The organism is Microbispora cellulosiformans, assembly GCF_008728085.1.
Taxonomy (GTDB): domain Bacteria; phylum Actinomycetota; class Actinomycetes; order Streptosporangiales; family Streptosporangiaceae; genus Microbispora; species Microbispora amethystogenes.
Map to the genome: position 1 here is coordinate 115,344 of NZ_VYTZ01000012.1, position 106,284 is coordinate 221,627.

The following is a 106,284-nucleotide window of genomic DNA, read 5'->3' on the forward strand; positions in this document are numbered from 1 at the left end:
CTGGCCCTGGGCGCGGTGAGCCTGATCACGGACGTGTCGGCGGAGATGGTCACCGCCGTGCTGCCGCTCTATCTCGTCTCCGCGCTGGGGCTGTCCCCGCTCGGCTTCGGGGTGCTGGACGGCGTCTACAACGGGGTCGGCGCCCTGGTGCGGCTGGCCGGAGGTCACCTCGCAGACGGCGGGGGCGGGCGGCACAAGGCGGTCGCCGTGGCCGGCTACGGCCTGTCGGCGCTGTGCAAGCCGCTGCTGCTCCTCGCCCACACCCTGCCGGCGATCGGCGCGGTGCTGGCCCTCGACCGTACGGGCAAGGGCCTGCGCACCGCGCCCCGGGACGCCCTCATCTCGCTGGCCACCCCGCCCGAGCGCCGGGGGCGGGCGTTCGGCGTGCACCGGGCGATGGACACCACCGGAGCCCTCTGCGGGCCGGTCCTGGCGTTCCTGGTGCTCGGCGTGGCGGCGGAGGGCTACGACGCCGTCTTCACGGTAAGTTCCTGCGTCGCCGCGCTGGGCGTGATGGTGCTCGTGCTCTTCGTCCCCGCCCGCCCCGCCCACGCCGACACCGCCGCCAACCTGACCGACGCGGATGGGAGTGCGGCGCACTCCGGGACGCTCCGGGTGACCGCGCTTCTGCGGATGCCCGGCGTACGGCGGCTCGCGGCGTGCGCGGTGCTGCTGGGGCTGACGACGGTGAGCGACTCCTTCGTCTACCTGCTGCTGCAGCGCAGGTTCGAGGTGCCCGCACAGTGGTTCCCCCTGCTGCCGCTCGGGACCGCGGCCGCCTTCCTGCTGCTGGCCGTCCCACTCGGCGTCGTCGCCGACCGGATCGGACGGCGGAGGTTGTTCCTGCTCGGGCACCTGGCGCTGCTCGCCGCGTACGGGCTCGTGCTGGCCGTCCCCGGCGGGCCGTTGCCGGGGGTGCCGGTGATGGTGCCGGTGGCGGCGGTGCTCGTCCTGCACGGGGCCTTCTACGCGGCGACCGACGGCGTGCTGGCGGCCGCGGTCGCCGGCCTCGTGCCGGACGCGATGCGGGCGAGAGGGCTGGCCCTGGTGGGCACCGGCCAGGCCCTCGCCCGGTTCGCCTGCTCGATCGCGTTCGGCGCCGTCTGGACGGCCTGGGGCGACGGCCCCGCCCTCGCCGTCGCGACGGCAGGGCTGGCGATCTCCACCCCCGTCGCGATCGCCGCACTGCGCCCGTCAGCAAGCCCATCCTCGGGCCCGCCTGGGGGCCCTTCCCCCGGCTCCTCCGCCGGCCCCTCCCGGCAGCGGGCGACCTGAGCGTGCGACGAGAAGGGAGTCCCGTGACCGTCCCACCCCGCCGGACCGTCCCACCCCGCCTGACGGTCCTGCTGGCCGCGGTCCTGCTCCTCGGGGGCCTGTCCGTCTGGGCGGTGGTGCACGCCGCCGCCCGGGCGGAGAGCCGGGGCCTGCCGCTGGCGGGGGAGCCCGCCGCCGGTCCGGGAGCGGTCACACTCGCGGCGGGACACGAGCGCAGGATGCTCTTCCGGACGATGGAGTGGGGTCCGCACCGCGACGAGGTGGTCGCCGTGCCCGCGGACGACCCGGGAGCCGCTCGCGTCTCGGCGGGAGTGCGGTGCCTGCGCTTCCACGCCTCGTCCGGCACCGGCTCGTGCCTGCAGGCCGTACACGGCTCACTGGGCGACACCTACCGGGCCGTGGTGCTCGACGCGCGCCTGCGGGAGCGGCGCGCGTTCCCCCTCGCCGGGATCCCGACCCGCACGAGGGTCTCGCCGTCCGGCCGCATGGCGGCCTGGACCGTCTTCGTGAACGGCGACTCGTACGCGGGGACGAACTTCTCCACCCGCACCTCGATCCTGGACACGCGCACCTGGTCCCTGCGGGACAACCTGGAGACCTACCGCGTCGTCAAGGACGGCCGTCCCTATCACGCGGCCGACGTCAACCTGTGGGGGGTGACCTTCGCCGATGACGGCCATTTCTGGGTCACCCTCGCGACCGGGGGCCGCACGTGGCTGGCCCGCGGCGACGTCGCGGCCCGCAGTCTGACCACGGTCCGGGAGAACGTGGAGTGCCCGTCCCTCTCCCCGGACGGCACCCGCGTCGCGTTCAAGAGACGGGTGCCCGGCCTGCCCGAGGACGCGCCGTGGCGGTTGTACGTCCTCGACCTCCGGACGATGCGGGAGACCCCGGTCACCGAGCGGCGCAGCGTCGACGACCAGGCGGTGTGGCTCGACGCCCGCACGCTCGGCTACGCCCTGCCGGGGGACTTCGGCGCCGACATCTGGGCCGCGCCGGCGGACGGCTCGGGCGCCCCGCGCCGCCTGCTCACCGCCGCGCTCGCCCCCGTCGTCGTGGAGTGAGTGACTGCCGTCGCGGCTAGCGGATCCAGCCGCCCGAGGTGACGAGATTCAGCACGGACCCGACCGCGCGTTCGATCGTCATGCCGGTGGTGTCGAGGACGAGGTCGGCGTCCTCCGGCTCCTCGTACGGGTCGGAGACGCCGGTGAACTCCGGGATCAGCCCGGCCCGCGCCTTGGCGTACAGGCCCTTGCGGTCGCGCCGCTCGCACTCCTCCAGCGGCGTGGCCACGTGGACCAGCAGGAAGTCGCCGCCGACCTCCGCGACCATCGCCCGCACCTCGTCGCGGGTCGCGGCGTACGGCGCGATGGGCGCGCAGATCGCCAGGCCGCCGTGCCGGGCGACCTCGGCGGCGACGAACCCGATCCGGCGGATGTTGCGGTCGCGGTCCTCCCGCGAGAACGTCAGCCCGGCCGACAGCATGAGCCGCACGACGTCGCCGTCGAGGTAGGTGACGGTGCGGCCGCCCCGCTCCAGCAGCGCGTCGCGCAGCCCCCGCGCGATCGTCGACTTGCCCGAGCCGGACAGCCCGGTGAAGAACACGACGAGCCCCCGCCGGTGCGGCGGCCCGGGGATCGTGACCGGCGCGGGGCCGGCGTAGTGCTCGGTGGCGCCGTAGTTGCGGGCCACGTGCTCGCGGAGTTCGAGGTCGATCTCGGCGTCCTCGCGCGGCGCGAGCGGCACCGCGACCACCATCGCCCCCGGCAGCCGCTCGGCCGCCTTGAGCGCGGCCCGCACCACCGCCGGACCCGCCTCGCCGAAGACCAGGGGCATCAGGAGCACGGCCGCGTCCAGTTCCTCCGCGGTCGCCGCGACGTCGTCGAGCGCGGCCGAGTCGAGCGGCCCGCGCATGGTCACCGCGAGGACCTCGCCGCCGTCCGGCAGGTCCTTGCGCACCTCCTCCGGCGTACGGCGCAGCCGCGCGAACGGGCCGTACACAGGGGCGTCGAGCGCCTCGACCGGCCCGGCCGCGTGGTGCCCGTCGCGCTCGGTGACGGTCAGCACCGCGACCGCCGCGCCCTCGGGGTCCTTCAGCGTCACCCGGTCGCCGGGCCCGATCTCGTCGGGCAGCGCGATCGTGACCGGGTCGGGCCAGGGGGCGCCGCCGGGCAGCCGCCCGCGCCCGGCCACGCTCTCCGCCTCCGCGGCGGTGAGGAAGCCGGTCAGCGGCGCGTACGCCCCGGACAGCAGCAGCTCAAGGTCGGCCAGCTCACGCGCGTCGGGCGTCCACTCGGTCATGGGTTCCGCTTCGTCGGTCGGTGGGTCGTCGGATGGTCAGGAAACCTTACCTCGGAGTACGGCCGCACCCGAGCCCTTCGCACCCGCCCATGAACCCCGCGAGGTCCGGACATCGCGGCGATGCCCGGCCCTCGTGTCGCAGAACGTGCCGCGGAACCCCGGCCTGACGGCGGAAGCCCGGTCAGATGAGGCGGGCGAAGTGGTTCTGGGGCCGCCGGATCACCATGGTGATCTCGTCCTCGGTGCCGTTGAGCCCGCCCCGCGAGAGCGCGGCCACGGCCCGGCAGACCAGGGCGACCAGAGTGGGGTGCGGGCCCCGCCGGGCCGAACCGCTCACCGCCGAGTAGTCCTCGGCGATCATGAGCCCGCGCATCAGGCAGTACGCCTGGATGCCCTCGCGCGACGCCAGCGGCTCGTAGACCGCCGGCAGCGGTCCCACGGTCCCGGCCGGGGCGAGCGCCCGCCACACCGTCCGCCTGAACCAGCCGGGGATCGTCCGGTCGCAGAAGCCGTACGCCGACCTGCGGTCGCGCATCTTGAGCAGCAGCAGCCCGCCGGGGCGCAGCCCCGCGACGAGCCGGTCGAGCACGAGCTCGGCGTGGCGGATGCGTTCGAGCAGGAACGACACGTAGACGACGTCGAAGGAGCGCGGCGGCATCGGCACCAGGCGCAGATCGCCCAGATGGGACGCCTCCAGGTCGCCCCGGGCGGCGGTGCGGGCCCGCAGCGCCGGGAGATCCTCGTCCACCCCCGTCATCCTGGGCTCGTACCGCCCGACGTCGAGCTCGCCGCCCCGGCCGCACCCGGCGATGAGGATGTCGAGCCGCCGCCCGAGCTGGTCGGTCCACTGCTCGCGGATCCGCTGACTGAACACGTCGTCCTGGTCGGCGGACGACACCCGAACCTCTGTCATGACACCGAGAGTAATCACCTGACGACTCATCGTTGCGCATTTGCCGTCACCCATCATGTCCGGACCGAGGAGCGAGGGAACGAGCGAATACCGAGGGAAGCTCCTGTCGCGCGCCTCCGGCACGGCCGACGAACCGCAGGCCTCGAGCGGCCGGACGGAGTGGGCCGGATAAACCGGGGTAGCCTTGGTAGCCGCGGCCCGGTCGGGATCGTCTCGCGGATCGGGCCCGTGTCCGCACGCCTGCTGTCTTAGTCACGGGGCTTTTGAAGGCATCAATGTCTCTTTCCGGACTGCTCGACCTCGTTTCCGCCGAACCAGGGCTGGCCGCCGCGCTCGACGCCGCCGGACAGCCCGCCGATCCGCGTGCCCAGCTGGGCGCCGACCTGGTGGCGCCGCCCGCGCTGCGGCCGTTCGCCGTGGCCGCGCTGTCCCGCGTACGGCCCGTGCTCGCCATCACGGCGACCGAGCGCGAGGCGGAGGACCTCGCGGCGGCGCTCACGAGCCTGATCGACGAGAGTACGGTGGCCGTCTTCCCCGCCTGGGAGACGCTTCCGCACGAGCGCCTGTCGCCCCGCAGCGACACGGTCGGCCAGCGCCTGGCCGTCCTGCGGCGGCTGGCGCACCCGATCGAGGGCGACCCGGCCGCCGGGCCGCTGCGCGTCGTGGTGGCCCCGGTCCGCTCGCTGCTGCAGCCGATCGTGTCCGGCCTCGGCGACCTCGCGCCCGTACGGCTGCACGCGGGCGACGACGCCGACCTGGACGACGTGGTGGCCCGGCTGGTGCAGAACGGCTACCACCGGGTCGACATGGTCGAGAAGCGCGGCGAGGTGGCCGTGCGCGGCGGCCTGCTCGACGTGTTCCCGCCGACCGAGGAGCACCCGCTCCGGCTGGAGTTCTGGGGCGACACGATCGAGGAGATCCGCTGGTTCAAGGTGGCCGACCAGCGTTCCCTGGAGGTCGCGCGCGACGGACTGTTCGCCGCGCCCTGCCGTGAGCTGCTGCTGACCGACGACGTACGGCGGCGGGCCCGCGAGCTGGGGGAGGAGCACCCGGCGCTCAAGGACGTGCTCGACCAGCTCGCCGAGGGTGTGCCGGTCGAGGGCATGGAGGCGTTCGCGCCCGTGCTCGCCGGGTCGATGGACCTGCTGCTCGACCACCTGCCGGTGCGGTGCGCCGTGTTCGTCTGCGACCCCGAGCGCATCCGCGGCCGGGCCGTCGATCTGGTGCGGACGAGCCAGGAGTTCATGGAGGCGTCGTGGATCGCCGCGGCGGCCGGCGGCGAGGCCCCGATCGACCTGGAGGCGGCCTCGTTCCGGACCCTGGAGGAGGTGCGCGACCACGCCCGTGAGCTGGGCCAGCCGTGGTGGAGCATCGCCCCCTTCGGGGAGGGCGTCGAGCTGGAGGCCCAGGACGTCGAGGCGTACCGGGGTGACACCCAGCGCGCGCTCGCCGACATCAAGGGCTGGCTCGGCGCGGGCCGGGCGGTCGTGCTGCTGAGCGAGGGACACGGCCCGGCCGAGCGGATGGTCGAGCTGCTGCGGGGCGTGGACGTGGCGGCGCGGCTGGTGCCGTCCCTCGACGGCCCGCTGCCCGCCGACGTCGTGCAGGTCACCACCGGGCGGATCGACCACGGGTTCATCGCGCCCGGCGTCGCCGTGCTGACCCACCTCGACCTGGTCGGGCAGAAGGCCTCGACCAAGGACATGCGGCGGCTGCCGTCGCGCCGCCGCAACATGGTCGACCCGCTCCAGCTCAAGGTCGGCGACCACGTGGTGCACGAGCAGCACGGTGTGGGCCGCTACATCGAGATGGTGCAGCGCACGATCCAGGGCGCGACCCGGGAGTACCTCGTGATCGAGTACGCCAGGGGCGACCGGCTCTACGTGCCGACCGACCAGCTCGACGAGGTCACCCGTTACGTCGGCGGCGAGGCTCCCACGCTCAACCGGATGGGCGGCGCCGACTGGGCCAAGGCCAAGACCCGGGCCAAGAAGGCGGTCAGGGAGATCGCGGGCGAGCTGATCCGGCTCTACTCGGCCCGGATGGCCTCCCCGGGCCACCCCTTCGGCCCCGACAGCCCCTGGCAGCGGGAGATGGAGGACGCCTTCCCGTACGCCGAGACGAACGACCAGCTCGAAGCGATCGACGAGGTCAAGCGCGACATGGAACGGGCGGTCCCGATGGACCGCCTGATCTGCGGCGACGTGGGCTACGGCAAGACCGAGATCGCGGTGCGGGCGGCCTTCAAGGCGGTGCAGGACGGCAAGCAGGTCGCCGTGCTCGTGCCGACGACGCTGCTGGTGCAGCAGCACCTGTCGACGTTCGGCGAGCGGTTCGCCAGCTTCCCCGTCACGGTGAAGCCGATCTCCCGGTTCCAGACCGACGCCGACGTGCGGGAGACGCTCGAGGGCCTCCGCGCGGGCGGGGTGGACGTCGTGATCGGCACCCACCGGCTGCTGTCGCCGGAGGTCAGGTTCAAGGACCTCGGGCTGATCATCGTGGACGAGGAGCAGCGGTTCGGCGTCGAGCACAAAGAGGCCATGAAGCACATGCGCACGCAGGTCGACGTGCTCGCCATGTCGGCCACGCCGATCCCGCGGACGCTGGAGATGGGCCTCACCGGCATCCGTGAGATGTCGACGATCCTCACCCCGCCGGAGGAGCGGCACCCGATCCTCACCTTCGTCGGGCCGTACGACGAGAAGCAGATCGGCGCGGCGATCCGGCGCGAGCTGATGCGCGACGGCCAGGTGTTCTTCGTCCACAACCGGGTCCGCACGATCGACAAGGTGGCCGCGCGGCTGCACGAGCTGGTGCCGGAGGCGCGGATCGCGGTCGCGCACGGGCAGATGAACGAGACCCAGCTCGAAAAGATCATGGTGGACTTCTGGGAGCGCAACTTCGACGTGCTCGTGTGCACCACGATCGTGGAGTCGGGCCTCGACGTGCCCAACGCCAACACGCTCATCGTGGACCGGGCCGACAACTACGGCCTGTCGCAGCTCCACCAGCTGCGCGGCCGGGTGGGCCGGGGCCGCGAGCGGGGATACGCCTACTTCCTCTACCCGCCCGAGTCGCCGCTGACCGAGACCGCGCACGAGCGGCTCGCCACGATCGCCCAGCACACCGAGATGGGCGCGGGCATGTACGTCGCGATGAAGGACCTGGAGATCCGTGGCGCCGGCAACATCCTCGGCGCCGAGCAGTCCGGGCACATCGCGGGTGTCGGCTTCGACCTGTACGTCCGGATGATGGCCGAGGCCGTCCAGGAGCAGAAGGCGAAGCTCACCGGGGGCACGCAGACGGAGGAGCGGCCGGACGTCAAGGCCGAGCTGCCGATCAACGCCCACGTGCCGCACGACTACGTCACCTCCGAACGGCTGCGGCTGGAGGCGTACAAGCGGATCGCGGCCATCGGCTCGGAGGACGACATCGCGGCGGTCCGCGACGAGCTCACCGACCGGTACGGCAGGCCGCCGCAGGAGGTGGACAACCTGCTGGAGGTGGCCCGCTTCCGGATCAACGCGCGGCGGGCCGGGCTGACGGACGTGACGCTGCAGGGCCAGCAGATCAGGTTCGCCCCGGTGGAGCTGAGGGACTCCCAGCAGGTGCGGCTGCAGCGGCTCTATCCCCGATCGCTGTGGAAGCAGGCGACCGGGACCCTGCTCGTGCCGGTGCCCAAGACCAAGCCGATCGGCGGGCAGCCGTTGCGCGACCTCGACCTGCTGAAATGGTGCGGGGACCTGGTCGAGGCCCTGTTCCTGGAGCCGATGCGGGTACAGTGACCCGCGAAATCGTCAACACTACGCCTGGCCGGTGTCGTTCGGGAGGATTGTCCGTGAAGTCGTATCGAGTGCGCGTCGCCGTGACGCTGGCGGCGGCCGGTATCGCCATGACCGCCTGCGGCGGCCCGGTGCAGGCGGGTTCCGCGGCCATCATCGGCAACGAGCGCATCACCTCCAGCCAGGTGAACGACGAGGTGCGCGCGCTGCGCGCCGACCTCGCCGCGAACAAGATCCCCGAGGACCAGCTCCAGCTGCCCGCCTCGCTGCCGCAGATGGTGCTGCTCAACATGACCTTCAGCAGGCAGTTCGAGGAGCTCGGCCGGCGCAAGGGCGTCACCGCCAGCGACCGGGACATCGACGACCTCGCCGTGGCGCAGGGCGGCTGGGCGCAGTTCGACAAGGTGCTGCTGGCCAACGGCATCCCGAAGGACCAGAGCCGGGCCTTCCTCCGCGCCTACATCATCCGGTCGAAGCTGGCCCAGCAGGCCGGGGCGGGCCAGGACGAGGCGAGCCAGCAGGCCGCGGGGCAGAAGGTGCTCCAGGAGGCCGAGACGACGGTCCCGGTGAAGTACAGCCCGCGGTACGGCAAGTACGACCCCGCGCAGGGCTTCGTGGCCGACGACCGCTTCGGCGCGTACCAGCCCGCCGCGCCCGCCGCTCCCGCTGGAGGGGCCGCCGAGGAGGCTCCGCCGGCCGCCGGCTGAGCGGCGGCCGCTCACCGGTCGTTAGGGTGAGGGCATGTCGTTGATCGTGGTGACCACCTCGCCCCGGGTCGCCCCGGGCCTGCTCGCTCCCGCGGCGTGGCGGGCCCTCACCCGGGGCCGGGTGCTCACCGGCGCCCCCGACCATCCGTACCTGCCCTATCTCGGCGAGGCCGGGGTCGTGGTCGAGGTGGTGACGCCCGACCCGGGCGCGCTCGCCCGCGAGAGCCGTACGGCGACGGTGGTGTGGCTGGCCGCCCAGGACGGCGACGAGGACCTCATGCGCGCGGTCGGCCACGCCGCGCTCTCCCTGGACGACCCGCCGGAGATCGAGGTCGTCCCCGGCTCCTACGACCTTCCCGGGGCCCGGGTGCTCGATCTCGTCCAGGTCATGGACCGGCTGCGCCGCGAGTGCCCGTGGGACCGCAAGCAGACCCACGAGTCGCTCGCGCCCTACCTGGTCGAGGAGGCCTACGAGGTGCTCGAGACCATCGACCAGGGCGACTACCCGGCCCTCCGGGAGGAGCTGGGCGACCTGCTGCTCCAGGTGATGTTCCACTCCCGGGTGGCCCAGGAGCGGACGGCCGAGGGTGGCGGCTTCGACGTCGACGACGTGGCCGCCGGCATCGTGGAGAAGCTGGTGCGCCGGCACCCCCACGTCTTCGGCGACGTCCGGGTGACCGGGGCCGGAGAGGTCAGCGACAACTGGGAGACGATCAAGGCCGCCGAGCGCGCCGCCAAGGGCGAGACCTCGTCGGCGCTCAGCGGCGTGCCGATGGGGCAGCCCGCGATCTCCCTGGCCGCCCAGCTGCTCCGCCGGGCCGGCCGGGCCGGTGCGCCCGCCTCGCTCGCCGACGGCCTCCCCTCCGGCGCCGGGGCCCGCCTGTTCGCACTCGTACGGACGATCCAGGAGGACGGACTCGACCCCGAGGCCGAGCTCAGGGCGGCGGCCAGGGAGTATCGGCGGCGCGTCGAGCGGTGGGAGGCCGGCACAGAGCAGATCGGCACAGAGCAGATCGGCACAGAGCAGGCCGGGGAGCCGCGGGACACGCCGTGAAGCCCAGCCCCTCCGCCGTACCGTGCAGTAGGGACCGATAGGCTCTGGTCGCAAACCGCCCGCCTTTTTGCTAGGAGCGTTCGTGGCTGCCATCGAGGCCGTTACCGCCCGCGAGATCCTCGATTCCCGTGGGAACCCCACGGTCGAGGTCGAGGTACTGCTGGACGACTACAGCACCGGCCGCGCCGCCGTTCCGAGCGGCGCCTCCACCGGCCAGTTCGAGGCCGTCGAGCTGCGTGACGGGGACAAGAGCCGCTACCTCGGCAAGGGTGTCGAGAAGGCCGTCCTCGGCATCACCGACGAGATCGCCGACGAGATCATCGGCTTCGACGCCGAGGAGCAGCGTCTGATCGACCAGACGATGATCGACCTCGACGGCACGCCCAACAAGGCCCGCCTCGGGGCCAACGCGCTCCTCGGCATCTCGCTGGCCGTCGCGAAGGCCGCCGCCGACAGCGCCGACCTGCCCCTGTTCCGCTACGTCGGCGGCCCGAACGCGCACATCCTGCCCGTGCCGATGATGAACATCCTGAACGGCGGCGCGCACGCCGACACCAACGTGGACATCCAGGAGTTCATGATCGCCCCGATCGGGGCCGAGACGTTCTCCGACGCCCTGCGCATGGGCGCCGAGACCTACCACACGCTCAAGGGCGTGCTGAAGGAGAAGGGCTACGCCACCGGCCTCGGCGACGAGGGCGGCTTCGCGCCGAACCTGCCGTCGAACCGCGACGCGCTCGACCTGATCCTGGTGGCGATCGAGAAGGCCGGCTACACCCCGGGCCAGGACATCGCGCTCGCGCTCGACGTCGCGGCGAGCGAGTTCCACAAGGACGGCGTCTACACGATCGACGGCAAGGGCGTGTCGTCCGCCGAGCTGATCTCCTTCTACGAGGACCTGGTCCGCTCCTACCCGCTGGTCTCCATCGAGGACCCGCTGAACGAGGAGGACTGGGAGGGCTGGAAGGCCATCACCACGTCCCTCGGCGCGAAGGTCCAGCTCGTGGGCGACGACCTGTTCGTGACCAACCCCGAGCGGCTCGGCCGCGGCATCGGCGAGGGCGCGGCCAACGCCCTGCTGGTGAAGGTGAACCAGATCGGCACGCTGTCGGAGACCCTCGACGCGGTCGACCTCGCCCACCGCAGCGGCTACCGCTGCATGATGAGCCACCGCTCCGGCGAGACCGAGGACACCACGATCGCCGACCTCGCCGTGGCCACCAACTGCGGCCAGATCAAGACCGGCGCCCCGGCCCGCTCCGACCGCGTGGCCAAGTACAACCAGCTCCTGCGCATCGAGGAGCTGCTCGACGACGCGGCGCGGTACGCCGGTCGCTCCGCCTTCCCGCGCTTCAAGGGATAACGGCGGCGCGACAGGGTAGCCTGCGGCGAACGCGGGCGGCCCGGCCGGGCACCGTACGGGCAGGCGGCGCGGCACCCCGCCGCGCCGCCCCCGGCCTGACCGGGCCCTGTGTGAGCCCTGTGTGAGCCCTGTGCGAGCGCTGACCGGGAGGGGTGGTTTCGGTGGTGGCGACGCGGCCGCAGCTCACCGGGCGCGCGGCGATCCTCGCGGTCGTCGTGTGCGCCATCGCGATGAGCCTGGCCTACCCTGCCCGGGAGTACGTCGCCCAGCGACGGCAGATCGCCCAGCTGGAGGCACAACAGGCGAACGCGCTGAGCAAGCTCCAGAGGCTGGAGGAGCGGCGCCGCCGCCTGGAGGACCCGGAGTACATCAAGCGCCTGGCCAAGGAGCGGCTCTTCTACTGCGAGCCAGGGGCCGACTGCTACCAGGTGCTCGACGAGGCGGCCGGCTCCACCGCCGCCAAGGCCGGGAGCAAGCCCCCGGAGCGGCCCGCGTGGTACGTCACGCTCTGGCGGTCCTTCGAGGCGGCGGACAAGGGACGGCCCGCCGCACCGGCGGCCCAGAAGTAGATCGGCGAGGAGAATCGACGTGGCGGACCGGGTGGACGAAGCGGACCTGGCGGCGGCGCGGGCGCAACTGGGGCGTCCCCCGCGCGGGGTGCGGGCCGTCGCCCACCGGTGCCCCTGCGGGCTGCCCGACGTGCTGGAGACCGCGCCGCGACTGCCCGACGGCACGCCGTTCCCGACCTTGTTCTACCTGACCTGCCCCAAGGCGGCCTCGGCCATCGGCACGCTGGAGTCGTCCGGGCTGATGAAGCGGATGCAGGCCCGGCTCGCCGAGGACCCCGAGCTGGCCGAGGCCTACCGCGCGGCCCACGAGGACTACCTCGACCGCCGGGACCGGGCGGCCGGCGAGGAGGGCATGGAGCCGCTGCCCCGCGACATGCAGAGCGCGGGCGGGATGCCCGGCCGGGTCAAGTGCCTCCACGCGCTGGTCGCGCACGAACTGGCCGCGCCGGGCGTCAACCCGTTCGGCCGGGAGGCCCTGGACGCGCTGCCGCGGTGGTGGACCGACGGGCCCTGCGTGGAAACGGATCCCGAGTGACCACCCGCGGGGACGTGCCTCTCGCGGCATGGGCGCGGACGGGCAAGGTAACGCGAACCGACGGGAGGGCCAGGGCATGAGGCGGGTGGCGGCGATCGACTGCGGGACCAATTCGGTCCGGCTCCTCATCGCGGACGTCTCCGGCGACGACCTCACGGACGTCGAGCGCCGGATGGAGATCGTCAGGCTCGGCCAGGACGTCGACAGGACGGGACGGCTCGCGCCCGAGGCACTGGAGCGCACGTTCACCGCCATGCGCGGGTACGCCAAGCTGATCAGGGAGCACGCCGCGGGCGAGGAGGTGCCGGTCCGGGTGGTCGCCACCTCGGCGACCCGGGACGCCGCCAACCGGGCCGACTTCGTGACCGGCGTGCGGGAGATCTTCGGCGTCGAGCCCGAGGTGGTCTCCGGCGACGAGGAGGCCAGGCTGTCCTTCACCGGCGCGACCCGGGGCCTCGCCCGCGCCGGGGCCGCGGCCGAGACGCCGTATCTGGTGGTCGACATCGGCGGGGGCAGCACCGAGTTCGTCGTCGGCTCCCGGAGCGTCGAGGGCGCGCTGTCGGTGGACATCGGGTGCGTGCGACTCACCGAGCGGCACCTGCGGGCCGATCCTCCGGCGGACGGTGACGTGACGGCCGCCGTCGCCGACATCGAGGCGGCCATGGACCGGGTGGAGGAGCACGTTCCCGTCCGTACGGCTCGGACGCTGGTCGGCCTCGCCGGTTCGGTCACCACGGTCGCCGGGATCGCGCTGGACCTGCCCGCCTACGACCCCACGCGCATCCACCACTCGCGGATCCCCGCCGAGCGGGTCCACGAGGTGTCCGCGCGACTGCTGCGCATGACCCACGACGAGCGGGCGGCCATACCGGTCATGCACCCGGGCCGGGTGGACGTGATCGGCGCGGGCGCGCTGATCCTCGATCGGATCGTCCGCCGCTACGACTTCGCCGAGGTCGTCGTCAGCGAGCACGACATCCTCGACGGGATCGCCTGGTCCCTCACCGCCTGACCGCCCGTCCGCCGCGGGCTCGGCCTTCCGCACGCCCGGCGCCGCGTCCCGCTCCAGGACGACGTTCGGCGGGAGCGGGTGCAGGGGGCATCGGCTCTGCGTCAGTCGTCGATCGCCTGGTAGAGCGTGGTCCAGAAGTCGTGGATGAGCCGGGTCGAATCCGGGGTGGACGCCCCGACCTGGGTGAGCAGGATGCCGGTGAGCTGGTTGGCCGGGTCGGCGTAGGTCGCGGTGCCGCTTCCGCCGTCCCAGCCGAACTGGCCGATGGGCGCGTAGTCGCCGCGGTAGGTGCGCACCGCCATCCCGAAGCCCCAGCCACCGTGCTGCCCCTGGCCGTGCGACACGTGGACGTTGTTCCTGGCCATGGCGTCCCGGGCGGCCTGCTGCTCGGGCGTGAGGCGGTTGGTGGTCATCAGCTCGACCGCAGGCCGCGACAGGATCCGCTCGTTCCCGTGCATCCCGCCCTTCAGCAGCATCCGGAAGTAGGCGTGGTAGTCGTCGGCGGTGGAGACCAATCCGCCGCCGCCGCCCTGGAACGCCGGAGGTTTGCCGTGGCGTCCGCCTTCGGCCTCGTCCCAGACGAGGAACTCGCCGGTCTGCGGGTCGGGGGCGTACAGGGGCGGCAGCCGGTGGATCTGGTCGGCGGGCACGTGGAAGCCGGTGTCGGTCATGCCCAGCGGCTCGAAGACGCGCTCGCGCAGGAACTCCTCGAACGACCGGCCGGTGACCCGGGAGACGAGCACACCGACCAGGTCGCTGCTGATCTGGTACTGCCAGCGCTCTCCGGGCTGGTGCATCAGCGGAAGCTCGCCCAGGCGGCGCATCCACTCGTCCGGCTCGGGCATCGGCACGGGCAGGTTGGGCGTGAGTCCCCGCTCGAAGACCGCGTTCATGATCGGAGTGCCCAGCGACGTCATGTCCATGCCGAGTCCGAACGTGGAGGTCAGCACGTCCCGGACGGTGATCGGCCGCCGCGCCGGTACGGTGTCGTCCAGCGGACCGTCGAACCGCCTCAGCACCCGCCGGTCGGCCAGTTCCGGCAGCCATGGGTCCACGGGGTCGTCCAGCCGCAACCGGCACTCGTCGAGCAGGACCATCGCCGCCGTGATCGTGACCGGCTTGGACGTCGAGGCCATCCGGAAGATCGTGTCCCGGCGCATCGGCGCGCCACCGTCATGACGCATCGTCCCGATCGCCTCGACGTGTGTCTCATCACCCCGGCTGACCAGGGCGACGAGCCCGGGGATCTTCCCAGACTCGACATGCCGGGCCAGCACCTCGCGCAGTCTGCGCAGCCCGGTCGCGGAGAAGCCGCTGTCGCCGGTTCCCATGATGATCTCCTTGCATACGGTGCTCGAATTTGTGAGGCCCACACCGGCGCGTCGTTCATGGGCTTCCAGGAACGACGCACGAGGGTCGGGGGGTGAGCTCGGCTGGGAGGTAGCCGGCCGGGCATGACGCCCGTGGGGTGGCCGCGTAGCCCGGACAGTCGATGAAAGTGGCGTTCGGCCCCGGGCACTGCGGGTCGGCTGTGGGTCAGAGGCTGCGGGCGGTGATGTCGCCGTTGGAGGTGGTGGCGTGGATGTCGAGTTCCACGGTGCCGTCGTTCTTGAGGGTGTTGATGACACGGCCGTGGGTGGTGCCCGCGTCCAGGGAGGCCGAGACGTCGGCGGCGGCGTTGACCGAGATGTCGCCGGACTGCGTGCGGAGCACGACCTTGCCGCCCGTGGCCTCGGCGATGGTGATGTCGCCTGTTGCGGTGCTGATCTCCGCGGGGCCGCTCAGGCGGCCGACCTCGACGTCGCCGTCGGTCGCGGTGAGGCGGAGGCCTGCGGTCTCGTCGAGCTTGATCTGGCGGTACGCGCCTTCGAAGGCGATGTCGCCGAGGCGGCCGACGGTCCGGAGTTCGGCGCTGGCCGCCTTGGCCTCGACGCGGGAGCCTGCGGGCAGTTTGACCGTCACCTCGATGGCTCCAGTCGGGCCGAGGTGCTGGTTCTTCACCGGGGTCGCGATCCGCAGGACGCCGTCGGCGTATTCGACCGTGGTCTGCTCGGCCGCCTTCACGTCGCGGCCCTTGGAGGGGTTGGCGGGCAGGACCTCGACGGTGGTGTCCGCCCGGTCTGCGGCGATGACCTGGACGCGTCCGGCGGAGATGTGAAGGAGGGTGGAGATCGGGGTGGGGGTCTCGAACTTCTGCATCGTGTGCTCCTTGTGCCGCGTTGTTTCCGACACCGGAAACGCTACGTTGCTTTCTAAATGTGTGCAACATCAGCGTTGCACAGAACTCCTGTTTGTCCAGGTGAATGGCAGAAAACTGTTGCAACGGTCTTCGGGATTAACGCAACACTCGTCGCTCGACCATTGCAATTCAATGAAGCTGAACGCTATGGTGGAGGCGTCAGGGGAACACCGGGCGGCGCCATGGGCGCCCGTGGGGCACGAAGGGGGTTGGGATGCCGGGAGGCAGGCTCACCCAGCAGGAGCGCCAGCAGATCGCGGTGGGGCTGGCCGACGGCCTGGCCTACGCCGAGATCGCCCGCCGTCTCGGCCGTCCGACCTCCACGATTACCCGTGAGGTGTCGCGGAACGGCGGCCCCACCGGCTACCGCGCCGAGTTGGCCCATCGCGCCACCCAGCAGCGCACCCAGCGACGCAGGCAGGCCGCGCCCCGGGGGGTGCAGGCTTCCCCGCAGCCCTACGGACGCGACGCCGAGGCTGTGCGCGACTACCAGGAGACCCTCACCGGCGTTTTCATGGCCTCGGGCCTGCCCAAGATGATGGCCCGGGTGCTGGGCTGCCTCTACACCACCGACACCGGCAGCCTCACCGCCTCCGAACTCGCCCAGCGCCTCCAGGTCAGCCCGGCGTCCATCTCCAAAGCGATCACGTTCCTCGGGGATCTGGACCTCATTCGCCGGGAACGCGACGAACGCCGCCGCGAGCGCTACGTCGTCGACGACGACCTCTGGTACCAGTCGGTTGTCCGCAGCGCTCGGTCCAACGACCAGCTGGTCGAGGCCGCACGGCAGGGCGTCGCCGTCCTCGGCCCCGGCACCCCGGCCGCCACCCGCCTCGAAAACGTCGCCCGCTTCCACGACTTCATCACCGTAAGCCTGCTCCGCGCCGCGGAGCAGGTCCGCGAGGTCCTCTACACCACAACCAAAACAACCTCGGACGGCACCAAGCCGAGTTCGGATCACGGACGGACAGCCGTCCCGACCGCCACAGCATGAGCCGAAGCCGGTCGTGTTGTCTTTCACCTGCCCTTGTGGATCGCCTGCACCTGTGGCCGGCTGCAACAGCGCGGTCATGCACACCTGAACGGCCCGTCAACTACGCGCCGACGGCTGCGGCAGTGGAAAGTACCGGATAGCGCGAGCGCCGCGTGAAGAACCCGAAGATCTTGTAGCTACTGTGCATTGCGTAGTACTCTGCGGTGCGTGGACAGTAGCCAGCTTCTCAAGGGGGTCCTCGACCTGGCCGTCCTCGCGGTGCTCGCCGAACGTGACAGCTACGGCTACGACGTCGTACGCCGCCTGCGTGAGGCGGGGCTGGAGGACGTCGGCGACGCCTCTGTGTACGGGACCCTGCGACGGCTCTTCAAGGCCGGAGCGCTCAACTCCTACGTGGTCGCCTCCGACGAGGGGCCGCACCGCAAGTACTACGGCCTGAACGACGTCGGCCGCTCGCTCCTCCGAAACTCGGCGACGACCTGGACGTCGTTCGCCGCCACCATGAACGACCTGCTGAAGGAGGTCGCCCCGGCATGAACTCCCCCCTGACGCCCAAGGCGTACGCCGACGCCGTGCGCGAGGCACTGGCCGATCTTCCCCCGGAGGACCGGGAGACCCTGCTGGAGGACCTCCACGACCACATCTCGGAGGTCGCGGCCGAGCCGGGACTGTCCCTGGAGGACCGCCTCGGCGCCCCGGAGGCGTACGCCGCGGAGTTGCGCGCCGCCTACGGCGGCCGGCCGGCGGGCGCCGCGACCTCCCGGCGGGGCCGGCTGCGCTCCCGGACGGCCGGGGCCGCCCGGCGCGTCCACACCCGTATGCAGGGACTGCCGCCCTACCGCCAGGCTGCCGCCTTCCTCCCCGAACTGCGCCCGGCCTGGTGGGTGCTGCGCGGCTATGCGATCGCGCTGGCCGTGCTCGCGCCCATGACCACGCCCGGGCTGGTCCCCGGCGACCTGGTGGCCTGGGTGTTCACCCTCACCGTCGTCTGGTTGTCCGTCTGGCTGGGCCGGCACGCCCGCAGGGGGTCGCGGGGCTGGGGACGGACGCTGCTCGCCGGGGTCAACGCGCTGGCGGTGGTCCTCGTGATCTCCGCCATGGCCATGGTGCCGAGCACGTCGCCCCAGGAGGTGTCCTTCGACTACGGCCCAGCCCCGGCCGCCATGGGGCCGGGGGGAAGGGTGATGGTCGAGCGGGTCGCCACCCTGGGCGGCGGTCCGGTCTACAACATTCTCCCGTACGCCGCGGACGGCACCCCGCTGCACGACGTGCGCCTCTACGACCAGGACGGCAGTCCGCTCACCCTGCGGCCGGAGGACTACGGGCAAACGCTCGTCATCCCCTGTGAGGGGGAGCCGCCGCTCCGCAACGCCTACCCCCTGTCGCTGAAGCCGTCGACGCCGTTCGGCGACAGGGCCGCCCGGGAGCGCGACTGCGCCTCTGGCCCCGACTCCGACTCCGGCTCCGCCACCGCCGCGCCGGGCCCCACGGTCACGGCGACCCCGGAAGACGGCGGGGAGGCGGCCCCGACACCCGCGCCTGCCGCACCCGCCGCGTCCACCCCGTCGCCGGCCCCGTCCCGGACGAAGCCGGCGCCGGACCGCCAGGGCGACTGACCGGTCAGGCGCGCAGCCGGACCGGCAGGGAGAACAGGCCGCGCATGATCATGCTCGGCCACCAGCGCAGCTCGGCCGGGTCGACGGCGAGGGCCAGATCGGGGAAGCGCTCCAGCACCCTGCCGATCGCGGCCTCTCCCTCGACCTTGGCCAGGGCGGCGCCGATGCAGTAGTGGGCCCCCCGGCCGAAGGCGAGGTGCGGCTCGCCGATCCGGCCCGGCGCGAACGTGTCCGGGTCGGCGAAGGCGGCGGGGTCCCGGTTGGCCGCCGGCAGCGAGACGAGGATCGGCTCTCCGGGCAGCATCTCCTGGCCGCCGATCACGACCGGCTCGGTCGGGAAGCGCCAGGTGGCGTTCCGTACGGGACCGTCGTAGCGCAGGATCTCGTCGATGTAGTCGGGCAGCAGGGCGGGATCGTCACGCAGGGCCCGCGCCTGGGCGGGATGCCGCAGCAGCGCGAGGAGGCCGTTGCCGATCAGCGCCACCGTCGTCTCGTGACCCGCGACGAGCAGCAGGAACGCCGTCGAGGTCAGCTCGTCCTTGTCGATCTCGCCCTGGTTGGACCGCCGTACGAGGTCGGTGAGCAGGTCGCTCCCCGGCCTCGACCGCTTGAGCTCGACCAGGTCGTCGAGGAACGCCTCCAGGGCGTCGGTGGCCCGGGCGATCTCCTCCACCTCGGACGCCGCGGCGGAGTCGATCACCGAGGCGTGCCGGTGGAAGACGGCCCGGTCCTCCTCGGGCACGCCGAGCAGGTCGCAGATGATCGCGATCGGCAGGGGATAGGCGAGACCGGCGACCAGGTCCGCCTCCGGGCCGTCGAGACGGTCGAGGAGGTCGTCGGTGATCTCCAGTGCCCGGGCCCGCAGCCCCGCGATCCGCCGGGGCGTGAAGGCGGCGCTCACGACACGGCGCAGCCGCGCGTGGTCTGCCCCGTCCGCGTTGATCATGTGGCGCGCGAGCGACGGCCGGTGATCGAGGGGCAGGCCGAGACCGGCGGCCCGCCACTCCGGCGAACCCGCGGCCGGGTCCTTGGCGAGCGACGGGTGGGTCAGCGTGGCGACGGCGTCCTCGTACCGCGTGACCAGCCACGCGTCGCAGCCGGGCAGCGGCACGCGGCTGACCGGCGCGTTGCGCCGCAGCCAGTCGAAGGCGGGATAGGGATCGGCGTCGAAGGCGGGGCCGAACAGCGGGGGGCATGGGTCGGTGGACACGGGCCGGTACGTACCCACCTCCGGCGCGACGGAAAAGATCGAATCTTTTCCGGTGTTTGCCCTCACGGCACTCACGGCACGCGCCCGCTCGTTCACTCGCCCACCCGCGTCCACCCCGCGCTCCCTCGCGCTCACGCGGGCCGGGCGGGCCGGTCCCCGGGCGCCGTGACCGGCGTTCGCGGGCATCGTGAGAGCCGTCTTCCGGCCGACGCATCCCCCGTCAACCTGGCACGATCGGTGACATGAGCTTCGTTCCTCCCGGTTCCGGCTGGCCGGGTGACCCCGCCGGCCCCGGCACCCCCGTCGCCCGTGACGCCCACGAGGTCGCCAAGCTCGCGGCCGAGAGCCGTACGCTCGCGGACCTGACGGCCAGGCAGTCGGTGTGCCGGGCCTGTCCCCGTCTCGTCGAATGGCGGGAGGAGGTCGCCGACATGAAGCGGCGGGCGTTCGCGGACGAGACCTACTGGGGCCGGCCGATCGCGGGCTGGGGCGACGACGCGCCGCACACGCTGATCGTGGGCCTGGCCCCCGCCGCCCACGGCGGCAACCGTACCGGGCGGATCTTCACCGGCGACCGCAGCGGCGACTGGCTGTTCGCCTCGCTGTACCGCACCGGGCTCGCCGCGAAGGAGACCAGCGTCCACGCGGGCGACGGCCAGCGGCTGATCGGAGCCCGGATGATGGCGGCCGTGCGCTGCGCGCCGCCCGCCAACAAGCCGACCCCAGAGGAGCGCGACGCCTGCTTCCCCTGGCTCGCCGCGGAACTGGCGCTGGTCGCCGGAACGACCCGGGTGATCGTGGCCCTCGGCGGCTTCGCCTGGCAGGCGGTCTGGCCCGCGCTGCGCGCGGCGGGCTTCACCCTGCCGTCCCGCAGGCCCGCGTTCGGGCACGCCGTCGAGGTGCCGCTCGTCCACGGCGCGACGCCCGTCACCCTCATCGGCTGCTACCACCCCAGCCAGCAGAACACCTTCACCGGACGGGTGACGGCGGAGATGCTCGACGCCGTCTTCGCCCGCGCCGCCGCCCTCGGGGCCACCGCCTGACCATGCTTGTGAACGGATTCACGAATGTGAACCCGATCACTCCCGGAATATCGCCGGAATTTTTTGCCGGAACATCGCCGACGGATGACCAAGTGGGGAAAATCACTCGACCTTCGGCCCTTGCTCGATGGCCTCGTGGCCAACTCGTGACGTAAGCTTGTGAATGGTTTCACAAGCCTTGGAGGGCATCGTGGCAGACCGCAAGCCGCAGCACATCGTCATCGTCGGCGGTGGATACGTGGGCCTCTACTCGGCTCTTCGTCTCCAGCGCACGCTCCGTCGTGAGCTCCGTGACGGCAGCGTGCGGATCACGCTCATCGACCCGCAGTCGTACATGACCTACCAGCCGTTCCTGCCCGAGGCGGCGGCCGGCAACATCTCGCCGCGCCACGTCGTGGCGCCGCTGCGCCGGGTGCTGCCGAAGGTCCGCATCCTCAACGGCAGGGTCTCCAAGGTGCACCACGAGGCCCGTACGGTCACCTTCGAGCCCCCGGCCGGACAGTCGAGGGAGATCGAGTACGACGTCATCGTCATGGCCGCCGGGTCGATCTCGCGGACGCTGCCGATCCCCGGCCTGGAGGACGCGGCCATCGGCTTCAAGAGCGTCGGCGAGGCCATCGCGCTGCGCAACCGGGTCCTCGCCCTCCTCGACCGCGCCGAGTCGGCCGAGGACGAGGACGTGCGCCGCCGTGCGCTCACCTTCGTCGTGGTCGGCGGCGGCTTCGCGGGCATCGAGGCGCTCGCCGAGCTGGAGGACATGACCGAGGACGCGATCAAGTACTACCCGGGCATCGACAAGAAGGACCTGCGCTGGGTCCTCATCGAGGCGTCCAACCGCATCCTCCCCGAGGTCGGCCCCGAGATGGGCGAGTGGACCGCCGAGCAGCTCCGCGAGCGCGGCATCGAGCTCAAGATGGAGACGTTCCTGCAGTCCTGCGAGGGCGGCCTGGTCAAGACCTCCGACGGCGACGAGTTCGAGTCGGCCACGATCGTCTGGACCGCCGGCGTCAAGCCCAGCCCGATCGTCAACTCCACCGACCTGCCGCTCGACGAGCGCGGCCGGATCAAGACCACCACCCGCCTGACCGTCGCGGGCGTCAAGGGCGCCTTCGCCGCCGGCGACATCGCGGGCGTGCCCGACGTGACCAACCCCGGCCAGTTCTGCGCCCCCAACGCCCAGCACGCCGTACGGCAGGCCCGGGTCCTGGGCGACAACATCACCGCGTACCTGCGCGGGGAGGAGCTGAAGGACTACCGGCACAAGTACGTCGGGTCGGTCGCGGGCCTGGGCCTCCACCGGGGCGTCGCCAACGTCTACGGCATCAAGCTGCGCGGCCTCCCCGCCTGGTTCATGCACCGCACCTACCACCTGTCGCGGGTGCCCACCGTCAACCGCAAGGTGCGGGTGGTCATGGACTGGACGCTGTCGCTGTTCTTCAAGCGGGAGACGATCTCCCTGGGCGAGATCGAGCACCCGCGCGACGAGTTCCGGGCCGCCGCCAAGAGCGGGCTCAAGCGCTGAGCCTCCGGCCGGGCGCCGCCACGGCGGAGCCCGACCCCCGGCCTGAACGGACCCCGGCCTGGACGGCCCGGCGCTCGCCGCCGGGCCGTTTCGCGCTCTCCACGGCCCTGACCGGTGATGTCATAGAAGCGTGACCCGATGTCGGATCGCCGCCGGATCGCGGTCCGGGCGCTCCCGGAGGGTCTCCCGTTCCTTGACCGGCCGGCGCCCACAGGCGCCGTTCACGGGCCGTGGAAAGGGGGACAAGCCGCGTAAGACGTAACTTGCTTACAGAGGAGTGATCCGTGACATATGATCGCGGCGCCCCCGTAGCCCAATGGCAGAGGCAAGCCCCTTAAAAGGGCTGTGGTGTGGGTTCGAGTCCCACCGGGGGCACCGAGTGCCGCCTCGCCCAATCAGCCCGTGACCTGCGGGAGCGTGCCCACAGGGCCGATCGTGAGCATCCGGCTGAGTACGGCCGAATACGAGCGTCCACGAGAAGCCGTGCCCGTAGTGTGCCCGTGGCGTGCCCGCGATTTATTTCTCGCCCAGCGCATCGGCAATGCGCCGACGAGCCTGTTCTTCCCGGCCTGCAATGCACTTCGCGTAGACATGAAGCAGGACGGCGACGCTGTGTCCCGCCCACTCCGAGACCTGTGGAGCGGGCACTCCGGCGTTGAGCCACGTCGAGACCGTCGCATGACGAAGGTCGTAAGGCCGCTTCGCCAGTGGGAAGGCGAACTCCTCTTCGGTCAGCGCCGCCTTCCGGGCCTTACGCCACACCCGGTGACACGTGCTCTGTTGTGAGACATGGGACCACGGCGCTCACTCCTCGTCGGCGCCGGTGAGCGGGAACACCGCGCCCGACTTGCCAGGCTCGGCGAGGCGCGCTCAGCACGTCACTCGCCGACGGCTGACGTCTCGTCGGCACTGAGAACCTTCAGAATCTCGACCAGTGTGGACAGCTGTTCCGCGGTGAGTGGACTGAACAGCTCTTCCGCCGCCAGTTCGTAGCTGGTCGTCCAGTCCTGAGCCAGCGCGGCTCCTTGCGGGGTCACCCGGAGGAATACGGACCGGCGGTCGTCCGCGCTGGCCTGGCGTTCGAGCAGTCCGTCGCGGACGAGCGCCTCGACGAGGGACGAAGCGGTCCCTTGAGTGATGCCGACTGCGAGAGCGAGCTCGGTGACACGAACCGGCTGTGACCGCGCCACCTCGACCACCAGGCGGGACCTCGGTGTTGACACGCCGTGCTCACCCAGACGTTCGTTGAAGTGACGCACGAGGATCTTCGCCGCACGACTGAACTCGTCGGCCACCCGCGCCGCGGTCACGCGTTCCCTCGCGCTGGACATCGCCACCTCCTACTTGACGCACCATCCTACGGCAGGTTACATAGACATCGATGCATTGACGCCAAACTATTTGACGGCAATGTGCTGGGCGAGTGGTCGCACCGCTCGCCCGCCCTGCGGGACGCGAACCAGCTGCGCACGAGAAAGTGTGCACAAAGGAGTGAAAGCATGAAGATTTTCGTCACCGGCGGAAGCGGTTTCGTCGGCAGTGCCCTCGTCCATCGCCTCGTCGCCGAGGGGCACGAGGTCTTGGCACTCGCCAGGTCGGGCGCAAGCATCCATCGCGTGCGTGCGGCTGGAGCCGATCCGGTCCCCGGCGATCTCGCCGACCTCCGCAAGACCGATCCCCATGCGCGGCCGTGGCTCGCCAGGCTGCAGGAAGTCGACACGGTCGTGCACCTCGCGGCTCACATGGAGTTCTGGGGACCCGACTCTCTCTTCGAACATGCCAACCTCGTGCCGACAGTGGCCCTGCACGCGGCGAGCGTTGCCGCCGGGGTGCGACGGTTCGTGCTGGTAAGTGCCGCATCCGTCTCCACTGGTAGCCAACGTCGTCCCGTCGTCGACGAACTCACTCCGGAAGGCAAGCCGAACATCGCCTACAGCCGGGTCAAGCTGGCCACCGAGCGCGCACTGCTGAACGCCCGTAGCGGGAAGACCGAACTGGTGGTGCTCCGGCCGCCGTTCATCTGGGGCCGCGGGATGGCGACCCTCGACGACCTGACCAAGGTCGCCGAGGCCGGACGGTTCTCCTGGATCGACAACGGCAGGCACACCGTCGATTTCGTACACGTCGGAAACCTGGTCAGCTCAATCGTCCTTGCGCTCACGCACGGTCGGGACGGGGGCGTCTACTACGTCACCGACGGCACCCCGATGCCCATCCGGGACTTCCTCACTCCCTTGCTGGCAACGCGTGGCGTGGACTTGTCCAAGAGCCGCAGCGTGCCCATGGCGATCGCGGCACCCATGGCGGCGATGATGGATCGCACCGCACGCCTGCTTCGCCGAAAGACGGCACCCCCGCTGACGAACTGGCTTGTCGGCTGGACCGGCCGCGACCGCTCCTACGACATCACCGCCGCGAGGACCGAACTGGGTTACTCGCCTGACGTGACCCTGGAGAAGGGCTTGGCAGAGATGAAGTCTTGACTTGTCTTCTCATTTGTTCGGCCGATCTCGTCATCCTCGCGGCCATCCGGTTATTTCAACGTTGACTTCACCTTTGAACAGTGCGACTCCTCGGTCGTCTCCAACCCGATGAGAATCGACTTGCCGCTCTGCTTCACCAACTGCTCCGCGGTGGTCGCGTCAGCGACCCCGTCCGGAACGGCGGCGCTTGCCACTGCCACTGAGCCGATGAGCGTGACCGCGATGGCCTGTCGTATGGTGCCCTCGACACCAGCGCGGATCTTGTACTTGTCCTGCCATTGCTTGCTGGTCTGCTCGGCGCGCGCGGAATCGAGGGCCTGCTGGAAGGCCTGCGGGCGGAGGGTGAGTTGGCAGCTGCCGCGTTTGGAGGTGGTGCATTGCGCGCGCACCGGACATGGGCGGCAGGACGTGGCGGGGAACATGACCACGATTGCATCGCTGCCGCCCGGAGGCACGGGCTCCACGAGGCGCTGGCCTGTCCTTGGGGGCAGGTCACCTGCTGGTTGTCCCAGTGCTCGTGTGGCAGCAGCCGCGTCGTTGCAACCCCTGATGGACCTTCTCGGTCATCGCCACATCGGGCACGGTGGCGTCCGTGGTTGCCACGTTCGTGATCAGGTTAGGCGGCGCGATCGCCTGGCCGTCCGTGCCGTCGTTGCCCCCCGACGGCGTCGGCGTGGCAGGTCTCGCTGATGTGAACCTTGTAACCGTCACAGAACAGATCATCGCCCTTGGCCGCCCACCGGCTATCGGTGTCATAGGGGGAGGTCAGACGCCATCTGCCGGGCGGCAGTCCCTCTCCGCCGTCATCGAGGGGCCGCCGCCGCTCGACCACCTCCCGCCCGCTGTTGCCGATGGTCGGCACACAGTTGTGGATCAGCATCACCCGCAGCGCGTCGACTGCGGGCACCTGCCGCAGCCAGGCCCGGGAGAACGGCGCATAAACCGCCGCGACCAGCGCGTACCCGTCGCTGCCGTAGGCGCGGGCCAGTTCCTCGCGTTTGGTCTCCGAGGCCGGCAAGCGGAACTCACTGAGCACCGATGCGTCGAACCCGGGGTCGTCCAACTCCAGGCCGAGCGCGTATTTCCAGCTCAGGTCCGCACGGACGGCCTCGGCGGCCTGCCGGTCGGTCAGATTCTCCACCCGCTGGAACACAGTGATCACGCCAGCCGGCCGGGTGACCAGCCGGGTTCGCCCTCAGCCCCGAACGCGCCCGCAAATTGGGCGTCGGCGAACAGTTCACCGAGTTCGTCGCGGACCCGGACCGGCAACGGCGGTTGCCGCTTGCCCCGGTACATAGCCCGGATCGCCCGCGCGACCTCGGGCACGGGTTCGGGCCACGATCTCGGCTGCAGCGGCATCAAAAAACTCCATCCGCAGCCGATGGCGGGGGTGAGATACGGCTGCGTACGGCATGATCCCGGATGCAACTGCCCTGATCACGAACCATCGCCCGCGTGTAGCGAGTCAGCCGGCAAGGTCGCTCGGCAGGACAAAGCCGGCGGCAGATCAACCGTGAAACGAGCCGTCTCAAGCAGGTGACCCTGGCCGGCGAGATCGGCACGATCGTTCAGATGGCCCCGCTCCGCCCCGCCCAGAGGGCCATCTACCAGGCGCTCTCCATCACCCCGCCGCCACGGCTCTCCGCGCTCGACCCCGCCTGACCGCAGGCGATCAAGGCGGGGTGGGCCTCTTGGGCTGTGGACATGTAACCCCTATAGGGGTACAACGGGGTTATGCCGAAAATCAACGTGTATCTGCCCGACGATCTGGCGGAGGCGGTCAAGGAGGCCTCACTCCCGGTCTCCGCGATCTGCCAGCGGGCGCTGGAGCAGGCCGTACGGCGGGTGACCGCCATCCGCGAGAGCATCCTCGGCGACCTGGAGATCGACGATCCCCGGCTGTCGCACTTCACGCCGCGGACCCGCGCGGTCTTCCGGCTCGCGCTGGAACGGGCCCGGGACGAGGGCGCCTCCGGCGTCGGCACCGAGCACCTGCTGGCGGCGATACTGGCCGAGGGCACCAACCTGGCGCTGCACGTCCTGCGGGCCATGGAGATCGAACCCGCGCTGGTCGAGCGCGACCTGGCGGCCCGGCACCCCGCCGTACGGCGGGGGACCGGCCAGGCCGAGCGCTCAGGGGAGAGCGCGCCCGAGACGGGCGAGGAGCCCGAGCGGGAGGCTGGCGGCGAGCCGGCCGCCGGGCCCGGGCGGTTCGACGCCCTGGCGGCGAACGCCCTGGAGCTGGCGGTCGCCGAGGCCCAGGCGCTCGGGCACAACTACATCGGGTGTGAGCACCTGCTGCTCGGCCTGGCCGCCGAGCCCGAGGGGATCGCCGGAGAGGTGCTGCGGGCGCGGGGGGCCGAGCCCCGCCTCACCCGCCGTACGGTCGTCGCGGCGCTCGCCGGCTACGTCCACCTGCGGGCACAGGCCCAGGAGGCCGCGGTTTCCGTGCAGGGCGGCGCGGGACACGGCGGTGCGGCACCACAGGGCGGGACCGGACAGGGCGGTGCGGCGACGGGCGGCGCGGCGACGGGCGGCGCGGCGCAGATCCGGGAAGCCGTCCAGATGGTGGCGGCCATGGTCCGCCGGGAGATCGCGCCGCTCCTCGAACGCGTCGAGCGTCTGGAGCGGCACACCGGCGTCGCCGCACCGGCCGAGGACGAGGCGCCGTGACCGCACGGGTGCTGCTCGTCGCCACGGGCGACGTCATGGCGTACGCCCGGCGGACCTCGCGACCGGGCCTGGCGACGGCGGACGACCTCCTGGCCGCCGTGTCCCGCGACCCCGGCGCGGATCTCGGCCTGGAGGTGGTGACCGAGGACGTGCGGGCCGAGCCGAGCTGGGACACCTCGCCCGCCACGATGCTGGCGCTGGCCCGGCGGGTGCGCGCGGCCCTGCTCGACGAGGGGTTCGACGGCGTGGTCGTCACCCACGGCCTGGACACCGTCGAGGAGACGGCCTTCCTCACCGACCTCCTCGCGGGACCGGCCGCGCACCGGGGCGGCATCGTCTTCACCGGGGCCGTACGGCCACTCGACGCGTTGTCGAGTGACGGGCCGCGCAACCTCGCGTCGTCGCTGGTCGCGGCGGCCGACCCCGCTCTGCGAGGAGTGGGCGCGGTGGTGTGCGCGGGCGACGAACTGCACGCGGCCCGATGGGTGACCATGGTGGACGCGACGGCCGTGACGGCTCTTTCCTCCGCTCCCGCGCCGGTGCTCGGCCGGGTCGTGGACGGCGGGGGCGAGATGTGCGCGGCGCCGCCGCCCCGGCCCCCTGAGCCGGAGGGGGAGCCGGAGACGAACGTGGCATTGATCAAGACCTATCCCGAGATGGACCCCGTGCTCCTCACGGCCGTCGTGGACGCCGGGGCCAGGGGAGTCGTGCTGGAGGGCACCGGCGCCGGGAACGTCCCCGTCGGGCTGTTCGCGACGATCAGCGAACTGGCCGAGTGGGACATCCCGGTGGTGGTCGCCTCGCGGTGCCGCGCCCGGGCGGTTCCCCTGGAGGCACTGCCGCCCGGCTACGGGCTCGCGGCGAAGGTCGGCGCGATCGGCGCCCGCGGGCTCGCTCCGGTCAAGGCGCGGTACGCCCTGATGGCGGCGCTCGGCGGAGGCGGGCGGCAGGCCGTACGGGACTGGTTCGCCCGGTTCTGACTCCACCGGGAGTCCCGGCTTTTTTCCTTACCCGGTGGCGGGAACCCGGCCGGAGGGCCGAACGTTGCCATTGTGGCGGGGTGGCGTTCCATGTGTGCTGAGCCCGAGGAACACCGCCCCCCGGGCATGTCCCCACTGGCCGCCCCAGCGGCTGATCGGCAAGTCGCGTCCTGGAGGAAGCGGATGGAGAGCAAGAACCCCATATTCAGTCGGCGTGGAGCGGCTGGTCAGCAGACGTGGACCGGCCCGACGCCCAGCGCGCGTGAACTGAACGACATGTACGCCGCCCCCTCCTACGCTCCGCCGTCCGAGCGCGCCATGACGATGGACGACGTCGTCATGCGCGGCTTCATGACGCTCGGCACGCTCGTCGTCTCGGCCGCCCTGGCGTGGTACTTCAACGTCGGCTGGGGGCTCGCGGCCCCCGCGATGATCGTGGGCCTGATCCTCGGGCTCATCGTGTCGTTCAAGCAGAGCACGAACCCGGCGCTGATCCTCGGCTACTCCCTCTGCTACGGCATCGCCATCGGCGTGCTGAGCCACACGTACGAGACGGTGTACAACGGCATCGTCCTGCAGGCCGTGCTCGGCACGATGGTCGCCTTCGGCGGCACGCTCGCGGTGTACGCACTGAAGATCTTCCGGCCGACGCCGAAGTTCGCCAAGTTCGTGGTCGCCGCCGCGTTCGGGGCGATCGGCCTCATGCTGATCAACTGGATCGCGAGCATCTTCGTCAGCGGCGGCCTGGGCCTGCGCACCGACAGCCCGATCGGCTGGATCTTCAGCATCGGCATGATCCTGCTGGGCTGCTTCTTCCTGCTGCTCGACTTCAGCGAGATCGAGCAGGGGGTGCGGGCCGGCGTGCCGGAGCGCTACTCCTGGCTGATGGCGTTCGGCCTGACGCTGAGCCTCGTCTGGCTCTACCTGGAGATCCTCCGGTTCATCAGCTACTTCACGAACAACGACTAGCGGGTGCCCGCCGGGCCTGCCGAAGGTCCACCGGGCACCTCCCACTCACCGTGTGAGCAGGGCGCCGTTCCTCCCGGAGCGGCGCTCTTTTTTGGTTCTATAGCAGGATTCGGTGATCGGTTCTGTAAGTTTGGATCAACATCCTGTAACAAAACGATGCCGTTGGGGGCTTGTCAAGCGCGGACCGGTGATGCACTGTGACACAAAGCAGCCTTTTCCGTGGAGGTGCCCATGTCGTTGAACCACTCACCGGAGACCCAGACCAAGCTGATCGCCCGCGTCCCGTCCATAACCGGGCGTGAACTCCCCGAGTGGTTCGAAGCCATCGACAACGGTCCGTCGTTCCTGCGCTGTGAGGAGCGGGCCAACTGGCTCGCCGACGAGCACGGGCTGAGCCACGGCTACGCGGCCGCGATCGTCCGCGAGCACGAGCGGCGCCGTCGCTTCTAGCGGCAGGCACGAGCAGGAACGCGCCCGCACCGATCAGGTGCGGGCGCATCATTGTGTTATGGATCTCGACAAGGCGCGTGAGTTCGTCAGGAACAACCACCGAGCGGTCATGCTGACCTGGCATCCGGACGGACGCCCCCAGACCTCCCCGGTCACCGTCGGCTGCGACGAGGACGGCCACATCGTGGTCAGCAGCCGTGAAACCGCCGTGAAGACTCGCAATCTCCGCAACAACCCGCAGGTCGTGCTGACCGTGACGACCGACGCGTTCTTCGGCGCGTGGGTCCAGATCGAGGGCAAGGCGGAGGTCGTCCCGCTGCCCGAGGCGATGGAGCCGCTGGTCCAGTACTACCGCGACATCAGCGGCGAGCACCCGGACTGGGACGACTACCGCGCGGCGATGGTCCGGGACAAGCGCGTGATCATCCGCATCGAGCCCACCCGCGCCGGCCCCGACCACCACGGCTGACCGTCCGAAACAACCACCCGCGCCGGGAGCCGGTCCCGGCGCGGGAGGCACGCTCAGGACAGCCGCTCCAGCACCATCGCCATGCCCTGGCCGCCGCCGACGCACATGGTCTCCAGGCCGATCGACCTGTCGTGGAAGCGCAGGCTGTTGACCAGCGTGGAGGTGATGCGGGCACCGGTCATGCCGAACGGGTGGCCCACCGCGATGGCCCCGCCGTTCACGTTGAGCCGGTCGACGTCGATGCCGAGCTCGCGGTAGGAGGGGATCACCTGGGCGGCGAACGCCTCGTTGATCTCGACCAGGTCGACGTCGTCGATCGACATGCCGGCCCGGGCGAGCGCCTGGCGCGACGCCTCGATCGGGCCGAGGCCCATGATCTCGGGGGACAGGCCCGTGACGCCGGTCGACACGATCCGGGCGAGCGGCGTGATGCCCAGCTGGGCCGCCTTGACGTCGCTCATCACGATCACCGCGGCGGCGCCGTCGTTCAGCGGGCAGCAGTTGCCGGCCGTCACCGTGCCGTCCGGCCGGAAGACCGGCTTGAGCTGCGCGACCGCCTCGTACGTCGTGCCGGCCCTGGGGCCGTCGTCCCTGCTCACCACGGTGCCGTCGGGCAGCGTGACCGGGGTGATGTCGGTGTCCCAGAAGCCGTCGGCGATGGCCTTCTCCGCGAGGTTCTGCGAGCGCACGCCGAACTCGTCCTGCTCGCGCCGCGAGACGCCCTTCAGGGCGGCCACGTTCTCGGCGGTCTGCCCCATGGCGATGTAGACATCAGGCAGCGCGCCGTCCTCGCGCGGGTCGTGCCACACCGGGCCCCCGCCCTTCGCGGTCTCCTCCGTCCGGGCCTTGGCACCCTCGAACAGCGGGTTCTGCGCGTCGGGCAGGTCGGAGCTGCCGTTCCCGAAGCGGGAGACGGTCTCGACGCCCGCCGAGACGAACACATCGCCCTCGCCCGCCCGGATGGCGTGGAAGGCCATCCGGGTCGTCTGGAGCGAGGAGGAGCAGTAGCGGGTCACGGTGGTGCCGGGCACGTTGTCCAGGCCGAGCAGCACCGACACGACCCGGCCCAGGTTGTGCCCCTGCTCGCCGCCCGGGAGGCCGCAGCCCAGCATGAGGTCGTCGATGTCGGCCGGGTCGAGCTGCGGCACCTTCGCCAGCGCGGCGCGGACCATCTGCACGGTCAGGTCGTCGGGACGGATGTCCTTGAGTGACCCCTTGAAGGCGCGGCCGATCGGCGACCGCGCGGTCGCCACGATGACTGCCTCGGGCATGTGACTCTCCTGCCTGAACTCGCGCCCCTCCACCTCGCGGGGCCTCCTTCCCGGAGGTTACCCCCCGGTACGCCGGCCGCCACGCCCTGCCTTACCCGTACATGCCGGGGGCGGTGGTGGTGTGGTCGTTGACGGCGTGCAGGCCGCCCTTCTCGTCGCGCCAGAGGCGCCAGCCGTTCTGGCTGCCGGTGAACCAGGAGGGCGGCGCGGCGGAGGAGCTCTTGCGCTTGCCCGTGGCGAGGTCGAACTCGCACAGGGCCGCGATCGAGTAGAACCCCGGGATCACGCCGCGCAGCGGCAGCGGCTTGGGGTCGGTGACGCAGAACGACCACCCGCTCGCGCCGCTCACCGGGGTCGGCTCCCCGGTGCTGAGGTCGAAGACCGAGCCGGGAGCGTCGCGCTTGAGGAAGCCGAGCCGGTCCATGTCGCGCGGGAAGGCCAGCCACCAGCCCGACCCCGGCACCTGGGCGGGGGTGATCTGCCCCAGGACCCGCCCGCTCTCGGCGTCGAGCCGGGCGAACCCGCCGTACTGGCCCTGCTCGTCCACGGGCCGGACGATCGGCGCGTACGCGGGATTGCCGCTGGGGTAGACGCGGACGACGGACGGCCGCATCCAGTCGACGGCCCCGTCCGTGAGGCGCGCCGAGAACAGGCCGAACGCCGAGGTCCGCTTGGTCTGGGGGTTGGTGTACGGCGCGACGTACCCGACGATCTTGTCGCCGGTCGCGCCGAAGGCCCAGCCTCCGCTCAGGTCGACGCCGGGGCCGAGGGCCTCCTCGATCGGCAACTGCCAGACGGCCTTGCCGTCCTTCAGCGTGCGCGCCTCCAGCACCGGATGCGAGGCCAGCCTGAGCAGCACGACCCTGGCCGGGTCGGACCACTCGACCTCGGCGATGCCGGGCAGGCGCCACATCACCGCGCCGTCGCGGGGGTTCAGCACCACGACGCGGGCGGTGGCGAGCTCGGTGTCCTCCGAGACGCAGACGTACGGCCCGCAGCGCTGCGGGCCGAAGGTGGACCGCATCGGCCGGGTCCACCTCTGCTGCCCGGTGCGCCCGTCCCTGGCGACGAGGGTGACGTTCTTCCCGCCGGCGGGGTCGAGCGCGACCACCACGGACTGGCCGACGCCGGTCTCGACGGTGGCGGGGGCCTGCACCCCCATCCCCGGCAGCCGCCCGGCCATCGTCGCCGGATGCGACCACAGGCGGCGGCCGGTGGTGAGGTCGAGGGCGACGGTCTCCAGCGTGCCGTCGGGCCGCATGGAGGTGGTGGCGGCGACGCCGCCTCCCGTGGTGGCCCGGCTGACCGCGTTCACCTGCGTGTTGTGCCAGGCCGGATCGTCCTTCGCGGCGTCGTCGCCGCCGGAGCAGCCGGTGAGGGCCGTCCCGGTCAGCAGAGCGCTCGCCGCGAGCGCCAGAGCGGGTCTCAGGTGGGTGGACTGGGGCCGGATCATTTCGCTCCTACAGGGGGTGACGGCCCGGCCGCAGGAGGTGACCGGCTCTAGGCGTTCGGAAGCGGCCCGGGTCTCCGGCGGAGCAGCGCCGCCCACCGTCCACGGGGGCCGACCGCCCGGCCGGCGACCCGGGTCGCGACGACCTCGGTGCCGGGCTCCTCCACGGCCATTGCGGCCAAGAGGTGTTGCGATCCTTCGACGCGTACGGGTTCCGGCTCGGGCCACAACCCCAACGCGGTGCATACAGACGGTAGCACTGCGTACGCGGCCTGTAGGTAACCTCGGGCAGATGGATGAAAACGATCAGGTCCGAACATCTCGGCCGGGTAGGCCTCGAACTCGGGTCCGAGCAGGTCGGCGAACGCGACGGTCCGGCCGCCCTCTTCGAGGACGGCGACCGTCTGGGCCGCGGCGAGCCGGCGCGACCAGCGCCGGGTGACCCAGCGCAGGGGCTGGGCGATCGGGCGCACGGTGCCGAGGTCGGGGCAGGTGCCCACGACCACCTCGGCTCCGGCCTCGCGCAGCCTCGCCACAGCCTCCCGCAGGTGCCGTACGGCCCGGGCCGTCGGGGTCGACGTGGTCACGTCGTTGGCCCCCACGAAGACGATCGCGATCTCCGGGCGGGTCTCCAGCACGCGGTCCACCTGGGCGGCGAGGCCGGCGGAGGAGGCCCCCGACCGCCCGGCGACGGTGAGGCGCACCGGGCGCTCGGCCACCTCGGCGAGGCCGTACGCGATCAGCACGCCGGGGGTGTCCTCGGGGCGGGTCATGCCGAGGCCGACGGAGGTCGAGTCGCCGAGCACGGCCATCCGGATCGGCTCCCCGGGGCAGGCGCCGTACAGGCCGTCGGAGGCGGGGCCGTCGAGGCCGTGCGGCTGCCCCACGATGCGGCGGGCGACGGCGGCCTCGAAGCGGAGCAGGCCGTACGTGATCGCTCCCAGGGCGGTGATGCCGCCCCCGCCCAGGGCGGCGGCGGCCGCCACGCGCCGTGCGGCGCCCGTCGTGCCAGGTGTCGCTAGCACCGGCCCTCCTCACCCTCACGGTACGGTGTGGAACCTGACGGTACGGTTTGAAAGTAGGAGACAAGCCGAGGTCCGGCCACCCCTACGGACCCCGGCGTGAAGACGGCCGACAGGCCTCGGGCGGACAAGGTGGTCCTCGCGGTGCGCGTACACGACTCGCTGATCGAGCTGATGGGGAACACCCCGCTCGTCCGGTTGCGCAAGGTCACGGCGGGCGCTCCCGCCCAGGTGCTGGCCAAGGTGGAGTACTTCAACCCCGGCGGCTCGGTGAAGGACCGCATCGCGGTGCGGATGATCGAGGCGGCCGAGCGGAGCGGCGCGCTCAAGCCCGGCGGCACGATCGTCGAGCCGACCTCCGGCAACACCGGCGTGGGCCTCGCCATCGTGGCGCAGGAGAAGGGCTACCGCTGCCTGTTCGTCTGCCCGGACAAGGTCGCCCAGGACAAGGTCAACGTGCTCCGGGCGTACGGCGCGGAGGTGGTCGTCTGCCCGACCGCCGTCTCGCCGGACCATCCCGACTCCTACTACTCGGTGTCGGACCGGCTGGCCCGCGAGGTCCCGAACGCCTGGAAGCCCGACCAGTACTCCAACCCCGGGAACCCGGAGAGCCACTACCACTCCACCGGTCCGGAGATCTGGGAGCAGACCGAGGGCAGGATCACCCACTTCGTCGCGGGCATCGGCACCGGCGGGACGATCAGCGGCACGGGTAAGTACCTCAAGGAGATCTCCGGCGGCCGGGTGAAGATCATCGGTGCCGATCCGGTGGGGTCGGTCTACTCGGGCGGCACCGGCCGGCCGTACCTGGTCGAGGGCGTCGGCGAGGACATCTGGCCCGCGACGTACGACACCACGATCTGCGACGAGATCATCGCGGTCTCCGACAAGGACTCGTTCGGCATGACCCGCAGGCTCGCCCGCGAGGAGGCGCTGCTCGTCGGCGGCTCGTGCGGCATGGCGGTGGTCGCGGCGGTGCGCGTGGCCCAGGCGGCCGGGCCGGACGACGTCGTGGTCGTGCTGCTGCCGGACGGCGGCCGCGGCTACCTGTCGAAGATCTTCAATGACGAGTGGATGGCCGACTACGGCTTCCTCACCGAGACGAGCGAGGAGGGCCTGGTCGGCGACGTGCTGGGCCGCAAGTCGTCCGGGCTGCCCGAGTTCGTGCACGTCCACCCGCACGAGTCGGTCGGCACCGCGATCTCGATCATGCGGGAGTACAACGTCTCCCAGCTTCCCGTCATGAAGGAGGAGCCGCCGGTCATGGCGGCGGAGGTCGTCGGCTCGATCGTCGAGCGCGACCTGCTGGACGGCCTGTACCGCGGCCGGGTCCGGTCGGAGGACGAGATCGGCGGCCACATGTCCGCGCCGCTGCCGATGATCGGCTACGGCGAGCCGGTGGCCCGGGCGGTCGAGGCGCTGGAGAAGGCCGACGCCGCGGTGGTCCTCGACGACGGCAAGCCGGTGGGCATGGTCACCCGCCAGGACCTGCTGGCCTTCCTCGCCAACCACTGAGCCCACCGCTGAGCCGGCCGCTCGGCCGTCTCTGAACCGTCTCTGGGTGGGGTCGCTGACGCGCCCGCCGGGACCAGGCGGGACGGGCGGCTACGCTCGACGCATGAACCATGGTTTCGAGACGCTCGCCATTCACGCAGGCCAGGAGCCCGACCCCCACACGGGTGCCGTCGTGCCTCCCATATATGCCGTTTCCACCTACAAGCAGGACGGCGTGGGCGGCCTGCGGGCGGGATACGAGTACAGCCGGTCGGCCAACCCCACCAGGACCGCCCTGGAGGAGGCGCTGGCCGCCGTCGAGGGTGGCGTGCGCGGGCTGGCCTTCGCGTCGGGCCTGGCCGCCGAGGACACGCTGCTGCGCGCCGTCTGCAAGCCGGGCGACCACGTGGTGATCCCCAACGACGCGTACGGCGGGACCTACCGGCTGTTCGCCCGGGTGCTGGAGGAGTGGGGGGTCACCTTCGACCCGGTGCCGCTCGGAGACGTGGACGCGGTGCGCGCCGCCATGCGGCCGCAGACGAAGGCGATCTGGGTGGAGACCCCCACGAACCCCCTGCTGAACGTCGCGGACGTCGCCGCGCTGGCGGACGTCGCGCACGACGCGGGCGCGCTGCTCGTCGTGGACAACACCTTCGCCTCGCCGTACCTCCAGCAGCCGCTCGGCCTCGGCGCGGACGTGGTGGTCCACTCGACGACCAAGTATGTCGGCGGCCACTCCGACGTGGTCGGCGGGGCGCTGGTGACCCGGTCGGCGGACCTCGGCGAGCGGCTCGCCTACCACCAGAACGCCATGGGCGCCGTGGCCGGGCCGTTCGACGCCTGGCTCACCCTGCGCGGGCTCAAGACGCTGGGCATCCGCATGGACCGGCACTGCGACAACGCCGAGCGGGTGGCCGACCTCCTGCTGTCGCACCCGAAGGTCGTCCAGGTCCTCTACCCCGGCCTGCCCGAGCACCCGGGCCACGAGGTCGCGGCCAAGCAGATGCGGCGTTTCGGCGGGATGGTCTCCTTCCGGGTCGAGGGCGGCGAGGAGGCGGCCGTCGCGGTCTGCGACCGGGCCCGCCTCTTCACGCTCGGGGAGTCTCTCGGCGGCGTCGAGTCGCTGATCGAGCACCCCGGGCGGATGACCCACGCCTCCGCCGCGGGCTCGCCGCTGGAGGTTCCCGCCGACCTGGTGCGCCTGTCGGTCGGCATCGAGAGCATCGACGACCTGCTGGCCGACCTCTCCCAAGCCCTGGGCTGAGTCCTGCCGCGCGCGGCCCGGGCGGCGTCTCGCCGCGTTGCCGCCCACCCAGACGCCTCTTAGGCGGAGGTGTGGGACGGGGTCCGCCCGGCCGGTCCCGCCGGGCGGGTCCGGCGGCCCGCCGCCCGCCCGCGCGTCGGCCGCGCTCCCGTCGCCGCTCCCGTAGCCGCGCCTGTCGCCGCGCCTGTCGCGGCCCAGGGCTCGCCGAGCAGCGCGACGAGCGCGACGGCGGCCAGGACCGCCCCGACGAGGGTCACGCTGTGGACGCCGGGCCCCTCGATCAGCGCGCCGCCGAGCATCGACCCCGCCGCGATCCCGATGTTGAACGCCGAACTCGTCCCGGCGGAGGCGAGGTCGACGCCGCCCGGGGCGATCTGGAGCGTACGGTTCTGGATCGCGGCGGCGAGGGCGCTGAAGGCCATGCCCGCCAGGCAGAGGCAGACGACGGCCGCGGCCTTGACCGCGCCGAAGGCGTGGAGGCCGAGCAACGCGCAGGCGATGACGGCGAGCGGCGTCAGCAGCGCGCCCCGGGGGCTCCGGTCGAGCACCCGGCCCACCAGCAGGGTGCCGGTGACCCCGGCCACCCCGCCCGCGAGCAGCAGCGGGCTCAGCGCGCCCGGCGCGAAACCCCCCACTTCCAGCAGGTACGGCGTGATGTACGTGTACGCCGTGAGGAACCCGGTGACGCCGATGACCGTGGCGACGACGAGAGTCATGTACCGCCCGAGGTCGGGCGCGGGGGCGCGGCCCGCGTGCCCGCCGTCCGCGCCGGTCGGCCGGGCGGCGGCCCGGGGCAGGAGCGTGGCCACCGCGACGCAGGTGACGAGCCCGAGGACCGCGAGCGCGGCGAGCGCCGCCCGCCAGCCCGCCTGCTGCCCGAGCCACGTCCCGGCCGGGACCCCGAGGACGGGCGCGAGCGCGGTGCCGATCGCCATCCGGGCCACCACGCGTCCGCGTACGGCCGGGGGGAACATCGCGGTGGCCGTCGGGGCGACGACCGACCAGAAGAGCGCCTGGGTCAGCCCGATCAGCAGCCGGCCCCCGAGCAGGACCGGATAGCCGGGTGCGACCGCGGTCAGCAGGGAGCCCAGCACGAGCACCGCCAGGGTGCCGGTGAGCAGGGCGCGCCGGGGCACCCGCCGCGTGAGCCGGGTGAGCGGCAGCGACGCCAGCACCACGACGGCGGCGTATCCGGTGACGAGGAACCCGGTCTCGGACGATGATCTGCCCAGATCGTGCGCGATCACGGTGAGCAGGCCGATCGGCAGGACCTCCGTGGTGACGTAGGCGAAGCTGGCCACGGAGAGGGCGGCGAGCGCCCACCTCTCCCGGCGTCCCGGTAAGGCCGGCATGTGTCCTCCATCTGCTACCGGTAAAACATCAATCACTGGTAGCATGACACGCGTGAGTGACGCACACAACGGTGATCCCCGCATCGTCGGAGGGCATCTCGCGCTCGACCTGGTCAACACGGTGGCGCCCCGGGTGCCCGGCGGGTCCGCGCATCACGAGTACCTGCCCGGCCCCGCCGCGCTGCTGGTGTGGGCGGAGCGCGCGGGGGCCGTCGGCGCGGAGGAGGCGCGGGCGGTGGCGCAGGCCTGGTCTGCCGTTCCCTCGTCCGCCGCCCAGGCGTGGCACGCCGCCCTGGAGATCAGGGAGTCCGTCTACACAGTGCTGGCGGCCGGCCCGCCGATCGCCGCGGCCGCAGGGGCCGGGACGTCGAATGCCGAGACGCTGGGGGCCGGAACGCCGGGCGCTGGGGCGTTGACGGCTGAAGTTCCGGCGGTCGGCATTCCGGCGACATGGGCGTCGGCCGCGTCTCCAGCGGGAGCGGGGAGCGGCCCGAGTCCGGAATCCGAGGTGGTCGGGGCGCTCGAACGACTCGGGCTGCGGTGGGCGGGCGCCGCGGCACGCTCCGCGCTCGTCCCCGAGGCCACCCCGACCGTCCCGGAAAGCGCCCCGCCCATCCTCAAGGCCACCCCGACCGTCCCGGAAAGCGCCCCGCTGGTCCCCGAGGCCGCCCCGCTGGTCCCTGAAAGCGCCCCGCCTGTCCCTGGGGCTGCGCCGGGCCGCGCGGTGCGGCTGCTGGTGGGCACCAGCCCCGCGCTCCTGGTGCCGGACCGGCTCGCCCACGCGGCCGTGGAGTTCCTGTCCACGGCAGACCTGCGGCGGCTGCGGGTGTGCCCCCTGGCGGAGGGCGGGTGCGGGTGGCTGTTCCTCGACCACAGCCGCAACGGCTCACGCCGCTGGTGCGCGATGGAGGACTGCGGGTCGCAGGCCAAGGCCCGGCGGCTCACGGAGAGACGCCGGGCCAGGCGAGCTACCGGTGAAAACGGCTAGACCGGTAGCGTCAGGGGTTGAAGAAGACCATCAGGAAGAGGATGACGAGCCAGATCAGCGCGCTGATCCCGCCGAGCGCGGCGATCCGCCCGGTCTGCACCTTGGCGTCGTCCTCAGGCGACTCGGTGGACAGCGCCTCGATCGCCGTGCGCTGGTCCCGCTCGACGATCACCAGCAGGACGGCCGCCACCACGAACAGCGTCATCGACACCGACAGGTAGGGCGCCCCGAGGGCGCTGCGGCCCAGCAGCAGGCCGAACAGGAACACCCCGATCGTGAGCAGCCCGAACAACCGGGTCGAGCGGTGCAGATAACGCAGCACACCGAGATCCCGGGCCCTGATGTAACGCGGTGTGACGCTCGTGACCGCCGTCAGCGGGCCGAGCGCGAAGATCGCGAATCCTATGTGCAGCCACAGCAGCAGATGGTCGAGAGGCGACATGGGCCAGAGGTTATCGCGTCGGTTCCGTGCCGCACGTGCCACGGCACGCATCGGGGCACAGGCGATGCCGCGCCGGCCCGGGCGGGCCGGCGCCCGGCCTCACTTCCGGCGGCGCGGGCGGTTGTGGACCGACATCTCGTAGAGGACTCCGGTGAGGATCATGAGGACGACGAGGCCGACCGCTGCGAACATGGGAGCGCTCCTTCCACCGGCGTGTGGAACGACCAGCGCGAACACGGGGAGTGCCTGTCTATCGTCCGCCGATTGCAACCGGGTCGGCAATCGATTATCGATCGCGTCGGCGGCGGTCCCCGGATTCCGGGCCCCCGATCAGACCGTGCCGCCTGTCCGTATGTCTCCTTCCGCGGGCGTGCCGCGTGCCGGTGCAAGGCCGTCCCCCGTGACGCCTTTATCCCCTCAGGGTGCCCCGTGCGGGCCCTGCGTACCCCGTCCGGCCCTGCTCAGCGGGTGCGGCGGGCGCGCAGGAAGTCGCTGACGACGTACTCGCCGAGCCGGTCGGCGCTGGCGGAGAAGACCCGGCCGCCGTTGCGCCGGGCCACCTCGTTGACGAACTCGCGCAGCCGGTCGTCGGCGGCCAGCATGAAGACGTTGATCGTCGCGCGGCGCCGGGTCATCTTGTCGACCTCGGCGAGCGTGAGCGTCAGCGTCTCCTGCGAGGGCGGCCACTCGAACCGGGGCGAGCCGTTCCGCATCAGGTGCGCCGTCGGCTCGCCGTCGGTCACCACGAGGACCACCGGCTCGAAGTCGGGGTGCCGGTCGAGGTGACGGCCCGCGATCAGCAGCGCGTGGTGCAGGTTGGTGCCCTGCACCATGTCCCATTCGAGCCCGGCGAGCTCGTCCGGCCGCAGCACCCGCGCGTAGTTCGAGAAGCCGATGATCTGCACGGCGTCCTGGGGGAACTTCGAGGCGACCAGCGCCTGGAGCGCCAGCGCGGTCTGCTTCGCCGCCGCCCAGGTGCCGCGCAGGGCCATCGAGTACGACAGGTCGACCAGCAGGCACACGGCCGCCGCCGAGCGCCGCTCGGTCTCCACCACCTCGAAGTCGTCGACGGACAGGGTCACCGGGGCGCCCCCGCCGCGCCGTACGCCGTTGACGACGGTCCGTACGACGTCGATCGGCTGTTCGTCCCCGAAGCGCCACTGCCGGGTCGATCCGGTCGGCTCACCGGCCGTCCCGGCGTCGCGCTGGTCGTGGTCGCCGCGGCGGCCGGACTCCAGGGAGGAGAACACCCGGCGCAGGGCGGTCTCGCCGAGCCGCCGTACGGCCTTGGGGGTGAGCTCCAGCTTGCCGCGGTTGCGCCGCAGGTAGCCCTGGGCCTCCAGCTCGCGCTCGACCTGGCGCAGGGACTCCAGGTCGTCCACCGCCGAACGGCCGAGGGCCCGGCGGACGGCCTCCTCGTCGACATCGTCGAGCCGGGCGCCGGGGTAGTCCTGCCGGAGCGCGGTCTCCAGGTCGCCGAGGTCGGCCAGTTCCTGCAGGGCGGTCACGGCGTCGCCCAGCTCCGTCGGCTGCTCGCCCGACACGCGTTCGGGAGCGCCCCAGGCGAGGTCGGGGCGGCGGGCGTAGAGGGCGTCGCCGAGCCGGCTCATCTGCTCGGCCAGGCCCGCCTGCTCCAGCGTGTGGTTGATCAGCCCGGCCAGTTCCTCGCGCTGCTCGGGGGTGAGCGAGGCCAGCAGCCGCTGGGCGGCGGCGGCGCGGCGGGCCAGCTGGTCGACCAGCTCGTCCAGATTCCGCGGGTTCTCGGGGAACATGTCCCCGTATTTCCGCATGAACTGATCGAAGTCATCCTGGCTGTGCTCGCCCCGGGCGTCCCGGTCGAGCATGTCGTTGAGATCCGACATCATCTGCCGGACCTGTTCCATCGCCGCCGGATCGGGGTTCGCCAGCGCGTCCCGCATGCCGCGGAACCGGCTGTCGAGGACCTCCCTGCGCAGCAGGTCGCGCAGTTCCTCGAACGTCTGCCGCGCGGCGGCCGACCGCCAGTCGTAGCCGGCGAGCTCCCGTACCGCGCGGGCGGTGTCGGAGGGCAGCGCGTCCAGCATCGCCTCGCGGAACCGGGCGTCGTCCAGCGCCTCCCCGGCCTCTCCCGAGCCCTCGGACTCCTGCCGGAGCTCCGCCCGCTCCTGGCCGATCGCCTTGTCGAGCAGGGCGCGGGCCCGCTCCAGCGTCCCGTCGAGCCGGGTGCCCTCCCGCAGCTCCCGGCGGCGGCGCCGCACCTGGCGGAGCAGATCCTCCAGGCCGCGCCGGTCGGGAGCGCCGGGGAGTCCCCGGCGCAGCAGGTCGCGCAGCGCGTCGAGCGGCGTCGAGCCGGACAGGACGGCGTCGCCCATCTCGTCGAGGGCCGCGCGCACGTCGTACGGCGGAGCCAGCGGATCGGGTCCGTCGTGGTACTCCCGGTAGAAGTAGCTCACGTGCGGTACACCATGCCGCCGTCGGTCTCGTCCTTGGACAGCCTGCGCATCAGGTAGAGCCCTTCCAGGGCGAACTCCAGCGCCGCGGCGGCGTGGCCGGGTGACTCGTCGCCCTCGCCCATGCCGAGCCTGGCCATCATCTTCGACAGCCCTTCGACGCGGCCGATGCGGCGCAGCAGCTCGGTGGCGGGCACCAGATCGCCCGACTCGACCTGAGCGCCCTCGCCGAACCGGTCCAGCAGCGGCGTGAGGTCGGCCCCGCCGAGCGTGCCGCGGAAGGTCTCCGCGGTGGCGCGGCGCAGCAGGTGGGAGAGCACGTCGACCTCCCGCCCCTCCTCGCTGACCTCGAACTCGACCTTGCCGCGCAGCGTGTGGACCACCCCGGGCAGGTCGCACACCCGCGTGACCGGCCGTTCCTCTCCGGTCAGCGCGGCCCGCCGTACGGCGGAGGCGGCGGCGGTCTCGGCCGCGGCGATCGAGAAGCGCGCCGACACGCCCGAGCGGGAGTCGACGGCGGTCGACTCGCGGACGAGGCGGGTGAACCTGGCGATCACCTCCACGAGGTGGTCGGGCAGGTCGGCGCCGAGGGCGTCGAGTTCGGCCTCCTGGCGGATCAGGACCAGCTCGTCCTCGATCGTCTGGGGGTAGTGCGTGCGGATCTCCGCGCCGAAGCGGTCCTTGAGCGGCGTGATGATCCGGCCGCGGTTGGTGTAGTCCTCGGGGTTGGCGCTGGCGACCAGCAGGACGTCCAAGGGCAGGCGGAGGTTGTAGCCGCGGACCTGGATGTCGCGCTCCTCCAGCACGTTCAGCAGCGCCACCTGGATGCGTTCGGCCAGGTCGGGCAGTTCGTTGACGGAGAAGACGCCCCTGTTGGTGCGGGGGACCAGGCCGTAGTGCACCGTCTCCGGGTCGCCGAGCGTGCGGCCTTCGGCGATCTTGATGGGGTCCACGTCGCCGATCAGGTCACCGACGGAGGTGTCCGGGGTGGCCAGCTTCTCGCCGTACCGGTCCCCGCGGTGCTTCCACGCGACCGGCAGGTCGTCGCCGTGCTCGGCGGCCAGCCGCCGGCAGCGCACGCAGGCGGGGGCGTACGGATGGTCGTTGATCTCGCAACCCTCGACCACGGGCGACCACTCGTCGAGCAGGCCGGTGATGGTGCGGATCAGCCGGGTCTTGCCCTGGCCGCGCTCACCGAGGAGCACGAGGTCGTGCCCGGCGATCAGCGCCCTCTCCAGGTGCGGCAGGACGGTCTCGTCGAAGCCGACGATGCCGGGGAACCGGGACTCGCCGGAACGTAGCCTGGCCAGCAGGTTCTCCCTGATCTCGGCCTTGACCGTCCGGTGTCGATGTCCACTCTCGCGCAGTTCACGCAGAGTGCTGAGGGCAGGCGTGGGCGATTTGTGCACGGAGTCGAGCCTACGTCCCCGCCCGGTGATCCGGCAGCGGGGTCGCGTCATCCGGGCCCGTCATTCAGGCCCGTGATCCGTGCCGTGATCCGTGCCGTGATCGGGCCGTGCGAGCGCGATTCACCGGGCGTACCGTGCGTTGACCTCCGTTCAGTGGGGAGAATCGTGGAAACGACCGGCCGATGAGAAGCGGTCGCGAAAGAGAGGGCGAGACGATGGCGGTAATGACGAGCCGCTTCGCCGACGGTCTCGCCGTGGGCGCCAACCTGGAGGAGGCGGCCGAGACCGCCGTACGCCAGGCGCTGGCCGGCCTGTCGGGTCCGCCGGACCTGGTCTGTTTCTTCGTCTGCGGAGACGACCCCGATGACGTGGCCCGGGCGGGGCAGCGGGCGATGTCCGTCGCCTCCGGGGCCGACGTGATCGGATGCAGCGCGACGGGCGTGATCGGCCACGGCCAGGGCGTGGAGCTCGCCCCGGCGGTCAGCGCGTGGGCCGCGTCCCTCGACGGGGCCAGGATCGACGCGTTCGCGCTGGAGACGCTGCGGACCGAGGACAAGTTCGTGGTCGTGGGGCTGCCCGAGCGGGTTCCGGACGACCGGGTGGCGATCCTCCTGGCCGATCCCTACAGCTTCCCGACCGACGCCTTCGTCGAGCACTCCGACGAGGTGCTGGAAGGCCTGCCGGTCGTCGGCGGCCTGGCGAACGGCCTGCAGGGCCGCGGGTCCGTCCGGCTGTTCGCCAACGGCGAGGTGCACGAGTCGGGCGCCATCGGGGTGGTCATCGGCGGTGAGGTGAACGTGAGCACGGTGGTGAGCCAGGGCTGCCGGCCGATAGGCCCGACCATGGTCGTCACCCGTGCCGAGGACAACGTGCTGCTCGAACTCGCCGGACAGCCCGCCCTCGCCCGCCTTGAGGACATCGTGAGCGACCTCGACGAGGAGGACCGGGAACTGGTCGCCGCCGGCTTACAGATCGGCATCGCCATGGACGAGTACGCCGAGCGCCACGAGCGGGGCGACTTCCTGATCCGGGGGGTCATCGGCATCGACCCCGAGCGGGAGGCGGTCGCCATCGGCGACGTGGTCGAGATCGGCAGGACCGTGCGGTTCCAGGTCAGGGACGCCGAAGCGGCCGACGAGGACCTCTACGAACTGCTCGACGCCCATCTGCGCGACACCGGCAGGGCCGACGGCGCGCTGCTGTTCTCCTGCAACGGCCGCGGTTCCGGGATGTTCGACTCGGCCGACCACGACGCGCTGGCCGTACGCGAGACGCTGGGGCCGATCGGGGTCGCGGGGTTCTTCGCGGCGGGGGAGGTCGGGCCGGTCGCCGGGCACAACCACGTCCACGGGTTCACCGCCTCGCTGCTCGTCTTCTCCTCCGGCCCCTCCGGCGCGGGGAAGGGCGCGTGAGCGATCTCACCCTGGCCGTCGACATCGGCGGCACGAAGTTCGCGGCCGGGCTGGTGGAGCCGGACGGGCGGGTCGTGGCCGCAGAGCGGGTCGCGACACCCCGGGGCGGCGACGCGGAGACCCTGTGGGAGACCCTGACCGGCCTGCTCGACCGGCTGGAACCGCCCCCGGGCGTCGCGGGCGTGGGAATCGGCTGCGGCGGCCCGATGACCTGGCCCGCCGGGGAGGTCTCCCCGCTCAATATGGGCGGCTGGCGCGGTTTTCCGCTGCGGGAGCGGCTCGCCGCGCGGTTCCCCGGCATCCCGGTCCGCATCCACAACGACGCGATCTGCCTGGCCGTGGCCGAGCACTGGCGCGGCGCGGGGCGGGGGAGCGCGGCCATGCTCGGGATGGTCGTGTCGACCGGCGTCGGCGGCGGCCTGATCCTCGGCGGCAGGATCGTCGACGGCGGGACGGGCAACGCCGGTCACGTCGGTCACGTCGTGGTCGATCCCGGGGGACCGCCGTGCGGCTGCGGCGGCAACGGCTGCCTGGAGGCGGTCGCCCGCGGTCCCGGGCTCGCCGCCTGGGCGCTCGCCCAGGGCTGGTCGCCCGGCGGCGCCGGTTCGCCCGGCCGCACCGGTTCGCCCGGCCGCGCCCGATCTCCGGAGGACCCGGGCGGGGAGCCGTCCGGGCAGGACGGGGAGCTTTACCGGGAGGAGGGGACGGCCACCGCGCGGCGCCTGGCCGCCGACGCGGCGGCGGGCGACCCGATCGCGCTGGCCGCGATGACGCGGGCCGGGCGGGCCCTCGGCATCGCGATCGCCTCGGCCGTCAACCTCTGCGACCTCGACCTCGTGACGATCGGCGGCGGGCTCAGCCAGGCCGGCGGCCTGCTCTTCGGGCCGCTGGAGGAGGCGCTGCGCGAGCACACCCGGATGGGGTTCGCCCAGCGGGTGCGGGTCGTGCCCGCCGCGCTCGGCCAGGACGCCGGCCTCGTCGGCGCCGCCGCCCTGGTGATCGCTGGCGACCGGTACTGGTCGCCCGGGCCGTGACGACGCGCTCGGCCCACGCCCCCTGTTCCCGCGGAACCTGTGATGATGGGCGCATGGCTGTCCCACAGGTGACGTACGACGACGTCGTCGCCGCGCGCGCGATGCTGTCCGAGGTGGCGGCGCTGACGCCGGTGCTGCACTCGCGGGTGCTGTCCGAGACCGTCGGCGGCTCGGTCCACCTCAAGTGCGAGAACCTGCAGCGGGCCGGGTCGTTCAAGATCCGCGGCGCGTACGTGCGCATCGCGCGGCTGACCGCGGAGGAGCGGGCCCGGGGGGTGGTCGCGGCCAGCGCGGGCAATCACGCCCAGGGGGTGGCGCTCGGCTCGTCCCTGCTCGGGGCCAAGGCGACCGTCTACATGCCCGAGGGCGCGCCGCTGCCGAAGGTGGAGGCCACCCGGGCGTACGGCGCGGACGTGGTGTTCGCCGGGCACACCGTGGACGAGGCCCTCCGGGCGGCCAGGGAGCACGCGGAGCGCACCGGGGCGGTGTTCATCCACCCGTTCGACCACCCCGACGTCGTCGCCGGGCAGGGCACGGTCGGCCTGGAGATCCTGGAGCAGCTTCCCGGCACGGCCACGATCGTGCTGCCGATCGGCGGCGGCGGCCTGGCCGCGGGCGTCGCGCTCGCGGTGAAGTCCCAGCGCCCGGGAATCAAGGTGGTGGGGGTCCAGGCGGAGCGGGCCGCCGCCTATCCCGACTCGCTGGCCGCGGGCCACCCGGTGATGGTCGTGCCGACGTCGACGATGGCCGACGGCATCGCGGTCGGGCAGCCGGGCGAGCTGCCGTTCGAACTGATCCACTACCTCGTCGACAGCGTCGTCACCGTCTCGGAGGAGTCGCTGTCGCGGGCCCTGCTGCTCTGCCTCGAACGCTCGAAGCTGCTGGTGGAACCGGGCGGCGTGGCGGGGGTGGCCGCGCTGCTCGACCATCCCGAGGCGTTCGAGCCTCCGGTGGTCGCCGTGCTGTCCGGCGGGAACATCGACCCGCTGCTGCTGGCCCGGGTGCTGCGGCACGGCCTTGCCGCGGCCGGCCGCTACCTCGCCTTCCGCATCCGGCTGACCGACCGGCCCGGCGCGCTCGCCGTGCTGCTGGCCAGGCTGGCGGATCTCGGGGTCAACGTGCTCGACGTGGTCCACGAGCGGTTCGGCTCCCGGCTGCACCTCGACGAGGCCGAGGTCCTGCTGCAACTGGAGACCCGGGGGCCCGCGCACGGCGACGAGGTGCTCGGCGCGCTGCGGCGGCACGGCTACCGCATCGACGCGGAGTACGGCCTCCAGCTGGGCGGCGAGGGCGTCGTCGCGGCTCTGCGGCCCTGACCGGGCGGGTCAGGCGACCGGCGCCGGGCGTCCCGGCCGGAACAGCCAGGCGTCGAACAGCGGCTTGAGGTTCTTCCCGGAGACGCGCTCGGCCAGCGCGACGAACTCGGGCGTCGTGACGCTGCCGTACCGGTGCGCGGCGGTCCACTGCCTGATCAGCGGGAAGAACTTCTGGTCGCCGATCTCCCGGCGCAGGGCGTGCAGCGTCATCGCGCCACGCGTGTAGACCGCGGCGTTGAACAGGTCGTCGGCGCGGGCCACCCCCGGGGGATAGCTCCACATCGCGTCCGCCTCGTTCGCGTAGTAGCGGCGGAAGGTCGCGTCGGCGGTTCCCTGGCCGTTGTGCTCCGCCCAGAGCCACTCGGCGTACGTCGCGAAGCCCTCGTTCAGCCACAGGTCACGCCAGCGGCCGATGCTCAGGCTGTCGCCGAACCACTGGTGGGCCAGTTCGTGCGCGATGATGGCCGGCTCGGGCGTGAAGCCGCCGTAGATCGGCTTGGTCTGGTTCTCCAGCGCGTACCCCACCGCGTGGTCGTCGATCACCCCGCCCGTGGAGGAGAAGGGGTACGGCCCGAAGACGCTCGACCAGTAGTCGGTGATCCTGCCCGTCTGGGTGATCAGGGTGTCGAGCGAGCCGCGGAACGAGTCGGCCACGGCGGCGTAGATCGGCAGCCCACCGCCGCTCGTGCCGGTGCGCACCTGGAACTTCCCGGTCGTCATCGTGGCGAGGTAGCTCGCCATCGGGTGCTTCTCGCGCCAGACGAACGTGGTCTTTCCCGCCGTGGTGCGCGGCGTCCCGGACAGCTCCCCGTTGGCGATCGCGGTCAGCCCCGCGGGCACGGTGATCTGGAAGTCGTACGTCGCCTTGTCGGCGGGGTGGTCGTTGGCGGGGAACCACGTCTTGGCGCCGTTCGGCTCGCAGGTGACGAAGGCGCCGTCCGGCGTGGCGATGAAGCCGTACTCGCCGAGGCTCGCCGACCGCAGCGACTGGGGCACGCCGGAGTAGTCGACCGTCACCGCGAACTTCCCGCCGCCCGCGATCCGCCCGGCCGGTGTCACCACGAGCTCGTCGTCCCGCCGGTCGAACGTGGCCGCCGCGCCGTCCACCGTCACCCGGCTCACCGTGAGCCCGTGCAGGTCGAGGTCGAACGACGTCAGGTCCTGCGTGGCCTTCGCCCGGATCGCCGTGCTGCCCGCGAGGTTCCGCGACGCCGGGTCGTAGGACAGTGTGAGGTCGTAGTGCTCGACGTCGTAGCCGCCGTTGCCGTCACCGGGGAAGTCGGGGTCCCCGATCCCGGGAGCGCCCGTCGTGCTTCCCGTGCCTGCCGTACGCGCGGTGGCCACGGGCGGGGCCGCGACAGTGGTCGCGCCCTGCGAGGCCGAGGCGGCGGCGCTCTGGGACGGCGCGCAGGCCGTGGCGGTCGCGACGGCGACGGCGCAGACGATCGCCGGGACGGCCGGGATGACTGGAGAACGGTTCAGCGGCATAGAGTCGCCACTCTACGCGAGGCGGAGGCGTGCTCCGCGTCGCCACGTCAGGGTGTCTCCCCTGCTCACAGGGGGCTCAGGCGTCCACGACGAGGGTCCGGGCGGCCTTGTCGTGCAGGGCCTGCTTCCTGGGGTCGAACAGGATCCACCCGAGGTCGACCAGCCCCAGGCAGCAGAGCGAGCCGAGCACGGTCATCACCGCCTGCCGCACCGCGACCGGCCCGATACCGGCGGGTTCCCCGGTCTCCCGGACGACGCGCATGCCGAAGAGCCGCTTTCCCACCGTCTGCCCGTTCCAGTACGACTGGAGCAGCCAGTAGTAGAGGAACCCGATCACCGCGACGACGAGGCCGTCACTGGCCGGGATCCTCGTCACCACGCCCGTCACGTCGTCGTACGCGGCCCTCCAGTCGTCCCAGGTGACCGGCGCCGTGATCAGCGAGACGATCACGGCGTCCACGATCCCGGCGAACAGCCGCCGCCACCGCCCGGCGAGCCGCGGCGCCGTCTGCCCGAAGGGAGGGGGCGTCCAGGGACTCCGCGGTCCCTCGTACGGGGATCCCCCGGATGGGGGTTCCTCGTACGGGCTTCCCGGAGGCGGCGGCGTTCCCATGGCTCAATGGTCACCCCGCCGCCCTTCGGGCAAAGCCCGGCACGCGCAAAGTGTGCGTTAGAGGGTGCCCCGGCGCTCCTGCTCGCGCTCGATGGCCTCGAAGAGGGCCTTGAAGTTGCCCTTGCCGAAGCCGAGGGAGCCGTGGCGCTCGATGAGCTCGTAGAACACGGTCGGGCGGTCCAGTACGGGCTTGGTGAAGATCTGCAGCAGGTAGCCGTCCTCGTCGCGGTCCACCAGGATGCGGCGCTTCTTCAGCTCCTCGACCGGCACGCGGACCTCGCCGATGCGGGAGCGCAGTTCCGGGTCGTCGTAGTAGGAGTCGGGCGTGTCGAGGAACTCGACGCCGGCCTGCCGCATCGCGTCCACCGTCGCGACGATGTCGTTGGTGGCCAGCGCGACGTGCTGCACGCCCGGGCCGCCGTAGAACTCCAGGAACTCCTCGATCTGCGACTTCTTCTTGCCCTCGGCCGGCTCGTTCAGGGGGAACTTGACCTTGCGGGTGCCGTCCGCGACGACCTTGGACATCAGCGCGGAGTACTCGGTCGCGATGTCGTCGCCGATGAACTCCGCCATCTTGGTGAAGCCCATGACCTTCTCGTAGAACCCGACCCACTCCTCCATGTGCTCGACGTTGCCGACGCAGTGGTCGACCGCCTGGAAGAACCGGCCGTTCTTCACCGCGGGAGGCGCGACGATGGGCTCGGCCGCGACGTATCCGGGCAGGTAGGGGCCGGTGTAGTTGGCCCGGTCGACCAGCGTGTGCCGGGTCTCGCCGTACGTCGCGATCGCCGCGACGACGACCTTGCCGTGCTCGTCCTCCACGACGTGGGGCTCCTCCAGCCCCCGGGCGCCCTGCTGCAGCGCGTACCGGTAAGCCCCCTCCACGTCGGGCACGTCCAGCGCGAGGTCGATCACGCCGTCGCCGTGGTCGGCCACGTGCCGCGCGAGCGGCGTGCCCGCCCGTACGGCCCCGCGCAGCTCGAAGCGCGCCGACCCCGAGACGAGGACGTACGCCACCTCGTCGCGACTGCCGGTCTCCGGCCCCCGGTAGGCCACCAGGCGCATCCCGAAGGCGGTCGAGTAGTAGTGGGCGGCCTGCTTCGCGTTGCCGACCGCGAAGACCACCGCGTCCATGCCGTGAACCGGAAAGACATCGTTCATGTGACAACTGTCGGTTGGTGTAGCCAAATTGTGCAACAGTGAGTTGATTCGGTGGACAAGTTGCTCAGTCTCTATGCTTGTGAAGGGGAAATCGTTATGACGATTGACCACCTCGACGCCCGGCTCGTCGCGCTGCTGGCCGCCGAGCCCAGGATCGGCGTGCTGGAGTGCTCCCGCAGGCTCGACGTCGCCCGGGGGACGGTGCAGGCACGGCTCGATCGAATGGCCGCGAAGGGGGTCATCACGGGCTACGGCCCGGACATCGATCCGGCCGCGCTCGGCTTCGACGTGACCGCCTTCGTGACGCTGCACATCAGGCAGGTCGCGGGGCACGTGCCGGTGGCCGACCAGCTCGCGGGCATCCCCGAGGTCCTGGAGGTCCACACGATCACCGGCGGGGGAGACATGCTCTGCCGGGTGGTCGCCCGGAGCAACGCCGACCTCCAGCGCGTCATCGACCTGATCGTGGACGTGCAGGGGGTCGTGCGGACCGAGTCGGTGATCGCGCTCGACACGCCGGTGCCGTACCGGACCCTTCCCCTCGTACGGGCGGCGGGCGGCTGATCGGGGCGCGGGGGGTCATGTTGGCGCGGTTTATCCACAGGCGCTTGTCCGCGGGGCATCTTTTCCACAGAGGTGACGGGGAGTGCGGAACCATCGTGGGCCATCGTTTACCGTGGTTGCATTCGCCCAGCTCACGGGGCCACAAGCGGGCGTATCGGGGGTATCGGACTTATCGGGGGTCACAGGGTGGGCAACACCGGGGAGGGCCCGGTCGGGGAGGGCTCGGCCGAGGGGGGCCCGGGCGAGGGAAGCGCCGTCGCGCCGGGTGCGGCGCACGGCGGCGCGGCCGGGGCAGGCGGGGGCGGCGCACACGGAGACTCGGGGGACGGTGGTGGACGGCCGAGACGCCGTGGACGCCGGCGGCTTCCGCGCGTCCTGCTCGTCTGCCTCGCCACCTCGATCGCCGGGCTGGTCGTGTTCCTCGCCGTCGTGTGGGCGCTGACCCCGATTCCGGGCGGCACCCAGGAGCTGGCGACCGCCCAGGGATCGGTGATCTACTACCGGGACGGCAAAACGGTCCTCGCCACCGAGGGCGTCAACCGCAAGAACGTGCCGCTCTCACGGGTGCCCAAGGTGGTCAGGGACGCCGTGATCGCCGCCGAGAACCGCACCTTCTACCGGGACCAGGGCGTCTCCGTGCAGGGCACGGCGCGTGCCCTCTGGTCGACGGTCACCGGCAAGCAGCTTCAGGGCGGCTCCACGATCACCCAGCAGATGGTCCGCAACTACTACAGCGGCCTCGGCCAGGAACGCTCCGTCGGGCGCAAGCTCAAGGAGATCATGATCGCGCTCAAGGTGGATCGCTCCAAGCCGAAGGACTGGGTGCTGGAGCGCTACCTCAACACGATCTACTTCGGCCGCGGGGCGTACGGCATCCAGGCCGCCTCCCGCGCCTACTTCGACAAGGACGTGCAGAACCTCACGCCGGCGGAGGGGGCCTACCTCGCCGCCGTGATCCAGCAGCCCACCCGTTTCGCCGATCCCACCGGCGCCGCACTCGACGCGGTCAGGGCGCGGTGGGCGTCGGTGGTCCAGGGCATGCGCGAGATCGGCGCGATCAGCCGCGAGGAGGCCGGGGCGCAGACGTTCCCCACACTCGCCAGGCAGCGGCCGCCGCTGTCCCTGGGCGGCCAGAACGGCTACATGCTCGCGCAGGTGCGGGCCGAGCTCAACCGGCTGGGCTTCACCGACGAGGACATCAACCACGGCGGCCTGAAGGTCACCACGACGTTCGACAAGAAGCTCATGTCCCTCGCCGCCGAAGCGGTGCGGTCGGTGCTGCCCGACGGCACCCCGAAGAAGGTCCGCACCGGCCTCGCGGCCGTCGACCCCGGCAGCGGTGAGGTCGTCGCCTTCTACGGCGGGCGATACGAGACCAACCAGTACGACAACGCCTTCTCCGCCAAGGTCCAGGCCGGATCGACCTTCAAGCCCTACACGCTGGCCGCGGCGCTCGAAGCCGGATACGGGCTCGACACGCTGGTGTACGGCAACTCGCCCATCACCATCGGGTCCGCGAGCATCCCCAACTCCGGCGGCAGGTCCTACGGCCCGGCGATTCCGCTGGCCCAGGCAACGCAATACTCGGTCAACACCGCCTTCGTCGACCTCGGGCAGCGGATCGGCCTCGACAAGGTCGTCGCGGCGGCCCGGGCGGCCGGCATCCCCGAGGCGCAGCTCGCCCCCCACGCGAAGGCCGCCACGCTCCCGCTCGGGGTGGCGTCGGTGAGCGCCGTGCAGCAGGCCTCCGGGTTCGCCACCTTCGCCGCAGGCGGGATCCACCGCGAGGCCCACGTGATCAGGTCCGTCACCGACGGCAGCGGGCTCGTCCGCACGTTCTCGCCGCCCGGCACCCGGGCCTTCAGCGAGAACACCGCCGCCGACACGACGTACGCGCTGGAGCAGGTCGTGCTGAACGGCACCGGCACGGCCGCGCGGCTGTGGGACCGGCCGGCGGCCGGCAAGACCGGCACCACCGACGAGTCGGCCGCGGTCTGGTTCTCCGGGTACGTCCCGCAACTGGCGGTCGCCGTCGACATGTTCCGCGACGACAACAAGCCGGTGACCGTCCCCGGATACGGCGAGTTGTACGGCGGCACGCTTCCCGCGGAGATCTGGAAGACCTTCGTGGGCGCCGCCATGGAGGGCAAGCCGGTGAAGGAGTTCCCCGAGCCGGTCACCTGGAACCCCTACTACTCCTGGGACTACGGCAGGGCCACGCCCCAGCCGAGCGGCGATCCCAACGCCATCCCGATGGACCCCTCGGCCACCTTCCCGCCGTACGGGCCGGGGGCGCCGGGGCTGCCTCCCGGCGCGCCGGGAGACGAGGAACAGCCCGGCGGAACCGGCCCTGACGGCACGGGCCAGGACGGCGGCGGTCCGGAGCGCGGTGGCGGCGCCAACAACCTGCGCCCGAACGGTCTCCTCCCAGACGATCTCCGCCCGAACGACCCGGGCCGGGTCGATGACGGGGGGAGCGCGCCGGGCGGGCCCGGCACCGTGCAGGACGCCCCCGCGCCCGGCGGCGCCGACCGCACCGGCGCCGACCGCACGGGCGCGGGCACCGGCGGCGTCGGCACGGGCGGCAGAAGGAGCGCCGGCGGAGCCCCCACGGGCCTGCTGCCGTGAACCGCGCCGGAACCCCCGGATGGAGCGGCGTCTGGAGTGGTGCGTCACGAGGCGGGGGGAGCTACGGCGGAGATGCCGGTGAAGACGGCCCCCGGGTGGGGCGATGCCGTGAGGCACCGTCGACGCGACCGAGGCGATCGGCAGGGGCGATCGGCAGGGGCGATCGGCAGGGGGATGGGCAGCGGGCGTCGGCCCTGCGTCAGTTGGCCAGTTCGGCCCGTAGCTCGGCGGGGGTGGTCACCGGCGCCCGGCAGGTGAAGCGGCGGCACACGTAGGCCGCGGGGGAACCGCCGATCATGCCACGTCCCTCCAGCAGCGGCACGTCCACCGATCCGGCGTCTCCTGATCCGTCGCCCACCGATCCGTTGCCGGCGGATCCGTCGCCGAGGGCGACCACCAGGCCCGGCGCCTCGGACAGCAGGGCCGCCCGGTGCAGCGCCCGGGTGCGGGCGTCGCCGGGCGGGCCGACGATCGCCACCTCCACCGGCCCCCGCAGGGCGGCCTCCGCCACCGCGAGACCCCATCCGGCGAAACGGGCGTACCGCCCGGCCAGCGTGGAGACCGCGCCGAGCGCGGCCTCGGCCGCCTCCCGGTGCCGGGCCGAACCCGTCAGCGCGGCGTACGACAGCAGCGCGCCCGCCGCCGCGAACCGCCCGGACGGGGTGGCGTTGTCGGTGGGGTCCGCGGGCCGCTGGAACAGTTGTTCCCCGTCGTCCGGGGCGTCGTAGAACCCCCCGGAGCCGTCGGGGAACCGGGTCAGGATGGTTTCCAGCAGGTCGCCCGCCCGGTGGAACCAGCGGCTCTCGCCGGTGACGCCGTAAAGGGCGATGAACCCCTCCGCCGTGTTCGCGTAGTCCTCCAGCATGCCGGCGTTGGTCCCCGCCCGGCCGTCGCGTGAGGTGCGCAGCAGCCGGGCCGGGCCGCGGCTCACCGTGTGCAGGTCGTCGAGCAGCACGGCCGCCTCCCGCGCGGCGTCCACCAGCACGGGACGCTCGAACAGCGCGCCCACCTCGGCCAGGGCGGCGATCACCAGCCCGTTCCACGAGGCCACGATCTTGTCGTCCCGGCCCGGCCGCGGGCGCCGTTCCCGGGCGGCGCGCAGGGCCGTACGGATTCGGTCGAACCTCTCCGGATCGTCGGGGTCGGCCAGAAGCTGGAGCACCGACGTGCCGTGCTCGAACGTGCCCGTGACCTCGAACACCGAGGCCGCCCAGGCGCCGTCGTCCTCTCCGAGGACCTCGCGAAGCTGCTCGGGCGTCCAGACGTAGAACAGGCCCTCGCCGTGGGCGCCGTCCGGCCCCTCGCTGTCGGCGTCGAGGGCCGAGGCGAAGCCGCCCTCCGGGGTCCGCATCTCCCGCAGCAGCCACTCGGCGGTCTCCAGCGCCACCCGCCGGGCGAGGACCGAGCCCGTCGCGCGCCACCAGTGGGCGTAGACCCGCAGCAGCAGCGCGTTGTCGTACAGCATCTTCTCGAAGTGCGGCACCACCCAGTCGGCGTCGACGGAGTAGCGGGCGAAGCCGCCGCCGAGCTGGTCGTACAGGCCGCCCCTGGCCATGGCCTCCATGGTCGCCTCGGCCATGGACACCGCCTCGGGCGTGCCGTGCCGCAGCAGAAACTCCAGGACCATGGACGGCGGGAACTTCGGCGCCCCGCCGAAGCCGCCCCGCCGGTCGTCGAAGCCCTCCGCGAGGTTCCGTACGGCGAGGGCGAGCGTGCCGGCGTCCGGCAGCGGGCCCGACGGCACCCCGGTCTGCCCGCCGAGTGCCTCCACCACCTTCGCACCCTGGGTCAGCATGCCCTCCCGGTCCTGCCGCCAGGCCTCCGAGACGGCCTGCAGCAGCCGGTGGAAGTGCGGCCGGGGAAAGTAGGTCCCGGCGTAGAACGGATGCCCCTCCGGCGTGGCGAACACCGTCATCGGCCAGCCGCCCTGCCCGGTCATCGCCTGGACGGCGCCCATGTAGACGGCGTCCACATCGGGGCGTTCCTCGCGGTCGACCTTCACGTTGACGAACAGGTCGTTCATCTGCCGCGCGGTGGGCTCGTCCTCGAACGACTCATGCGCCATGACATGACACCAGTGACACGCCGAGTAGCCGACGCTGATCAGCAGGGGGACGTCACGCCTGCGCGCCTCCGCGAACGCCTCCTCGCCCCACGGAAACCAGTCCACCGGGTTGTCCACGTGTTGCAGGAGGTAAGGAGAGGTCTCGCCGCCCAGCCGGTTCATACGGCCAGCCTCTCACACGCTCAGAAAGGCCCTACGCGAGTGCGGCTCACTGGGATGCTTGGCGCGCCGCGTCCGGGAAACGGCCCGGAGGGAACGCGCGGGGGGAACGCGGGGATGTGTTCGGGCGCGTCCGGGCGTAGGCTCACAGGACGTGGGCTTGGATCTGGACTTCGCGGTCAGGCACTCGGGACGCCCGGCGGCCGCCATGACGCGGCGGGACGTCGCCCGGGTGCTGCTGGCCGTGCCGTCCGGGCAGGCCCTGGTCGCCCTTCCCGACCTGCGGCGGCAGTTGCTCGCCGCGGGCAATCCGCTGTCGGTCGCGTTCTGGGAGTCCGCCAAGGCGGTGCTGACCAGCATCGAGTCGGGCGTGGCCACGGTGGGCGAGGTGCAACGCTGGCTGGAGTCCAGCGGCACCGAGCCGATCATGCTCACCCGCAGCTACTTCCTGTGGCCCGAGGAGAGCGAGCGCGGCCCGGTGGCCACCGAGATGTACGAGCGGCTGGTCGAGTTCCTGGAGGAGCGCCTGGCGGCCGGGGAGATCGACGCGGACGCGCTGGCCGCCGGGGACTCCGGGGCTCGTCACGCCTACGAGGAACTCCAGGAAAACTGGCTGGGCACGCCGCTTCCCGACGGCCGGGTGCCCAACGTCGTGGTCAACGACGAGCAGGACAAGGAGCTGTACGCCGCCTGGGACGAGGAGGAGGCCTTCGCGCTGAGCGAGTTGCGGCGGGTGCTCGACGACCTGCCCGAGCCGCCCTTCCCCGAGGCCGACCTCCGCATGGCCGCCCGGCGGCTGCGCGTCACGCTGGGCCGGCCCGGCTATCCCGGCAACGTGCTGCGCGCGTGCGCCGGCCTGGAGGAGGGCGACCTGCCGGAACGGGACGAGGACCTGTGGCTCACGGTCGCCGCCGGGATCGCCGCGCCGATCTCCGACCTCCCGGACGAGGAGGACGCCGCCCGGTTCTTCGACATGGAGGGCGACCTCAGTCACGAGGACTCGATACTGGCCTCGCTGTGCGCCATCCACCACGCCGACTGGCTCGCCTCGGTGATCACCCTCGTCCGGTACGGCCCCGGTGTGCTCGCCTCACCCGAGCGGATCGCCCGGTTCATCGCCGACTCCGAGGACGTCGACGTCGACCCGGACGAGCCGGAGGACCTGGAGGCGACGGAGATGCTCTTCACGGCGGTCACCCCGCTGTGGGCGCATCTCGGCATCGTGGACCGGGCGGAGGTGCTGACCCCGCTCGGCTGGTGGGGCCTGCCCAAGGCGCTGGAGCGCGCCTGGTCCTCCGGTCCCGCCCTGCCCGACTGACGGTTCACCCGGCCGTGTCGACCCTAGTGCCCCTCCCGCCAATCTTTGCCCCGTCGCGTCGCCCAGAGCGGCACCTCGCCGCGTTGTCGTCGTCGCTCGTAGGCTCCGCTACGAGCTCCTCCTCCGCCTTGCGATGCACCACTCTGGACACCGCTCCGCCCGGGCAAATCTTGTCGGTCGCGGCACTAGTTCCGGTAGTCGTCGTCCACCAGGTCGCGGTACTCCGGATTGCGCTGGATGTACCAGGCCACGAACGAGCACAGGGGCACCACGCTCAGCCCCGCCGTACGCGCGCCGTCGAGGGCGGCGCCCACCAGATGGCCGCCCAGCCCCCGGCCCTCGTACTCGCCGCGCACCTCGGTGTGCGTGAAGACCATCGCGCCGTCCCGCATCCGGTACTGCGCGAACCCGGCGACCACCCCGTCGACCAGGATCTCGTAGCGCGACGCGGCCGGGTCGGCGACGACCTCGACCGCGCTCACGCGTCCGGTCCGTTCCCGTGCCGTTCGTCCTCGCGGCGGTCGTCCGGCACCTGGATCTTCCTCATCTGCTTGTTCATGTTCTTCAGCAGGAGGAACAGGGCGACGCCGATCGCGGCGACGACGAGGAAGCCCAGGAGACCCGGCCCGTAGCTGTTTGCGTCCACCCGACCAGCTTACGAGCGGGCAGGGGTGGCCTCCGCGTGGATCCCCGTGAACAGGTCGTCCTCCGGCAGCGTGGTGTCCACCAGCGACCGCGCGAGGTGGTAGTCCTCGGTCGGCCAGACCTCCTCCTGGAGATCCCTCGGGCAGACGAACCAGAAGCCGTCGGGGTCGACCTGGGTGGCGTGCGCGAGCAGGGCGAGATCGCGAAGCTCGAAGTAGTCCGCGCACGGCACCCTGGTCGTGACCTCCCACTTCTCCGGGCGGTCCTCCCAGCGGGCGATCCAGTCGGCGTACGGCGAGCCGATGCCGCGCTCGGTCATCGCGTTGTGCAGCGCCTCGAACCGCTCCCTGGTGAAGCCCATGTGGTAGTAGAGCTTCAGCGGCTGCCACGGCTCGCCGGTGCCCGGATAGCGGTCCGGGTCGCCCGCCGCCTCGAACGCCTCGACCGACACCCGGTTGGTCATGATGTGGTCCGGGTGCGGGTAGCCGCCGTTGTCGTCGTACGTGAGGATCACGTGCGGCCGGAACTCCCGCACGGCGGCGACGAGCGGCGCCGAGGCCGCCTCCAGCGACTGGAGCGCGAAGCAGCCCTCCGGCAGCGGCTCGTTCTCGTCCTCCGGCAGGCCGGAGTCGACGAACCCGAGGAAGCGCTGCCGCACACCCAGGATCTCGCGGGCCTTCTCCATCTCCTGCCGGCGGACCTCGCCCATGTTCTCGAGGATGTCGGGCCGGTCCATCTTGGGATTGAGGATCGAGCCGCGTTCACCACCCGTACAGGTGACGACGAGGACCTCCGCGCCCTCCGCGACGTAGCGGGCCATCGTGGCGGCACCCTTGCTCGACTCGTCGTCGGGGTGCGCGTGCACGGCCATCAGCCTCAACGGTGCGCTCACGGCTCTCCTCATGGTGTCCTCTGGCTGTCAAAGAGGTTAGCTTCTTAGTGACCGTGCGCACCGGACCGGCATGGCCCGCGCCGGCACGGTCCCCTGTGCGGACGATCGTCTCGCACAACACCGACAAACCTCAGGGAGATTCCGCGATGCCCACCGATGAGGCCGGCGGCGGGGGGACACGCCCGGTGCTCGGCACGCCGGACGACTTCGCGCCGCGCCCGGCGCGGCCCGGCCGGCTGGTGCCGTACGTCGTGATTGCGCTGGTCGTGGCGCTGATCGCGGGCGGCTGGGGCTACGTCATGCTCCGCGCGAACGGGAATCCGGTCGTCAGCGCCCAGGTGATCACCTTCGACGCGAGCGCTCCGGACTCCGCCGTAATAACGTTCACCGTGAGCAAGCCCGCGGGCCGGGCGGCGACGTGCCGCATCCAGGCGCTCGACACCAGGCACCTGGAGGTCGGCAGCCGTGAGGTGGACGTCCCACAGGGCCGGTCGGACCTCGAGTTCACCGAGCGGGTGAGAACAAGCGCGCAGGCCACGGCGGTACATGTCGACTACTGCGATCTCGTATAGTGGAATCTTTGGGGAAGCGTTCGAAGGCGTTAACTCGTTAGCCTTTCGAGTCACTTACGGAAACAAGGAGAGCCCGTGGCCGTCTCCCAGAACGACAACGTCACCTGGCTGACGCAAGAGGCGTACGACCGCCTCAAGGAGGAGTACGAGTACCTTTCGGGCCCGGGTCGCACGGACATCGCCAAGAAGATCGAAGCCGCCCGGGAAGAGGGTGACCTCAGGGAGAACGGTGGCTACCACGCCGCCAAGGACGAGCAGGGCAAGATGGAGGCCCGCATCTTCCACCTCCGCCAGATCCTGGACAGCGCCAGGGTCGGTGAGGCTCCCCGCGCCGAAGGCATCGTCGGACCCGGCATGACCGTGACGGTCCGCTTCGACGGCGACGACGAGGAGGTCACCTTCCTGCTGGCCTCCCGCGAGGAGAGCGGCGCTCCGATCGACGTCTACTCGCCGAACTCTCCCCTCGGGTCCGCGATCAACGGCAAGAAGGTCGGCGAGCAGGCGACCTACACGATGCCGAACGGCAGGCAGAACAGCGTCGAGATCCTCGAGGCCGTGCCGTACGTCGGCAACTAGGGGCCGTGGCCCACAGGTCTTGTCCCTTTTCGCCCCGGCCGGGAATTCTGCAATCGATTGCGGTATTCCCGGCCGTACGGCAGTCTCGTCGTGGAACGAAGCATTCGCTGCGGAAGGGGTGAGATCGTGCTCGAACGCCGAGCGCGCTTATCCACCCGTGTCCGCAGGAAACTCGCCAGAGCGGTCTTCGAGGCGCGTCAGGACCTCGCGTACCGGCCGCGTCTCCCCGGGCACAACCTCGGACGGCCCAATCGCGGACGGCACGGTCTCACCCGGCGGGCCGCCGGGTCGCGCAGGACGGTCCCCTTCATCGCCGTGCTGCTCGTGTGCGTGCTGGCGGCCGACGTCCTCGCGCTCGGCGAGCTCACGTCGGACGCCGCGAACCCCGATGTGACCGCGGCGGTCTCCCAGCGGCGTGCGGGCCACGGTTACGTGGCGGCGGCGCGGCAGGACCGCGCCGGGACGGCGCCCGGAACGGCCCCCGACACGACGGCGGGCCCGGCCGCGGGATCGCCGCAGAGCCCGGCGGCGCAGGTGGCGCCGCTGGAGCGCCTGATCCGCCCGCACCTGTTCGTGGTGGCCGAGCAGCCGCTGCCCGCCGAACTGGTCGAGAAGGTGCGCCGGGTGAAGGGCGTGGCGGACGCCGAGGTGACCGGCGCGGCCGACGTGACCGTGGACGGCAAGCGCGTGCAGACGATGGGCGTCGACCCGTCGACGTTCCGGGCGTACACGCCGAAGGTGACGGCCGGCACCGACGGGCTGTGGCGCAACATCGCGGCCGGGGACATGGCGGTCTCCTTCGAGCTCGGCCACGACGGCGGGGTCAAGCTCGGGTCCGTCGTCGAGGGCGGGGGCAGGCGCCTGCGCATCGGTGCGTACGCCACGGTCGGCATGGGCTCGATCGCCGCGATCGTCTCGAAGGACACGGCGGCGGCGCTCGGCGTCCCGGACGGCAACGCCCTCGTCGTGAGCGCGCCGAAGGTCGACTCGGCCAGGCTCCGCCGGAGCCTGCTGAAGATCCTGCCCAAGGGCAGCCAGGTCGCCACGATCAACCCGGTGGTGGTCACGCCCAAGGGGCGCACAGTGTGGCCGTCGACCGCGTTCATGTCCGCCGACCAGCTCAAGGTGGCGCTGGAGGCGGCCGTCGGCAAGCTCGGCCGGCCGTACGTCTGGGGCGCCGAGGGGCCGGACAGCTTCGACTGCTCCGGGCTCGTGCAGTGGGCGTACGCGCAGGCGGGCGTGAAGATGCCGCGGGTGACGTACCAGCAGTGGGTCACCGGGCCGCAGGTGCCGCTGTCGCAGGCGCAGCCGGGCGACCTGCTGTTCTGGCGCAACGACCCGACCAACCCCGGCTACATCTCGCACGTCGCCATCTACTGGGGCAACGGGAAGATGCTGCACGCCCCGCACACCGGCGACGTCGTGAAGATCGCGAACGTCTACACGAAGAACCTCGCCGGAGTCGTCCGGGTCAGCCCCCAGGTCTCCGCCCGGGTCCGCTGACCCACCGGCCGTGCCCTATATCGGCAGGCCGGCCTCAAGATAGCCGAGTGCCTCGTCGAGCAGCACGGGTAGCGGAGTCCTGCCGTCCTGCTCCACCCAGGTGAACAGCGACGCCAGCATGACTCCCATGACCGCGCCGACGAGCGCCCGTACGGCGGGGCTGCGGCGGTCGCGGCCCGCCCGCTCGGCCATCGCGCCCGCGAGCATGTCGATCGTGGCGAACAGCCCCTCCGTGATCCGTGCCCGCAGGGCGGGCACGGAGGTGGACAGCTTGGTCCGGGCGAGCGTCCGGTCGAGTTCCTCCGGCCCCATCGACTCGAAGGCGGTGCGGAACGCCGCGCGCAGCGCGGTCAGCGGGGGCAGGTCCGGCGGCTGGGCCCTGATCGCCTCCAGGAGGATGGGGTCGTAGTCGTCCTGGGTGACCACGTCCTCCTTGGTGGGGAAGTAGCGGAAGAACGTGCTCGGGGAGACCTCCGCGGCCTCCGCGATCTGCTCGACCGTCGTCGCGTCGTATCCCTGCTCGGCGAACAGCCGCAGGGCCTCCTCCTGGATCGTCCGCCGGGTCTTGGCCTTCTTGCGCTCACGCAGGCTCGTGACAACGCGATCGGAGGGGTGCGGGGTCCGGTCAGCGCGCTGCGGTGAGCTCATGTCCCGATTCTGCCGTCTTTCCGTCCCTGCCCGTGCTCCTCGGCAGGAAGACGGCCACCAGGACGGCGGCCAGCGCCGACGCGGCCCCGCAGACCAGCAGGACCAGGTCCATGCCGGCGACGAACGCATCCCTGGCGGCGTGCAGGAGCGTGGCGTCCCCCAGGGCTGCCGCGGCCGTGATCGAGTCGCCCGCCGCCTCCGGCGCGCCGTCCGGCAGGCCGGAGGCGTACGCCCCCGAAAGCAGGCTGCCGAGGCCGGCCACGCCCAGCGCGGCGCCGACCTGGCGCACGGTCTGCAGGGTCGCCGAGCCCGAGCCCGACCGCTCCTCGGGCAGTGTGGCGAGCACGCCGTCCATCGCGGGCACCATGGCCAGCCCCACGCCCGCCCCGAGGACGGCGAGCCACGCCGCGACGAACCCGTACGCCGAGGACGCCGAGGTCGTCGCGCCCAGGCAGAAGCCGGCGGCCAGCACGACCAGGCCCGCCGGCATCACCAGGCGCAGCCCGAGGCGGGCGGTGAGCCGCTCTCCGGCGAGACCTCCGAGCATGAGCCCGGCCACCATCGGGATCACCCGGACGCCGGTGCCGAAGGCGTCGTGGCCGAGCACGGCCTGCAGGTGCTGGGGGACGACGAACAGCACGCCCGACATGCCGAGGCTCACGAACGTCGCGCCGGCCGCGCCCCACACGAAGACCCGGTCGCGGAACAGGCCGAGATCCAGCATCGGCCGCCGGACGCGGGCCTCGACCCGGACGAGCGCCGCCAGCAACACCACCCCGGCCGTCAGGCCGGCGAGGACGCGGACGTCGCCCCACCCGCGGGCCGGCGCTTCGATGACGCCGTACACCAGCGCCGCCAGGCCCGTCACCGACAGCAGCGCGCCGGGCAGGTCGGTCCGGGGCGCGGCGGGGTCGCGGGACTCGGGGATGAACACGGCCGCCGCGACCACCGCCACGACGACCACCGGGATGTTGACGAGGAATATCGAGCCCCACCAGAAGTGGTCGAGCAGGTAGCCGCCCACGATGGGGCCGAGGGGCAGGCCGAGGGCCATGGCGGCGGTGAAGACGGCGATCGCGCGGCCCCGCTCACGCGCGTCGAAGACCACCGGCAGGATCGAGGTCGCCAGTGGCATGATCACGGCGCCGCCCGCGCCCATGAGCGCGCGGGCCGCGATCAGGGCGCCGGTGCCGTTCGCGTACGTGGCGAACACCGAGGCGATCCCGAAGGCCACGAGCCCGGCCAGCAGCACCCGCCTGCGGCCGAGGCGGTCACCGAGCGCTCCCGCGGGAAGCATCAGCGCGGCGAACGGAACCATGTACGCGTCCACGATCCACTGCAGGTCGCCGTTCGTGGCGCGCAGATCGGCCGCCAGCGTGGGCAGGGCGACGTTGAGCACGGTCGCGTCCATGCCGATCACCAGGGCACTCAGTACGAGGGCGCCGAGCGCCCACCAACGAGAAGTGGAAGAAGCCATGAATTGATAGTAACTATCAAAAACTAGTGACTGTCAATCAAGGCCGTCGAGCTCGACGGCAATGTAATTTTGATTACATGGATGCGGAAGAACAGCTGAAGGCGTGGTTCATCGGCCGACTGCCGGAGGCGTGGTTCGCCGACCGGCCGGAGGTGGTCGTGGACCGCGAGGAGATCACCGTGCTCGGGACGCTGCCGCCGTTGTCGGTGGCCGAGGGGCTGCCGGACCTCGAACGGGCCGCGGCCGTCGAGGGGTACGTCGAGCGGTTCCGGGAGGAGACCCGCGAGCGCCGGATCGAGATCGCCCGCGAGGCCGAGCACCGCTTCCGGCGCAAGGTCTCCTGGGGGGTCGTCGCGGGTGGTGAGACAGTGATGTTCACCACTCTTTCCGTGCCCGTCATGACCCGCCTGCGCCAGCCGGAGCGCCAGGTGCTGGACACCCTGGTCGCCGCTGGTGTGGCGCGCAGCCGCAGCGACGCGCTGGCCTGGTGCGTCCGGCTGGTCGGGAAGCACACCGACAACTGGCTCGCTGACCTGCGCGATGCCCTCCAGCACGTCGACCGCGTCAGGGCGGAGGGCCCCGGCGGATTGGACTGAACCAATTCGCGAAGAGGTCTACACCATTGCGATCGGTCTATACCAATGTGTAACGCCGGTGAGGCGGGTAAGGAGGGGAAAGACGTTTTTTCGACAGGGCCCGAGTGGGTAAGGTCGCACAACATCACGGCCCCTGCCTGGGCGGATGCCGTCGGGGATCGTGATGGAGAATGGTGCCGAATTAAGCGGGAGTGGAAAGTCGATGGTCTACTCCAATTGGCTTCGGGAGCCGTTCGCCGCGGATGATGCTCAGGCCCTGAGAGATTAAGGAGCCGCCCCCGTGTCCATTTCAGTAGATGTACCGACGCCCACCACTCACAGCGATCTGGCGGCCTGGGTGAGCCGGATCGCGGAGCTGACCCAGCCGGACCGCGTCGAATGGTGCGACGGCTCGGAGGCCGAGTGGACGCGCCTGACCAACCTTCTGGTCGAGCAGGGCACCTTCCGGCGGCTCGTCAAGCGTCCCAACAGCTTCTACGCGGCCTCGGACCCGAGCGACGTCGCCCGGGTGGAGGACCGCACGTTCATCTGCTCCGAGCGCGAGGAGGACGCGGGCCCGACCAACAACTGGATCGCGCCGGACGAGATGCGCGCGACGTTCGCCACGCTGTTCCGGGGCTGCATGCGGGGCCGGACGATGTACGTCGTGCCGTTCTGCATGGGCCCCCTGGGCGGTGATCTCTCCCAGCTCGGCGTGGAGATCACCGACTCGCCGTACGTCGTGGTGTCGATGCGGATCATGACCAGGATGGGCGACGAGGCGCTGCGCCTCATCGAGGAGCGCAAGGACTTCGTCCGGGCGGTGCACTCGGTGGGGGCGCCGCTGGAGCCCGGCCAGGCCGACGTGCCGTGGCCGTGCAGCCGGACCAAGTACATCAGCCACTTCCCCGAGACCCGCGAGATCTGGTCGTACGGCTCGGGCTACGGCGGCAACGCGCTGCTGGGCAAGAAGTGCTACGCGCTGCGGATCGCCAGCGTGATGGCACGCGACGAGGGCTGGCTGGCCGAGCACATGCTGATCCTCAAGCTCACGCCGCCGGAGGGCGAGGCGCGGTACATCGCGGCCGCCTTCCCGTCGGCCTGCGGCAAGACCAACCTCGCCATGCTCCAGCCCACGATCCCGGGCTGGAAGGTCGAGACGATCGGCGACGACATCGCCTGGATGCGCTTCGGCGCCGACGGCCGGCTGTACGCGATCAATCCGGAGGCCGGCTTCTTCGGCGTCGCGCCCGGGACCGGCCAGACCACGAACGCCAACGCGATCGAGACGCTGTGGGGCAACAGCGTCTTCACGAACGTCGCGCTGACCGACGACGGCGACGTCTGGTGGGAGGGCCTCACCGACGAGCCGCCCGCGCACCTCACCGACTGGAAGGGCCGCGACTGGACGCCGGAGTCGGGCGAGCCCGCCGCCCACCCCAACGCCCGGTTCACCACCCCGGCCGAGCAGTGCCCGACGATCGCCCCCGAGTGGCAGGACCCGGCCGGCGTGCCGATCTCGGCCATCCTGTTCGGCGGGCGCAGGGCGACCGCCGTGCCGCTGGTGACCGAGTCGCTGAGCTGGCGGCACGGCGTCTTCCTGGGCGCCAACGTGGCGTCGGAGAAGACCGCGGCGGCCGAGGGCAGGGTCGGCGAGCTGCGCCGCGACCCGTTCGCGATGCTGCCGTTCTGCGGCTACAACATGGGCGACTACTTCGCGCACTGGATCAGGATCGGCGAGTCGGCCGTCCAGGAGAAGCTGCCGAAGATCTACTACGTGAACTGGTTCCGCAAGGACGCCGGCGGCCGCTTCCTGTGGCCGGGCTTCGGCGAGAACAGCCGGGTGCTCAAGTGGATCGTCGAACGGCTGAACGGCACGGCCGGCGCCGTGCCCTCGCCGATCGGCAACCTGCCGGACGCGCTCGACACCGAGGGCCTCGGCATCGCGCCCGAGGACAAGGAGCTCCTGCTCGGGGTCGACCCCGAGGTGTGGCGGGAGGAGGCGGCGCTGATCCCGTCCCACTTCGCCACCTTCGGCGACCACATGCCGCAGGAGCTGTGGGACGAATACCACGCCCTGGTCGAGCGGCTCGGCTGAGTCACGCGTACGGCCCGCGCGCCGGGGAAGCCGGAGGAGAGCGGGCGGGGCACGCCGCGCCGCCCGCGATAATTGGTGACCGAACCCCCCACCGGTCGTGAGGAAGAGGGTCGCATGAGCATGCGCGATCTCGTGTACAAGCTGTACGAGCGCAGGCTCGAAGGGAAGCTGTCCTCCACCCAGATTCCCCGGCACGTCGGCGTCATCGTCGACGGCAACCGCAGGTGGGCGCGGGCCATGGGCCTCCGGGACGTCAGCCGGGGCCACCAGAAGGGCGCCGACAAGATCTCCGAGCTGCTCGGGTGGTGCCGGGAGGCCGGGGTCGGCTACGTCACGCTGTGGCTGCTGTCCACCGACAACCTCTCCAGGGACCAGGCCGAGCTGGGTCCGCTGCTCCAGGTCATCGAGAACCTGGTGCAGGATCTCGTGGACCAGGGCTGGCACGTCAACCCGATGGGATCGCTCGACCTTCTGCCCGATCACACGGCTCGTGTCCTCAAAAACGCGAAAGAAACCACATCGCATCGCCCCGGCCTGATTGTGAACGTTGCCGTTGGGTATGGAGGAAGGCGTGAGATCGCTGATGCGGTGCGCTCCCTCCTCCAGGAGCACGCCAGCAAGGGCGCGAGCATCGAGGACCTCGTCGAGGTCCTCGACGTGGAGCACATCGCGGAGCATCTCTACACGCGCGGCCTGCCCGACCCCGACCTCGTCATCCGGACCTCGGGAGAGCAGCGACTCTCCGGATTCCTGCTCTGGCAGAGCGCCCACTCCGAGTTCTACTTCTGCGAGGCCTACTGGCCTGACTTCCGCAGAGTCGACTTCCTGCGGGCGCTCCGCTCGTACGCCGCGCGACACCGTCGGTACGGCTCCTGAGACGGTACGTGACCAGCACCTTTTAACCAGGCTAAACCTATTGGGCTGGGGACTTTCGTTACGTACCGTGGTAGCTGAGCGGCCGTCGAGAGGATCGGCGGTCACCACCTCGGGAGAGGGCCCGTCCTTGCGCGACCACCATGCGGGGAGGGCCGGACGCCCGGTCTGCCTTCGCAGGTCACGGGCCCGGTCCGGTCACCACCAGTCAAGGCAGGGCGCCGGCCTCAGGCGCCCGGGGGAGAACGCGTGGCAGTGTCCTCGAGCAACCCGTCCACATCCCGCACCTACGTTCTGGACACCTCCGTCCTGCTCGCCGACCCGGCGGCGCTGAGCCGCTTCGCCGAGCACGAGGTCGTCGTCCCGATCGTCGTCATCACGGAACTGGAGGCCAAGCGTCACCACCCGGAGCTCGGCTACTTCGCCCGGGAGGCGCTCCGCTTCCTCGATGACCTCAGAGTGCGGCACGGACGGCTGGATGAGCCCATGCCGATCGGCGAGGGGACCATCCGGGTCGAGTTGAACCATAGTGATCCGTCCTGCCTCCCGGCGGGGTTCCGCCTGGGTGACAACGACACCCGCATCCTGACCGTCGCCCAGAACCTCGCGGCGGAGGGCGCGGACGTGGTGCTGGTGTCGAAGGACCTGCCGATGCGGGTCAAGGCCGCGTCCATCGGCCTCTGCGCGGAGGAGTACCGCGCGGGCATGGTGGTCGAGTCGGGCTGGACCGGCATGGCGGAGCTCCAGGTCACCACCGAGGAGATGGACACGCTCTTCGACGCGGGCACGGCCGACATCGACGAGGCGCGCGACCTGCCGTGCCACACCGGTCTGCGGCTGCTGTCGAGCCGCGGCTCGGCGCTCGGCCGCGTCATGCCGGACAAGTCGGTACGGCTGGTCCGGGGCGACCGGGAGGTCTTCGGGCTGCACGGCCGGTCCGCCGAGCAGCGGATCGCGCTCGACCTGCTGATGGACCCCGACGTCGGCATCGTCTCGATGGGCGGCCGCGCGGGCACCGGCAAGTCGGCGCTCGCACTGTGCGCGGGCCTGGAGGCGGTGCTGGAGCGCCGCCAGCACCGCAAGATCATCGTCTTCCGTCCCCTGTACGCCGTGGGCGGCCAGGAGCTCGGCTACCTCCCCGGCACGGAGAACGACAAGATGGGCCCCTGGGCCCAGGCGGTCTACGACACGCTGGGCGCGGTGACGACTCCGGAGGTCATCGAGGAGGTCATCGACCGGGGCATGCTGGAGGTCCTGCCGCTGACCCACATCCGCGGCCGTTCCCTCCACGACGCGTTCGTGATCGTGGACGAGGCGCAGTCGCTGGAGCGCGGCGTGCTGCTGACCGTGCTGTCCCGCATCGGGGCCAACTCGCGGGTCGTGCTCACCCACGACATCGCCCAGCGCGACAACCTGCGGGTGGGTCGGCACGACGGCGTGCTCGCGGTGGTGGAGAAGCTGAAGGGCCACCCGCTGTTCGCCCACATCACGCTGACCCGGTCCGAGCGGTCGCCGATCGCGGCCCTGGTGACCGAGATGCTGGAGAACATCACGCTCTGATCCCGTCAGGGTGGGAGCTGGCCGTCCTCGGGGGCCAGGTCCCAGTACTCCCGGCAGGTGTGGGCCTTCAGCCGCCCGTTCCTGCCGGGAGCCACGTGGGCGATCTCCACGGCCCAGACCTCCGGGCTCAGCCGGGCCGTACAGGTGATCTGGGCCATGGCCGCCCTGGAGATCTTCCATCCGCTGACGAACAGGCGCACGCGCAGGCTCAGCGTGCTGTCCGGGTCGTTGCGGCTGCCCTCGTACGGCGAGTACCTCACGAGCTGCGTCTGGGCCGGCGAGAGCCCGGTCAGCGCGGTGGACAGGCGGTTCGCGGGCCGTCCGCTCGCCTTGAACAACGCGTCGAGGACGTCGTTGACGTGCGCGGACCGCGCCGCGACGCGGGCGGGCCGCAGCTTGCCGTCCCGCAGCAGGTAGATCGTGACGAGGGTCGGGGTGCCGCTGATGGCCGGCGCCGGGCCGGCGTCGACCACCTCGCTCGGCCCGACCCCGCAGGCCGCGGAGGCCGCCAGCAGGGCCGTGAGCAGGGTGGTGATCAGGGTCGTGCGCAGGCCCGCCGTCCCGGCCCGCCGTCCCCGGCCGTGTCCGATACCGGTCATGGCGTGGGGATCCACAGCCGGAAGAGGATGCCGGGCTCGCGGCGCTCGGCCGTGACCGAGCCGTCGTGCAACTCGGCGTTGGCCCTGGCGATGGCCAGGCCGAGGCCGCTGCCCACGCTCCGCGCCCGGTCGGCGCCCGCCTTGTAGAAGCGCTCGAAGACGTGCGGGAGGGCGTGCTCGGGGATGCCCTTTCCGTGGTCGCGCACGGTCACCTCCAGGCCCCGCGACGCGTCGGGGCGGACGCGCACCCGGGCGGTGACCACGACGGGCGGCGCGCCGTGGTTGAGCGCGTTGCCGACGAGGTTGGCCACGATCACGTCGAACCTCCGGATGTCCAGCGAGAAGGTGAGGCCGACGGGCACGGTGAGCTTCACCTTGTCGGCCCAGCCCCGCACCTCCAGGCAGTCCGCCAGGGCGTCGCCCACGTCGACGGTCTCCCGGTGGAGCCTGGCTGCGCCCGCGTCCAGCCTGCTGATCTCGATGAGGTGCTCGACCAGCACCCGGAGCCGGCCGATCTCGCGGACGACGATCCGGACGGCCTCCCCGGCGTCGTCCGGCAGGTTCTCGGCGTCCTCCGAGAGCATGTCGGTGACCGCCGTCATCGCCGTCAGCGGGGTGCGCAGCTCGTGGGAGACGTCGGCGACGAACCGGCGCGACATCGACTCCAGTGTCCGCAGCTCGCCGACCGTCTCCTCCAGCGCCGCCGCCGTCTCGTTGAACGTCGCGGTCAGCTCCGCCAGTTCGTCCCTGCCGCGTACGGGCAGCCGGACGCGCAGGTCGCCCGAGCCGAGCGCGCGGGCGGCGGCGCCGAGCCGGCGCACCGGCAGCAGCACGCGCCGGGCCGACAGCAGGGCCAGGGTCAGCGCCAGGACGAGGGTGATCCCCCCGGCCTGCGCGAGGGCCGTCCGCAGGCGGGAGAGGACGGCGTCCTCCTCCGACAGGGGGACGAACACGTACGCCGTCAGGCCGGTCGGCCGCACCACTCCCTGGCCGGTCTCCCGCTGGATCTGCGTGGCCACGATCAGCCACGGCCGGCGCCTGAGGAGCACCCGCTGGTGGACCAGCCGCCCGGCCGCCTGCTCGCGCAGCCGGCGGGGCACGTCGGCGATGGTGAACTCGAAGCCGGAGCTGGTCCGCAGGAGCCGGCCGTACGTCACGATCACGGTGCGCTCCGGCGCCTCCAGCGCGTGCACGACCTGGCCGAGGTCGTCCTCGGTGACGGTGGCGTCGCTCGGCCAGACCACGTCGCTCACTCCGATCGGCAGGGTGGTCCTGGACAGCGTCTCGCGCACGTCGGCGACCGCGCCCCGCTCCGCGCGGTCCAGCAGGCCGCGGCGGACGATCTGGTATCCGAGGCCGGTGACGACGGCGGAGGCGGTGACCGCCACCAGCAGGAAGGTGATCACCAGCCGCCCCCGCAGCCCCGAGGGCAGCCAGGTCATGGCGGACTGAAGCGGTATCCGAAGCCGCGCACGGTGTGGATGTAGACGGGGTCGGCGGGCACCGGTTCGACCTTGGCGCGGATGCGCTGCACGCAGGCGTCGACCAGCCGGGAGTCGGCCACGTGCGTGTGGTCCCAGACGGCGCGCAGGAGATAGCGGCGGGTGAGGACCTGGCCGGGACGGCGGACCAGTTCGAGCAGCAGGCGCAGCTCGGTCGGGGTGAGGTGGATCTCCCGGCCGGCCAGGCTCACCTTCAGCGCGCCGCGGTCGATCACCAGGTCGCCGAAGACGAGCCGGTCGGGCGAGGCGGACTCCAGCCGGCGCAGGATGGCCCGGATGCGGGCGTCCAGCACGCGGGGCTCGACCGGCTTGACCACGTAGTCGTCCGCGCCGGCCTCCAGCCCGACCACCACGTCGAGGTCGTCGCCCCGGGCGGTGAGCAGGATGATCGGCAGGGGGTCGAGCCTGCGGATGCGGCGGCACACCTCCACGCCGTCGATGCCCGGCAGCATGACGTCGAGGATCGCGATCTCGGGGCGCCGGGTGCGTATGTGGTCGAGCGCCTCCTCGCCCGTGGCGTACGCGGTCACCGCGTGGCCCTGCCGGGTGAGCGCGAGTTCGAGCCCGGTGCGGACCGAAGGGTCGTCTTCGACCAGGAGAATGCCTGCCACCTGGTCATTATGCGACGTACACAATGATTCCCCTATTCGTCCCAATATCGATGCCGGGTTGTCACGAGACGAGGTGTGACCAAAATCACACCGGCGGGGAAAGCGCATGTGATCGGTGGTGGGGTCAAGACGTCACCAAACAGGTACCACGATTCGGTTGCGGACCACCCCCCGGGACAGGGCAAGCTCATTGGCCGTGAGCTCTGGTCAGCAGTTGAAGGATCGCCCCCGCGCCTCCCGGTCCCGACGGGGCGGAAACGGCCGTTCCGGCCCCGGCTGGCTGACACCCAAGCGGATCGCGATCCTCGGCGTCTCGGTGGCCGTGCTCGCGGGGGGGACGTTCTACACGGTCCGTACGGCCGTCGACCACGCCAACGCGCCCGCCAAGCCCCTGGAGCCGGGCGACTTCCTGGCCCTCGACCCCGCCAAGCCCGACCCCGAGGCCGACACGCTGAAGGAGAACGCGGTCCAGGCCCTGCGCAAGGACCGGCTGGAGAAGGCCCGCGACCGCTCGAAGGTCCTCGACCCCGTCGACATCGTGGAGAAGGCCCCCGGCGGGGCCGGCCTGCCGCCCGCGAACTTCCCGCCCGGTTCGACCCCCGACCCCGGCAGCAACAAGGCCCTCGGCAAGCAGATGGCCGAGGCGCGCGGCTGGGGCGGCGAGTGGGGCTGCCTGGAGAAGCTGTGGGACAGGGAGAGCCACTGGAACGAGCGGGCCATGAACCGCTACAGCGGCGCGTACGGCATCCCCCAGTCGCTCCCCGGCAGCAAGATGGCGAGCGCGGGCGCCGACTGGCAGACCAACCCCGCCACCCAGATCAAGTGGGGGCTCGGCTACATCGCCGGCCGCTACAAGACGCCCTGCGGCGCCTGGGCCCACTCCCAGTCCACCGGCTGGTACTGAGCCACCGGACGGCTCCCCGAAACTCTGGTCAGGGTTGGTCGATCCTTCGGCAAGCCCGCGCGTCCGGCGGGGCCCGCGCTGCACCCTTGGCCTCATGGGTGTGAAGGTCAGCGTGGTTATGCCCGTGTCCAACCCCGGGCTCTCGAACGACGACTTCGGTGCCGCCGTGCGTTCGGTGCTGGAGCAGTCGCTGCCGCCGTACGAGTACGAGGTCGTCTTCGCCGACGACGGGTCGACGGACGGGACCCGCAGGCGGCTCGACGCCATCGCCGGGCAGCGCGGCAACGTGCGGGTCCTGCACCTCGACCACACCGGCTCGCCCGCGCGCGGGCGCAACGTCGGCCTGTCCGTGGCCCGCGGCGAGTACGTCTTCCTGCTCGGCCAGTACGACAGGCTGGAGCCGCACGCGCTGGAGCGGATGTACGACCGGGCGGTGGAGACCGACGCCGACGTCCTGATCGGCAGGCTGGCCGACGGCGGACCGCCCCCGGCCGCGTTCACCCGCGACCGCGACCGGGCGGACGTGCTGCGCGACCACCTCCTCGCGCTGCCCACCGCGCACAAGCTGTTCAGCCGGGAGTTCCTGGAGACCTGTCAGCTCCGCTTCGCCGACCGGCCGCTGTCGGAGCAGGCCTTCGTGACCCGGGCGTACCTCGCCGCGAAGGTGGTCGCGGTGCTGTCCGATGAGATCTGCTGCCATCTCGGCCCGGCCGCGCCGGGCACGGCGGGGGAGGAGCGGCTCGACGCCGAGGCGCTCTTCGACGGGCTGAACGCGGTCTTCGACGTGGTGGACGCCTGCACCGAGCCGGGATCCCAGCGCCGGCGGATCCAGGCCCACTGGTACCGGGCGCTCGGGCTGCGCCGTCTCGCGGGGCCGCGCTTCCTCGCCGCGGAGCCCGACGAGCGGATGGTCCTGTTCTCCTTCCTGCGCCGGTTCACGCTCGACCGGTTTCCCCCGGAGCTCGACGTCCACCTGCCCGCGCACCTGCGCGCCCGTACGGCGCTGCTGCGGCAGGACCGGCTCGACGCGCTGCTCGCCCTCGCCGAGGCGTCGCGGGGCACCGGGATCAGCGCGGAACTGCGCGGGCTCCGCTGGGACCGGGGCGCGCTCCTGCTCGACCTGAGCGTCGAGGTGCTGCGGCCGGGCGGGAACCCGCTGTGGCTGCGCCAGCGCGGCGACCGGCTGCTGTGGACACCGCCGGCGGCCCTGGAGGGACTGCTCGACGGGCTGCTCGGCGACGAGGAGGCCGACGTGACCGAGGCGGTGCGCCGGGCGCGGGTGGAGGTCTGCGTACGGCACGCGGAGACCGGGGTGACGTACGCCCTGCCGGTCGACTGCTCGGTCGGCCAGGCGACGGTGGGCCAGGCGACGGTGGGCGAGGGCCCGGCGGCGGGTCAGGGCCCGGCAGGTCAGGGCGCGGCGGGTCAGGCGGCGGGCGGCCGGGGGCGGGCGGTCGGTGAGGGGCAGGCGCGGGTCTGGGTGAACGGCCAGGCGCGCCTCGACGTCGGCTCGGCGGCCCTCGGCCGGTCGTTGCCCGCCGGGCTGTGGGAGATCCACGTGCGGCTGCGGGGCCTGCCGGGGGGCCGGGCCCGGATCGTCCGCCCCACGCATCCGATGAGCTGCGCGGGCGCCCTCGCCGGGGAGCCCGGGAGGCTGGTCGTGCCGTGCTGGTCGGAACGCGGCGAGCTGGGCGTGTGCGTGGAGCCGAGGTCGTTCCCCGAGTCGATCGCGCTGGTCTCGTCCCGGGCCACCGTGGCCCGGCAGGAGGGGCACGTCTTCGTCGTCGTGCCCGTGCCGTACGTGCCGCCGAGCGGCGGCCCGCCGGCCGAGCTGGTGCTGCGCGAGCAGGACGGGCGGGGGCGCAGCATGGTCGTGCCCGCGCTGGTCGAGCCGGGGATTCCCGGCCGGGTGGCCGGGCAGCTCGTCGCGCGGGTGCCGGTGAGCCGGCTCGGCGGCGACGACTGCCTCGGCCCCGGCCTCTGGCGGCCCGCCCTGCGGATCGGGCAGAAGGACGTCGACCTGCTGTTCGGGCTGACGATCCGCCGCGGCGGGCAGGCGTCCGTCCTGCCCGCCGGAACCCCGCCGCGGGCGCCCTCGCCGCTGCGCCGCCTCGCCGTACGGGTGCTGCGCGACCGCCGCTGAACGGGCCGGCCGGGGATCAAAAGGGGATCAGCCCCGCAGGTGGGCGAGCAGGGCCGCGCGGAATTCGGCGGGCCGGTCGAGGTGCGGGCCGTGGCCCGCGCCCTCGACGACCACCTCGCGGTAGGCGCCGTAGCGCTCCAGGACGGCCCGCGTCTGGGCGACCATCGGCTGGGCGGGCGTGCCGTCCCAGCCGGGCACGGCCCCGATCGCGCCGAGATGCGCGAGGTCGAACAGCGAGGTGTCCGACACGATCACGTCCTGGTCGCCCCTGATCCACAGGATCGGCGGCTTGGGGTCGATCTCGTGCAGGTCGTCGATCCGGAAGTTCGTCGGCGCGATCGAGTTGAGCACGCCGCGCTTGCCGGGCGCGAGGTTCGGCCAGACGTCGGAGGGCAGGAAGTCGCCGGGGTAGTGGTCGTCGCCCACCCGGGTGGACAGCATCGACTCGACGAACGCGTCCTCCTCCTCGCCGAGGTCGGTGCCGGGCGCGACGTACGTGGCGCGCAGCACCGACCGGGGCGAGAGCGGGGAGCCGTCCGAGCGGTCGCCCTCCCGCAGCAGCCGCACGAACTCGGGGTTGGCCCCGCCGCCGCCCGAGCCCACGCCGTCGGGTGAGTTGAGCGTGCCGTCCACGCCCGTCGTGCCGCCGAAGCCGTACGGCGGGACGGGGTTGACCAGCGTCAGGCTGCGGACCGCCGCCGGCCGGTCGCGCAGGACCTGCATGACCACCCCGCCGCCGAGGCTCCATCCGACGAGGTGCACGGGCCCGAGCCGGTCGAGCAGCGCGAGCACGTCGTCGGAGTAGTCGCGCACGCCCCGGCTCGCGTCCACCGGCTCGGGATCGGAGCCGCCGAACCCCCGCAGGTCCACCGCGTACGGCCGGAACCCCTCGCCGAGCGAGGCCATCGTGGACCGCCAGAACGCGCTGCAGGAGACGTTGCCGTGCACGAACAGCACCGGCTCGCCCGACGTCCCGGGTACGGACAGGACGTTCAGGGTGAGACGGTCCGTGCGGATCCGCTCGGCCGTGACGGGCAGGGTCATGGTGTTGCTCCCAGTGTGCAGGTGTTGTCGAGATCGCCCGTGGCCGGGCGGGGCAGGGTGGCGCTCGGAGGCGGTGTCGTGCCCCTGCCGATCCACGCCTCCAGCGCGGTGAACGCGCTGCGGAAGCAGGGCAGCAGAGGCCGCAGCCGGTCGGGGAAGGCGGGGTAGAGGCTGTCGACGTGGGTGCCGTCCTCGACCCGGTAGTAGCGGAGCAGCCGGTCGCGGTGCCGGTCGGCGATCATCCTGGCGTAGACGTCGGAATCCACGCGGATCGGCAGCAGCGCGTCCAGGGTGCCGTGCACGATGACCAGCGGCTTCTTGATCTTCCCGGTGAGGCTCACCCGCGCCATCGCCTGCTTCACGGCCGCGGGCCGGGAGGCGTAGTCGTAGTCGGTGTCGCAGCCGGGCGTGCCGGAGGCGCAGAACGGCGTGCCCGCCTCGGTGTCGCCGTCGTAGGCGGGGTCGAACTCCTCGCGGAAGACGCGCTGGGTGAAGTCCCAGTAGTACTGGTAGTGGAACGGCCAGAGGAAGTCGGACTCGGGGGCGAAGCCCGCCGCCGCGATCCCGGCGGTGTCGCCCTTCGCGTACGCGCGCAGCGCGGACGGCAGGAACGTCAGCAGGTTGTGGCCGTCGGCCCGCCAGAGCACGCCCTCCCAGTCGACGCCGCCGTCGAACAGGTCGGGACGGTTCTCCAGCTGCCAGCGCACCAGGTAGCCGCCGTTGGACTGGCCGGCCGCGATCGTCGTGCGGGCGGGCCTGCCGTACCGCTTGCGTACGACGGTCTTGGCGGCGGACGCCAGCTGGCTGACCCGCTCGTTCCACTCGGCGACCGCGTCTCCCGGGCGGACGCCGTCGCGGTAGAAGTCGGCGCCGGTGTTGCCCTTGTCGGTCGCGGCGTACGCGTAGCCCTTCGCCAGCGCCCAGTCGGAGATCGTGAAGTCGTTGGCGTAGGTCTCCCGGTTGCCGGGCGAACCGGCGACCACGAGGCCGCCGTTCCACCGCTCGGGCAGCCGGATGACGAACTGCGCGTCGTGGTTCCAGCCGTGGTTGGTGTTCCCCTTCGAGGTGTCGGGGAAGTAGCCGTCGATCTGCGTGCCGGGGACGCCGGAGGGGTTGACGGCCCCCGCTGAGTTGAGCCCCGACCAGTCCGACTGGTCGGTGTGGCCGGAGGCCGGGGTGCCCTTCGTGGTGAGGTCGGCGAGGCAGGCGGTCACCTGCTTCTCCGCGCCCGGCACGGTCACCGCGGGGCAGGCCGCGGGCGGCGCGGCCCGGGCGGGCAGGGCGGCGGCCACGAGGGGCAGCGCCGCCGTCAGCGCGGCCAGGCCGGCGAGACGCCCGCGCATCGGGTCTCTCCCGCGCATCAGGCCTCCTTCGCGACGACGGCGGCCCGGGCGGCGCCGGAGGCGGGTTCGATCGCCGACAGGTCGCGGTCGCGGGTCTCCCTGGAGGCGACCACCGCGACCACGGTGAGCACCGCCGCCACGACCACGTAGACGGAGACCGGCACGCTCGATCCGTACGCGTCGAGCAGCGCGACCGCGATCAGCGGGGCGACGCCGCCGGCCGCGATCGAGGCGAGCTGGTAGCCGATCGAGACGCCCGAGTAACGCATGCGGGTGGCGAACAGCTCGGAGAAGAACGCCGCCTGCGGGCCGTACATCGCGCCGTGCAGCACCAGGCCGACCGTCACGGCCAGAGTGACCAGCGCGAAGTTCTGCGTGTCGATCAGGGGGAAGAACGCGAAGGCCCACAGGCCCACGCCGACGGCGCCGAGCAGGTAGACCGGCCGGCGGCCGAGCCGGTCGGACAGCGCGCCCCACAGCGGGATCGTGACGAAGTGGACCGCCGAGCCGATCAGCACGGCGTTGAGCACGGTGCCCTTGGGCAGGCCCGCCGTGGTGGTGCCGTAGACGAGCACGAACGCGGTGATGATGTAGTAGGAGACGTTCTCGGCCATCCGGGCGCCCATCGCCACCAGCACGTCGCGCCAGTGGTGGCGCAGCACGCCGACGATGGGCGCGGCGGGCGCGGGCTCCTGGCGGGCCAGCGCCTCCTGGAACACCGGTGACTCGGCGACCGTGAGCCTGATCCACAGGCCGATCAGCACGAGCACGCCGGACAGCAGGAACGCGATCCGCCAGCCCCAGGCGAGGAACGCGTCGTCCGGCTGCACCGCGGCCAGCAGCGCCAGCACGCCGGTGGCGATCAGGTTGCCGCCGGGAGCGCCGGCCTGCGGCCACGAGGCCCAGAAGCCGCGGTTGCGGGGGTCGCCGTGCTCGGAGACCAGCAGCACCGCGCCGCCCCACTCGCCGCCGAGGGCGAAGCCCTGCACCAGCCGCAGCAGGGTCAGCAGCAGGGGAGCGCCGGCGCCGAGGGCGGCGTACGTCGGCAGGAGGCCGATGAGGAACGTCGCGCCGCCCATCATGAGCAGGCTGATCACCAGCAGCCGCTTGCGGCCGAGCCGGTCGCCGTAGTGGCCGAAGACCAGCCCGCCGAGGGGTCTGGCGACGAAGCCGACGGCATAGGTGAGGAAGGCCAGCAGCGTGCCGGTCAGTTCGTCCTCGTTCGGGAAGAAGAGCTTGTTGAAGACCAGGGCGGCGGCCGAGCCGTACAGGAAGAAGTCGTACCACTCGATCGTGGTGCCGATCAGGCTGGCCCCGACGACCTTGCCGATCCGGGCAGGTGGGGTGTTTGCCATGGGAACTCCTCCGATGGGGGGTTCCGCCACGGTACGCAGTGACCGGGGTCACTCCTATGGGCCTGCTCCACACACCTCAGGCGTCGGGCATGTGGGTCCTGAGCCGATGCAGCCGCAGGGCGAGCTGGATCTCCAGCGCGTGGTCGGGCTCCTGCCAGTCCACGCCCAGCAGCTGGCCCACCCGGTCGAGCCGCTGGGTGACCGTGTTGACGTGGATGTGCAGCGCCTCGGCCGTGCGCGACAGCGAGCCGCCGGTGCCGAAGTAAGCGTTCAGCGTCGTGACCAGGGCGGTGCCCCGCCGCGCGTCGTAGTCGAGCACCGGCCCGAGCGCCCCGGAGAGGAAGCCCGCCACCTCGCGCCGCTCGCCCACCAGCAGGCCCACGAAGCCCAGCTCCTCGGCGCTCGCGCCGTCGCCCGTACGGCCCAGCGCCACGAGTGCGTGGGCGCACCGCCGCGCCTCGGCGTACGCCGCGGCGACCGACGTCACCGGCCCGTCACCCTGCTCACCGGCCTGCTCACCGGCCCGATCGCCGCCCTGCTCGTCGGCCTGACCACCCGGGCCGGCCGCGAGGGCGGCCCCGGCCGTCGCCGGACGCCCGAGCGAGGCGGTCAGCTCAGCCGCGACGCGCCGGGCCAGCGTGCCCGGCCGGTCGCCGGGCAGCAGCAGCACCACCTCGTCGCCCCGCGCCGCGGCCAGGCCGTGGGCGAGCGTCGCCTGCGACGACGCCCAGAAGGCGGCCCGCTCCCGCTGCCCGTCGTGCCGGGCCACGACCAGCACGTGCGGCGCGCCGAGGTCGACGCCGAGCCGCCGCGCCCGGTCGCGCAGCCCGCGCAGCTCGGGCCGGGAGACCAGGTCGTCGAGCAGCTCCCCGCGCACCCGCCCCTCGGCCTCGGCCACGCTGCGGCGGAACAGCAGCAGCAGGGCGGTGACGAGCGCGGCGCGCTCCAGGATGCGCTGGTCGGTGTCCGACACCGGCCGGTCCGTCCGCAGCACCAGCGTGCACAGCGGCGCCGCCCCGACGTCCACCGAGGCGACGTACGCGTCGCCGCGCTTGACCGTGCGGCCGAGCGCCCGCGACGACTGGGCGGCGTCGAAGACGCCCGCGTCGAGCTCGCGGGTCTCGCCCACGAGCGGGCGGCCCTCGTCGTCCAGCACGGTCAGGCGGCCGCCCAGCACCTCAGTGACCACCGCGGCGACGTCCTCCACGCCGCCGCCGCGCAGCACCAGGCCGGTCATCCGGTCGTGCGCGTCGGCGGCCCGCTCGATCGCCTGGCTGTGCGCGCTGATCACCGCGTTCGCCCCGCTCAGCTCGGCGAGTGCGGCGCGGGTCTCCTGCAGCAGCCGGGCGGTGTCGATGGCGACGGCCGCGTGCGCCGCCAGCGAGCACAGCAGCGCGACCTCCTCCTGCGCGAACGGCCGGGCGCTGCGGTTGGCCGCGAACAGCACCCCGATCACCTGGGTGCCGAGCCGCAGCGGCACTCCGAGGATCGCGACCAGGCCCTCCTCGTGGACCGCGCCGTCGATGGTCGTGGTGTGCCGGAAACGCGGGTCGGCGAAGTAGTCGGCGGTGTTGTACGGCGTGCCCGTCTGGGCCACCAGCCCGCCGAGCCCGGCGCCCATCGCGAGGCGTAGCCGCCGGAAGTCGGCCGAGATGGACCCGTCGGTCACCCGCATGTAGGTGTCGCCGCGTTCGGGGTCGTTCAGCGTCATGTACGCGATGTCGGTGCCGAGCAGCTGCCTGGCCCGGTGGACGATCGCCTCCAGCACCGCGTCGAGGTCGCGCAGCCCGGCGAGGTCGCCCGCGGTGTCGAACAGCGCCGACAGCTCGGCCTCCCGCCGGGCCCGCCGGCGCAGCATCGCCCGAACTTTCAACGCGGCGACCTTGGCCTGCTCCAGCTCCTCCAGCGTGGCCGAGTCGGCGCCGGCCGCCCGGGCCTGGAGGACCGGGCCCTCGAACTCGAGCGCCGACGCCTCCCGCGCGAGCAGGTCGAGGTACGCGCGGGCGCCCTCCGCGGACGCCGGGGCCGGGATGGTGGTCAGCGGGCGCTCCATCCGCCGTCGATGGGGATCGACGCCCCGGTGACGAACGACCCCGCCGGCCCGCACAGGTAGGCGACCATCTCGGCGACCTCGTCCGGCTCGATCAGCCGCTTGATCGCCGCCGGGGCGAGCATGATCTGCTCCACGACCTCGTCCGGGCCGATCCCGTGCGTACGCGCCTGGTCGGCGATCTGGTTCTCCACCAGCGGCGTGCGCACGTAGGCGGGGTTGACGCAGTTGGAGGTCACCCCGTGGGCCGCCCCTTCGAGGGCGATCACCTTCGACAGGCCCTCCAGCGCGTGCTTGGCCGTCACGTACGCCGCCTTGTACGGCGAGGCCCGCAGGCCGTGGACGGAGGAGATGTTGACGATCCGGCCCCAGCCGCGCTCGTACATGCCCGGCAGCACGGCGCGGGCGAGCAGGAACGGCGCCTCGACCATCACCCGCATGATCGCGCTGAAGATCTCGGGCGGGAAGTCCTCGATCGGGGCCACGTGCTGGAACCCCGCGTTGTTCACCACGATGTCGGCCCGCAGGCGGGTGTCCGGCGACGGCGGCAGCCGGCCCCGCCAGGCCACCAGGAACTCCGGATCCGACAGGTCGACGGTCACCGGCGTCCCGCCGATCTCGGCGGCGACCTTGCCCGCGGCCTCGGCGTTGACGTCCGCGACGACGACGTGCGCGCCCTCGGCGGCCAGGCGGCGGGCACACGCCCGGCCGATGCCGCTCCCCGCGCCGGTGACCAGGGCCGTACGGCCTTCAAGGCTCATGCTGCCTCACGATAGGAACCACACCGGGCCGGGCACATGGCGGCAGGCGACATATCTCTCCGGCCCCCTATGTGGGACGGGTCATCGAGAGGACGTCGAGGGCCTCGTCGAGTTGCTGTTCGGTCAGCGCGCCGCTCGCCACGTGGCCGCGCTCGATGACGACCTCCCGGATCGTCCGGCGTTCCCGGAGCGCCTGCTTGGCGATCTTCGCGGCCTCCTCGTACCCGACGTACCGGTTGAGCGGGGTGACGATGGACGGCGACGACTCGGCGTACTCACGGAGGCGGTCCACGTTGGCGGTGATCCCGCTGACGCAGCGGTCGGCGAGCAGCCGGGAGACGTTCGCCAGCAGCCGGATCGACTCCAGCACGTTGCGCGCCATCACGGGCAGCATGACGTTCAGCTCGAACGCGCCCGAGGCCCCGGCCATGGTGACGGCCGCGTCGTTGCCCACGACCTGGGCGGCCACCATCGTGACGGCCTCGGGGATCACCGGGTTGACCTTCCCCGGCATGATCGACGACCCCGGCTGGAGGTCGGGGAGATTGATCTCGGCGAGCCCGGCCCGGGGACCCGACCCCATCCACCGCAGGTCGTTGGCGATCTTGTTGAGCGAGACGGCGATCACCTTGAGCATGCCCGACAGCTCGACCAGGCCGTCCCGCGCGCCCTGCGCCTCGAAGTGGTCCCTGGCCTCGGTGAACGGCAGGCCGGTCGTCCGGCTCAGCTCCGCGATCACCGCCTCCGCCCATCCGGGGCCGGGCACGTTCACCCCGGTGCCCACCGCCGTGCCGCCCAGCGGCAGCTCGGCCAGGCGCGGCAGCGCGGCCTGCAGCCGTTCGAGGGCCAGCTCGATCTGGGTGGAGTAGCCGCCGAACTCCTGGCCGAGCGTGACCGGCGTCGCGTCCATGAGGTGGGTGCGGCCCGACTTCACCACGCCGGCGAACTCCGTCGCCTTCTCCTCCAGCGCCGTGGCCAGGTGCTCCAGCGCGGGCGTGAGCTCGTGCACCACCGCATACGCCGCCGCGACGTGGATGGAGGACGGGAAGACGTCGTTGGACGACTGTGCGGCGTTGACGTGGTCGTTCGGGTGGACGGGACGGCCCAGCCGCTCCTGCGCGAGCGTGGCGACGACCTCGTTCATGTTCATGTTGGAGGAGGTGCCCGACCCGGTCTGGAATACGTCCACCGGGAACTGGTCGTCCCAGCGGCCCTCGGCGACCTCGGTGGCCGCGTCCCCGACGGCCTGCGCCATGTCCTCGTCGATCACGCCGTACTCGGCGTTGACCTTCGCGCAGGCCGCCTTGATCCGGGCGAGCGCCGCGATGTGGGCGGGCTCCAGGCCCCGGCCCGACACCGGGAAGTTCTCCACCGCCCGTTGTGTCTGCGCCCGCCACCTGGCCCGGGCGGGCACCCGCACCTCGCCCATGGAGTCGTGCTCGATGCGGAAATCGTCCATGCCTCAGTCCTTCGGCCGCTCGTCGATGCCCTTCCTGCCCGGATCCACGGCCCTCCGAACGTGGATCCGGGCACAGGGGAGGGCTCGACGACGAGGGCCGTCTCCGCCGGGGTCAGCGCCGGGCGTACAGCCCTCTGCGCCGCATGATCACGGCGAACGCGCCGAGGGCGAGGACCGCCACCAGGACGATAATGCCGATCTTGAGCAGAGAGCCCGACGAGTCCTCGCTGTCCGCTGCCGCGGCCGCCGCCCGGTCGCGGGTGAGGGCCTCGGCCGCGGCCATCGGCGAGGCCTGGAGGTCCTGCGCCGTCACCTTCGTCGTCGCGCGTGCCTTGGACGGCTTGGTCGCCGTCACGGTGACGCTCCATTCGCCGTTCGGCAGCGGCTCCGCGGGCTGGTAGACGTTCTGGCCCTCGGAGGCGGACATGAGCTGTACCGGCCCGAAGGAACGGCCGTCGGCCGACTTGGCGGTCAGGGTCGCCTCGACGACCTCCTCGACGGGCTGGCCGTTCTTCTTCCACGTGGCCAGCACGTTGACGTTGTGGCCGCCGTCTCCGATCACCTCGAGCTTGATCGGTCCGTTGTCGGCGGACGCCGCCGATGCTCCGAGCACCAGCACGAGCCCGGCCAGCAGCAGGGTCACGGCGTGGCGCAGTGTCTTGTTCACGAGTGGTGCTGCCCTTCAGGTTGTTCTCAGGGGTGGTTCTCGGGGTGGTGCTGGGGGGTCGTTTCGTGGCCGTCGTGAGGGTCGTGGCGCCGGGCGCTCACGCCCTGAGCGGCGGGGTGCTCCGGCCGCCCATGACGAGCAGCTTCTCCCTCCGCCTGCGGCGCAGGACGGCCGAGATGCGGAAGGCGAGCAGGACGAGGAGGAGGAGAGCGAGGAGGGCGAGCTGCGGCCAGGGCAGCGCCCACAGGGAGGTGCCGCTCGCCACCCGCTCGGCGGTGATGCCCGGGAGCGGCTTGCCCGCGGGAGCGGGGATCGCCATGACGGTCGTGTCGATCGTTCCCATGGGCCAGGCGCCGGTCACCCGTGCGCTGAAGGTGCGGGTGCCGCCCGGCATGATCTCTCTGGCCTTGGCCTCGGACTTGTCGTCCCAGGTGTTCTCCCCGGCGAAGGAGGAGGTCAGGACCCGGGCGTCGGGCGCCAGCCGGACGTTGCCGACGTTGGCGAGGGTGTAGCTCACGTCGACCGTTCCGGGGGAGAAGGGGTTCCACGACCAGTGGTAGTCGGCCCGCAGGCCGGTCACGGCGACCTTGGCCACGTAGTTGCCGGTCACCCGGATGTTCAGGCGGACGCCCACCCGGTTCTGGACCCGTACCTGGCCGGAGATCGTGTCGATGGACGCGGTGACCCCCGCGGGGTGGTCTCCCGGCGTCGCGTTCTGGGGAATCGAGACCTTGACGGGCACGACGGCGGTGGCTCCGCCGGCGATGGTCACCTTGTCGGGGATCTCGATCCACGAGCCGCCGTCGGTCGGCTTGACGTCCGAGGGCCGCATGTCGAAGTAGCCCTTGGCGGTGAGGTAGCCGTCGTTGGCGTCGATGGCGAAGTCGACGGGCTGGGTGGAGCGGTTGATGACCGCGATGTGCTCGGTCACCTGCTGTCCGCCGGCGAGGTCGATGTCGATGACGCTGCGGCCGTCGGGGCCTTTGGCATTGGCCGGTACGACCGACCAGGTGGTGTCGGCGCTCGCCGGGGTGGCGAACGCGACCAGCGCGACCAAGACGGTCGCGCCGACAGCGTGAAGCACGGCGAGGAGGGCGAAGGCGCCCCGCGAACGGCTCTTGGTCACAGAGGTGTCTCCTGTCTCAATGCGGACGTCCGGAACGTTGAGTCAGACTCGCACACGTTCCGGACGTTCGCACTGGGGCGGTCCGTTCCTGCCTCCGGTCGGGATGGTTCCCGGGCGGGTCAGGTCTGGTTGAAGAGGGAGAGGGTGAGGGTGGAGTGGTATTCGCCGGCGGCGACGTCGACGGGGGTGCGCAGGGCGAGGTCGGCGTTGACCTTCGAGGTGCCGATCTCGGTGGCGGAGTCGGCGGTGGAGACGAGGAGTTCCTGGCCCTGCAGACCGACGGTGGGGGCTCCGGAGCCGTCGGAGACGACGGAGGAGACGGGTTCGCCGGCGGCGACGGCGCCGGTGGTGGTGTCGGACAGCAGGCGGGGCTTCCAGCCGAGGTATTCGGGGCCGATGGGGGCGATGCCGCTGCCGGTGGCGGTGAACTGGCTGGCCTGGCCGACGACGGCCCAGAATTCGCCGTCGGGGATCTCGGCGGGCGTGCGGGTGTCGGTGACGGTGACGGTGGGCAGGGTGCCGACGAACTGGCGGGCGGCGGCGTCGGAGCCGTTCTCCTGCAGAGAGACGCCGTTGTTGTCGGCGACGGTCATGGAGATCTGGCCGGGGGTGGTGGTGGGGGTGATGGTGACCGAGACGTCGATGCCGGCGCCGGGGTCGTCGGCCAGGGCGGGGGAAACACTGAGGCCGGTGAGGGTCAGGCCGAGCGCCGACGCGGCGAGTATCTGCGTGGTCCTGGTGATTCTCATGAGATGGCTCCATCCATGGGGGGCGGGGCCGGCCGTCGGATCGGCGGCCGGCCCCGGCGTGCGATGGCGGTGTCCCCGGCGGGTGGAGGGTGGTCACCGCCGGTGCGGTCGGCGGTCGGCCGGGGACTCCCAAGGTGTCGTCAGCAGCTGGCCGCGGTGTAGGCGGCGTCGTAGGACGTGGTGACCTCCTTGCCGGCGATCGTCGCGGTCGCCGTCACGGTGACCTTGCCGGCGCCGATCTGGGCGGCCCGGGTGTTGAAGGACTGGTAGGCCTGCTTGCCCGGGGCCACGTCGGCCACGGTCTTGGTGCCGTACGGCGTGGTCAGCGTGATCGTGGCCGTCACGTCGGAGTCGTTGACGGCGGTGACCGCCAGGTAGGCCGAGGAGCCGATGCAGCGGGTGCTGGCGGTGACGGTCAGCTTGACCGCCGGCGGGGGCGGAACGGTGGCGTCGAGCGTGACCGCGAAGATGTGCATCGTCGCGACGTTGTTCGCCGCCCGTGCGCTGATGTTGGGCAGGTCGACGCGGGAGATCTCCTTGTTCTGCAGCGGCACGCCGACGTAGTAGATGGTCGCGGCGGTGTTCTGCCGCTGGTTGTTCGGCCGGTTCTGGTAGGGGGCCACGACGGCGGCGTCGCCCTCCGGCCGCGGCGTGCCGTACCAGTCGGGCGAGCTGAGGGTGAAGGTCTGCCTCGTGCCGTCCTTGTAGACGATGGTGGCGGGGCCGGACACCGCGCCGTAGGTCCCCGTCAGCAGGAAGCCGAGCGTCTTGCCGGTGCCGGTTATCTTGAGGGACTGTCCCGAGGCGATGGCGTTGTCCGGGGTGCCCACCGGGACGTTGGGCCACTTGAAGTTCAGCCCGTTCTTGGCGACGGTGGCCCCCGGGGTGACGCCGACCGTCGCGAGGCCCTGGGCGGAGATGCTGGCGTTGTTGCCGTCGAAGTTGCCGGGAGCGGTGTTGTTGTCGTCGGTGACGGCGACGTTGCTGAAGAGCTCCTCCAGCGTCTTCTCCCCGCCGCCCCACACCCGCACCGTGGCCTGAGCGGACGCGGTCCAGCTCTCGCCCCCCTCGGTGCCGCTCACCACGGCGGTGAGGACCGCGGTGCCGGTCGCCGCGCCGGCGGCGGGGGTGACGGTGAACTCCACCGTGGCCTTCCCGTTCGCCGCCAGGGGCCCCACTTCGGCCTGGGCGGGGGTGACGGTCCACCCCTGCGGCGCCTGGAGGGACACCGTCGCCTTCGGAAGCGACACCTCGATCGCCCGGACGGTGACCTTGACCTTCGCCTCCTGTCCCGGACTGACCTCGACGGGCACGGCCATCGTGACCTTCTGCAGGGCTACCGCCTGGTATGTGTGGCGGGCCGTCGCGTTGATCTCGATGGCGTCGGGCTCGACCCTCGTGAACTGGGCCGCGCCGCCGCCGGTGGTGTCGAGGAGCTTGAAGCGGCCCTCGAAGATGTCGCCGCGCAGCTTGACCACACCCGCGCGGTCCGGCCTGACGCGGTAGTCGTCCGCCTGGCCTTCGCTCCACTCCACGCTGACCGTGTGGCCGCCGCGGCCCCGCAGGCCCTTGATCCGCCCATTCGGCCAGGCCGGCGGCAGCGCGGGCAGCAGGTGCAGCTCACCGGCGTGGCTCTGCAGCAGCATCTCGGTGATGCCCGACGTGGCGCCGAAGTTGCCGTCGATCTGGAACGGCGGGTGCAGGTCGAACATGTTCGGCGCCAGCCGGGCCGGCGTCACGAGGAGGCGGACCAGGTCGTGCGCCCGCTTGCCCTCCTCCAGCCGCGCCCAGTAGTTGATCTTCCAGGCCAGCGACCAGCCGGTGCCGTCGTCGCCGCGCAGTTCGAGGGTCCGCCGCGCCGCGGTGTACAGCTCCGGAGTGCCGCGCTTGGTGATCTGGTGGCTGGGGTGCAGGCCGTACAGGTGCGAGACGTGCCGGTGGTTCCGCTCGGTCTCCACCCAGTCGTACAACCACTCCTGGATGTTGCCGCGCGAGCCGATCTTCATCGGAGGGAGCCGGTCCTTGGCGGCCAGGACCTGCGCCCGGAAGCTCGCGTCCACACCGAGGACCTCGCTGGCCTCGGCGCAGCCGTTGAACAGGTCGCGCAGGATCTGGTTGTCCATCGTCGGGCCGGCGCACACGCTGACGTTCGCGTGGTGCGGCAGCTCGGGGGAGTTCGACGGGTTCGTGACCAGATATCCGAGCTTCGGCTCCTCCACGAGGGTGTCGAGGAAGAACTGCGCCGCGCCCTTCATGGCCGGGTAGTTCTTCCGGAGGAACTCGACGTCGCCGGTGAACAGGTAGTGGTCCCAGATCATGGTGGCCAGCCACGCGCCGCCGGTCTGCCACATGCCCCAGAGCGCGCCGTCGACGACCGAGGTCGCGCGCCACCCGTCGGTGTTGTGGTGGGTGACCCATCCGCCGGCGCCGTACTGCACCTCGGCCGTGCGGGCGCCGGTCTCGGTGAGGTCCTTGATCATGGAGAACACCGGCTCGTAGCACTCCGACAGGTTCGTCGTGTCGGCGGGCCAGTAGTTCATCGGCAGGTTGGCGTTGATGGTGTACTTCGAGTCCCACTGCGGGCTCAGGGAGTCGTTCCAGATGCCCTGCAGGTTGGCCGGTTGCGTCCCGGGACGCGAGCAGCTGATCAGCAGGTACCGGCCGAACTGGAACAGCAGCGCGGAGAACTGCGGGTCGTCGACGGCCCCGTGCTGGGCGATCCGGACGTCGGTCGGCTGGTCGGCGGCGTCGGTGCGGTCCAGTTCGAGCGTCGTCCGCTTGAACAGGGCTTCGTAGTCGGCGACGTGCCGGGTGCGCAGCGAGGCGTAGTCCTTGCTCGTGGCGGCGTCGAGGTGCCGCTGGGCGATGCCCTGGTAGTCGCCGCTGACGTCCTTGTAGTTCACATAGCTGGAGCCGATGGAGACCAGCAGCGTCACGCTGTCGGCGGCGGCGACTTGGAGCGTTCCGCCCGAACTGGTGACGGTGCCGCCCTCGGCGACGGCCTTGGCCAGCGCCAGGAACTTGACCTGGCCGGTGATGCCCTCGAAGTTGCCCGAGACGCCGTCGAGCGCCACCGTGCTGCTGTCCGGGCTGGTGCGCGTCGTGCGCTGGGAGCTGTCGAACGTCGCGCTGAACGTGATCGAGCCGGGCTTGTCGGCGGTCAGGCGGATGACGATGACCTGGTCGGGCGCACTGGCGAACACCTCGCGCTTGAACCGCACGCCGTTCAGCGAGTAGTTGACGGAGGTGGTGGCTGTGGTGAGGTCGAGCTGGCGGTCGTATTCGGTGAACCCGGTGGTGCTCGGGAAGGTCAGCCTGATGTTGCCGACGGTCTGGTAGGCGAGCTGGCCCGCGGGCTTGCCCAGCATGTTCTGGTCGATGAGGGTCTGGGCCTGGCTCCACTGGTCCTCGAAGACCAGGCGCCGGATCTCCGCCAGTGCCGCCGCGCCCTTGGTGTTGCTCTGGTCGTACGGCCCGCCGCCCCAGATGGTGTCCTCGTTGAGCTGGAGCCGTTCGACGTCGACGTTGCCGTACACCATGGCGCCGAGGCGTCCGTTGCCGATGGGGAGGGCGCGAAGCCAGTCGGTGCCGGCGCCCTTGTCATACCACAGAGCCATGTCGTTCGCGGCGCGAACCTCCGCGGGCGCCGTCGAACCGGCTCGGGCGACGGCCGTCCACTGCATCGGCAGCATCAGAGCTCCGGCTCCGACCGTGCCGTACTTCATCAACTGCCTTCGCGTCAGGTCTGACATTGGTTCTCCAAACGCGCTTGCGGCCTTGCCGGCGGTCCGGCGCACGCCGATACGCCTGATCCCGGCGGTGGCGGGGGCAGACGGGTTCGGCGGGACCGGCACGATGACGAGGCGGTTCAGGGGGTGAGCGCAAAGCTACAAAGATTTGATGTATGGGTCAATGGCTGTTACCAAAACGCCCTAAAACGCGCCATCTTGCCCCCATGGGGCTTGAGAACATCTGACCTTTGGCCGAAAACCTGTCCGGAACGCGTTGACTTGGGCCGATCTCGTGGATGGAGTGGAGGGGGACCTCGGCACCCGCGGATCGCCGCGGCGGCGGCACATCCGACGCCGCCGGCGCCCGTCGCGATGACGCGGCCCGGTGTTACTGGGATGCGGCATTCGGGAGATGTTCGTGAAATGTCAGGGCATGTCAGGGAATGCGTCGGCCTTGGGCATCGGGCACGCCCGACTTGCGGAGGAAATAGGCGTTGACCTGGTCACGCCACTCCTCGGCGCAGCGGAGTTGCTCCGCGAAAAGCTCCCGTACGCGGGCGTGCAAAGCGGCGGGCACCAGCCCGGCGAGTTCCGCCCAGCGCAGCCGGGCCCGCTCCACCTCCTCGACGCCGGCGAAATGCGTGTCGTAGATGTGCTGGATCACGGTGGACCCGTCGTGCAGCACGTGGCCGTACGGGACGTGGTGGAAGAACAGCAGCAGCTCGTCGGGGCACCGCGTGAGCGACTCGTACACCTCCGACCACGGCGGCGGATACTGGCCCGTGAAGCCCGTGCCGGTGGCGCGGGTGCGGTCCACGCCGACGCCGTCGCGGTCGGCGAAGTGATAGGTGCCCCACGGCGTGTACTCGTATCCGTCCACATCCGGGCCGTAGTGGTGGCCGGGGCGGACCATGAACCCGACGCCGAGCGGCGCGGTGTAGCGCTCGTACGTGCCGCACGAGTCGTCCATGATCTCGTGCAGCGCCTCCCGCAGCCGCCCGTCGTCCCTGCCCGCCGCGAGAGGGAAGGTGAGGCCGATCCACTCGTCGAGGATCGCCGCCGGGTCCGACGACGGCGCCCAGGCGAGCCGGCCGAAGGTGTACAGGTTGGCCTGCGCGAGCGGGTGACCGGTCCAGTAAGGATCGTCGCCGGCGTTGGAGACCCCCACGAGCCCTCCGCCGGCGACGTCACCGGCCACGATGTCCGCCACGCCAGGCCCGGCGGGTCCCCAGGGCCGGAAGCCGAGCACCTCGCTCCACATCGGCGCGAGGTAGCACACGTGCCGCTGCTGGCCGGTGTACTCCTGCGTCACCTGAAGCTCCAGCGCGACCCGGGTGCGGGGCATCGCCGCGATCACCGGTGACACCGGCTCGCGCACCTGGAAGTCGATCGGGCCGTGCTTCACCTGGAGGATCACGTTGTCGCGGAAGCGCCCGTCGAGCGGGGCGAAGTGGTCGTACGCCGCGCGGGCTCGGTCGGTGGACCTGTCGCGCCAGTCCTGCCGGTGGTTGTAGACGAAGGCGCGCCAGTGGACGACCCCGCCGAACGGCGCCAGCGCCCCGGCGAGCAGGTTCGCGCCGTCGGCGTGGTCGCGCCCGTACGCGTGGGGCCCCGGCTGCCCCTCGGAGTCGGCCTTGACCACGTAGCCGCCGAAGTCGGGGATCGCCTCGTACACCCGTGTGGTGACGGCGGCCCACCACGCCCGCACGTCCTCGTCGAGAGGGTCGGCGGTCGCCGTCCCGCCGAGGGCGAGGGGCGCGGCGAAGTTCACCGACAGGTGCACCCGTACGCCGTAGGGGCGCAGCCGGTCCGCGATCGCGGCGACGTCGCCGAGGTGGTCGGTGAGCAGGCGGGTCTCCGCGGCGTGCACGTTCACGTTGTTCACCGCGACCGCGTTCACCCCGCAGGCGGCCAGCAGCCGCCCGTAGGCGGCGACGCGCGTCAGGTCGTCGCGCAGGGCGCCGTCGCACCAGAAGATCGACCCGCCCGCGTAGCCGCGCTCGACCTGGCCCATCACCGGGTGCACGGCCACGTTGTCCCAGTGGTCGAGCATGCGCAGCCGCGCCGCCGGCCGGTGGCGCTCGGCGGGCCGCTCGGCGCCGAACGCCTCCTCGCCGAGCCGCACCACATGGAACAGGCCGTAGAGCAGGCCGGCCGCCGAATCGGCGAGCACCACCGTGACGCCGTCGCGCCGGGCGACGACGTAGCCCTCCTCCCCGATGCCCTCGTCCTCGACAGCCGGGCCGTCGTCCGCCGCGGACCGTCGCCGGAACCCGGCCAGGACCGCCTCGGCGACCGCGGGCAGGGGCCCGGCCGCGGTGAGCGCGAGCACGAGGTCGTACGGCCCGCCGTCGTCCCCGCCGGCCTCCCCGCCGTCGTCCCTGCCGTTGGCCGCACCGTCGTCCGGGCCGGCCGCCTGCCGCCGCACGCTGCCGCCGTACCGGGCGCAGGCCCGCGCCACCTCCTCGTGCACGGTCCCGGCGAGCGGTCCGCCGCCGCGCAGGAGCGTACGGCGCGAGCCGATCGGCCGGAACGCCTCATCCGGCAGCCACGCCGGATGAACGCCGTACGGATCGGGAGAGCCGGGCGGGCCGGGACGGGTCACGGGCGTCCTCCGGAAAGGCGGGCCGGTCGTCGCGGGAGGGTCACGCGGTGAACCCGTCGCGCACCTCGGCGATCATCGTCCGGCTGTTCAGCAGCAGCAGCGCGGCGAACACCGACGCCAGCGCCGCCGTCGCCGCCTCGGTGGCGACCAGCGTGAGACCGGCCGCCGCGACGAGGAGTCCCGCGTCGCCGAGCGCCACCCGGGGCGTGCGGAAGAGGAAGTAGGCGGCCAGGCGGGCGACGTCCCGCCCGCGGAACGTGAAGAGGGAGGTGATCACCAGCGCGTTCGCGGTCCACAGGACCGTCGCGACTCCGACGACGACGAGCGGCACCGTCCACCAGTCCGGCACCCCCGCGGCGGGGAAGTTCACGAGGACGACCGCGACGACGGTCAGCCACGCCAGCGCCGGGACCCAGACCTTGAGCGCGCCGCGGACGTTCATCGCGTAGCCGCGCAGGAACGCCGCCGCCGGACGCAGGTCCGCCAGATCCGCGCGGCGGCGGTGCACCGCGTACAGCGCGGCCGAGAGGGCCGGGCCCGCCGGGAGCAGGCAGACCGCCGCCAGCGGGACGTTGGCGGCGGCACGCCCGAACAGGCCGAGCAGGACGAGCCCCGCCAGGCCGGGCAGGCAGGCGGCCAGCAGCAGCAGTTCGACCACGAGCAGGGTGTAGACCAGCGCGGCGGCCCGCGAGAGCGGGCCGGTGCCGAACCGCCGTGCCGCCGCCGCCGTCACCGCTGAGGTCGCCGTCGTCGTGTCGGTCATGGGGAGGTCTCCTGGTGGATCGGGCCGCCGCGGGGCCGCCCTGGGATCGAACGCGCCTGATTGACCGGCGGAACGGTCAGCCGTGCTCCTTCTTGTACCGCTCGTAGGCGCTGTTCGCCAGGTTCACGTAGGCGGACATGCTCTTGGCCTCCAGCTCCTGCACGTACGCGTCCCACTCGGAGAAGTCGCGCTTGCCGAGGATGAACTGGAGCGAGTTCTGGGTGGCGTGGTCCTTCAGCGGGGTCTGCCACAGTGCGGCCTGCTCACGCTCCTCGTCGTTGAGGGGCGCCGGCGGCTTCGGCGGCAGCGCCTTCCGGGCGTTCATGCCCTTCTGCCACTCGATCTCCTCCTCCGAGAAGGTCGACTGGAGGAGTTCGGTGCTCCCGCCGTACGCGAACACGCCGTTGGAGAAACCGAAGTCCTTCTGCAGGTGCTTGGGCGCCCCGGGGTTGAGGCCGACGAAGTCGACGTCCTTCGGCAGGTGGAAGCCGGAGGCGTCCCTGGTGTGGGTGACCCCGTCGACGCCCCACTTGGCGAACACCTGGCCCTCGTCGGAGTACCAGAGCCAGTCGATGAACTGCATCATCGCCACGAAGTTCTTGCTGTCCTTGGCCTTCGCGGAGATCATGATGCCGTTCTCCAGCCGGGTGTCGTTGGAGTCGGCCTTGATGGGCCCGAGCGGCCCGATCGGCACCGGGACCTTGACCAGCTTCGCCTTCGGGTTCGCCTTCGCCAGCGGCGGGCGATACTCGTTGACGAGGGTCTGGGCGTTGCCGCTGATCACGAAGGACTTGCCGGACGCCAGCTTCTGGATCGCCTGGTCGTCGGTCTGCGTGAAGCTCTCCGGGTCGAGCAGCTTGTCCTGCACCAGCGTGTGGATGAACTGCAGCATCTGCTTGTACTGCGGCATCGCGCCCGTGTAGGCGAACTTCCCGGCGGCCGGGTCCCAGGTGAGGCCGGTGGTGAAGCCCCAGCCGCCGCGGGCTCCGGAGCCCAGGCCGAAGACCTGGTTCAGCATGGCGTTGCCGGTCCACCGGTCGGAGTAGGGATAGGAGTCGGGGTGCTCCTCCTTCATCGCCTTGAGCATGGCGTGCACGTCGTCCCAGGTCTGTGGAGTCTGGATCCCGAGCTTCTCCATGACGTCGGCGCGGACCTCCAGCGTGTACTCCACCCAGTAGTCCTCGTGGAGGCCGGGGAGCAGGTAGAAGCGGCCGTCCGACTGCCGGAGGGTGTCAAGGTCGGGCTGCAGGTTCCACTTGGCGATCTTGTCCTTGAAGTTCGGCATCAGGTCGATGTAGTCGCTGACCGGCAGGACCGCCCCGGAGGCGACGAAGGGGACCTCCTGGCCCGGGTAGGTCTTGGGGATGATCATGGGGGCGTCGCCCGCGCCGATGATCAGGCTGCGCTTGTTCTCGTAGTCGCTGAGCGGCACCACGTTGGGCTGGAGCGTCACGTTCGTCCGCTTGGTGAGCTCCGACCAGAACAGCCAGTCCTTCTTCATCGGATAGAAGGGGTGGTTGTTGTAGAGGATGGTGAACGTCAGCGGCGCGGCGGCCTTGAACGGCGTGCCGACCGCGTAGTCGGCCATCGCGCCGTCCCGGTTCGCCGAGAGGGCCTCGCCGCTCTTCTTACCGCCGGTCTCGTCACCGGTCTCGTCACCGCTGCCGCAGCCGGCGAGCGCGGCGAACGCACCCATGGCGATCATCGCCTGACGCCGGTTGATCTTCTGCATGAGAGGGGGGTCCTTTCCCTGGGGGAGCGGGGCTGGCTGAGCGCGAGGATCCGGCGCGGCTATCCCTTCACCGCGCCGAGCATGACTCCCTTGACGAAATACCGCTGCACGAAGGGATAGATCGTCAGGATCGGGAGGACGGTGAGCACCATCGTCACCGCCTTGATGTTGGTGGCCACGGTCATGTCGGTGGCGTCGGCGCCGACGGACGTGCCCGTGGTGGCCCCCGCGATGAGGTTGCGCAGGTAGACGGTCACCGGGAACAGGTCGCTCTGCGTCATGTAGAGGAAGGCGGGGAACCACGAGTTCCAGAACGAGACGGCGTAGAAGAGCACCATCGTGGCGATGACCGCCTTCGACAGCGGCAGCACGATCCGCAGCAGGATGCCGTACGTGCTCATGCCGTCGATGGCGGCGGCCTCCTCCAGCTCCGCCGGGATGCCCTCGAAGAACGCCTTCATCACCAGGAGGTTGAAGACGCTGATCGCGTTCGGCAGCACGATGGCCCAGATGGTGTCCTTCATCCCGAGGCTGGAGATCAGGACGTAGTTGGGGATGAGGCCGCCGGAGAAGAACATGGTGAAGACCGCGACCCCGATCAGGAACGTGCGGCCCTTCAGGTGCCTCTTCGACAGCACGTACGCGTAGCAGGTCGTCATGAGCATCGCGATGGCCGTGGCGACGACCGTGTAGACCACCGTGTTGCGGTAGTTCGTCCAGAACGTCGGGTCGGACGCCACGAACTCGTACGTACGGAAGGTGAACCCGACGGGGACGAGGTTGACCTTGCCGGCCCGGATCGCGAACTCGTCGCTCAGCGACCGCGCGACGATGTTGACGAAGGGATAGAGGGTCACCAGCACGACGCCGGTCAGGACGACGGCGTTGACCACGCGGAACACCTGCCGGCCGCGGGTCCGGTCCACGGTCACCACAGGCTCGTCCCCACGGTCCGGCGGGAGATCAGGTTGGCCGACAGCACCAGGCCCAGCCCGATCAGCGCCTCGAAGAGGCCGATCGCCGCGGCGTAGCTGAAGCTGTTGGAGATGATGCCCATGCGGTACAGGTACGTGGAGATCACGTCGGCGGTCGGATAGGTCAGCGGGTTGTAGAGCAGCAGGACCTTCTCGAAGCCGACCGCCATGAACGTGCCGATGTTGAGGATCAGCAGGGTGACCGCGGTCGGCCGGATGCCGGGAAGGGCCACGTGCCAGATCTGCCGCCACCGGCCCGCGCCGTCGATCCGGGCGGCCTCGTACAACTGGTCGTCGACCGTCGTGAGCGCGGCGAGATAGATGATCGTCCCCCAGCCGACCGTCTGCCACATCTCGGAGGAGACGTAGATCGTCCGGAACCAGCCCGCCTCCTGCAGGAACGCGATCGGGTCGTCGCCGAGCGCCCGCAGCACCTGGTTCACCGGCCCGTCCACCGACAGCAGCTCCATGACGAGACCGGCCACGACCACCATCGACAGGAAGTGCGGCAGGTAGGACACCGACTGGACGAACCGCTTGACCCGCCGGCCGCGCAGTTCGTTGAGCAGCAGGGCCAGCACGATCGGCATCGGGAAGCAGAAGAGCAGGGTCAGCGCGCCGAGGACCACCGTGTTGGTGAACACGTGCCAGAACGACGGGTCGTCCAGAAACATCCGCACGTAGCGCAGGCCGACCCACTCCTCGCCCAGCACGCCGCCGCCGGGCCGGAACTTCCGGAAGGCGATCACGTTGCCGAGCATCGGCAGGTAGCGGAACACCACGAAGAACAGCAGCGGGAGGATCGCCAGCGAGTACAGCTGCCAGTCGCGGCGCAGCGCCTGACGCCAGGTGCGGCCCGGAGGGCGATGCGCACGGGCGGGGCCGGGGCCCGCCCGCCGCGGATCACCGGCGTCCGGTGACGCGTCGATCGCCTTGGTGGTGCTCATCCTCGTGCCTCCGGTGCCATCTCCGTTGGCGGCGCCGCCGCGTCACGACCACGCCGCCGCGTCAGCACGCCGCGAACGGATAACGCCGGGGCGATATGACCGAAAGTTTCGATAATGTGGATTAATATTGCGGAAATATAAGCCCCACGGCAAGGGGCGTCAAGAGGCAAGTCAAGTGCCGTCCGGCCGGATCGTGATCGCGCTGGTCTCGGCTTATCGGAGACCCTCGCGCTGGTAGAGTTTCTCGAAATTTTCGGAAACTACCAGCCCACGGGAACGACGAGTGGACCGATGACCAGCCCTTCCTCCGCCCAGGGCCCCCACCGTGCGACGATCGCGTCCATCGCCGAGGAGACCGGCGTCTCGGTGACCACGGTGTCCAAGGTCCTCAACGGCCGCCCCGACGTCGCGCCCGCCACCCGGGAACGGGTGGAGGCCTGCCTCGCGCGGCACAAGTACCGCCCCCGTGTCCGGCGGCGGCCGCTCAAGGGGCAGATCGACCTCGTGTTCCACCAGCTGAACTCCGTGTGGTCGATGGAGATCATCCGAGGGGTGGACTCCGTCGCCGCCCCCGCGGGGATCGAGGTCGCGCTCTCGCAACTGGAGGGCGCGCACCGGCCGCCGGAGGAGTGGCTGGACGGCCTGCTCGACCGCCGTCCCCTGGGCGTGCTGTTCGTCCTGTGCGGCCCGTCGCAGTCGCAGCAGCGGAGGCTGCGGCGTCAGCGGATCCCGTTCGTCGTCGTCGACTCCGACACCGTGACGCCCGCGTCCGTGCCCATGGTGGGTTCCAACAACTGGAACGGCGGCCTGCTCGCCACCCGCCACCTCCTCGAACTGGGCCACCGCCGCATCGCGGTCGTCTCGGGGCCGAAGGACGTGCTGTGCAGCCGGGCGCGGGTCGCCGGCTTCCGGGTCGCCCACGACGAGGCCGGGGTGGCCGTCGATCCCGGCCTCGTGCGGTACGGCAACTTCTACGTCGACGCCGGCTTCGAGCACGGCATGGACCTGCTGACCGGCGCCGCCCGCCCGACCGCGATCTTCGCCGGTTCGGACCTCCAGGCGCTCGGCGTGCTGCGGGCCGCGCGGCGGCTCGGGCTCGACGTCCCCGGCGAGCTGTCGGTGGTCGGGTACGACGACGTGCCCGCCGCCGCCTGGGTCGAGCCCGCCCTCACCACGGTGCACCAGCCGCTGTCCGACATGGCGGTGGTCGCGACCCAGATGCTGCTCGACCTGGCCCGTGGCACGGAGGTGACCACGAGCCGCATCGACCTCGCGAACGAACTGGTGGTCCGCGACAGCACCGCGCCGCCGGTCAGCTCCTCGCCAGCCTGATCACGTTCCAGGAGACCGGCGGCAGCACGATCCGAGCGGGATCGCTCCGGTGGGAGGTGTTGGGGCGGGGGGCCACCCGCTCGGGGTCGTCGGCCGTGTTGCGGGCGTACACGTCCTCGTGGGTGAGCGTCGTCGCCTCGGCGATCCGTACGGCGCCGAGCGCCCGCGTGTCGAGCTCCAGCTCCAGCGGCTCGGTCACCGACCGGTTCACCGCGAACACCGTGGTGAACCGGTCGTCGTGGGTGGCGACCGCGTGGAGCACCGGGACCTGCCCGAACTCGCCGGTCTCGTACGACGGCCCGACCGGCTCGGTGAGCAGGACGTCGCCCGAGGCGTACCGCGCGGCCTGCGCGAACGGGTGGAAGGTGGTCTGCCGCCAGGCCCGGCCGCCCGGCTCGGTCATGATGGGCGCGATGACGTTCACGAGCTGGGCGAGGCAGGCCGCCGCGACCCGGTCGCTGTGCCGCAGCAGCGTGACGAGCAGGCCGCCGAACGCCACGGCGTCGGCGAGGTGGTAGTGGTCCTCCAGCAGCGGCGGCGCGACCGGCCAGTCCGGCGGGGGAGGGGCCGACTGGTGCCGGCTGAGATACCAGATGTTCCACTCGTCGAACGACACGGAGATCTTCTTGCCGGAGCCGAGCCGCGCGCCCACCTGGTCGGCGATGGAGACGACCGTGGAGATGAAGTGCTCCATGTCGGTCGCGCAGGCCAGGAAGCCGCCGAGGTCGCCGTCCTTCTCCTCGTAGTAGGCGTGGCAGGAGATGTGGTCGACCAGGTCGTAGGTCTCCTCCAGGACGGTCGTCTCCCAGGAGCCGAACGTCGGCATCGAGGAGCCCGAACTGCCGCACGCCACCAGTTCGAGGCCGGGGTCGACCATGCGCATCGCCCGGGCCGTCTCGGCGGCGAGCCTGCCGTACTCGTGGGCGGTCTTGTGCCCGATCTGCCAGGGGCCGTCCATCTCGTTTCCCAGGCACCACATGCGGATGTCGTGCGGCTCCTTGGCCCCGCCCGCCACCCGCAGGTCCGACAGCGTCGTCCCGGACGGGATGTTGCAGTATTCGAGCAGGTCGACGGCTTCCGCGACGCCGCGCGTGCCGAGGTTCACCGCCATCATCGGCTCCAGGCCGGCCAGGCGGGACCACCGGACGAACTCGTCGACCCCGATCTCGTTGGTCTCCGTGCTGTGCCAGGCCAGGTCAAGCCGCCGGGGCCGCCGCTCACGCGGGCCTACGCCGTCCTCCCAGCGGTAGCCGGAGACGAAGTTGCCACCGGGATAGCGGACGGTGGTCACGCCCAGCTCACGGGTGAGCGCGAGCACGTCGCCGCGGAACCCCTCCGCGTCGGCGGTGGGGTGGCCGGGCTCGTAGATCCCGGTGTAGACGCAGCGGCCGAGGTGCTCGACGAACGTGCCGAACGTACGGCGCCGCACCGGGGCCACCCGGTGGGCGGGATCGATGGTCAGCTGTGCCTGGAGCACGGGCCTCTCCTTGATCGCAGGAGTGTGTCGCCCGGCGATTGTTAGCGTTCGCATGCTCCGTGGTCAAGGGCCGGGCGCGTCACGGTACTTCCCGGTGGGGCCGGCCGCGTCGATGATCCGGGCGGCCTCGACGGGGACGGCGTCGGCGGTGACCGTCACGTTGTCCCTGGTGACGTTGCCGCGTTGGCCGTCGACGATGCCGGTGATCGCGGGGTTGGTGGAGAAGTTGCCGGTGAGGGTGAGATCGCCGGTGTGGTTGCCGCTCTGGTTGTTGGCATGGGCCCACTGTCCGGCGGTGCCGGCGAACACGTTGCGGTTCGCGCTCAGGTAGCGGGACCCCTCGTCGAAGTACAGCCCGAGCTGGCCGCTGTTCTCGCAGTGGTTCTCGTCGATGACGCCGCCCGGGATCGCCGAGAGCGTGTAGATGCCGCCGGCGTCGTACATGGTCTGCACGACGTTGCGCACGTGGTTGCCCACGACGCGGACGTCGCTCAGGGTCGTCGGCGTGTCGTAAATCGGCTGGAAGTCGTAGAGACCGCGGCCGGCGTACTCCGGGCTGCCTCCCGGGTCGTTGGCGCCCCAGCCGTAGCCGACGCCGATGCCGATGTACGGCATGTCGGAGACGTAGTTGTGCTCGACGGCCAGCCGGGTGACGTAGCTGGCGACGATCGCGCCCTGGTCCAGGTAGTCGAGGGCGGTCGCGTAGACGCGGTTGTCACGCAGCACGATGTCGCTGTTGACCATGCGGGGATCGGACGGATGGTGCGCGTCCGGGCCGATGCCACCGACCATGATGCCGCCGCCGGCGCTCGCGGTGAACGTGCTGCCGACGACCGACACCCGGTGCGCGCCGAGCCCGACGCCGGTGGCGTGGGCGCCGGCGTCGTTGCCGATGCCGAGCCCGACGGAACCGAGGTTCACGAAGGCGCAGCCCACGAAGGCGATGTCCGCCGCGGCCGACACCTGCACCGCCGCGGGCGCCTGCGCCCAGCCGTTGCGGGACGCCTCGAACTCTCTGCAGCCGGCGGCGCACGAGGTGAACGCGTCCGGCGGCCGGTGGGGCTGGACGCCGCTGATGAAGGCGCCTGTCTGCTGGTTCGCGTAGCCGTCGGAGGTGCCCGGGTGCAGCCATGTGGTGCCGCTGAAGGTCAGGCCCTCGAACCGGAGGCCGCGGGCCGGCTCGTCGTAGGTGCCGCCGACCTCGACCAGCGACTCCAGGCGGGGCAGCTCGACCCGCGCACTGGAGATGTCCTGCCCGGGAAGGGGTTTGTAGTAGAGCGTTCCAGTGGTGGGGTCCAGATACCACTCGCCGGGCTCGTCGAGGAACGTCCTCGAATTGAGCAGGAAGAACTTCGGCGTCCGGAACGGCGCCTGGACGACGTCGTACCCCCAGGTGTTGTTGTCCCAGGCCGGTTGTCGCATCACGACAGTCGAGCCGGAGATGCTCTCCACCGGCGCGAACCGGTTGGTGAACGACAGCATCGCCTGGAACTCGATGCGCCTCTGGTCGGGAAGCTCGGCGAGGTAGGCGAGATCGGGGTTCTCGACAGTGAAGCCGGTGGGGGTCAGGGTGATGTCGGACGGCGCCACGCTGATCCGTGCGTGCCGCGCGAGCTTCCCGTCCACGTAGAGCTGCCTGCTGTCGGACCCGGCGTTCACCCGGGCCCGGTAGACGCCGGTGGCGTCGTCGTCGATCTCCCAGCCGGTGACGGACGTGGCGCCGCTCAGCACCGGCGCGGCCCCGCGCGCGGCCCTCCAGGTCACGGTGTGCCCGTTCCGGCCGGAGTCGGCGGCGTCGAAACGCAGCGGCGAGGTCAGCCGGTAGGTGCCGTCCAGGAGTTCGACCGTGACGTCGTGCGTCCCCTCGGCCGCGGCGGCACGGGCCCGCCGCTGCGCCTCTCCCAGCGTGGCCAGCGGCCGCCCCTCGCTGCCGGAGCCCGTGTCGTCGGCGTCCTCGGCTCCGGCGGGCGCCACCACGATCGTGCCGGCGGCCCGGGTTTCCGCCTGGGCGGGGCGGGTCACCTCGCCGCCCGGTCGGTCGCGGGGGTGAGCTCGTGCGGCCGTGCGAGGTGGCCGTGGCCGGGCACGGGGAGCAGGCGCCGCCCGGCGTGCTCCGGCCGTACGTTGGGGCTGTCGGCCGGGACGGCGCCGGGCCGGCGGATGAACGCGCCGATCGCGGCCTCGTCGACCGTGAGGCCGAGGCCCGGAGCGTCTCCGAGCACGAAGGCGCCGTCCTCGACGTGCAGGTCGGCGGACACGCCGAGCGGCGGCCGGAGGTCCTGCAGTTCGCTGACCAGGTGGTTCGGCACCGACGTCGCGGCGTGCAGCAGCCCGACCGGGGTGTTGCCGATCGGGCTGACCGGCAGGTCGTGGGCGTGCGCGAGGGCCGCCACCCGGAGGAAGTGGGTGACGCCCCACACGGCGGCAGTCTGGACGATGTCGACGGCCCCCGCCGCCAGCAGCGGACGGAACTGTTCGAGCCCGCTGAGGTTCTCCCCGGCCGCGACCGACGCCCGGATCCCGCGGCCGACGGCGGCCATGCCCTCGGCGTCCCACCGCCGTACGGGCTCCTCGATCCAGGTGAGGTCGAGGACGCGTTCGATCTCGCCGACGTGCCGCACGGCCTGCTTGCGCGTCCAGGCCTCGTTGACGTCGAGCATCAGGCCCGGCCGCGCTCCGTGCCCCGCCTCGGTCAGGACGTCGCGCACCAGCCTCAGGCGGCACAGGTCCCGTTCGACGTCGAGGCCGCCCTTGATCTTGGCGGCGCGCAGGCCGTACCCGGCGTACTCCTTGTAGGTCGCGACGAGTTCGTCGTCGGTCAGGCCGATGTCCAGGCCGGAGGCGTACGCGGGGACCCGCCGGTCGCGTCCCCCCAGCAGACGCCAGAGCGGTTCGCCGGCCAGTTGTGCCTTGATGTCCCACAGCGCCGTGTCGATCGCGCCGATGGTCCCGAACACGACGCCCGCGTGACCCGCCTTGAAGGTGTGCCGCAGCATACGGTCGTAGAGCGCCGTCACGGCGCGCGGATCCTCGCCCTCGACGGCGGCGAACACCGTGTCGATCTGCACGTGGGGCCCGATGCCGACCCCGGTGATCCCTTCGTCGGTGTCCACCATGACGATCTGGACCGGTACGGCCCCGTCGGCGTAGACGCCGTTGGCGTCACCGACCGGACGACCCCAGTCCTGGACCGTCTTGAGCGTGCGATACCCCGAAATCCGCATGTCAGCCCTTCGTGGAACCAGCGGTCACGCCGTCGGCGATCTGGCGCTGGAGGAACAGATAGATCATCAGGACCGGGACGGCGGCGATCAGGACTCCGGAGGCGAAGGTGGGGATGTCGTCGGAGTACTGCCCGCGCAGCGAGGTGACCCCGACCATGAGGGTGCGGTGGTCGGCCGAGTTCATCGTCAGCAGGGCGATCAGCACGTCGTTCCAGCAGAACAGGGTGTCGAGGATGCCGACCGACAACAGCGCCGGCCTGCCCAGCGGGATCATGACTCGCCGGTAGACGCCGTAGACGGTGTTGCCGTCGATCCTCGCCGCGTCCACGATCTCCATCGGGATCGTCGTGTAGTGGCTGGTCATCAGGAAGACGGTGAACGGGAGCCACTGCGCGACGTAGGCGAGGATCAGTCCCGGATAGGTGTCGATGAGGCCGGTGTCCGCCATGACGCGGGCGAGCGGCACCATGATCACCTGGAACGGCACGAACAGCGCCGCGAGACAGCCCAGGAAGATCATTCTGGAGCCGCGGAACCGCAGCCGGCTCAGTGCGAAGCCCGCCATCGACCCGAGCAGCAGCAACAGGGCCACCGAGACCGTCACCACGAGGAGCGAGTTGGCGAAGTACCGCGCCATCCCGGCGTCGGACCAGGCCGTGCCGATGTTCTCCCAGTGCGGGGAGTTCAGGGGGGCGAACCGGTCGAGGACGTACTCGCGCCGGGTCTTCATGGCCACGTTGGCGGTGAACACCAGGGGGTAGACCGTGGCCAGCGCGAGGGCCGCCATCGGAACGGCGGCCACCCAGCCGCTCAGGCGCCTGCCGCGCATCAGTCCTGCCTTCCCGCGCGGCGGAGCAGGCCGACCTGCGCCAGCCCCACCACGAGCATGATGAGGAAGAGAACCGTCGACGCGGCGGAGGCGAGCGCCGGGCGGTTCATCTGTCCCTGCTGAATCCAGATGTAGTACTCCGGCAGATACGTCGAGCCCTCCGGGCCGCCGCTGGTCATGACGTACAGCAGGCCGAACATCGACGTCAGCATCCCGATCATCGTGGTCACGAGGACGAACGCGATGGTGCGGGACAGGCTCGGGATGACCACGTGCCAGATCGTCCGGGCCAGTGACGCGCCGTCCATCTGAGCGGCGTCCAGCAGTGAGGAGTCGAGGGTCGAGAACCCGGCGAGGAAGACCACCAGCGCCATCCCGAACGTCGCCCACACATGCACGCCGACGACGGTGAACATGGTGACCCCCGGGTCGCCGAGCCAGTCGACCGGGCCGATGCCGATCGTGCCGAGCACGGTGTTCAGCGGGCCGTCGAAGGCGAGCATCAGGTTGAAGATCGAGCCCACGATCACCGGCGAGAGCACGGCGGGGAAGAAGTAGACGCTGCGGAACACCCGGTGCCCGGGGACCCGCAGGTAGATGAACGTCGCCAGCAGGCCCGGGATCGCCACCGCCACGGGCAGCAGCAGCACGAGCAGCCCCACGTTGCCCAGTGCGGTGCGGAACAGCGGGTCGTCGGCCAGTTCCAGGTAGTTGTCGAGCCCGACGACCATCCCGTTCCGGTCGCCGTCGCCGGTGAAGGAGAAGTTGACGCCGAGGATCAGCGGGTAGAGCCGCAGTCCCAGGATGATCAGTACGGCCGGGGCCACCAGGACGTACGGCGCGAGACGCTCCGAGCGCGCCGCCCGCCGGGAGCCCGTTCCGGTGGCCCGGTGGCCCGCCTGCCGGGTGGTGTCCGGACCGCCGGCCCGCCCGGGCACGCCCGGGCGGACCAGCGGGGAGGAGCCTTTCATTGGCACGGTCAGCTCGCCTTGTCGGCCGCGGCCATCTGGTCCATCGCCTTGTCGACGGTCAGCGACCCGCTCAGCAGCTTCTGCGACACCCGTCCCATCAGGTCCAGCGTCTTCGAGGACAGCGCGACGTGCAGGGCGGGCTTACCCCCCTTGATCGCCGACACGATCGCGCCGGCGGCCGGGCCGGACTGCGACGCGTCGATGGTGGTGTCGGAGGCGATCGCGCCGGCCTTGGCGTAGAACGCGGTCAGGGCCTCGGTCGAGGTCAGGGACCGCACCAGGTCGGCCGCCAGCTTCGGGTCCTTCGTCCACTTCGCGACCCCGTAACCGATGCCGCCGTCGTAGGCGAGGCTCGGCGTGGCTCCGTCGGTCACGACCGGGGCCGGCATCACGCCGATCTTGTCGGGCGGCAGGAACTCGCCGAAGTCCTTCCAGTGCCCGATGTCCGACATCAGTCCGATGACGTTGGCGGCCTTGCCGGACTGGAAGATCGCCCACGAGTCGTTGAACATCGCGGTCGAGTTGGCCCCGGCGTTGTTGTAGCCCTTGTCGTTGACGTCCTTCCACAGCGTGAAGATCTGCTTCACGTGGGGAGAGGTCCAGTCGCGCTTGCCGGCGATCCAGTCGTCGTACTCCTGGGGCGTCAGCACACCCGAGCCCAGGCCCGAGAGGAAGAACTGGATGCCGAAGCCTTCCTTGTTGCCCAGCGCGAAGCAGCTCTTCCCGGCCTTCTTGACGGCGGCGCAGTCGGTCATGAGCTCGTCCCACGTCGCGGGCGGCTTGGCCGGGTCGAGCCCCGCCTTCTCGTAGACCTCCTTGTTGTAGTAGATCGGGTGTCCCTGCAGCGTCACCGGCGCGGCGTAAACCTTGCCGTCCTTGCTGAACGCGTCCCAGCCCGCGAGGCGCTGGCGGTCCTCGGCGACGTACTCGTCGATCGGGAGGAGCGCGTCCACGCGGTCACGCAGCTGCCCGCCTCCGTTGAACAGCATGACGTCCGGCCCCGTGCTGGACTGGATGGCCGTGCCGAGCAGGGTGTAGTACTGATCGAACGGCTGGGCCACGAACTCGACCGTCACGTCCGGGTGCTTCTTGGCGAAGTCGGCCTTCGCCTTCTCGATATAGGAGGCCGCGGTCGCGTCGCCCGACTTCCAGTCCCACACCACCAGCTTCGAGGAGGTTCCGGAACCGGCAGGTGAGGGAGCCGTACGGGTGGCGCTGCCACATCCCGACACGGTCAGCCCCGCGACCAGGACGGCCGACCACAGTGTTCGCTGCTTCATGGCTGTCACTCTCCAGAGCGTGGCCGGTTGACCCGGCCGTCTGCGGCGAGAACGTAACTCGTATGACGTCTGACGTCAATACTGCTGACATATACTCGCCGATGGCGTGCTGTCCCCGCAGGCCATCGGAGGATGAGATGACGGCATCGCAGGAAACGGCCCGCGAAGTACCGTCGCCGCCTGCCTGGGTACGGCGGCCGGCGAGCCTCGCCAAGGCGGTGACGGCGGAGCTGGTGGTGCGCATCGTGCGCGGCGTGCATCCGTCGGGGACGCCGCTGCCCCCCGAGCCCGCGCTGTGCGAGGCCTTCTCGGTGAGCCGGACCGTGGTCCGCGAAGCGGTGAAGATCCTGCAGGAGAAGGGCCTGGTGCAGGTGCGCCAGGGCGCCGGCACCATGGTCACCCCGTCGACGTCGTGGGACATGCTCGACGAGCTCGTCCTCGCGGCGACCATCGCCGAGGACGAGAGCCTGGCGATCCTCGACGACGTCGTCGTCACCCGGCGGGTGCTGGAGGCCGACATGGCCAACGTCGCCGCCCGCCTCGCGGACCAGGACACCGTCGACCGGCTCCGCGCGCTGGTCGACCGGATGGACGAGCTCGTGGACGACCACCTGACGTACGAGGAGCACGACCGCGTCTTCCACGACGTGGTCATGCGAGCCTCCGGGAACCGCATCGCCCGGGGAGTGGTCCGCTCGCTGGAGAGCCAGGTCGTCAACACCGCGCGCTACATGGGCCGGTCCGAGCGGGCTCTGTGCGTGGCCTCCAACCTCGGCCACCGCCGCATCTACGAGCGCATCGCCGCCCACGACCCCGACGGCGCGGCCAAGGCGATGTTCAACCACATCACCGACGCCTGGCTGGTCCGCCGCAGCGGCCCCGCCGATCCCGTACGCCTGGAACGGTGAAGGCAGGGTCCGGAGGCAGGGTCCGCGGCGGTTCCCGGCGACGGGAAATCGACCGGCGCCGGATGGCGATATCACTGCCTCCGAAGGAAGCGGAAGACGCCGCACCCCTCACGCACAGGCATGGGATGTCTCACCGGTGAGCGATCCCGGCCCGCTGTTCGCCGATGCCGCATGCTCAACGGTGAAAAAGCGATCCCGCGGCTGTCCGGCCTCTCCCGCCGGCATTTCGGCGTTCGTTGATCGAAAAACATCCTACGTCCGGGATTGACGCGCGCTGAAATTTTCACGGTGCCCATCCGGTGCCGCCTTGCCGCCTCCGGTCGCCCGGGCCACCTCCGCGGGCGCTTATCCGGCGGCGGTTCGCAGGTGGATGCGCCGGTGAGGCAGGCGTCGGCTCGGTCCTGACAGTGGATGCCCGATAACAATCGATTCGGTTCGATCACCCGCAGGAATCCGCCGGAGTGACAGCGGATGGCGCGCGTGTTAGAAACCGGGCAATTCGGAGCGAACGTCACGAGAAACGCACGGCTCGGTCGAAGGAACCGGAGGCGGCACCCCTCTCGGAACCTCGTCCACCGGCAACGGCGCGGCGGCGCGCGCTTTTGCCTTGACTGTGTTCCTGATGTCAGGAAGGAATCCTTGTTATGTCCCGACGTCCGTGGCCGGTGATGCTGGCCACGCTGGCGCTGCTGGCTCCTGTGCCGATGGCGCTGAATGTGCCGGCGGCGAACGCGTTGACGA

Annotated in this window: 88 protein-coding genes, 1 tRNA gene and 2 pseudogenes (1 of these 91 cut by a window edge); 42 read left to right on the forward strand and 49 right to left on the reverse strand. The window is 71.6% G+C overall.

Annotation, left to right across the window (positions count from 1 at the left end; translation table 11 throughout):
* On the forward strand, positions 1–1,275 hold the 3' portion of the coding sequence (locus F5972_RS28240; protein WP_150937608.1) for an MFS transporter. The gene continues 81 nt to the left of window position 1, outside the view; the window shows 1,275 of its 1,356 coding nt (coding positions 82–1,356); its start codon lies beyond the left edge, outside the window; the stop codon is at positions 1,273–1,275.
* 23 nt (positions 1,276–1,298) lie between these two features.
* Complete coding sequence (locus F5972_RS28245; RefSeq protein ID WP_150937610.1) at positions 1,299–2,339, forward strand: TolB family protein; 1,041 nt, start codon at positions 1,299–1,301, stop codon at positions 2,337–2,339.
* A gap of 16 nt (positions 2,340–2,355) precedes the next feature.
* Here the strand turns inward: F5972_RS28245 and cysC are convergent.
* Both cysC and F5972_RS28255 read right to left on the reverse strand, forming a co-directional pair.
* Positions 2,356–3,579, reverse strand: a pseudogene (gene cysC, locus F5972_RS28250) (adenylyl-sulfate kinase); the annotation flags it as partial.
* Positions 3,580–3,757: 178 nt separating this feature from the next.
* Positions 3,758–4,489 carry a methyltransferase domain-containing protein gene (locus F5972_RS28255; RefSeq protein WP_191910345.1) on the reverse strand — a complete coding sequence of 244 codons (732 nt, stop codon included), beginning with the start codon at positions 4,487–4,489 and terminating at the stop codon, positions 3,758–3,760.
* A 275-nt stretch (positions 4,490–4,764) separates the two neighbouring features.
* On the opposite strand from F5972_RS28255, the gene mfd reads away from it, so the two are divergent.
* The 7 genes from mfd (at position 4,765) to F5972_RS28290 (ending at position 13,511) form a co-directional block, all read left to right on the forward strand.
* Positions 4,765–8,274 (forward strand): transcription-repair coupling factor, encoded by a 3,510-nt coding sequence (mfd, locus tag F5972_RS28260; protein WP_150937614.1) that lies wholly within the window; start codon positions 4,765–4,767, stop codon positions 8,272–8,274.
* A 53-nt stretch (positions 8,275–8,327) separates the two neighbouring features.
* Positions 8,328–8,978 (forward strand): SurA N-terminal domain-containing protein, encoded by a 651-nt coding sequence (locus F5972_RS28265; protein WP_150937616.1) that lies wholly within the window; start codon positions 8,328–8,330, stop codon positions 8,976–8,978.
* A gap of 34 nt (positions 8,979–9,012) precedes the next feature.
* The gene (locus tag F5972_RS28270; RefSeq protein WP_150937618.1) at positions 9,013–10,032 is read left to right on the forward strand and encodes a MazG family protein; all 1,020 of its coding nucleotides are present in this window, start codon (positions 9,013–9,015) and stop codon (positions 10,030–10,032) included.
* Between the two features lie 82 nt (positions 10,033–10,114).
* Positions 10,115–11,395: a phosphopyruvate hydratase gene (gene eno, locus F5972_RS28275; RefSeq protein WP_150937620.1), complete on the forward strand. Its 1,281-nt coding sequence runs from the start codon at positions 10,115–10,117 to the stop codon at positions 11,393–11,395.
* 161 nt (positions 11,396–11,556) lie between these two features.
* Positions 11,557–11,964 carry an FtsB family cell division protein gene (locus tag F5972_RS28280; protein ID WP_225311973.1) on the forward strand — a complete coding sequence of 136 codons (408 nt, stop codon included), beginning with the start codon at positions 11,557–11,559 and terminating at the stop codon, positions 11,962–11,964.
* A gap of 19 nt (positions 11,965–11,983) precedes the next feature.
* Positions 11,984–12,499, forward strand: a complete 516-nt coding sequence (locus F5972_RS28285) for a DUF501 domain-containing protein (RefSeq protein WP_225311974.1) — start codon at positions 11,984–11,986, stop codon at positions 12,497–12,499.
* Between the two features lie 76 nt (positions 12,500–12,575).
* A complete protein-coding gene (locus F5972_RS28290) occupies positions 12,576–13,511 on the forward strand; it encodes a Ppx/GppA phosphatase family protein (protein WP_150937625.1) in 936 nt (311 codons plus the stop codon).
* A 101-nt stretch (positions 13,512–13,612) separates the two neighbouring features.
* Here F5972_RS28290 and F5972_RS28295 read toward each other — a convergent pair whose 3' ends face one another.
* Together F5972_RS28295 and F5972_RS28300 are read right to left on the reverse strand one after the other, a co-directional pair.
* Positions 13,613–14,842, reverse strand: a complete 1,230-nt coding sequence (locus F5972_RS28295) for a serine hydrolase domain-containing protein (RefSeq protein WP_150937626.1) — start codon at positions 14,840–14,842, stop codon at positions 13,613–13,615.
* Between the two features lie 205 nt (positions 14,843–15,047).
* Complete coding sequence (locus F5972_RS28300) at positions 15,048–15,710, reverse strand: DUF4097 family beta strand repeat-containing protein (protein WP_150937628.1); 663 nt, start codon at positions 15,708–15,710, stop codon at positions 15,048–15,050.
* A gap of 254 nt (positions 15,711–15,964) precedes the next feature.
* Here F5972_RS28300 and F5972_RS28305 point away from each other — a divergent pair, with 254 nt between their 5' ends.
* The 3 genes from F5972_RS28305 (at position 15,965) to F5972_RS28315 (ending at position 18,360) form a co-directional block, all read left to right on the forward strand.
* Entirely contained in the window at positions 15,965–16,744 is a 780-nt protein-coding gene (locus F5972_RS28305; RefSeq protein WP_150937631.1) for a GbsR/MarR family transcriptional regulator, read from the forward strand.
* A gap of 207 nt (positions 16,745–16,951) precedes the next feature.
* Positions 16,952–17,281, forward strand: a complete 330-nt coding sequence (locus F5972_RS28310) for a PadR family transcriptional regulator (protein ID WP_150937632.1) — start codon at positions 16,952–16,954, stop codon at positions 17,279–17,281.
* On the forward strand, positions 17,278–18,360 hold the full coding sequence (locus tag F5972_RS28315) for an HAAS signaling domain-containing protein (protein ID WP_150937634.1): 1,083 nt from the start codon (positions 17,278–17,280) through the stop codon (positions 18,358–18,360). The genes F5972_RS28310 and F5972_RS28315 overlap by 4 nt, the downstream gene beginning before the upstream one ends.
* 4 nt (positions 18,361–18,364) lie before the next feature.
* Here F5972_RS28315 and F5972_RS28320 read toward each other — a convergent pair whose 3' ends face one another.
* The gene (locus tag F5972_RS28320; RefSeq protein ID WP_225311975.1) at positions 18,365–19,570 is read right to left on the reverse strand and encodes a cytochrome P450 family protein; all 1,206 of its coding nucleotides are present in this window, start codon (positions 19,568–19,570) and stop codon (positions 18,365–18,367) included.
* A 242-nt stretch (positions 19,571–19,812) separates the two neighbouring features.
* On the opposite strand from F5972_RS28320, the gene F5972_RS28325 reads away from it, so the two are divergent.
* The 3 genes from F5972_RS28325 (at position 19,813) to F5972_RS28335 (ending at position 22,510) form a co-directional block, all read left to right on the forward strand.
* Positions 19,813–20,613: a uracil-DNA glycosylase gene (locus F5972_RS28325; protein ID WP_150937637.1), complete on the forward strand. Its 801-nt coding sequence runs from the start codon at positions 19,813–19,815 to the stop codon at positions 20,611–20,613.
* A 163-nt stretch (positions 20,614–20,776) separates the two neighbouring features.
* Positions 20,777–22,135 (forward strand): NAD(P)/FAD-dependent oxidoreductase, encoded by a 1,359-nt coding sequence (locus F5972_RS28330; RefSeq protein WP_150937639.1) that lies wholly within the window; start codon positions 20,777–20,779, stop codon positions 22,133–22,135.
* A 302-nt stretch (positions 22,136–22,437) separates the two neighbouring features.
* Positions 22,438–22,510, forward strand: a tRNA-Leu gene (locus F5972_RS28335).
* 503 nt (positions 22,511–23,013) lie between these two features.
* On the opposite strand, the gene F5972_RS28345 is transcribed toward F5972_RS28335, so the two are convergent.
* Positions 23,014–23,466 carry a MarR family winged helix-turn-helix transcriptional regulator gene (locus F5972_RS28345; protein WP_150937641.1) on the reverse strand — a complete coding sequence of 151 codons (453 nt, stop codon included), beginning with the start codon at positions 23,464–23,466 and terminating at the stop codon, positions 23,014–23,016.
* Between the two features lie 168 nt (positions 23,467–23,634).
* Between F5972_RS28345 and F5972_RS28350 the strand changes: the two genes are divergently transcribed.
* Positions 23,635–24,618, forward strand: a complete 984-nt coding sequence (locus F5972_RS28350) for an NAD-dependent epimerase/dehydratase family protein (protein ID WP_150937643.1) — start codon at positions 23,635–23,637, stop codon at positions 24,616–24,618.
* Between the two features lie 50 nt (positions 24,619–24,668).
* On the opposite strand, the gene F5972_RS28355 is transcribed toward F5972_RS28350, so the two are convergent.
* From F5972_RS28355 to F5972_RS28365, 3 genes are all read right to left on the reverse strand, one after another.
* Positions 24,669–25,040, reverse strand: coding sequence for a transposase (locus F5972_RS28355; RefSeq protein ID WP_150937646.1), 372 nt, complete (start codon positions 25,038–25,040; stop codon positions 24,669–24,671).
* Positions 25,041–25,234: 194 nt separating this feature from the next.
* Positions 25,235–25,780, reverse strand: a complete 546-nt coding sequence (locus F5972_RS28360; protein WP_225311976.1) for a transposase — start codon at positions 25,778–25,780, stop codon at positions 25,235–25,237.
* Entirely contained in the window at positions 25,777–25,977 is a 201-nt protein-coding gene (locus F5972_RS28365) for a HAMP domain-containing protein (RefSeq protein WP_150937649.1), read from the reverse strand. Before F5972_RS28365 ends, F5972_RS28360 begins: the two co-directional genes overlap by 4 nt.
* Before the next feature lie 120 nt (positions 25,978–26,097).
* Between F5972_RS28365 and F5972_RS39005 the strand changes: the two are divergent.
* The 6 genes and pseudogenes from F5972_RS39005 to F5972_RS28390 all read left to right on the forward strand — a co-directional run.
* Positions 26,098–26,280: pseudogene (locus F5972_RS39005) on the forward strand (IS1634 family transposase); the annotation flags it as partial.
* 72 nt (positions 26,281–26,352) lie between these two features.
* Positions 26,353–27,291, forward strand: coding sequence for a Clp protease N-terminal domain-containing protein (locus F5972_RS28370; protein WP_150937653.1), 939 nt, complete (start codon positions 26,353–26,355; stop codon positions 27,289–27,291).
* A complete protein-coding gene (locus F5972_RS28375) occupies positions 27,288–28,271 on the forward strand; it encodes an asparaginase (protein ID WP_150937655.1) in 984 nt (327 codons plus the stop codon). Before F5972_RS28370 ends, F5972_RS28375 begins: the two co-directional genes overlap by 4 nt.
* 183 nt (positions 28,272–28,454) lie before the next feature.
* Positions 28,455–29,240 carry a Bax inhibitor-1/YccA family protein gene (locus F5972_RS28380; protein WP_150937657.1) on the forward strand — a complete coding sequence of 262 codons (786 nt, stop codon included), beginning with the start codon at positions 28,455–28,457 and terminating at the stop codon, positions 29,238–29,240.
* 231 nt (positions 29,241–29,471) lie between these two features.
* Complete coding sequence (locus F5972_RS28385; RefSeq protein WP_117410461.1) at positions 29,472–29,690, forward strand: DUF4287 domain-containing protein; 219 nt, start codon at positions 29,472–29,474, stop codon at positions 29,688–29,690.
* A 58-nt stretch (positions 29,691–29,748) separates the two neighbouring features.
* Positions 29,749–30,159, forward strand: a complete 411-nt coding sequence (locus F5972_RS28390; protein ID WP_150937659.1) for a PPOX class F420-dependent oxidoreductase — start codon at positions 29,749–29,751, stop codon at positions 30,157–30,159.
* A gap of 53 nt (positions 30,160–30,212) precedes the next feature.
* On the opposite strand, the gene F5972_RS28395 is transcribed toward F5972_RS28390, so the two are convergent.
* The 3 genes from F5972_RS28395 to F5972_RS28405 form a co-directional block, all read right to left on the reverse strand.
* Positions 30,213–31,430, reverse strand: coding sequence for an acetyl-CoA C-acetyltransferase (locus tag F5972_RS28395; RefSeq protein ID WP_150937661.1), 1,218 nt, complete (start codon positions 31,428–31,430; stop codon positions 30,213–30,215).
* A gap of 91 nt (positions 31,431–31,521) precedes the next feature.
* Positions 31,522–32,883 carry an outer membrane protein assembly factor BamB family protein gene (locus tag F5972_RS28400; RefSeq protein ID WP_150937663.1) on the reverse strand — a complete coding sequence of 454 codons (1,362 nt, stop codon included), beginning with the start codon at positions 32,881–32,883 and terminating at the stop codon, positions 31,522–31,524.
* 47 nt (positions 32,884–32,930) lie between these two features.
* Positions 32,931–33,905 (reverse strand): SGNH/GDSL hydrolase family protein, encoded by a 975-nt coding sequence (locus F5972_RS28405; protein ID WP_150937664.1) that lies wholly within the window; start codon positions 33,903–33,905, stop codon positions 32,931–32,933.
* Between the two features lie 141 nt (positions 33,906–34,046).
* On the opposite strand from F5972_RS28405, the gene F5972_RS28410 reads away from it, so the two are divergent.
* Both F5972_RS28410 and F5972_RS28415 read left to right on the forward strand, forming a co-directional pair.
* Positions 34,047–35,417, forward strand: a complete 1,371-nt coding sequence (locus F5972_RS28410; RefSeq protein ID WP_150937788.1) for a cystathionine beta-synthase — start codon at positions 34,047–34,049, stop codon at positions 35,415–35,417.
* Positions 35,418–35,520: 103 nt separating this feature from the next.
* Positions 35,521–36,660, forward strand: a complete 1,140-nt coding sequence (locus F5972_RS28415; protein WP_150937666.1) for a cystathionine gamma-synthase — start codon at positions 35,521–35,523, stop codon at positions 36,658–36,660.
* 59 nt (positions 36,661–36,719) lie between these two features.
* On the opposite strand, the gene F5972_RS28420 is transcribed toward F5972_RS28415, so the two are convergent.
* Positions 36,720–38,012 carry an MFS transporter gene (locus tag F5972_RS28420; protein ID WP_150937668.1) on the reverse strand — a complete coding sequence of 431 codons (1,293 nt, stop codon included), beginning with the start codon at positions 38,010–38,012 and terminating at the stop codon, positions 36,720–36,722.
* A 52-nt stretch (positions 38,013–38,064) separates the two neighbouring features.
* Between F5972_RS28420 and F5972_RS37505 the strand changes: the two genes are divergently transcribed.
* Positions 38,065–39,000: a CGNR zinc finger domain-containing protein gene (locus F5972_RS37505; protein ID WP_225311977.1), complete on the forward strand. Its 936-nt coding sequence runs from the start codon at positions 38,065–38,067 to the stop codon at positions 38,998–39,000.
* Between the two features lie 10 nt (positions 39,001–39,010).
* Here F5972_RS37505 and F5972_RS28430 read toward each other — a convergent pair whose 3' ends face one another.
* The 3 genes from F5972_RS28430 to F5972_RS28440 all read right to left on the reverse strand — a co-directional run bounded on the left by F5972_RS28430 (position 39,011) and on the right by F5972_RS28440 (position 43,280).
* A complete protein-coding gene (locus tag F5972_RS28430; RefSeq protein ID WP_150937670.1) occupies positions 39,011–39,442 on the reverse strand; it encodes a hypothetical protein in 432 nt (143 codons plus the stop codon).
* Positions 39,443–39,903: 461 nt separating this feature from the next.
* Positions 39,904–41,874 carry a vWA domain-containing protein gene (locus tag F5972_RS28435; RefSeq protein WP_150937672.1) on the reverse strand — a complete coding sequence of 657 codons (1,971 nt, stop codon included), beginning with the start codon at positions 41,872–41,874 and terminating at the stop codon, positions 39,904–39,906.
* Positions 41,871–43,280, reverse strand: coding sequence for a sigma 54-interacting transcriptional regulator (locus F5972_RS28440; RefSeq protein ID WP_225311978.1), 1,410 nt, complete (start codon positions 43,278–43,280; stop codon positions 41,871–41,873). Before F5972_RS28440 ends, F5972_RS28435 begins: the two co-directional genes overlap by 4 nt.
* Before the next feature lie 224 nt (positions 43,281–43,504).
* On the opposite strand from F5972_RS28440, the gene F5972_RS28445 reads away from it, so the two are divergent.
* From F5972_RS28445 to ilvA, 3 genes are read left to right on the forward strand one after another with little or no spacing between them, the layout of a single operon-like run.
* Positions 43,505–44,692 carry an FIST signal transduction protein gene (locus tag F5972_RS28445; protein WP_150937676.1) on the forward strand — a complete coding sequence of 396 codons (1,188 nt, stop codon included), beginning with the start codon at positions 43,505–43,507 and terminating at the stop codon, positions 44,690–44,692.
* Positions 44,689–45,726, forward strand: a complete 1,038-nt coding sequence (locus F5972_RS28450; protein WP_150937678.1) for an ROK family protein — start codon at positions 44,689–44,691, stop codon at positions 45,724–45,726. The genes F5972_RS28445 and F5972_RS28450 overlap by 4 nt, the downstream gene beginning before the upstream one ends.
* A gap of 53 nt (positions 45,727–45,779) precedes the next feature.
* Positions 45,780–47,042 carry a threonine ammonia-lyase gene (gene ilvA, locus F5972_RS28455; protein WP_150937679.1) on the forward strand — a complete coding sequence of 421 codons (1,263 nt, stop codon included), beginning with the start codon at positions 45,780–45,782 and terminating at the stop codon, positions 47,040–47,042.
* Between the two features lie 9 nt (positions 47,043–47,051).
* Here ilvA and F5972_RS28460 read toward each other — a convergent pair whose 3' ends face one another.
* The 3 genes from F5972_RS28460 to hppD all read right to left on the reverse strand — a co-directional run bounded on the left by F5972_RS28460 (position 47,052) and on the right by hppD (position 50,304).
* Complete coding sequence (locus F5972_RS28460; protein ID WP_150937682.1) at positions 47,052–48,530, reverse strand: M1 family metallopeptidase; 1,479 nt, start codon at positions 48,528–48,530, stop codon at positions 47,052–47,054.
* Positions 48,531–48,606: 76 nt separating this feature from the next.
* Positions 48,607–49,143, reverse strand: a complete 537-nt coding sequence (locus F5972_RS28465; RefSeq protein WP_150937684.1) for an RDD family protein — start codon at positions 49,141–49,143, stop codon at positions 48,607–48,609.
* 57 nt (positions 49,144–49,200) lie between these two features.
* On the reverse strand, positions 49,201–50,304 hold the full coding sequence (gene hppD / locus F5972_RS28470; protein ID WP_150937686.1) for a 4-hydroxyphenylpyruvate dioxygenase: 1,104 nt from the start codon (positions 50,302–50,304) through the stop codon (positions 49,201–49,203).
* Between the two features lie 96 nt (positions 50,305–50,400).
* Between hppD and F5972_RS28475 the strand changes: the two genes are divergently transcribed.
* Positions 50,401–50,868 (forward strand): Lrp/AsnC family transcriptional regulator, encoded by a 468-nt coding sequence (locus tag F5972_RS28475; protein WP_150937689.1) that lies wholly within the window; start codon positions 50,401–50,403, stop codon positions 50,866–50,868.
* Positions 50,869–51,054: 186 nt separating this feature from the next.
* Positions 51,055–53,496 (forward strand): transglycosylase domain-containing protein, encoded by a 2,442-nt coding sequence (locus tag F5972_RS28480; protein ID WP_225311979.1) that lies wholly within the window; start codon positions 51,055–51,057, stop codon positions 53,494–53,496.
* 199 nt (positions 53,497–53,695) lie between these two features.
* Here the strand turns inward: F5972_RS28480 and F5972_RS28485 are convergent, their stop codons facing one another.
* Positions 53,696–55,723, reverse strand: coding sequence for a thioredoxin domain-containing protein (locus F5972_RS28485; protein WP_150937691.1), 2,028 nt, complete (start codon positions 55,721–55,723; stop codon positions 53,696–53,698).
* Between the two features lie 151 nt (positions 55,724–55,874).
* Here F5972_RS28485 and F5972_RS28490 point away from each other — a divergent pair, with 151 nt between their 5' ends.
* Complete coding sequence (locus F5972_RS28490) at positions 55,875–57,038, forward strand: hypothetical protein (RefSeq protein WP_150937693.1); 1,164 nt, start codon at positions 55,875–55,877, stop codon at positions 57,036–57,038.
* 185 nt (positions 57,039–57,223) lie between these two features.
* Here F5972_RS28490 and F5972_RS28495 read toward each other — a convergent pair whose 3' ends face one another.
* Genes F5972_RS28495 through mca form a run of 3 tightly spaced genes read right to left on the reverse strand, consistent with a single transcriptional unit; the run spans position 57,224 to position 58,575 of the window.
* The gene (locus tag F5972_RS28495; RefSeq protein ID WP_150937695.1) at positions 57,224–57,520 is read right to left on the reverse strand and encodes a GNAT family N-acetyltransferase; all 297 of its coding nucleotides are present in this window, start codon (positions 57,518–57,520) and stop codon (positions 57,224–57,226) included.
* Positions 57,517–57,684 (reverse strand): hypothetical protein, encoded by a 168-nt coding sequence (locus tag F5972_RS37510; RefSeq protein WP_191910348.1) that lies wholly within the window; start codon positions 57,682–57,684, stop codon positions 57,517–57,519. The genes F5972_RS28495 and F5972_RS37510 overlap by 4 nt, the downstream gene beginning before the upstream one ends.
* Positions 57,685–57,693: 9 nt before the next feature.
* Positions 57,694–58,575 (reverse strand): mycothiol conjugate amidase Mca, encoded by an 882-nt coding sequence (gene mca / locus F5972_RS28500; protein WP_150937698.1) that lies wholly within the window; start codon positions 58,573–58,575, stop codon positions 57,694–57,696.
* Between the two features lie 146 nt (positions 58,576–58,721).
* On the opposite strand from mca, the gene F5972_RS28505 reads away from it, so the two are divergent.
* The 3 genes from F5972_RS28505 (at position 58,722) to F5972_RS28515 (ending at position 61,226) form a co-directional block, all read left to right on the forward strand.
* The gene (locus F5972_RS28505; protein ID WP_150937701.1) at positions 58,722–59,147 is read left to right on the forward strand and encodes a DUF4307 domain-containing protein; all 426 of its coding nucleotides are present in this window, start codon (positions 58,722–58,724) and stop codon (positions 59,145–59,147) included.
* A gap of 75 nt (positions 59,148–59,222) precedes the next feature.
* Positions 59,223–59,723, forward strand: a complete 501-nt coding sequence (gene greA, locus F5972_RS28510; protein WP_150937703.1) for a transcription elongation factor GreA — start codon at positions 59,223–59,225, stop codon at positions 59,721–59,723.
* 126 nt (positions 59,724–59,849) lie between these two features.
* Positions 59,850–61,226: a C40 family peptidase gene (locus F5972_RS28515; protein WP_225311980.1), complete on the forward strand. Its 1,377-nt coding sequence runs from the start codon at positions 59,850–59,852 to the stop codon at positions 61,224–61,226.
* 15 nt (positions 61,227–61,241) lie between these two features.
* On the opposite strand, the gene F5972_RS28520 is transcribed toward F5972_RS28515, so the two are convergent.
* Together F5972_RS28520 and F5972_RS28525 are read right to left on the reverse strand one after the other, a co-directional pair.
* Positions 61,242–61,874 carry an acyl-CoA-like ligand-binding transcription factor gene (locus tag F5972_RS28520; RefSeq protein ID WP_150937705.1) on the reverse strand — a complete coding sequence of 211 codons (633 nt, stop codon included), beginning with the start codon at positions 61,872–61,874 and terminating at the stop codon, positions 61,242–61,244.
* Positions 61,852–63,351: an MFS transporter gene (locus tag F5972_RS28525; RefSeq protein WP_150937707.1), complete on the reverse strand. Its 1,500-nt coding sequence runs from the start codon at positions 63,349–63,351 to the stop codon at positions 61,852–61,854. The genes F5972_RS28520 and F5972_RS28525 overlap by 23 nt, the downstream gene beginning before the upstream one ends.
* Before the next feature lie 77 nt (positions 63,352–63,428).
* Between F5972_RS28525 and F5972_RS28530 the strand changes: the two genes are divergently transcribed.
* From F5972_RS28530 to F5972_RS28545, 4 genes are all read left to right on the forward strand, one after another.
* The gene (locus F5972_RS28530) at positions 63,429–63,947 is read left to right on the forward strand and encodes a hypothetical protein (RefSeq protein ID WP_150937709.1); all 519 of its coding nucleotides are present in this window, start codon (positions 63,429–63,431) and stop codon (positions 63,945–63,947) included.
* A gap of 286 nt (positions 63,948–64,233) precedes the next feature.
* Positions 64,234–66,024, forward strand: coding sequence for a phosphoenolpyruvate carboxykinase (GTP) (locus F5972_RS28535; protein ID WP_150937797.1), 1,791 nt, complete (start codon positions 64,234–64,236; stop codon positions 66,022–66,024).
* A 114-nt stretch (positions 66,025–66,138) separates the two neighbouring features.
* A complete protein-coding gene (locus F5972_RS28540; protein ID WP_150937711.1) occupies positions 66,139–66,900 on the forward strand; it encodes an isoprenyl transferase in 762 nt (253 codons plus the stop codon).
* Positions 66,901–67,146: 246 nt separating this feature from the next.
* A complete protein-coding gene (locus F5972_RS28545) occupies positions 67,147–68,457 on the forward strand; it encodes a PhoH family protein (RefSeq protein WP_191910351.1) in 1,311 nt (436 codons plus the stop codon).
* 5 nt (positions 68,458–68,462) lie between these two features.
* Here the strand turns inward: F5972_RS28545 and F5972_RS28550 are convergent, their stop codons facing one another.
* Genes F5972_RS28550 through F5972_RS28560 form a run of 3 tightly spaced genes read right to left on the reverse strand, consistent with a single transcriptional unit; the run spans position 68,463 to position 71,169 of the window.
* Positions 68,463–69,056: a hypothetical protein gene (locus tag F5972_RS28550; RefSeq protein WP_150937713.1), complete on the reverse strand. Its 594-nt coding sequence runs from the start codon at positions 69,054–69,056 to the stop codon at positions 68,463–68,465.
* A complete protein-coding gene (locus F5972_RS28555) occupies positions 69,053–70,498 on the reverse strand; it encodes a sensor histidine kinase (RefSeq protein WP_150937715.1) in 1,446 nt (481 codons plus the stop codon). Before F5972_RS28555 ends, F5972_RS28550 begins: the two co-directional genes overlap by 4 nt.
* A complete protein-coding gene (locus F5972_RS28560; protein ID WP_117409270.1) occupies positions 70,495–71,169 on the reverse strand; it encodes a response regulator transcription factor in 675 nt (224 codons plus the stop codon). The genes F5972_RS28555 and F5972_RS28560 overlap by 4 nt, the downstream gene beginning before the upstream one ends.
* A gap of 214 nt (positions 71,170–71,383) precedes the next feature.
* Between F5972_RS28560 and F5972_RS37515 the strand changes: the two genes are divergently transcribed.
* Entirely contained in the window at positions 71,384–72,073 is a 690-nt protein-coding gene (locus F5972_RS37515; protein ID WP_225311981.1) for an aggregation-promoting factor C-terminal-like domain-containing protein, read from the forward strand.
* Between the two features lie 94 nt (positions 72,074–72,167).
* Positions 72,168–74,216: a glycosyltransferase family 2 protein gene (locus F5972_RS28570; RefSeq protein ID WP_150937717.1), complete on the forward strand. Its 2,049-nt coding sequence runs from the start codon at positions 72,168–72,170 to the stop codon at positions 74,214–74,216.
* Between the two features lie 27 nt (positions 74,217–74,243).
* Here the strand turns inward: F5972_RS28570 and F5972_RS28575 are convergent, their stop codons facing one another.
* The 15 genes from F5972_RS28575 to F5972_RS28645 form a co-directional block, all read right to left on the reverse strand.
* Positions 74,244–75,260, reverse strand: coding sequence for an alpha/beta fold hydrolase (locus F5972_RS28575; protein ID WP_150937719.1), 1,017 nt, complete (start codon positions 75,258–75,260; stop codon positions 74,244–74,246).
* Positions 75,257–76,621 (reverse strand): 3-hydroxybutyrate oligomer hydrolase family protein, encoded by a 1,365-nt coding sequence (locus tag F5972_RS28580; RefSeq protein ID WP_191910352.1) that lies wholly within the window; start codon positions 76,619–76,621, stop codon positions 75,257–75,259. The genes F5972_RS28575 and F5972_RS28580 overlap by 4 nt, the downstream gene beginning before the upstream one ends.
* Positions 76,621–77,958: an MFS transporter gene (locus F5972_RS28585; RefSeq protein WP_150937721.1), complete on the reverse strand. Its 1,338-nt coding sequence runs from the start codon at positions 77,956–77,958 to the stop codon at positions 76,621–76,623. Before F5972_RS28585 ends, F5972_RS28580 begins: the two co-directional genes overlap by 1 nt.
* A 76-nt stretch (positions 77,959–78,034) precedes the next feature.
* Positions 78,035–80,011 carry a helix-turn-helix domain-containing protein gene (locus F5972_RS28590; protein ID WP_150937723.1) on the reverse strand — a complete coding sequence of 659 codons (1,977 nt, stop codon included), beginning with the start codon at positions 80,009–80,011 and terminating at the stop codon, positions 78,035–78,037.
* Positions 79,996–80,769: a 3-hydroxybutyrate dehydrogenase gene (locus tag F5972_RS28595; protein WP_150937725.1), complete on the reverse strand. Its 774-nt coding sequence runs from the start codon at positions 80,767–80,769 to the stop codon at positions 79,996–79,998. Before F5972_RS28595 ends, F5972_RS28590 begins: the two co-directional genes overlap by 16 nt.
* A 67-nt stretch (positions 80,770–80,836) precedes the next feature.
* The gene (locus F5972_RS28600) at positions 80,837–82,228 is read right to left on the reverse strand and encodes a class II fumarate hydratase (RefSeq protein ID WP_150937727.1); all 1,392 of its coding nucleotides are present in this window, start codon (positions 82,226–82,228) and stop codon (positions 80,837–80,839) included.
* Between the two features lie 112 nt (positions 82,229–82,340).
* Positions 82,341–82,895 carry a hypothetical protein gene (locus F5972_RS28605; protein ID WP_150937729.1) on the reverse strand — a complete coding sequence of 185 codons (555 nt, stop codon included), beginning with the start codon at positions 82,893–82,895 and terminating at the stop codon, positions 82,341–82,343.
* Between the two features lie 97 nt (positions 82,896–82,992).
* Positions 82,993–84,021 carry a COG1470 family protein gene (locus F5972_RS28610; RefSeq protein WP_191910353.1) on the reverse strand — a complete coding sequence of 343 codons (1,029 nt, stop codon included), beginning with the start codon at positions 84,019–84,021 and terminating at the stop codon, positions 82,993–82,995.
* A 119-nt stretch (positions 84,022–84,140) separates the two neighbouring features.
* Positions 84,141–84,770, reverse strand: a complete 630-nt coding sequence (locus F5972_RS39010) for a hypothetical protein (protein ID WP_150937733.1) — start codon at positions 84,768–84,770, stop codon at positions 84,141–84,143.
* 140 nt (positions 84,771–84,910) lie between these two features.
* Positions 84,911–88,522, reverse strand: coding sequence for a glycosyl hydrolase family 95 catalytic domain-containing protein (locus F5972_RS28620; protein WP_150937735.1), 3,612 nt, complete (start codon positions 88,520–88,522; stop codon positions 84,911–84,913).
* 415 nt (positions 88,523–88,937) lie between these two features.
* A complete protein-coding gene (locus tag F5972_RS28625; protein WP_150937737.1) occupies positions 88,938–91,106 on the reverse strand; it encodes an alpha-glucuronidase in 2,169 nt (722 codons plus the stop codon).
* Positions 91,107–91,146: 40 nt separating this feature from the next.
* Entirely contained in the window at positions 91,147–91,869 is a 723-nt protein-coding gene (locus tag F5972_RS28630) for a hypothetical protein (protein WP_150937739.1), read from the reverse strand.
* A gap of 76 nt (positions 91,870–91,945) precedes the next feature.
* Positions 91,946–93,601 carry an ABC transporter substrate-binding protein gene (locus F5972_RS28635; protein ID WP_150937741.1) on the reverse strand — a complete coding sequence of 552 codons (1,656 nt, stop codon included), beginning with the start codon at positions 93,599–93,601 and terminating at the stop codon, positions 91,946–91,948.
* Positions 93,602–93,660: 59 nt separating this feature from the next.
* Positions 93,661–94,533, reverse strand: coding sequence for a carbohydrate ABC transporter permease (locus F5972_RS28640; RefSeq protein ID WP_225311982.1), 873 nt, complete (start codon positions 94,531–94,533; stop codon positions 93,661–93,663).
* The gene (locus tag F5972_RS28645) at positions 94,530–95,522 is read right to left on the reverse strand and encodes an ABC transporter permease (RefSeq protein WP_150937746.1); all 993 of its coding nucleotides are present in this window, start codon (positions 95,520–95,522) and stop codon (positions 94,530–94,532) included. The genes F5972_RS28640 and F5972_RS28645 overlap by 4 nt, the downstream gene beginning before the upstream one ends.
* A gap of 291 nt (positions 95,523–95,813) precedes the next feature.
* Between F5972_RS28645 and F5972_RS28650 the strand changes: the two genes are divergently transcribed.
* Entirely contained in the window at positions 95,814–96,854 is a 1,041-nt protein-coding gene (locus tag F5972_RS28650; RefSeq protein WP_150937748.1) for a LacI family DNA-binding transcriptional regulator, read from the forward strand.
* On the opposite strand, the gene arfA is transcribed toward F5972_RS28650, so the two are convergent.
* From arfA to F5972_RS28680, 6 genes are all read right to left on the reverse strand, one after another.
* Positions 96,835–98,331, reverse strand: a complete 1,497-nt coding sequence (gene arfA / locus F5972_RS28655) for an arabinosylfuranosidase ArfA (RefSeq protein WP_150937750.1) — start codon at positions 98,329–98,331, stop codon at positions 96,835–96,837. The genes F5972_RS28650 and arfA overlap by 20 nt on opposite strands.
* A gap of 63 nt (positions 98,332–98,394) precedes the next feature.
* Positions 98,395–100,353, reverse strand: a complete 1,959-nt coding sequence (locus tag F5972_RS28660; RefSeq protein ID WP_150937752.1) for a right-handed parallel beta-helix repeat-containing protein — start codon at positions 100,351–100,353, stop codon at positions 98,395–98,397.
* Positions 100,350–101,555 carry a mandelate racemase/muconate lactonizing enzyme family protein gene (locus tag F5972_RS28665; RefSeq protein WP_150937753.1) on the reverse strand — a complete coding sequence of 402 codons (1,206 nt, stop codon included), beginning with the start codon at positions 101,553–101,555 and terminating at the stop codon, positions 100,350–100,352. The genes F5972_RS28660 and F5972_RS28665 overlap by 4 nt, the downstream gene beginning before the upstream one ends.
* A 1-nt stretch (position 101,556) precedes the next feature.
* Positions 101,557–102,384, reverse strand: coding sequence for a carbohydrate ABC transporter permease (locus F5972_RS28670; protein ID WP_150937755.1), 828 nt, complete (start codon positions 102,382–102,384; stop codon positions 101,557–101,559).
* A complete protein-coding gene (locus F5972_RS28675; protein ID WP_150937803.1) occupies positions 102,384–103,355 on the reverse strand; it encodes a carbohydrate ABC transporter permease in 972 nt (323 codons plus the stop codon). Before F5972_RS28675 ends, F5972_RS28670 begins: the two co-directional genes overlap by 1 nt.
* 8 nt (positions 103,356–103,363) lie before the next feature.
* On the reverse strand, positions 103,364–104,635 hold the full coding sequence (locus F5972_RS28680; protein WP_150937757.1) for an ABC transporter substrate-binding protein: 1,272 nt from the start codon (positions 104,633–104,635) through the stop codon (positions 103,364–103,366).
* 137 nt (positions 104,636–104,772) lie between these two features.
* Between F5972_RS28680 and F5972_RS28685 the strand changes: the two genes are divergently transcribed.
* Positions 104,773–105,543 (forward strand): FadR/GntR family transcriptional regulator, encoded by a 771-nt coding sequence (locus F5972_RS28685; RefSeq protein WP_150937759.1) that lies wholly within the window; start codon positions 104,773–104,775, stop codon positions 105,541–105,543.
* Positions 105,544–106,284: the final 741 nt, after the last annotated feature.

What these genes read in the sequence shown, in the direction of transcription:
- F5972_RS28555 (WP_150937715.1), bottom strand. Translation starts at nt 70,498, where the DNA reads ATGACCTGGCTGCCCTCGGGGCTGCGGGGGCGGCTGGTGATCACCTTC.
- F5972_RS28645 (WP_150937746.1), bottom strand. Translation starts at nt 95,522, where the DNA reads ATGAGCACCACCAAGGCGATCGACGCGTCACCGGACGCCGGTGATCCG.
- F5972_RS28355 (WP_150937646.1), bottom strand. Translation starts at nt 25,040, where the DNA reads ATGTTCCCCGCCACGTCCTGCCGCCCATGTCCGGTGCGCGCGCAATGC.
- F5972_RS28580 (WP_191910352.1), bottom strand. Translation starts at nt 76,621, where the DNA reads ATGCGCGGGAGAGACCCGATGCGCGGGCGTCTCGCCGGCCTGGCCGCG.
- F5972_RS28315 (WP_150937634.1), top strand. Translation starts at nt 17,278, where the DNA reads ATGAACTCCCCCCTGACGCCCAAGGCGTACGCCGACGCCGTGCGCGAG.
- F5972_RS28465 (WP_150937684.1), bottom strand. Translation starts at nt 49,143, where the DNA reads ATGGGAACGCCGCCGCCTCCGGGAAGCCCGTACGAGGAACCCCCATCC.
- F5972_RS28400 (WP_150937663.1), bottom strand. Translation starts at nt 32,883, where the DNA reads ATGATCCGGCCCCAGTCCACCCACCTGAGACCCGCTCTGGCGCTCGCG.
- F5972_RS28680 (WP_150937757.1), bottom strand. Translation starts at nt 104,635, where the DNA reads ATGAAGCAGCGAACACTGTGGTCGGCCGTCCTGGTCGCGGGGCTGACC.
- F5972_RS28290 (WP_150937625.1), top strand. Translation starts at nt 12,576, where the DNA reads ATGAGGCGGGTGGCGGCGATCGACTGCGGGACCAATTCGGTCCGGCTC.
- F5972_RS28505 (WP_150937701.1), top strand. Translation starts at nt 58,722, where the DNA reads ATGCCCACCGATGAGGCCGGCGGCGGGGGGACACGCCCGGTGCTCGGC.
- F5972_RS28630 (WP_150937739.1), bottom strand. Translation starts at nt 91,869, where the DNA reads ATGACCGACACGACGACGGCGACCTCAGCGGTGACGGCGGCGGCGGCA.
- F5972_RS28420 (WP_150937668.1), bottom strand. Translation starts at nt 38,012, where the DNA reads ATGCCGGCCTTACCGGGACGCCGGGAGAGGTGGGCGCTCGCCGCCCTC.
- F5972_RS28670 (WP_150937755.1), bottom strand. Translation starts at nt 102,384, where the DNA reads ATGCGCGGCAGGCGCCTGAGCGGCTGGGTGGCCGCCGTTCCGATGGCG.
- F5972_RS28415 (WP_150937666.1), top strand. Translation starts at nt 35,521, where the DNA reads ATGAACCATGGTTTCGAGACGCTCGCCATTCACGCAGGCCAGGAGCCC.
- F5972_RS28620 (WP_150937735.1), bottom strand. Translation starts at nt 88,522, where the DNA reads ATGTCAGACCTGACGCGAAGGCAGTTGATGAAGTACGGCACGGTCGGA.
- F5972_RS28525 (WP_150937707.1), bottom strand. Translation starts at nt 63,351, where the DNA reads ATGGCTTCTTCCACTTCTCGTTGGTGGGCGCTCGGCGCCCTCGTACTG.
- F5972_RS28585 (WP_150937721.1), bottom strand. Translation starts at nt 77,958, where the DNA reads ATGGCAAACACCCCACCTGCCCGGATCGGCAAGGTCGTCGGGGCCAGC.
- F5972_RS28295 (WP_150937626.1), bottom strand. Translation starts at nt 14,842, where the DNA reads ATGGGAACCGGCGACAGCGGCTTCTCCGCGACCGGGCTGCGCAGACTG.
- F5972_RS28530 (WP_150937709.1), top strand. Translation starts at nt 63,429, where the DNA reads ATGGATGCGGAAGAACAGCTGAAGGCGTGGTTCATCGGCCGACTGCCG.
- F5972_RS28380 (WP_150937657.1), top strand. Translation starts at nt 28,455, where the DNA reads ATGGAGAGCAAGAACCCCATATTCAGTCGGCGTGGAGCGGCTGGTCAG.
- F5972_RS28575 (WP_150937719.1), bottom strand. Translation starts at nt 75,260, where the DNA reads ATGACCCTGCCCGTCACGGCCGAGCGGATCCGCACGGACCGTCTCACC.
- F5972_RS28255 (WP_191910345.1), bottom strand. Translation starts at nt 4,489, where the DNA reads ATGACAGAGGTTCGGGTGTCGTCCGCCGACCAGGACGACGTGTTCAGT.
- F5972_RS28595 (WP_150937725.1), bottom strand. Translation starts at nt 80,769, where the DNA reads ATGAGCCTTGAAGGCCGTACGGCCCTGGTCACCGGCGCGGGGAGCGGC.
- F5972_RS28370 (WP_150937653.1), top strand. Translation starts at nt 26,353, where the DNA reads ATGCCGAAAATCAACGTGTATCTGCCCGACGATCTGGCGGAGGCGGTC.
- F5972_RS28600 (WP_150937727.1), bottom strand. Translation starts at nt 82,228, where the DNA reads ATGGACGATTTCCGCATCGAGCACGACTCCATGGGCGAGGTGCGGGTG.
- F5972_RS28330 (WP_150937639.1), top strand. Translation starts at nt 20,777, where the DNA reads ATGGTTTCACAAGCCTTGGAGGGCATCGTGGCAGACCGCAAGCCGCAG.
- F5972_RS28305 (WP_150937631.1), top strand. Translation starts at nt 15,965, where the DNA reads ATGCCGGGAGGCAGGCTCACCCAGCAGGAGCGCCAGCAGATCGCGGTG.
- F5972_RS28270 (WP_150937618.1), top strand. Translation starts at nt 9,013, where the DNA reads ATGTCGTTGATCGTGGTGACCACCTCGCCCCGGGTCGCCCCGGGCCTG.
- hppD (WP_150937686.1), bottom strand. Translation starts at nt 50,304, where the DNA reads ATGAACGATGTCTTTCCGGTTCACGGCATGGACGCGGTGGTCTTCGCG.
- F5972_RS28665 (WP_150937753.1), bottom strand. Translation starts at nt 101,555, where the DNA reads ATGCGGATTTCGGGGTATCGCACGCTCAAGACGGTCCAGGACTGGGGT.
- F5972_RS28570 (WP_150937717.1), top strand. Translation starts at nt 72,168, where the DNA reads ATGGGTGTGAAGGTCAGCGTGGTTATGCCCGTGTCCAACCCCGGGCTC.
- mfd (WP_150937614.1), top strand. Translation starts at nt 4,765, where the DNA reads ATGTCTCTTTCCGGACTGCTCGACCTCGTTTCCGCCGAACCAGGGCTG.
- F5972_RS28675 (WP_150937803.1), bottom strand. Translation starts at nt 103,355, where the DNA reads ATGAAAGGCTCCTCCCCGCTGGTCCGCCCGGGCGTGCCCGGGCGGGCC.
- F5972_RS28385 (WP_117410461.1), top strand. Translation starts at nt 29,472, where the DNA reads ATGTCGTTGAACCACTCACCGGAGACCCAGACCAAGCTGATCGCCCGC.
- F5972_RS28430 (WP_150937670.1), bottom strand. Translation starts at nt 39,442, where the DNA reads ATGTCGCCTCTCGACCATCTGCTGCTGTGGCTGCACATAGGATTCGCG.
- F5972_RS28325 (WP_150937637.1), top strand. Translation starts at nt 19,813, where the DNA reads ATGAGCTTCGTTCCTCCCGGTTCCGGCTGGCCGGGTGACCCCGCCGGC.
- F5972_RS28445 (WP_150937676.1), top strand. Translation starts at nt 43,505, where the DNA reads ATGACGAGCCGCTTCGCCGACGGTCTCGCCGTGGGCGCCAACCTGGAG.
- F5972_RS28300 (WP_150937628.1), bottom strand. Translation starts at nt 15,710, where the DNA reads ATGCAGAAGTTCGAGACCCCCACCCCGATCTCCACCCTCCTTCACATC.
- F5972_RS28390 (WP_150937659.1), top strand. Translation starts at nt 29,749, where the DNA reads ATGGATCTCGACAAGGCGCGTGAGTTCGTCAGGAACAACCACCGAGCG.
- F5972_RS28550 (WP_150937713.1), bottom strand. Translation starts at nt 69,056, where the DNA reads ATGACCGGTATCGGACACGGCCGGGGACGGCGGGCCGGGACGGCGGGC.
- F5972_RS28635 (WP_150937741.1), bottom strand. Translation starts at nt 93,601, where the DNA reads ATGCAGAAGATCAACCGGCGTCAGGCGATGATCGCCATGGGTGCGTTC.
- F5972_RS28345 (WP_150937641.1), bottom strand. Translation starts at nt 23,466, where the DNA reads ATGTCCAGCGCGAGGGAACGCGTGACCGCGGCGCGGGTGGCCGACGAG.
- F5972_RS28475 (WP_150937689.1), top strand. Translation starts at nt 50,401, where the DNA reads ATGACGATTGACCACCTCGACGCCCGGCTCGTCGCGCTGCTGGCCGCC.
- F5972_RS28485 (WP_150937691.1), bottom strand. Translation starts at nt 55,723, where the DNA reads ATGAACCGGCTGGGCGGCGAGACCTCTCCTTACCTCCTGCAACACGTG.
- F5972_RS28395 (WP_150937661.1), bottom strand. Translation starts at nt 31,430, where the DNA reads ATGCCCGAGGCAGTCATCGTGGCGACCGCGCGGTCGCCGATCGGCCGC.
- F5972_RS39010 (WP_150937733.1), bottom strand. Translation starts at nt 84,770, where the DNA reads ATGAGAATCACCAGGACCACGCAGATACTCGCCGCGTCGGCGCTCGGC.
- ilvA (WP_150937679.1), top strand. Translation starts at nt 45,780, where the DNA reads ATGGCTGTCCCACAGGTGACGTACGACGACGTCGTCGCCGCGCGCGCG.
- F5972_RS28350 (WP_150937643.1), top strand. Translation starts at nt 23,635, where the DNA reads ATGAAGATTTTCGTCACCGGCGGAAGCGGTTTCGTCGGCAGTGCCCTC.
- F5972_RS28650 (WP_150937748.1), top strand. Translation starts at nt 95,814, where the DNA reads ATGACCAGCCCTTCCTCCGCCCAGGGCCCCCACCGTGCGACGATCGCG.
- F5972_RS28520 (WP_150937705.1), bottom strand. Translation starts at nt 61,874, where the DNA reads ATGAGCTCACCGCAGCGCGCTGACCGGACCCCGCACCCCTCCGATCGC.
- F5972_RS28590 (WP_150937723.1), bottom strand. Translation starts at nt 80,011, where the DNA reads ATGGAGCGCCCGCTGACCACCATCCCGGCCCCGGCGTCCGCGGAGGGC.
- F5972_RS28685 (WP_150937759.1), top strand. Translation starts at nt 104,773, where the DNA reads ATGACGGCATCGCAGGAAACGGCCCGCGAAGTACCGTCGCCGCCTGCC.
- F5972_RS28540 (WP_150937711.1), top strand. Translation starts at nt 66,139, where the DNA reads ATGAGCATGCGCGATCTCGTGTACAAGCTGTACGAGCGCAGGCTCGAA.
- F5972_RS28365 (WP_150937649.1), bottom strand. Translation starts at nt 25,977, where the DNA reads ATGCCGCTGCAGCCGAGATCGTGGCCCGAACCCGTGCCCGAGGTCGCG.
- F5972_RS28460 (WP_150937682.1), bottom strand. Translation starts at nt 48,530, where the DNA reads ATGCCGCTGAACCGTTCTCCAGTCATCCCGGCCGTCCCGGCGATCGTC.